The 105,926-nt window shown below is 72.0% G+C and carries 102 protein-coding genes and 1 pseudogene; 52 read left to right on the forward strand and 51 right to left on the reverse strand.

The window, feature by feature from the left end:
• Positions 1 to 283 precede the first annotated feature (283 nt).
• The 5 genes from mqnE to ACFVIU_RS10550 form a co-directional block, all read right to left on the reverse strand.
• Positions 284 to 1,447 carry an aminofutalosine synthase MqnE gene (gene mqnE, locus ACFVIU_RS10530; RefSeq protein WP_385841872.1) on the reverse strand — a complete coding sequence of 388 codons (1,164 nt, stop codon included), beginning with the start codon at positions 1,445 to 1,447 and terminating at the stop codon, positions 284 to 286.
• A gap of 42 nt (positions 1,448 to 1,489) precedes the next feature.
• Positions 1,490 to 1,945: an Lrp/AsnC family transcriptional regulator gene (locus tag ACFVIU_RS10535; RefSeq protein ID WP_103812702.1), complete on the reverse strand. Its 456-nt coding sequence runs from the start codon at positions 1,943 to 1,945 to the stop codon at positions 1,490 to 1,492.
• 68 nt (positions 1,946 to 2,013) lie between these two features.
• On the reverse strand, positions 2,014 to 2,676 hold the full coding sequence (locus tag ACFVIU_RS10540) for a UbiX family flavin prenyltransferase (RefSeq protein WP_385841873.1): 663 nt from the start codon (positions 2,674 to 2,676) through the stop codon (positions 2,014 to 2,016).
• A 113-nt stretch (positions 2,677 to 2,789) separates the two neighbouring features.
• Complete coding sequence (mqnP, locus tag ACFVIU_RS10545) at positions 2,790 to 3,692, reverse strand: menaquinone biosynthesis prenyltransferase MqnP (RefSeq protein WP_385841874.1); 903 nt, start codon at positions 3,690 to 3,692, stop codon at positions 2,790 to 2,792.
• Complete coding sequence (locus tag ACFVIU_RS10550; protein WP_385841875.1) at positions 3,689 to 5,140, reverse strand: menaquinone biosynthesis decarboxylase; 1,452 nt, start codon at positions 5,138 to 5,140, stop codon at positions 3,689 to 3,691. The genes mqnP and ACFVIU_RS10550 overlap by 4 nt, the downstream gene beginning before the upstream one ends.
• Before the next feature lie 77 nt (positions 5,141 to 5,217).
• Between ACFVIU_RS10550 and ACFVIU_RS10555 the strand changes: the two genes are divergently transcribed.
• Together ACFVIU_RS10555 and ACFVIU_RS10560 are read left to right on the forward strand one after the other, a co-directional pair.
• The gene (locus ACFVIU_RS10555) at positions 5,218 to 5,502 is read left to right on the forward strand and encodes a PLD nuclease N-terminal domain-containing protein (RefSeq protein ID WP_385841876.1); all 285 of its coding nucleotides are present in this window, start codon (positions 5,218 to 5,220) and stop codon (positions 5,500 to 5,502) included.
• Between the two features lie 3 nt (positions 5,503 to 5,505).
• Positions 5,506 to 6,387 carry a LysR family transcriptional regulator gene (locus tag ACFVIU_RS10560; protein WP_385841877.1) on the forward strand — a complete coding sequence of 294 codons (882 nt, stop codon included), beginning with the start codon at positions 5,506 to 5,508 and terminating at the stop codon, positions 6,385 to 6,387.
• On the opposite strand, the gene ACFVIU_RS10565 is transcribed toward ACFVIU_RS10560, so the two are convergent.
• The 3 genes from ACFVIU_RS10565 to ACFVIU_RS10575 form a co-directional block, all read right to left on the reverse strand.
• The gene (locus ACFVIU_RS10565) at positions 6,284 to 7,231 is read right to left on the reverse strand and encodes a DMT family transporter (RefSeq protein ID WP_385841878.1); all 948 of its coding nucleotides are present in this window, start codon (positions 7,229 to 7,231) and stop codon (positions 6,284 to 6,286) included. The two genes, ACFVIU_RS10560 and ACFVIU_RS10565, sit on opposite strands and share 104 nt — an antisense overlap.
• A gap of 105 nt (positions 7,232 to 7,336) precedes the next feature.
• Positions 7,337 to 9,295, reverse strand: a complete 1,959-nt coding sequence (locus tag ACFVIU_RS10570) for a protein kinase (RefSeq protein ID WP_385841879.1) — start codon at positions 9,293 to 9,295, stop codon at positions 7,337 to 7,339.
• A 15-nt stretch (positions 9,296 to 9,310) separates the two neighbouring features.
• Positions 9,311 to 9,853 (reverse strand): hypothetical protein, encoded by a 543-nt coding sequence (locus tag ACFVIU_RS10575; protein ID WP_385841880.1) that lies wholly within the window; start codon positions 9,851 to 9,853, stop codon positions 9,311 to 9,313.
• Between the two features lie 90 nt (positions 9,854 to 9,943).
• On the opposite strand from ACFVIU_RS10575, the gene ACFVIU_RS10580 reads away from it, so the two are divergent.
• The 4 genes from ACFVIU_RS10580 (at position 9,944) to ACFVIU_RS10595 (ending at position 15,836) form a co-directional block, all read left to right on the forward strand.
• Complete coding sequence (locus tag ACFVIU_RS10580; RefSeq protein ID WP_385841881.1) at positions 9,944 to 10,552, forward strand: TetR/AcrR family transcriptional regulator; 609 nt, start codon at positions 9,944 to 9,946, stop codon at positions 10,550 to 10,552.
• Between the two features lie 147 nt (positions 10,553 to 10,699).
• Positions 10,700 to 12,115: a condensation domain-containing protein gene (locus ACFVIU_RS10585; RefSeq protein WP_385841882.1), complete on the forward strand. Its 1,416-nt coding sequence runs from the start codon at positions 10,700 to 10,702 to the stop codon at positions 12,113 to 12,115.
• Between the two features lie 74 nt (positions 12,116 to 12,189).
• Positions 12,190 to 14,280: a hypothetical protein gene (locus tag ACFVIU_RS10590; RefSeq protein ID WP_385841883.1), complete on the forward strand. Its 2,091-nt coding sequence runs from the start codon at positions 12,190 to 12,192 to the stop codon at positions 14,278 to 14,280.
• On the forward strand, positions 14,280 to 15,836 hold the full coding sequence (locus ACFVIU_RS10595) for an ABC transporter substrate-binding protein (protein WP_385841885.1): 1,557 nt from the start codon (positions 14,280 to 14,282) through the stop codon (positions 15,834 to 15,836). Before ACFVIU_RS10590 ends, ACFVIU_RS10595 begins: the two co-directional genes overlap by 1 nt.
• 41 nt (positions 15,837 to 15,877) lie before the next feature.
• On the opposite strand, the gene ACFVIU_RS10600 is transcribed toward ACFVIU_RS10595, so the two are convergent.
• The 8 genes from ACFVIU_RS10600 to hemL all read right to left on the reverse strand — a co-directional run bounded on the left by ACFVIU_RS10600 (position 15,878) and on the right by hemL (position 24,129).
• On the reverse strand, positions 15,878 to 16,204 hold the full coding sequence (locus ACFVIU_RS10600) for a hypothetical protein (protein WP_385841886.1): 327 nt from the start codon (positions 16,202 to 16,204) through the stop codon (positions 15,878 to 15,880).
• Between the two features lie 142 nt (positions 16,205 to 16,346).
• A complete protein-coding gene (ccsB, locus tag ACFVIU_RS10605) occupies positions 16,347 to 17,435 on the reverse strand; it encodes a c-type cytochrome biogenesis protein CcsB (RefSeq protein WP_385841887.1) in 1,089 nt (362 codons plus the stop codon).
• Positions 17,432 to 19,177 (reverse strand): cytochrome c biogenesis protein ResB, encoded by a 1,746-nt coding sequence (locus ACFVIU_RS10610; protein WP_385841888.1) that lies wholly within the window; start codon positions 19,175 to 19,177, stop codon positions 17,432 to 17,434. The genes ccsB and ACFVIU_RS10610 overlap by 4 nt, the downstream gene beginning before the upstream one ends.
• Before the next feature lie 3 nt (positions 19,178 to 19,180).
• Positions 19,181 to 19,948 (reverse strand): cytochrome c biogenesis CcdA family protein, encoded by a 768-nt coding sequence (locus ACFVIU_RS10615; RefSeq protein WP_385841890.1) that lies wholly within the window; start codon positions 19,946 to 19,948, stop codon positions 19,181 to 19,183.
• Position 19,949: 1 nt separating this feature from the next.
• Positions 19,950 to 20,537, reverse strand: a complete 588-nt coding sequence (locus ACFVIU_RS10620; RefSeq protein WP_385841891.1) for a TlpA family protein disulfide reductase — start codon at positions 20,535 to 20,537, stop codon at positions 19,950 to 19,952.
• A gap of 126 nt (positions 20,538 to 20,663) precedes the next feature.
• Positions 20,664 to 21,929: a hypothetical protein gene (locus ACFVIU_RS10625; protein WP_385841893.1), complete on the reverse strand. Its 1,266-nt coding sequence runs from the start codon at positions 21,927 to 21,929 to the stop codon at positions 20,664 to 20,666.
• Between the two features lie 188 nt (positions 21,930 to 22,117).
• On the reverse strand, positions 22,118 to 22,816 hold the full coding sequence (locus tag ACFVIU_RS10630) for a histidine phosphatase family protein (protein ID WP_385841894.1): 699 nt from the start codon (positions 22,814 to 22,816) through the stop codon (positions 22,118 to 22,120).
• A complete protein-coding gene (gene hemL / locus ACFVIU_RS10635) occupies positions 22,813 to 24,129 on the reverse strand; it encodes a glutamate-1-semialdehyde 2,1-aminomutase (protein ID WP_385842200.1) in 1,317 nt (438 codons plus the stop codon). Before hemL ends, ACFVIU_RS10630 begins: the two co-directional genes overlap by 4 nt.
• Positions 24,130 to 24,635: 506 nt before the next feature.
• Between hemL and ACFVIU_RS10640 the strand changes: the two genes are divergently transcribed.
• Positions 24,636 to 25,073: a hypothetical protein gene (locus ACFVIU_RS10640; protein WP_385841895.1), complete on the forward strand. Its 438-nt coding sequence runs from the start codon at positions 24,636 to 24,638 to the stop codon at positions 25,071 to 25,073.
• A gap of 82 nt (positions 25,074 to 25,155) precedes the next feature.
• Here the strand turns inward: ACFVIU_RS10640 and ACFVIU_RS10645 are convergent, their stop codons facing one another.
• Positions 25,156 to 25,710: a flavoprotein gene (locus tag ACFVIU_RS10645; RefSeq protein ID WP_385841896.1), complete on the reverse strand. Its 555-nt coding sequence runs from the start codon at positions 25,708 to 25,710 to the stop codon at positions 25,156 to 25,158.
• Entirely contained in the window at positions 25,707 to 26,978 is a 1,272-nt protein-coding gene (locus ACFVIU_RS10650; RefSeq protein ID WP_385841897.1) for a helix-turn-helix domain-containing protein, read from the reverse strand. The genes ACFVIU_RS10645 and ACFVIU_RS10650 overlap by 4 nt, the downstream gene beginning before the upstream one ends.
• Before the next feature lie 175 nt (positions 26,979 to 27,153).
• Here ACFVIU_RS10650 and ACFVIU_RS10655 point away from each other — a divergent pair, with 175 nt between their 5' ends.
• From ACFVIU_RS10655 to ACFVIU_RS10670, 4 genes and pseudogenes are all read left to right on the forward strand, one after another.
• Positions 27,154 to 27,591 (forward strand): ATP-binding protein, encoded by a 438-nt coding sequence (locus ACFVIU_RS10655; protein WP_385841899.1) that lies wholly within the window; start codon positions 27,154 to 27,156, stop codon positions 27,589 to 27,591.
• Between the two features lie 2 nt (positions 27,592 to 27,593).
• Positions 27,594 to 27,863, forward strand: a pseudogene (locus ACFVIU_RS10660) (UDP-N-acetylglucosamine 1-carboxyvinyltransferase); the annotation flags it as partial.
• 216 nt (positions 27,864 to 28,079) lie between these two features.
• On the forward strand, positions 28,080 to 29,663 hold the full coding sequence (locus ACFVIU_RS10665) for a sensor histidine kinase (protein WP_385841900.1): 1,584 nt from the start codon (positions 28,080 to 28,082) through the stop codon (positions 29,661 to 29,663).
• Positions 29,654 to 30,376 carry a LuxR C-terminal-related transcriptional regulator gene (locus tag ACFVIU_RS10670; protein WP_385841901.1) on the forward strand — a complete coding sequence of 241 codons (723 nt, stop codon included), beginning with the start codon at positions 29,654 to 29,656 and terminating at the stop codon, positions 30,374 to 30,376. Before ACFVIU_RS10665 ends, ACFVIU_RS10670 begins: the two co-directional genes overlap by 10 nt.
• Here the strand turns inward: ACFVIU_RS10670 and ACFVIU_RS10675 are convergent.
• The gene (locus tag ACFVIU_RS10675) at positions 30,310 to 31,149 is read right to left on the reverse strand and encodes a class II glutamine amidotransferase (protein ID WP_385842201.1); all 840 of its coding nucleotides are present in this window, start codon (positions 31,147 to 31,149) and stop codon (positions 30,310 to 30,312) included. The two genes, ACFVIU_RS10670 and ACFVIU_RS10675, sit on opposite strands and share 67 nt — an antisense overlap.
• 126 nt (positions 31,150 to 31,275) lie before the next feature.
• On the opposite strand from ACFVIU_RS10675, the gene ACFVIU_RS10680 reads away from it, so the two are divergent.
• Positions 31,276 to 31,806, forward strand: coding sequence for a hypothetical protein (locus ACFVIU_RS10680; protein WP_385841902.1), 531 nt, complete (start codon positions 31,276 to 31,278; stop codon positions 31,804 to 31,806).
• Between the two features lie 10 nt (positions 31,807 to 31,816).
• Here the strand turns inward: ACFVIU_RS10680 and ACFVIU_RS10685 are convergent, their stop codons facing one another.
• Positions 31,817 to 33,229 carry a DUF2252 domain-containing protein gene (locus ACFVIU_RS10685; RefSeq protein ID WP_385841903.1) on the reverse strand — a complete coding sequence of 471 codons (1,413 nt, stop codon included), beginning with the start codon at positions 33,227 to 33,229 and terminating at the stop codon, positions 31,817 to 31,819.
• Positions 33,230 to 33,232: 3 nt separating this feature from the next.
• Positions 33,233 to 33,745, reverse strand: coding sequence for a potassium channel family protein (locus ACFVIU_RS10690; RefSeq protein WP_385841904.1), 513 nt, complete (start codon positions 33,743 to 33,745; stop codon positions 33,233 to 33,235).
• 878 nt (positions 33,746 to 34,623) lie between these two features.
• On the opposite strand from ACFVIU_RS10690, the gene ACFVIU_RS10695 reads away from it, so the two are divergent.
• The 3 genes from ACFVIU_RS10695 (at position 34,624) to ACFVIU_RS10705 (ending at position 38,003) form a co-directional block, all read left to right on the forward strand.
• Complete coding sequence (locus ACFVIU_RS10695; RefSeq protein WP_385841905.1) at positions 34,624 to 35,667, forward strand: ribonuclease BN; 1,044 nt, start codon at positions 34,624 to 34,626, stop codon at positions 35,665 to 35,667.
• A 129-nt stretch (positions 35,668 to 35,796) separates the two neighbouring features.
• Positions 35,797 to 36,078 (forward strand): hypothetical protein, encoded by a 282-nt coding sequence (locus ACFVIU_RS10700; protein WP_385841906.1) that lies wholly within the window; start codon positions 35,797 to 35,799, stop codon positions 36,076 to 36,078.
• A gap of 101 nt (positions 36,079 to 36,179) precedes the next feature.
• Complete coding sequence (locus tag ACFVIU_RS10705) at positions 36,180 to 38,003, forward strand: phosphatidylglycerol lysyltransferase domain-containing protein (protein ID WP_385841907.1); 1,824 nt, start codon at positions 36,180 to 36,182, stop codon at positions 38,001 to 38,003.
• Positions 38,004 to 38,050: 47 nt separating this feature from the next.
• Here the strand turns inward: ACFVIU_RS10705 and ACFVIU_RS10710 are convergent, their stop codons facing one another.
• The 4 genes from ACFVIU_RS10710 to ACFVIU_RS10725 form a co-directional block, all read right to left on the reverse strand.
• The gene (locus tag ACFVIU_RS10710) at positions 38,051 to 38,671 is read right to left on the reverse strand and encodes a hypothetical protein (protein WP_385841908.1); all 621 of its coding nucleotides are present in this window, start codon (positions 38,669 to 38,671) and stop codon (positions 38,051 to 38,053) included.
• A gap of 173 nt (positions 38,672 to 38,844) precedes the next feature.
• Entirely contained in the window at positions 38,845 to 40,269 is a 1,425-nt protein-coding gene (locus tag ACFVIU_RS10715) for an ATP-binding protein (RefSeq protein WP_385842203.1), read from the reverse strand.
• Between the two features lie 18 nt (positions 40,270 to 40,287).
• A complete protein-coding gene (locus ACFVIU_RS10720; protein WP_385841909.1) occupies positions 40,288 to 41,019 on the reverse strand; it encodes a response regulator transcription factor in 732 nt (243 codons plus the stop codon).
• A 144-nt stretch (positions 41,020 to 41,163) separates the two neighbouring features.
• Positions 41,164 to 41,643, reverse strand: a complete 480-nt coding sequence (locus ACFVIU_RS10725) for a hypothetical protein (protein ID WP_385841910.1) — start codon at positions 41,641 to 41,643, stop codon at positions 41,164 to 41,166.
• Positions 41,644 to 41,770: 127 nt separating this feature from the next.
• Between ACFVIU_RS10725 and ACFVIU_RS10730 the strand changes: the two genes are divergently transcribed.
• The 4 genes from ACFVIU_RS10730 (at position 41,771) to ACFVIU_RS10745 (ending at position 44,084) form a co-directional block, all read left to right on the forward strand.
• Entirely contained in the window at positions 41,771 to 42,109 is a 339-nt protein-coding gene (locus ACFVIU_RS10730; protein ID WP_385841911.1) for a YnfA family protein, read from the forward strand.
• 59 nt (positions 42,110 to 42,168) lie between these two features.
• The gene (locus ACFVIU_RS10735; protein WP_385841912.1) at positions 42,169 to 42,930 is read left to right on the forward strand and encodes an SDR family NAD(P)-dependent oxidoreductase; all 762 of its coding nucleotides are present in this window, start codon (positions 42,169 to 42,171) and stop codon (positions 42,928 to 42,930) included.
• Positions 42,930 to 43,097: a hypothetical protein gene (locus ACFVIU_RS10740; protein ID WP_385841914.1), complete on the forward strand. Its 168-nt coding sequence runs from the start codon at positions 42,930 to 42,932 to the stop codon at positions 43,095 to 43,097. Before ACFVIU_RS10735 ends, ACFVIU_RS10740 begins: the two co-directional genes overlap by 1 nt.
• Before the next feature lie 186 nt (positions 43,098 to 43,283).
• Positions 43,284 to 44,084 (forward strand): LAGLIDADG family homing endonuclease, encoded by an 801-nt coding sequence (locus ACFVIU_RS10745; RefSeq protein WP_385841915.1) that lies wholly within the window; start codon positions 43,284 to 43,286, stop codon positions 44,082 to 44,084.
• Between the two features lie 44 nt (positions 44,085 to 44,128).
• Here ACFVIU_RS10745 and ACFVIU_RS10750 read toward each other — a convergent pair whose 3' ends face one another.
• Positions 44,129 to 45,322 (reverse strand): RtcB family protein, encoded by a 1,194-nt coding sequence (locus ACFVIU_RS10750; protein ID WP_385841916.1) that lies wholly within the window; start codon positions 45,320 to 45,322, stop codon positions 44,129 to 44,131.
• Positions 45,323 to 45,536: 214 nt separating this feature from the next.
• On the opposite strand from ACFVIU_RS10750, the gene ACFVIU_RS10755 reads away from it, so the two are divergent.
• From ACFVIU_RS10755 to ACFVIU_RS10765, 3 genes are all read left to right on the forward strand, one after another.
• Positions 45,537 to 46,442 carry a DUF3558 domain-containing protein gene (locus ACFVIU_RS10755; protein WP_385841918.1) on the forward strand — a complete coding sequence of 302 codons (906 nt, stop codon included), beginning with the start codon at positions 45,537 to 45,539 and terminating at the stop codon, positions 46,440 to 46,442.
• Between the two features lie 124 nt (positions 46,443 to 46,566).
• The gene (locus ACFVIU_RS10760) at positions 46,567 to 47,478 is read left to right on the forward strand and encodes a DUF3558 family protein (RefSeq protein ID WP_385841919.1); all 912 of its coding nucleotides are present in this window, start codon (positions 46,567 to 46,569) and stop codon (positions 47,476 to 47,478) included.
• Between the two features lie 140 nt (positions 47,479 to 47,618).
• Positions 47,619 to 48,953: a DUF2637 domain-containing protein gene (locus tag ACFVIU_RS10765; RefSeq protein WP_385841920.1), complete on the forward strand. Its 1,335-nt coding sequence runs from the start codon at positions 47,619 to 47,621 to the stop codon at positions 48,951 to 48,953.
• A gap of 81 nt (positions 48,954 to 49,034) precedes the next feature.
• Here the strand turns inward: ACFVIU_RS10765 and lysS are convergent, their stop codons facing one another.
• Positions 49,035 to 50,774 carry a lysine--tRNA ligase gene (gene lysS, locus ACFVIU_RS10770; RefSeq protein WP_385841921.1) on the reverse strand — a complete coding sequence of 580 codons (1,740 nt, stop codon included), beginning with the start codon at positions 50,772 to 50,774 and terminating at the stop codon, positions 49,035 to 49,037.
• 127 nt (positions 50,775 to 50,901) lie between these two features.
• On the opposite strand from lysS, the gene argS reads away from it, so the two are divergent.
• The gene (gene argS / locus ACFVIU_RS10775; protein ID WP_385841922.1) at positions 50,902 to 52,674 is read left to right on the forward strand and encodes an arginine--tRNA ligase; all 1,773 of its coding nucleotides are present in this window, start codon (positions 50,902 to 50,904) and stop codon (positions 52,672 to 52,674) included.
• 28 nt (positions 52,675 to 52,702) lie between these two features.
• Here argS and ACFVIU_RS10780 read toward each other — a convergent pair whose 3' ends face one another.
• Positions 52,703 to 53,992 (reverse strand): helix-turn-helix domain-containing protein, encoded by a 1,290-nt coding sequence (locus ACFVIU_RS10780; RefSeq protein WP_385841924.1) that lies wholly within the window; start codon positions 53,990 to 53,992, stop codon positions 52,703 to 52,705.
• Between the two features lie 193 nt (positions 53,993 to 54,185).
• Here ACFVIU_RS10780 and ACFVIU_RS10785 point away from each other — a divergent pair, with 193 nt between their 5' ends.
• Positions 54,186 to 54,869 (forward strand): hypothetical protein, encoded by a 684-nt coding sequence (locus ACFVIU_RS10785; protein ID WP_385841925.1) that lies wholly within the window; start codon positions 54,186 to 54,188, stop codon positions 54,867 to 54,869.
• Here ACFVIU_RS10785 and ACFVIU_RS10790 read toward each other — a convergent pair.
• Positions 54,866 to 55,816: a helix-turn-helix transcriptional regulator gene (locus tag ACFVIU_RS10790; protein WP_385841926.1), complete on the reverse strand. Its 951-nt coding sequence runs from the start codon at positions 55,814 to 55,816 to the stop codon at positions 54,866 to 54,868. The genes ACFVIU_RS10785 and ACFVIU_RS10790 overlap by 4 nt on opposite strands.
• A 73-nt stretch (positions 55,817 to 55,889) precedes the next feature.
• On the opposite strand from ACFVIU_RS10790, the gene ACFVIU_RS10795 reads away from it, so the two are divergent.
• The gene (locus ACFVIU_RS10795) at positions 55,890 to 56,279 is read left to right on the forward strand and encodes a VOC family protein (protein WP_385841928.1); all 390 of its coding nucleotides are present in this window, start codon (positions 55,890 to 55,892) and stop codon (positions 56,277 to 56,279) included.
• Here ACFVIU_RS10795 and ACFVIU_RS10800 read toward each other — a convergent pair.
• A complete protein-coding gene (locus ACFVIU_RS10800; protein ID WP_385841929.1) occupies positions 56,276 to 57,031 on the reverse strand; it encodes an alpha/beta hydrolase in 756 nt (251 codons plus the stop codon). The two genes, ACFVIU_RS10795 and ACFVIU_RS10800, sit on opposite strands and share 4 nt — an antisense overlap.
• A 271-nt stretch (positions 57,032 to 57,302) precedes the next feature.
• Between ACFVIU_RS10800 and ACFVIU_RS10805 the strand changes: the two genes are divergently transcribed.
• Positions 57,303 to 58,805, forward strand: a complete 1,503-nt coding sequence (locus tag ACFVIU_RS10805) for a class I adenylate-forming enzyme family protein (RefSeq protein WP_385841931.1) — start codon at positions 57,303 to 57,305, stop codon at positions 58,803 to 58,805.
• Between the two features lie 11 nt (positions 58,806 to 58,816).
• On the opposite strand, the gene ACFVIU_RS10810 is transcribed toward ACFVIU_RS10805, so the two are convergent.
• Positions 58,817 to 59,218: an ATP-binding protein gene (locus tag ACFVIU_RS10810; protein ID WP_385841932.1), complete on the reverse strand. Its 402-nt coding sequence runs from the start codon at positions 59,216 to 59,218 to the stop codon at positions 58,817 to 58,819.
• A gap of 113 nt (positions 59,219 to 59,331) precedes the next feature.
• On the opposite strand from ACFVIU_RS10810, the gene ACFVIU_RS10815 reads away from it, so the two are divergent.
• Both ACFVIU_RS10815 and ACFVIU_RS10820 read left to right on the forward strand, forming a co-directional pair.
• A complete protein-coding gene (locus ACFVIU_RS10815; protein ID WP_385841933.1) occupies positions 59,332 to 60,150 on the forward strand; it encodes a Scr1 family TA system antitoxin-like transcriptional regulator in 819 nt (272 codons plus the stop codon).
• Positions 60,147 to 60,392, forward strand: a complete 246-nt coding sequence (locus ACFVIU_RS10820; RefSeq protein WP_385841934.1) for a DUF397 domain-containing protein — start codon at positions 60,147 to 60,149, stop codon at positions 60,390 to 60,392. Before ACFVIU_RS10815 ends, ACFVIU_RS10820 begins: the two co-directional genes overlap by 4 nt.
• On the opposite strand, the gene ACFVIU_RS10825 is transcribed toward ACFVIU_RS10820, so the two are convergent.
• A complete protein-coding gene (locus ACFVIU_RS10825) occupies positions 60,385 to 61,926 on the reverse strand; it encodes a FadD3 family acyl-CoA ligase (RefSeq protein ID WP_385841935.1) in 1,542 nt (513 codons plus the stop codon). The two genes, ACFVIU_RS10820 and ACFVIU_RS10825, sit on opposite strands and share 8 nt — an antisense overlap.
• 86 nt (positions 61,927 to 62,012) lie before the next feature.
• On the opposite strand from ACFVIU_RS10825, the gene ACFVIU_RS10830 reads away from it, so the two are divergent.
• Genes ACFVIU_RS10830 through ACFVIU_RS10845 form a run of 4 tightly spaced genes read left to right on the forward strand, consistent with a single transcriptional unit; the run spans position 62,013 to position 65,368 of the window.
• Positions 62,013 to 63,173 (forward strand): lipid-transfer protein, encoded by a 1,161-nt coding sequence (locus tag ACFVIU_RS10830; protein WP_385841936.1) that lies wholly within the window; start codon positions 62,013 to 62,015, stop codon positions 63,171 to 63,173.
• Positions 63,174 to 63,180: 7 nt separating this feature from the next.
• Complete coding sequence (locus ACFVIU_RS10835) at positions 63,181 to 63,591, forward strand: Zn-ribbon domain-containing OB-fold protein (protein ID WP_385841938.1); 411 nt, start codon at positions 63,181 to 63,183, stop codon at positions 63,589 to 63,591.
• Complete coding sequence (locus tag ACFVIU_RS10840; protein ID WP_385841939.1) at positions 63,573 to 64,364, forward strand: enoyl-CoA hydratase/isomerase family protein; 792 nt, start codon at positions 63,573 to 63,575, stop codon at positions 64,362 to 64,364. The genes ACFVIU_RS10835 and ACFVIU_RS10840 overlap by 19 nt, the downstream gene beginning before the upstream one ends.
• A gap of 35 nt (positions 64,365 to 64,399) precedes the next feature.
• Entirely contained in the window at positions 64,400 to 65,368 is a 969-nt protein-coding gene (locus ACFVIU_RS10845; RefSeq protein WP_385841940.1) for an alpha/beta fold hydrolase, read from the forward strand.
• 182 nt (positions 65,369 to 65,550) lie between these two features.
• Here the strand turns inward: ACFVIU_RS10845 and ACFVIU_RS10850 are convergent, their stop codons facing one another.
• Together ACFVIU_RS10850 and ACFVIU_RS10855 are read right to left on the reverse strand one after the other, a co-directional pair.
• The gene (locus ACFVIU_RS10850; RefSeq protein ID WP_385841941.1) at positions 65,551 to 67,911 is read right to left on the reverse strand and encodes a PQQ-binding-like beta-propeller repeat protein; all 2,361 of its coding nucleotides are present in this window, start codon (positions 67,909 to 67,911) and stop codon (positions 65,551 to 65,553) included.
• A gap of 188 nt (positions 67,912 to 68,099) precedes the next feature.
• Positions 68,100 to 68,903 (reverse strand): VOC family protein, encoded by an 804-nt coding sequence (locus tag ACFVIU_RS10855; protein ID WP_385841942.1) that lies wholly within the window; start codon positions 68,901 to 68,903, stop codon positions 68,100 to 68,102.
• Positions 68,904 to 69,037: 134 nt separating this feature from the next.
• On the opposite strand from ACFVIU_RS10855, the gene ACFVIU_RS10860 reads away from it, so the two are divergent.
• A complete protein-coding gene (locus tag ACFVIU_RS10860) occupies positions 69,038 to 69,673 on the forward strand; it encodes a TetR family transcriptional regulator (RefSeq protein ID WP_385842204.1) in 636 nt (211 codons plus the stop codon).
• Positions 69,674 to 69,831: 158 nt separating this feature from the next.
• Here ACFVIU_RS10860 and ACFVIU_RS10865 read toward each other — a convergent pair whose 3' ends face one another.
• Positions 69,832 to 70,284, reverse strand: a complete 453-nt coding sequence (locus ACFVIU_RS10865; RefSeq protein WP_385841943.1) for an Lrp/AsnC family transcriptional regulator — start codon at positions 70,282 to 70,284, stop codon at positions 69,832 to 69,834.
• Positions 70,285 to 70,366: 82 nt separating this feature from the next.
• On the opposite strand from ACFVIU_RS10865, the gene ACFVIU_RS10870 reads away from it, so the two are divergent.
• Complete coding sequence (locus tag ACFVIU_RS10870; RefSeq protein WP_385841944.1) at positions 70,367 to 71,020, forward strand: LysE family translocator; 654 nt, start codon at positions 70,367 to 70,369, stop codon at positions 71,018 to 71,020.
• A 76-nt stretch (positions 71,021 to 71,096) separates the two neighbouring features.
• Positions 71,097 to 71,522, forward strand: coding sequence for an ASCH domain-containing protein (locus tag ACFVIU_RS10875; RefSeq protein ID WP_385841945.1), 426 nt, complete (start codon positions 71,097 to 71,099; stop codon positions 71,520 to 71,522).
• An 18-nt stretch (positions 71,523 to 71,540) separates the two neighbouring features.
• Here ACFVIU_RS10875 and ACFVIU_RS10880 read toward each other — a convergent pair whose 3' ends face one another.
• From ACFVIU_RS10880 to ACFVIU_RS10890, 3 genes are all read right to left on the reverse strand, one after another.
• A complete protein-coding gene (locus tag ACFVIU_RS10880; protein ID WP_385841946.1) occupies positions 71,541 to 72,020 on the reverse strand; it encodes a nitroreductase family deazaflavin-dependent oxidoreductase in 480 nt (159 codons plus the stop codon).
• 121 nt (positions 72,021 to 72,141) lie between these two features.
• Positions 72,142 to 72,345 (reverse strand): hypothetical protein, encoded by a 204-nt coding sequence (locus ACFVIU_RS10885; protein WP_385841947.1) that lies wholly within the window; start codon positions 72,343 to 72,345, stop codon positions 72,142 to 72,144.
• The gene (locus ACFVIU_RS10890) at positions 72,342 to 73,526 is read right to left on the reverse strand and encodes an acyl-CoA dehydrogenase family protein (RefSeq protein ID WP_385841948.1); all 1,185 of its coding nucleotides are present in this window, start codon (positions 73,524 to 73,526) and stop codon (positions 72,342 to 72,344) included. The genes ACFVIU_RS10885 and ACFVIU_RS10890 overlap by 4 nt, the downstream gene beginning before the upstream one ends.
• Before the next feature lie 85 nt (positions 73,527 to 73,611).
• On the opposite strand from ACFVIU_RS10890, the gene ACFVIU_RS10895 reads away from it, so the two are divergent.
• Both ACFVIU_RS10895 and ACFVIU_RS10900 read left to right on the forward strand, forming a co-directional pair.
• Positions 73,612 to 74,784 carry an acetyl-CoA acetyltransferase gene (locus tag ACFVIU_RS10895; protein WP_385841949.1) on the forward strand — a complete coding sequence of 391 codons (1,173 nt, stop codon included), beginning with the start codon at positions 73,612 to 73,614 and terminating at the stop codon, positions 74,782 to 74,784.
• A 91-nt stretch (positions 74,785 to 74,875) separates the two neighbouring features.
• Positions 74,876 to 75,544 carry a pyridoxal 5'-phosphate synthase gene (locus tag ACFVIU_RS10900; RefSeq protein WP_385841950.1) on the forward strand — a complete coding sequence of 223 codons (669 nt, stop codon included), beginning with the start codon at positions 74,876 to 74,878 and terminating at the stop codon, positions 75,542 to 75,544.
• A 6-nt stretch (positions 75,545 to 75,550) separates the two neighbouring features.
• Here ACFVIU_RS10900 and ACFVIU_RS10905 read toward each other — a convergent pair whose 3' ends face one another.
• The 5 genes from ACFVIU_RS10905 to ACFVIU_RS10925 all read right to left on the reverse strand — a co-directional run bounded on the left by ACFVIU_RS10905 (position 75,551) and on the right by ACFVIU_RS10925 (position 81,471).
• Complete coding sequence (locus ACFVIU_RS10905) at positions 75,551 to 76,954, reverse strand: VanZ family protein (RefSeq protein WP_385841951.1); 1,404 nt, start codon at positions 76,952 to 76,954, stop codon at positions 75,551 to 75,553.
• Positions 76,955 to 77,699: 745 nt separating this feature from the next.
• A complete protein-coding gene (locus tag ACFVIU_RS10910; protein ID WP_385841952.1) occupies positions 77,700 to 78,563 on the reverse strand; it encodes a GNAT family N-acetyltransferase in 864 nt (287 codons plus the stop codon).
• Between the two features lie 707 nt (positions 78,564 to 79,270).
• Complete coding sequence (locus tag ACFVIU_RS10915) at positions 79,271 to 79,588, reverse strand: hypothetical protein (protein ID WP_385841953.1); 318 nt, start codon at positions 79,586 to 79,588, stop codon at positions 79,271 to 79,273.
• A 771-nt stretch (positions 79,589 to 80,359) separates the two neighbouring features.
• A complete protein-coding gene (locus tag ACFVIU_RS10920) occupies positions 80,360 to 80,647 on the reverse strand; it encodes a DUF397 domain-containing protein (protein WP_385841954.1) in 288 nt (95 codons plus the stop codon).
• A complete protein-coding gene (locus ACFVIU_RS10925) occupies positions 80,635 to 81,471 on the reverse strand; it encodes a helix-turn-helix domain-containing protein (RefSeq protein WP_385841956.1) in 837 nt (278 codons plus the stop codon). The genes ACFVIU_RS10920 and ACFVIU_RS10925 overlap by 13 nt, the downstream gene beginning before the upstream one ends.
• A 166-nt stretch (positions 81,472 to 81,637) precedes the next feature.
• Between ACFVIU_RS10925 and ACFVIU_RS10930 the strand changes: the two genes are divergently transcribed.
• Both ACFVIU_RS10930 and ACFVIU_RS10935 read left to right on the forward strand, forming a co-directional pair.
• Positions 81,638 to 82,045, forward strand: a complete 408-nt coding sequence (locus tag ACFVIU_RS10930) for a hypothetical protein (protein ID WP_385841957.1) — start codon at positions 81,638 to 81,640, stop codon at positions 82,043 to 82,045.
• Positions 82,042 to 82,311 (forward strand): hypothetical protein, encoded by a 270-nt coding sequence (locus ACFVIU_RS10935; protein WP_385841958.1) that lies wholly within the window; start codon positions 82,042 to 82,044, stop codon positions 82,309 to 82,311. Before ACFVIU_RS10930 ends, ACFVIU_RS10935 begins: the two co-directional genes overlap by 4 nt.
• Here ACFVIU_RS10935 and dnaN read toward each other — a convergent pair.
• The 3 genes from dnaN to ACFVIU_RS10950 all read right to left on the reverse strand — a co-directional run bounded on the left by dnaN (position 82,308) and on the right by ACFVIU_RS10950 (position 84,477).
• Positions 82,308 to 83,483 carry a DNA polymerase III subunit beta gene (dnaN, locus tag ACFVIU_RS10940; protein WP_385842205.1) on the reverse strand — a complete coding sequence of 392 codons (1,176 nt, stop codon included), beginning with the start codon at positions 83,481 to 83,483 and terminating at the stop codon, positions 82,308 to 82,310. The two genes, ACFVIU_RS10935 and dnaN, sit on opposite strands and share 4 nt — an antisense overlap.
• An 80-nt stretch (positions 83,484 to 83,563) precedes the next feature.
• Complete coding sequence (locus ACFVIU_RS10945; protein ID WP_385841959.1) at positions 83,564 to 83,947, reverse strand: Zn-ribbon domain-containing OB-fold protein; 384 nt, start codon at positions 83,945 to 83,947, stop codon at positions 83,564 to 83,566.
• A 77-nt stretch (positions 83,948 to 84,024) separates the two neighbouring features.
• Positions 84,025 to 84,477 (reverse strand): DoxX family membrane protein, encoded by a 453-nt coding sequence (locus tag ACFVIU_RS10950; protein ID WP_385841960.1) that lies wholly within the window; start codon positions 84,475 to 84,477, stop codon positions 84,025 to 84,027.
• Between the two features lie 179 nt (positions 84,478 to 84,656).
• On the opposite strand from ACFVIU_RS10950, the gene ACFVIU_RS10955 reads away from it, so the two are divergent.
• From ACFVIU_RS10955 to ACFVIU_RS10965, 3 genes are all read left to right on the forward strand, one after another.
• Positions 84,657 to 85,844, forward strand: coding sequence for a flavin-containing monooxygenase (locus ACFVIU_RS10955; RefSeq protein ID WP_385841961.1), 1,188 nt, complete (start codon positions 84,657 to 84,659; stop codon positions 85,842 to 85,844).
• A gap of 141 nt (positions 85,845 to 85,985) precedes the next feature.
• The gene (locus ACFVIU_RS10960; protein WP_385841962.1) at positions 85,986 to 88,205 is read left to right on the forward strand and encodes an acetate--CoA ligase family protein; all 2,220 of its coding nucleotides are present in this window, start codon (positions 85,986 to 85,988) and stop codon (positions 88,203 to 88,205) included.
• The gene (locus ACFVIU_RS10965) at positions 88,196 to 88,987 is read left to right on the forward strand and encodes an enoyl-CoA hydratase/isomerase family protein (RefSeq protein ID WP_385841963.1); all 792 of its coding nucleotides are present in this window, start codon (positions 88,196 to 88,198) and stop codon (positions 88,985 to 88,987) included. Before ACFVIU_RS10960 ends, ACFVIU_RS10965 begins: the two co-directional genes overlap by 10 nt.
• A 61-nt stretch (positions 88,988 to 89,048) precedes the next feature.
• On the opposite strand, the gene ACFVIU_RS10970 is transcribed toward ACFVIU_RS10965, so the two are convergent.
• The 3 genes from ACFVIU_RS10970 to ACFVIU_RS10980 form a co-directional block, all read right to left on the reverse strand.
• Positions 89,049 to 90,458 carry an MFS transporter gene (locus tag ACFVIU_RS10970; RefSeq protein WP_385841964.1) on the reverse strand — a complete coding sequence of 470 codons (1,410 nt, stop codon included), beginning with the start codon at positions 90,456 to 90,458 and terminating at the stop codon, positions 89,049 to 89,051.
• Between the two features lie 154 nt (positions 90,459 to 90,612).
• A complete protein-coding gene (locus ACFVIU_RS10975; protein WP_385841965.1) occupies positions 90,613 to 90,876 on the reverse strand; it encodes an acyl-CoA carboxylase epsilon subunit in 264 nt (87 codons plus the stop codon).
• A complete protein-coding gene (locus tag ACFVIU_RS10980) occupies positions 90,873 to 92,423 on the reverse strand; it encodes an acyl-CoA carboxylase subunit beta (RefSeq protein ID WP_385841966.1) in 1,551 nt (516 codons plus the stop codon). The genes ACFVIU_RS10975 and ACFVIU_RS10980 overlap by 4 nt, the downstream gene beginning before the upstream one ends.
• A gap of 167 nt (positions 92,424 to 92,590) precedes the next feature.
• On the opposite strand from ACFVIU_RS10980, the gene ACFVIU_RS10985 reads away from it, so the two are divergent.
• Positions 92,591 to 93,229: a LuxR C-terminal-related transcriptional regulator gene (locus tag ACFVIU_RS10985; RefSeq protein ID WP_385841968.1), complete on the forward strand. Its 639-nt coding sequence runs from the start codon at positions 92,591 to 92,593 to the stop codon at positions 93,227 to 93,229.
• Between the two features lie 39 nt (positions 93,230 to 93,268).
• The gene (locus ACFVIU_RS10990) at positions 93,269 to 94,042 is read left to right on the forward strand and encodes an SDR family oxidoreductase (protein ID WP_385841969.1); all 774 of its coding nucleotides are present in this window, start codon (positions 93,269 to 93,271) and stop codon (positions 94,040 to 94,042) included.
• A gap of 191 nt (positions 94,043 to 94,233) precedes the next feature.
• Here ACFVIU_RS10990 and fabG read toward each other — a convergent pair whose 3' ends face one another.
• Together fabG and ACFVIU_RS11000 are read right to left on the reverse strand one after the other, a co-directional pair.
• Positions 94,234 to 94,995 carry a 3-oxoacyl-ACP reductase FabG gene (gene fabG / locus ACFVIU_RS10995; RefSeq protein WP_385841970.1) on the reverse strand — a complete coding sequence of 254 codons (762 nt, stop codon included), beginning with the start codon at positions 94,993 to 94,995 and terminating at the stop codon, positions 94,234 to 94,236.
• A 43-nt stretch (positions 94,996 to 95,038) separates the two neighbouring features.
• Positions 95,039 to 96,646, reverse strand: a complete 1,608-nt coding sequence (locus ACFVIU_RS11000) for an FAD-dependent monooxygenase (RefSeq protein WP_385841971.1) — start codon at positions 96,644 to 96,646, stop codon at positions 95,039 to 95,041.
• 284 nt (positions 96,647 to 96,930) lie between these two features.
• Between ACFVIU_RS11000 and dmpI the strand changes: the two genes are divergently transcribed.
• The 8 genes from dmpI (at position 96,931) to ACFVIU_RS11040 (ending at position 105,819) form a co-directional block, all read left to right on the forward strand.
• Complete coding sequence (dmpI, locus tag ACFVIU_RS11005; RefSeq protein WP_385841972.1) at positions 96,931 to 97,113, forward strand: 4-oxalocrotonate tautomerase DmpI; 183 nt, start codon at positions 96,931 to 96,933, stop codon at positions 97,111 to 97,113.
• Positions 97,114 to 97,348: 235 nt separating this feature from the next.
• Positions 97,349 to 98,386, forward strand: a complete 1,038-nt coding sequence (locus ACFVIU_RS11010; protein WP_385841973.1) for a phosphotransferase family protein — start codon at positions 97,349 to 97,351, stop codon at positions 98,384 to 98,386.
• An 86-nt stretch (positions 98,387 to 98,472) separates the two neighbouring features.
• The gene (locus tag ACFVIU_RS11015; protein ID WP_385841975.1) at positions 98,473 to 99,687 is read left to right on the forward strand and encodes an acyl-CoA dehydrogenase family protein; all 1,215 of its coding nucleotides are present in this window, start codon (positions 98,473 to 98,475) and stop codon (positions 99,685 to 99,687) included.
• A 144-nt stretch (positions 99,688 to 99,831) separates the two neighbouring features.
• On the forward strand, positions 99,832 to 101,121 hold the full coding sequence (locus ACFVIU_RS11020) for a beta-ketoacyl-[acyl-carrier-protein] synthase family protein (protein ID WP_385841976.1): 1,290 nt from the start codon (positions 99,832 to 99,834) through the stop codon (positions 101,119 to 101,121).
• Positions 101,118 to 103,040, forward strand: coding sequence for a CoA-transferase (locus tag ACFVIU_RS11025; protein ID WP_385841978.1), 1,923 nt, complete (start codon positions 101,118 to 101,120; stop codon positions 103,038 to 103,040). The genes ACFVIU_RS11020 and ACFVIU_RS11025 overlap by 4 nt, the downstream gene beginning before the upstream one ends.
• Positions 103,041 to 103,083: 43 nt before the next feature.
• A complete protein-coding gene (locus tag ACFVIU_RS11030) occupies positions 103,084 to 104,061 on the forward strand; it encodes a ketoacyl-ACP synthase III (protein WP_385841979.1) in 978 nt (325 codons plus the stop codon).
• Between the two features lie 46 nt (positions 104,062 to 104,107).
• The gene (locus ACFVIU_RS11035) at positions 104,108 to 104,776 is read left to right on the forward strand and encodes an HAD-IA family hydrolase (RefSeq protein WP_385841981.1); all 669 of its coding nucleotides are present in this window, start codon (positions 104,108 to 104,110) and stop codon (positions 104,774 to 104,776) included.
• A 32-nt stretch (positions 104,777 to 104,808) separates the two neighbouring features.
• Positions 104,809 to 105,819, forward strand: a complete 1,011-nt coding sequence (locus tag ACFVIU_RS11040; RefSeq protein WP_385841982.1) for an AfsA-related hotdog domain-containing protein — start codon at positions 104,809 to 104,811, stop codon at positions 105,817 to 105,819.
• Positions 105,820 to 105,926: the final 107 nt, after the last annotated feature.

Here is a 105,926-nt window from a genome sequence, read left to right on the forward strand (position 1 = left end):
GGGCGGCCGCCGCGCCGTCGGGGGGGTGTGTGGGGTGTGGGCTCGGGCCCCCGCCCGGGGGGGGGGGGCGCCGGGGGCGGGGGGGGGGGGGGCCCCGCCCCCCCCCCCCACGAAGGGCTCCGCCGTGTAGGCGGATTCCGGTGCCTTGGCCATGTCCTGGCGAGTACCCGGTGTTTGGCGCGGGGAACGGGGGGCGGATGATTGTCCGTCGCCGGGTGCGGGTCTGTTATGGCTGGTCGCGCAGTTCCCCGCGCCCCTTAGGGCGCCTCGAAAGGTACTGGTGTCAGACCCGCATCGGCTGGGGGGAGTCGCGGCGGGTGGGGTCCGGGGCGTCGTATTCGCGGATGATCTCGTAGCGGGTGTTGCGCTCCACCGGGCGGAAGCCCGCGTCGCGGATCAGCTCCAGCAGGTCCTCACGGGTCAGCTTGTTCGGCGTGCCGTAGTTGTCCGCGTCGTGGGTGATCTTGTACTCCACGACCGAGCCGTCCATGTCGTCGGCGCCGTGCTGAAGGGCCAGCTGGGCCGTCTGCACGCCGTGCATCACCCAGAACACCTTGACGTGCGGGACGTTGTCGAAGAGCAGCCGGGAGACGGCGAAGGTCTTCAGCGCCTCGGCGCCGGTCGCCATCTGGGTGCGCGCCTGGAGCCGGTTGCGGATCTTGCCGTCCTTCATGTCCACGAAGTCGTGCTGGTAGCGCAGCGGGATGAAGACCTGGAAGCCGCCGGTCTCGTCCTGGAGCTCGCGCAGGCGCAGGACGTGGTCGACGCGGTGGCGGGGCTCCTCGATGTGGCCGTACAGCATGGTGCACGGGGTCTTCAGACCCTTCTCGTGCGCCAGCCGGTGGATCCGGGACCAGTCCTCCCAGTGGGTCCGGTGGTCCACGATGTGCTGGCGGACCTCCCAGTCGAAGATCTCCGCGCCACCGCCGGTGAGGGACTCCAGGCCCGCGTCGATCAGCTCGTCCAGGATCTCCGAGGCGGACAGGCCGCTGATGCTCTCGAAGTGGTGGATCTCCGTCGCCGTGAAGGCCTTCAGGGAGACGTTCGGGAGGGCGGCCTTCAGCTCGCGCAGGGAGCGCGGGTAGTAGCGCCACGGCAGGTTGGGGTGCAGGCCGTTGACGATGTGCAGCTCGGTGAGGTTCTCCGACTCCATCGCCTTGGCGAGCCGGACGGCCTCCTCGATGCGCATCGTGTACGCGTCCTTCTCGCCCGGCTTGCGCTGGAACGAGCAGTACGCGCAGGACGCGGTGCACACGTTGGTCATGTTCAGGTGCCGGTTGACGTTGAAGTGGACCACGTCACCGTTCTTACGGGTGCGGACCTCGTGCGCGAGACCGCCCAGCCACGCCAGGTCGTCCGACTCGTACAGCGCGATGCCGTCCTCGCGGGTCAGCCGCTCACCGGAGCGGACCTTCTCCTCCAGCTCGCGCTTGAGCCCGACGTCCATGCCAACACGCCCTTTCCACGACAGTTCCGACCAACGGTATCCCTACACCTCTTCGGGCAGCTCCCCGACCCGGTTCTCCCACTTGGTGGACAGCACGATGGTGGTGCGGGTCCGGGAGACGCCCTTGGTGCCGCTCAGCCGCCGGATGGTCTTCTCCAGACCGTCGACGTCCGTCGAGCGCACCTTGAGCATGAAGGAGTCGTCACCGGCGATGAACCAGCAGTCCTCGATCTCCGGCAGGTCCCGCAGCCGCTGCGCCACGTCCTCGTGGTCGGCGGCGTCGGACAGCGAGATGCCGATCAGCGCGGTGACACCGAGACCCAGCGAGGCCGCGTCGACCGTGGCGCGGTAGCCGGTGATGACACCGGCCGCCTCCAGCCGGTTGATGCGGTCGGTGACGCTGGGTCCCGACAGTCCGACGAGGCGTCCCAGCTCCGCGTAGGAGGCCCGGCCGTTCTCCCTCAGGGCCTGGATGAGCTGCCTGTCCACCGCGTCCATGCGATCGAAGCCTTCCGGTGAAAGTTCCTGAAGCGAATGAAGTGAATGGGGGTACTGCTCTGCTTGCCCTAGCCGCCCGGTGGGTGGTCCGTCGCGCCGCCGCCCAGCTCGCCCCGCCAGCGCCGGTACAGGCCGTGCTCGACGCCCGCCGCGTCCAGCACCCGCCCGGCCACGAAGTCCACCAGGTCCTGGATGTGCGTGGCCCCCGCGTAGAAGGCGGGCGAGGTCGGCACGACATGGGCGCCGGCGTCGTCCAGCGTGACCAGGTGGCGCAGCGTCTGGCCGGTCAGCGGGGTCTCCCGTACGGCCACCACCAGCGTCCGGCGCTCCTTGAGCGTGACGCCGGCCGCGCGCTGGAGCAGGTCCTTGGACAGGCCGAGCGCCACACCCGCGACACAGGCCGTCGAGGCCGGGACGACGATCATGCCCTTCGCCGGGTACGACCCCGAGGACGGACCGGCGGCGAGATCGCCCGCGCTCCAGTACCGCACGCCGCTGACGTCCGTCTCGAAGGTGCCGGGCTTGCCGTCGGCGCCCCGGCTCAGCCACTCCCGCAGGTCGTCCTGCCAGTGGGCGTCCCGGAACGGCAGTCCCGTCTCGTCCAGCAGCGTCAGCCGGGAGGCCCGGGACACCACGAGGTCCACGCTCTCCCCGGCGGCGAGCAGCGCACGCAGGACAGCGGCGGCATACGGGGTGCCGGACGCACCGGACACCCCTACGATCCAAGGCACGCGCTGCTTTTCTCCTGCGTTCACCCCTTGAGCGTACCGGTGGGTCGGCAACCGCTCAGGACGGGTGGGGCGCCGTGGGATCGAGGGGCAGCGCCCACACCGCCGGAGGCTACTCAGACGGTCAGGCCCCGCACCAGGAGATCGAGCAGGGCGCACACGAACAGGGCAATGCCGATGAAGCCGTTGACCGAGAAGAAGGCCCTGTTCAGGCGGGAGAGGTCGTGGGGGCGGACGATGCGGTGCTCGTAGCAGAAGGCGGCCGCGACGATCAGCAGGCCCAGCCAGAAGAAGGCCCCGGCGCCGGTGGCCACGCCGTACCAGGCCAGCAGGGCCGTGGTGACCGTGTGGCAGACCCGCGCGCCCCAGATGGCCGCCGGGATGCCGAAGCGGGCCGGTACCGACATGACGCCGGTCTCGCGGTCGGTCTCGACGTCCTGGCAGGCGTAGATCAGGTCGAAGCCGCCGATCCAGATGCCCACGGCGAGGCCGAGGATCACCGCGTCCCAGGACCACTCCCCGCTGATCGCCAGCCAGCCGCCGACCGGGCCCATGGCCTGGGCGAGGCCGAGGATGGCCTGGGGGAAGTTGGTGAACCGTTTCCCGTACGGGTAGACCACCATCGGGATCACCGCGACCGGGGCCAGCGCCAGGCACAGCGGGTTGAGCAGGGCGGCGGCGCCCAGGAAGATCACCAGGGCGATCAGGGCGCCGGTCCAGGCGTGCCGGACGGACATCGCGCCGGTCACCAGTTCGCGCTGGGCGGTGCGCGGGTTCCGGGCGTCGATCTCGCGGTCGATGATCCGGTTGACCGCCATCGCGAAGGTGCGTAGGCCGACCATGCAGACCGTGACCAGCAGCAGCCGGCCCCAGTGGATGTTCCGGTCCCACTGGTACATCGCGGTCAGCGAGGCGATGTAGGCGAAGGGCAGTGCGAAGACCGAGTGCTCGATCATCACGAGGCGCAGGAAGGCTTTGGTGCGTCCCGGTCGGGGGATCGCGGCGGAGGCGCTGGTCACAGTCCGTACTCCCTCCAGCGGCGGTCCACCAGGGCCGCCGTAGCCGGGTCGGACTCCACCATGTCCGGCCAGCCGCCGTCCCGGGTGTAGCCCTCCTCCGGCCACTTCTTCGTGGCGTCGATGCCCGCCTTGCCACCCCAGAACTGCTGGTACGAGGCGTGGTCGAGGTGGTCGACGGGCCCTTCGGCGACCGTGAGGTCACGGGCGTAGTCGGTGTTGCCGAGGGCGCGCCAGGCGACCTCGTGCAGATCGTGGACGTCGCAGTCGGCGTCGACCACCACGATCAGCTTGGTCAGGGACATCATGTGTGCCCCCCAGACGGCGTGCATCACCTTCTGCGCGTGCTTCGGGTACTTCTTGTCGATCGAGACGATCGCGCAGTTGTGGAAGCCGCCGGCCTCGGGCAGGTGGTAGTCCACGATGTCCGGGACGATGATCTTGAGAAGGGGCAGGAAGAAGCGTTCCGTGGCGCGGCCGAGCGGGCCGTCCTCCGTCGGGGGGCGCCCGACGACGATCGACTGGAGCAGCGGGCGCCTGCGCATGGTGACGCAGTCGATCTTCAGCGCCGGGAAGGGTTCCTGCGGGGTGTAGAAGCCGGTGTGGTCGCCGAAGGGGCCCTCCGGGAGCATCTCGCCCGGCTCCAGCCAGCCCTCCAGCACGACCTCGGCGTTGGCCGGCACCTGGAGCGGGACCGTCTTGCAGTCGACCATCTCGATCCGCTTGCCCGCGATGAACCCGGCGAAGAGGTACTCGTCGATGTCGCCGGGGAGCGGCGCGGTGGAGGCGTAGGTGACGGCCGGGGGGCAGCCGAAGGCGATGGCGACCGGGAGGCGCTCGCCCCGGCGCGCGGCGACCTGGTAGTGGTTCCGGCTGTCCTTGTGGATCTGCCAGTGCATGCCGATGGTGCGCCGGTCGTGCCGCTGGAGGCGGTACAGGCCCAGGTTGCGGATGCCGGTCTCGGGGTCCTTGGTGTGGGTGAGCCCCAGGTTGAAGAAGGAGCCGCCGTCCTTGGGCCAGGTGAACAGGGCGGGGAGCCGGTCGAGGTCCACCTCGTCGCCGTGCAGGACGACCTCCTGCACGGGGGCCTCCTTGACCTTCTTCGGCGGTACGTGGGCCATCGCGCCGAGCTTGCCGAAGGCCTCGCGGACGCCGACGAAGCCGTGCGGCAGCTCGGGGCGGAGCAGGCCGCCGATCCGCTCCGAGATCTCGCCGTACGACTTCAGGCCGAGCGCCTTGAGGAGGCGGCGGTCGGTGCCGAACACGTTCATCGCCAGGGGCATCGCGGAGCCCTTGACGTTCTCGAAGAGCAGCGCCGGGCCGCCGGACTTCTGCACCCGGTCGACGATCTCCCCGACTTCCAGGTAGGGGTCCACCTCGGCCTTGATGCGCTTGAGGTCTCCCTCGCGCTCCAGCGCCCGCAGCAGGGAGCGAAGATCGTCGTAAGCCATGCGTCCCAGTATCTGCCACCCGCTAACCTGGGCCGGTCACCGGGGCCCGGCTCACCTCTCGGGGAGATCACACCACCATGCTCAGGTATCTGCCGTTCCTGCTGGTCCTGGCGCTGTGGATCTACGCGTTCGTGGACTGTCTGAACACCCCCGAGGACGAGGTGCGCCACCTGCCGAAGGTGGTGTGGGTGATCATCATCCTGCTCTTCGGCGAGGTGCTGGTCGGGCCGGTCGCCTGGCTGATCACGGGCCGGGTACGGCGCACCGCGGCGGATGTCTCCGGGCCCGGCTGGGTCGCCCCCGACGACAACCCCGACTTCCTCCGGTCCCTCGGGAGGGACGACGACCCCGGGAAGGGCTGAGGCGTGGAACTCCGGCTGCTCGTCACCTTCGAGAAGGTCGCCACCGTCCTGAGCTTCACCCGGGCCGCGGCCGAGCTGTCGTACGCCCAGTCGAGTGTGACGAGCCAGGTGCGGGCGCTGGAGTCGTCCCTCGGGGTGGAGCTGTTCGACCGGCTGGGCGGCCGGATCCGGCTCACCGAGGCGGGCGAGCGGCTGCTGCCGTACGCCCGGCGGATCATCGAACTGGCCGCGGAGGCCCGGGCGGCGGTCGCGGAGCCGGAGGAGCCGGAGGGGACCCTGACCGTCGGCACCATGGAGTCGCTCACCTCCTACCGGCTGCCGCCGCTGCTGGAGTACTTCCACCACCGTCACCCCCGGGTGCGGCTGGCCCTGCGCACCACCATCGGCGACGAGACCCGGCAGGCGCTCAGGCAGGGCACCTACGACGTCGGGTTCCTGATGGAGGAGGAGACCGTCCACCCGGGGCTGGAGGCCCTGGTACTGACGGAGGAGACGCTGGCGCTGGTCGCGGCCCCGGGACACGCGCGGGCCGGCTCCTCGGTGACCACCGCCGAGCTGGCCGGGGAGCGGCTGCTGGCGACCGAGCCGGGCTGCGCCTACCGGGATCTGTTCGAACGGGAGCTGGCCGCCGTCGGGCCGGTGGAGTTCATGGAGTTCGGCACGATCGAGGCGACCAAGCGCGCGGTGGCGACCGGCCTCGGGATCGCACTGCTGCCCGAGGTGACGGTCGCCGCGGAACTCGCCGGGGGCTCGCTGGTCCGGCTCGGCTGGGAGCCTCCGTTCACGCTTCGCACGCAGCTCGCGTGGCGGGCCGGGAAGCGGCTTCCGGCGCACGCCCGGCTGTTCGTGGAGCGGGCGCGGGCGCTGCTGGCCGAGCCAGCGTGACCTTGAGGCTGGCCGTGACGATCAGCGGCACGCCCAGCGCCTGGACGACTCCGATGTGGTGGCCGTACACCGCCCAGTCCATGAGCATCGCGACCGCCGGGTAGACGAAGGCGAGCACGGCGATCTTGGCGGTGGGCAGCTTGGCGTAGGCGGCGTACATCAGGACGTACATCACGCCGGTGTGGATCAGTCCGAGACCGACCAGCCAGCCCCAGCGCCAGCCGGTGCCGCTCATGGCGCCGAAGTCGGCGAAGGGCAGCAGCAGCGGGATGCCGACCAGGACCTGGACGAGGGCGATCAGATGCGGGCGGACCCCGCTGATCCGCTTGGTGACCAGCGTGGACAGGCCGTACAGGAGCGCGGCAAGCAGGGCCTGGCCGATGCCGGTGAGGTAGCTGCCGCCGGTGGTGAAGTCGGCGGGGGTGACGCCCGAGACCAGGACCAGGCCCGCGAAGGCGAGCGCGATCCAGCCGGCCTTGGCGGCGGTGAGCCGCTCGCGGAAGAGGAGGGCGCCGAGGAGCACCACGTAGAAGGGCTGGGTGTGGTAGACGACGGTGGCCACCGAGATGGACGTGTTGCGGTACGACTGGAACAGCAGCACCCAGTTGAGGACGATGAACACCCCGCCGAGGACGGCGAGTCCGAGGGTGCGCGGGGTGAAGCCGTGGTCGCGGAGCCAGCCGCGGGCCAGGACGTAGCCGCCCAGCGCGAGGGCGCCGAACAGCACGCGGAAGAAGACGACGTCGAAGGGCGAAGCGCCCGACTGGACGACGAAGACACCGAGGGTGCCGGACAGCACCATCGCGGTCGTGAGCTGGGCCGTGCCCTTGTTCTCCGGGGTCATGGCAGGGACGCTACGGAGGTCCGCGGGCCCGGGTCCACGGGCCGCTGGGGCGTCCTGCCGATGGGCCCATCGGCGGTGCCGATGGGCCCAGGTCGGGGCGGTCGGTCAGATCCTGGCCCAGCTCTGGGAGGCGGCGCCGGAGGCGCAGGTCGCCTCGCCGACTCCGCCGCCGTAGGCGATGTCGAGGCAGCCGCCGTCAAAGGCGGTGCTCAGGGAGTTCCCGGACCCTGTGCGCCAGCGCAGGTTGCTGCCGCCCTGGGCGCAGTCGCCGACGAAGACGGCCTGGTTCTTGCCGTTGGCGCTCAGACAGGAGCCGGTGGAGACGTTCACGACCTTCACGGTGCCGTCGGAGGCGCTGCGGAAGGTCCAGCGGGCGGACGCGGCCGTGCACTCACCGAAGGCGGTGGAGCCGTAGACCTGGATCAGGCACTTGTCGTTCTCGCCGTTCTTCAGCCGGAAGGGGCTGGCGCCGGTGGAACCGCCGCCTGTGGAGCCGCCGCCGCTGGTCGAACCGCCGGTGGAACCGCCGCCGCCGGTCGAGCCGCCGCTGCCGCCGGTCCCACCAGTCCCGCCGGTTCCGCCGGTGGAGCCCCCGATGGCGCCCCCTGTGCTGCCCGACCCGCCGGTCGTACTCGTCCCGCCGCCCGTGCCGGAGCCGCCGTCCGTCGTGCTCGTGCCGCCTGACCCGCCGCCGCCCCGGTGGTCCTGACCCGCCGTCCGGTCGCCGCCCTTCTTCGCGCCCGCCGGGGATGCCGACGCCTTGCCGCTCGCCTTACCGCCCGGCTTCCCGCTCGGCTTCGGTGAGGCGGCCGAGGGGCTCCCGGAGGAGGCGCCGGGCACGGGCTCGGCGGTCACGGCGGCGGAGGGACCGGGGCGGCCGGCGCTGCCGTCCCGGTGGCTGTCGCGGACGTACGGCGCCAGCTGGAAGGCGAGGGTGGCCACGCCGGCACCGACCACGATCGGTACGACCCCGACGAGCACCCGGGTACGGCGGCGCCGCTCCGGCCGTACCGCCCCGCCCCGCACCACGACCGCCGGCCCGGACCCGGACCCGGACCCGTGCTCGGGCTCCGGCGCCTTGCCCTTCTCCCCCACGACCGGTTCCTCGGCCGGTTCCTCCGCGGTGACCGGCGGCACCTCGGGCACCCGGGCGGCGAACTCCGCCCGGGCCCGCAGGCGTTCGGTGACGGCGGCGGGCCACAGGGTGTCGGCGGACGGCACCCGGGCGGCGGCCCGTTCGACCAGCTCCGCCGCGGTGGGCCGGCCCTCGGGATCCTTGTCCAGGCAGTCGGCGACCACGTCGGCCAACGCCGGGTCGAGCTCCCTAAGTTCGGTCAGATCGGGCTGCTCGTGCACGATCCGGTACAGCACCCCGTGCCCGGACTCCTCGCCGAACGGCGGCCGCCCGGACCCCGCGTAGGCAACCACCGAGCCGAGCGCGAAGACGTCCACCGCGCCGGTCAGCCGCCGGGCGCCGGAGGCCTGTTCGGGGGACATGTAGGCCGGGGTGCCCACCACCATCCCGGTGCGGGTGAGCTGGCTCTGCTCGGCCGCCCGGGCGACCCCGAAGTCGATCAGGGTGACCCCGTCCAGGGTCAGCATGACGTTGGACGGCTTGATGTCCCGGTGGACCATGTCGAGGGCGTGCACCGCGGCCAGCCCCGTCGCCGCCTCGCGCAGCAGCAGCCACAGCGACTCGGCCGGCAGCGGCCCGCCGTGCGCCTCGACGGCCTCGCGCAGGGTCAGCCCGGGCACGTACGCGGTGGCGAACCACGGCGGCCGGGCGTCGCGGTCCCCGGCGAGCAGCGGCGCGGTGGCGTCCGCGGGCAGCCGGGCGAGGTTGTCCAGTTCGTGGCCGAAGCGGCGGACGAAGTCCTGGTCCTCGGCGACGACCGACGGCAGCACCTGCTTGACGGCGGCGTACCGCCCCTCGTGCACACCGAGGTAGACCCGCCCCATGCCGCCGGCCCCGAGCCGGCCGACGAGCGGGATGGGCCCGATCCGCGGGGGGTCGTCGGCCTCCAGCGGCTCCACCCCGTGCAGTTCCCCGTTTTCCCCGTTCACGTTTCTCCCCCTGGCTCAGCGCGCGTAGGACCCGAGTCCCACGAGGCAGTAAACGTACTCGTTGACCGTGGCTCCGTTGAGCGTGTAGCGCGAGGAAAAGGCGTACTGCGTACGGGGGTTGGCGTTGCAGCGGCTCATGTCCGAGGTCAGCGGGATGGTCTCGATGACCTTGTAGTGCGCGTCGGACGCCGAGCAGGAGACCTCGTCCACCCCGCTGACCGACTGCGCGGTCGTGGAGTCGGGCAGGGTGCCGTTGAGGCAGGTGCCGGAGGTGTAGGGGCTGGGCTCCGGGGTGGGGCTGCTGTAGGGGTCGCTGGAGTACGGGTCACTGGGGTACGGGTCGCTGCTGTACGCATCGCTGGGCTCGCTGCTCGGCGTGTACGGGCCACTGGTCAGCGTGTACGGCGACGGGGACGTGCCGGCGTCGTCGGACGAACCGTCCCCGTTCCCGCCCTGGTTGACCACCACCAGGAGGATCACCACGAAGGCGATGACCCCGAGCACGCCCAGGCAGGCCATGCCCGGTCTCTTCGGCTCGGGGGGCGTGGGCGACGACATGGGCGGCTCCTGGGTGTGAGGATGTGCACCGGTGGCGGCGCGACGGCGGACCACTGTTTCTAAAATACCGTTCTAGAAAAGCATTCCACTATGAGCCGAAAGCAGCAACGCGGTGAAGCAACCGTGGAGACCCTTCTGGACGCCGCCCTGCGCGTGTACGCCGAGGCGGGCGACCAGGGGCTGACCGTGGGCGCCGTCACCCGGGCCAGCGGGGTCAGCCTGGGCAGCCTCTACCACCACTTCGGCAGCATCGACGGACTGATGAACGCGCTGGTGATGCGGTGGCTGGAGCGGCTGCTCGGGGACCTGGTCCAGGCGCTGGAGGGCACGCGCACGGCGCACACCGGCATCCGCGCGCTGGTCGGCGCCTATCTGCGCTTCGTCCAGGACCACCCGGACGCCGGCCGGCTGCTGCACTCCGCCTACGCCGACCGGCAGGGCATGGCCGACGGGCGGCGGCTCCGGGACGCCCAGGAGGCCCGGCTGTCCCCCCTGGCCCAGTGGGCGCAGGCGTATGTCGACGCAGGTGAGCTGGCCCCGCTCCCGGCGCCGCTGCTGGAGTCGCTGATCCTCGGCCCGGTCACCGCGGTCGCCCGCCGCCATCTGTCCGGGGCGGACGCCCCGGACGCGGTGGATCTCGACCAGGCGGCGCTGCTGCTGCCGGAGCGGATCTGGCGGGCGGTGGCGGCGGAGGGGTGAGCGCCACCGTCGGTTAATCAGCCCCGCGTTCGCCCCGCCACCCGTTGAGTGGAAATGAACCGGACGGGCATGTCCCCGCCGCCTCCCACGGCATTGCCTTGAGGGGGCCCACATCCAGCCAGGGGCCCCTTCTGCGATAGGAGAGGCGTGCGAATCACTGACATCCAGCGCTGCGAGGTCCGGCCGGGACGGCTCGTCGAGTGGACGCTGAGCCCGGCCACCGTCGCGGCGGCGACCGCGCTGCCGGAGGACTCCCGGCCGCCTGCCTACATCCAGGAGTCGCACATCCGGACCGCCAAGCGCGTACGGGACGACGGCCTGTTCGTGCCGACCTGGCTCGGCACCGCCTTCGACCTGCCCGGTCCGGTCGACCTCGATGTGCTCCAGGAGGCGTTGCGCGCCTGGACCGTACGGCACGAGACGCTGCGCAGCGGCTTCCGCTGGGCGGGCCCCGGCGGGGACGAGCTGCGCCGGTTCACGCTCGACGCCGACGCCGTCCTGCTGCACCGTCAGGAGGCCGGCCACTTCCCCGACGCGGACGGCCTGGTCCGGCATCTCCAGGACCGCTTCGACACCGTGGCGGACGCGCTGCACTGGCCGAATCTGATCTACACGGCGGTGGTCCGGGAGAACGACACCAGCGTGTACATGGCGTTCGACCACAGCAATGTCGACGCCTACTCGCTGACCCGGATCGCCGCCGAGGTGAGCGAGCTGTACGCGGCGGGGCTGGCCGGCCTGGCCCCCGAGGAGCGGGCCCCGGCCGCGAGTTACGTCGACTTCTGCGAGCTGGAGCGGGCGGACGCCGACGGCATCGACGCGCAGCACGCGATCGTGGCCCGCTGGCGCGATTTCATCCGGCGCTGCGACGGCGGACTGCCGAGCTTCCCGGTGGACCTCGGCCTGGAGCCGGGCGGCCCGCTGCCGCGCCAGCGGATGCTGTGCGAGCCGCTGGCCGACGCGGCGGAGGCGGCGGCGTTCGAGGCGTACTGCCGCCCCTACGGCGGCAGCCAGGTCGGGCTGCTGGCCGCGACCGGGCTGATCGTGCACGAGCTGGGCGGGCAGCCGGTGTACCGGACGGTGGTGCCGTTCCACACCCGGGTGAAGTCCCGGTGGAGCGACTCGGTCGGCTGGTACGTCGGCGGTGCCCCGATCGAGGTGCCCGTCGACGGCACGACGGGCCTGCGGGACGCCATGCGGGCGGTCCGGGACGAGCTGCGGGCGGCCCGGCCGCTGTCCCGGATGCCGCTGGCGCGGGTGCTGCGCCTGCTGGGCGCGGACTTCCGGCCCACCTCCCCCGACCTGTACTCGATCGTGTCGTACGTCGACACCCGCTCCGTCCCCGGCGCCGAGCGGTGGGCCGAGCAGCGGGCGCACGCGCTGCTGCGGGTGTCGTACGGCGACCAGGTGTGCGTGTGGGTGAACCGGACGCCCGAGGGGCTGTGGCTGGCGAGCCGCTACCCGGACACGGATGTGGCGGCGAAGAACATGCGGCTGTACGTCGAGCGGTTGCGCGACCACATCGCCGCCTTGGCGGACGGAGCGCTTCCGGCGGTTTCGTAATCCAACGGACATCACTGGCCCTGGTCCGATACAACTTCCCCTTCCTACACTGCCGTTGAGGGGGAGGGGATGCGGTGCACAGAGGGTTGCACGGGCGCGGGGCCCTGTTCGACGTGGATCCGGCGGGTCTCGCACCGCGCCTGGTGGGGCTGCGGCCCGGTCATCACCGGGCCCATCCGTACGAGCATCCCGAGGAGCCGCCCTTCGTGGTGCTGACCGGGGCCCGGGGTCTCGGCAAGAGCGCGGTGCTCGCGGAGTTGCGCGAGGCCTACCGGGGGCACACCCCGGTGGCGCTGGTCGACTGCGCGGAGCCGCAGTTCGCGCGGCCGCCCGCGGACCGGCCCGCCGAGTCGTGGTCGCCGCTCGCCCAGGGGCTGCTGGTGATCGCCGAGCAGCTGGCGGCGCCGGTGACCGGTGCCGGGCGGATCACCTTCCCGCGGCTGATGTCGGGCCTGGTCGCGGTGGCCGCGGGCGGCTGGGGCGACGCGGACGGGGAGCGGATCCGCCGGGAGGTCGAACGGATCCTGCTGCTGAACGAGAGCGGGTCGTGGATCAGCGGCTTCGCCGGGCGCTGGGCCGGGAAGGTGGCGGCGAAGGTGGTCGCGGCGGCCACCGGCACCGGGCCGCTGGTGTCCGGCGCGATCGAGGCGACCCTGGAGTCGGTCGCGGAGGGCTTCACCAGCCGCCGGCACCAGAAGGCGTCGGTGTGGTACCGGACGTATCCGAACGCAGGCGGCAACGCCGAGCGCGGGCTGATCCTGCTGTCCGGGCACTTCCGGGCGGGCGGCACCTCGCGGGAGCACGCCGAGCGGTATCTGGTGCGGGCGCTGCTGGCCGACCTGTCGGAGGCGTACCAGGGGGTGCTGCCGCGGATGAAGCGGCTCGGGCGGCCGCTGGTGCTGCTGGACGAGGCCCAGTCGGCGCCGGGGCCCGGGCTGACCGCGGCGGTGCTGCGGGACCGCGCGGAGGGCCTGCGGGACCAGGTGGTGTTCGTCGCGGCCCGGCGCGGGGAGGCCCGGGAGGAGCTGCCCGGCGCGGCCCGGCGGCAGCTGGCGGAGGTGGCCCGGCGCACCGACTGGGTGCCGGACGCGGCGCCCTCCGCACGGGCGCTGGTGGTGGCGCTGCCGCCGCTGAGCCCGGACGACACCCTGCACATCGTCGGCGCGGTCTGCGCGGACACCGCCGTGCCGCCCCAGCTGCCGCACGCCATCCACCGGCTCACCGGCGGCAATCCGCTGGGCATCGAGCTGGTCGCCGAGTCGGCCGCGCAGCACCTGCCCGGGGTGTCCTCGCTGGGCGAGCTGCTCACCGCGCCGGTGCGGCCCGCCGAGGACCGGCCGACCGTGCCCGCCTACGAGGCGCTGCTGGACCGGCTGGTGCCGGCCGAGCGGCTGGCGGAGCTGACCGTGCTGGCCGCCGCGCACGACCACGGCTCGGCCAGTGCGCTGGCGGCGGCGCTGCTGCCGGACACCTTCGGCCCGGCGAGCGTGCGGGAGATCCAGACGCTGCTGGCCGAGGAGGGGCTGCCGGCGGTGCCGGGGCAGTTCGTGGGCGACCCGTTCGTGCGCACCCTGCTGCTGCTCCGGCTGCACCTGACGGACCCGGACCACGGGATGTGGCGGAAGGCGCACGAGACGCTGATCACCCACTACACCGAGGCCGAGGACGCCCGCTACCGGCTCCACCACGAGCTGGCCCTCGGTGTCACCGAGCCGGCGGTGGCCGAGCTGCGGGACTCGTTCCCGACCGCCGACACCCGGGAGTGGCTGCGCACCCTGCGGTTCGTCGCGTCCGCGCCGTACTTCCACGCGCACGACGCCGAGGGCCGCGACTTCACCGGGCGCGGGGACCGGCGGGCGGCGGTGGCGCTCGGCCGGACGGACGCCGGGCCGGTGCCGGAGGACGTGGACGCCGTACTGCACCTGCGGATACGGCGGCTGCTGCACGCGGTGTGGCAGCTGGGCGATCCGCTGGTGCTGCCGGACCCGCAGGTGTGCGACCGGCTCCGGTTCGAGCTGGAGCAGCTGTCCAATCTGCGCCCCGCGGGCAACGCGCTGCTGTGGCGGGCGTCCCGGGACTGGCCGGCGGCGGCGCTGGCCGGGCGCCCGATGGAGGATCCCGAGGAGCTTCGGGACGGGCCGGACGACGACCGCGGGGAGGCGTGATGGCACGTGTGGGGACCTGGTTGCGGGAGAGCGTGTGGGAGATCCCGCTGCGCCGTGTGCTCGCCCTGCTGGTGGCGGTGGCTCTGGTGGCCGGGGTGGTGTTCGCGGTGCGGGCGCTCACCCACGAGGACCTGTCGTGCGCGCCCGGGGTGAGCCGGGCCGCGGCGGGCGACGAGTGCGTGGGCGTGGCGACGGGAGGGGAGCCGTACGACTTCGGGCAGCCGGCGCTGCGGCCCGTCGCCCAGGCGATCGCGGACGAGAACGCCACGCTGAAGCAGGGCAGCTATGTGACGGTGGCGATGATGCTGCCGTACACCGCGACCTCCGCCACCAGCCTGACGGACATCCGGCACCAGCTCCAGGGCGCCTATCTGGCGCAGTACCAGGCCAACCACCGGGCGAACGGGCAGACTCCGCAGATCCGGCTGGTGCTCGCCAGCCCGGGGACGGCCGACGACGGCTCGCATCCCTGGCAGCGGACGGTGGACGAGCTGGTGACCATGGCCCGGGGCGCGGACCGGCTGCGGGCGGTCGCGGGGATCGGGCAGAGCACCGACATCGGCAAGGCGGTCGTCCGGGCCCTGACCCGGCAGGGCGTCCCGGTGATCGGCTCCTCCATCTCCGCCGACGACCTCGCCAACGGGCAGCACGACAAGGACCCGTTCCCCGGCCTGGCCCGGGTGTCGCCGACCAACACCGACGAGGCCCGGGCGCTGGCCTCCTTCGCCAAGGTGAACGCGGGTCGGGCGGTGCTGGTGTACGACAAGCCGGGTGACCCGTACACCGAGACGCTCAAGAGCTCGTTCCAGGCGCTGATCAAGGGCTCGCCGTACGGGGCGCAGCCGTTCACCCCGCCCGCCGACCGCAGTCAGGAGGGCACCACCCCGAACACCTTCCGGCAGATCACCACCCTGCTGTGCGGCACCTCGCAGACGACGGACACGGTGCTGTTCGCCGGCCGGCACACCCAGTTGCGGCAGTTCATCAACGCGCTCGGGGCGCGGGGCTGCCAGAACCGGAGGTTCACGGTGCTGACCGGCGACGAGGCGTCCTATCTCACCCATGACGGCTTGCTGGACCGGGACGCCCTGCGGCACAACCTCTCGGTGCGCTACACGGCCCTCGCCCATCCGGACGCCTGGCGGACCAACCCGCCGGCCACGGGCGGCTCGGCGGCGGACTACGCCACGATGGAGAAGCTGGTGACGGCCGCCGCCCGGAAGCCGGTGGGTCCGATCGGCCCGGTCGCCCTGGACGACGGACAGCTGATCATCGGCTACGACACCGTGAACCTCGCGGTGGACGGCATCCGCCAGGCGGTGCCGGACGGCGCCTACGTCCCCGAGCTGCGAGACGTCGGACTCCAGTGGCCGCAGGTCAAGGGGCCGCTGCGGGTGAACGGGGCGAGCGGCTGGATCTGTCTGACGGCGCACGGCAACCCGTACGACAAGGCCGTGCCGATCGTGGAGCTGACCCCGGACGGCGGCGCACGGTTCGTCCGGATCGCCTGGCCGGAGGGCAAGCCGCCGAACAAGGCCTGCCTGCCGCCGTCGTAGATCCGGTACATCCGGTACATCCGGTAGATCCGACGAGGCTCCTAGGCGCTGCCCGCCCAGGCGATCAGGCGCTCGAAGCGGCGGCGCCAGGCCTCCTCGGAGGTCTGCTCGGCCTGCTCGCCCTGGAACTCGTGGGTGAAGCGGAGCACACACTCCGTGGCCCCGTCGCGCTCCAGGTGGAACCGGATCCGGCCGCCCGCCCCGACCGTGTACTCAGCGACCCGGTCCACGTCCCAGGCGGTCACCCGGCCGGAGCCCAGCTCGGGCAGGGTGACCGCGCCGTCGAGCCGGGGTTGCAGCACGTCGACGGGGGTGCACCAGGCCCCGAGCCCCTCGGGGCTGGCCACCGCCGGCCAGATGTCTTCCATGGACCTCGGGAGCCGCACCAGAAGGTGGATTATGTGCGTGTTCCCGTGGGTCTGACTGGTGCCCTGTGCGATGGAACCGCTCATGACACCAGTGTGGGCACCCTTCGCCCCGGCCGCCCGCGCAGCCGGAGCGGCACGGGGGTCACACGCCCGCGTACGAGTGCTTTCCGGTGACGAAGATGTTCACGCCGTAGTAGTTGAACAGCCAGCAGCCGAAGGCGAGCATCGCCAGATAGGCGGCCTTGCGGCCCTTCCAGCCGGCCGTGGCGCGGGCGTGCAGGTAGCAGGCGTAGGCGACCCAGGTGATGAAGGACCAGGTCTCCTTCGGGTCCCAGTTCCAGTACCGGCCCCAGGCGTCGCCCGCCCAGATCGCGCCCGCGATGATCGTGAACGTCCACAGCGGGAAGACGGCCGCGTTGACCCGGTAGGCGAACTTGTCCAGCGAGGCGGAGGAGGGCAGCCGCTCCAGCACCGAGGTGGCGAAGGTGCCGGGCTTGCCGCCCCCGGCGAGCTTGGTCTCGTACGCGTCCTTGAACAGGTACAGGATCGTGGCCACCGCGCCGACGTAGAACACCGCACCGCAGAAGATCGCGGTGGAGACGTGGATGTACAGCCAGTACGAGTGCAGGGCCGGGACGAGCTGGTCGCTGGCCGTGTAGAGGACGGTGACCGCGAGACCCAGGTCCAGCAGGACCGTGGTGATCAGGAACAGGCCGAGCCAGCGCACGTTCTTCTTCAGCGCCAGCAGCCCGAGGTACACGCCGACGGCGACCGTGGAGAAGGTGATGTTGAACTCGTACATGTTGCCCCACGGCGCCCGCTGCACCGAGGCCGCGCGGGCGATCACGCCGCCCAGCTCGACCAGGAACGAGAGGACCGTGAGGGAGACCGCGATCCGGCCGTAGAGGTCGCCCTGGGCGTCGCCGCCGTGCGCGCCGGGACCGTCCGGCACGTCACGCGCGCCGGACGCCGAGCGGACCACGACCTTCGGCCGCTCCAGCACGGCCGTGCCGCCGGCCTGCTGGACGGTGACGGCCGGGCCCTTGGCGGCCTTGGCGGGTGCCGCGTCCGCGGTCAGCGCGGCGGCCGTCCGCGCGACCTTGCTGCGGCTGCCGAAGAGCCATTCGGCGATGTACGCGAAGAATGCCAGCGTGTAGACGGCCATCGACGAGTAGATCAGCGTGTTGCTGATGCTCGCGAGATGTTCGTTGGTTGCGGCGGCGAGAGTCACTTCTCAGACCCTTCGGCAGGTACGACGGGAGATTCGGTGGAGGTGGCAAAGGCGCCGGAGGCTTCGTCCGGGTCGTCGTCGGGTGCGGAGCCGGAATCGTCGGGGGCCCCGGGCGCCCGGTCGTACAGGATCCCGGCGAGGTCGCCCAGCTCCTCGGGGACCTTGGCGGACTCGCTGCGGCCGAGCCCGGCCATCTCGACGACGGTCACGCCGTCGGCACCGCGCACCGCCCGCACCCACACCCGGCGGCGCTGGATGAACAGGGAGCCCGCCAGGCCGAAGATCGCCGCGATCGCGGCGCCGAGCGCCCAGCCGCTGCCCGGCTCCTGGACGATCTCGAAGCCGGCCCACTCCTTGACGTCCTTCTCGAAGGTGATGGACCCGGCGCCGTTCGGCAGCGTCAGCGTGTCACCCGGCTGGAGGAGCTTCTTCAGCAGCTGGCCCTTGCTGTCCTTGAACGCCTTCATGTGCGTCTTGTCCAGCTGGTACACGCTCTGCGGGGTGCCCGCGTCCACACCCAGGTCACCGTGGTAGGCGTTCACCGCGAGCAGCGGGTTCACCAGCGCCGGGAACTGGGAGAGCATGGTGCCGCTCTTCGGGTCGAAGGTCGGCACGAAGAAGGCCTGGAAGCCGAGCTGCTCGGTCTTGCCCTGGGGGTTCTTGTAGCCGTCCATCACCTTCACCACGCCGTTGGAGGTGACGTTTCCGTCCAGCGGCAGCAGCGGCACGGCGTCGTGGAAGACCTGCTTGCCCTTGCCGTCGCGGACCGTGATGACCGGCGCGTAGCCGTGGCTGACCAGGTAGACCTTGGAGTCGCCGATGTGCAGCGGCTTGTTGACCTGGACGGTGGTCGACTTCTGCTTGCCGAAGGCGCCCACGCTGTAGTCGAGCTTCGCCTCGAAGGTGCGCGGGGTGCCCCGGTTCGGGCCGGAGACCTCGTAGGTGCCGGTGAAGTCCTTCAGGTCGAAGCTGAACGGCACCAGGTCGTCGTTGCGGAACAGGCTGCCGGACTTGAAGTCGTCGTACTGCGCGAGCGAGTTGGCGAAGCCGCCGCCCTCGACGACCAGCTTCGTCCCGTCGGACTTGTACAGCTGGCCCCAGGCGAAGGCGATCAGCATCACGATCAGGGCGAGGTGGAAGACCAGGTTGCCCAGCTCGCGCAGATAGCCCTTCTCGGCGGCGACCGCGTCCCCGGCCGCATGGGCGCGGAAGCGGCGCTTCTTCAGCAGGGCGAGCGCGGCCTCGCGGACCTGCTCCGGATCGGCCGTCGTCCGCCAGGTCGTGTAGGCGGGCAGCCGGTTCAGCCGCTTGGGCGCGCCCGGCGGACGGCCGCGCAGCTGGCCGACGAACTGCCAGGTGCGGGGGACGATGCAGCCGATGAGGGAGACGAACAGCAGGATGTAGATCGCGGAGAACCACACCGAGCTGTAGACGTGGAACAGGCCGAGCTTGTCGTAGACGGGCGCGAGCGTCTTGTGCGCCTTGCGGAAGTCGTCGACCTTGTTGAGGTCGGCGCCGGACTGCGGGATCAGCGAGCCGGGGATCGCGGCCAGCGACAGCAGCAGGAGCAGCAGCAGCGCGACCCGCATGGAGGTCAGCTGCCGCCAGAACCAGCGGACCCAGCCGATGACGCCGAGGCCGGGCGGGGCGGACAGCTCCTCCGTCGGCGCGGTGGACAGCTGGGAGCCGGCCGCGCCGAGGTCCTCCTGGTCGCGGGCGGTGTCGGTTTCGGTCTTGCTCATCGGTCAGATCCCCACATCGAAGCCGCCGGACCAGGTCTGCATCTGCTGTACGAGGCTGTCCCAGGCGCCGGTCAGCAGCAGCGCACCGGTCACGATCATCATGGTCCCGCCGATGCGCATCACCCAGACATAGTGGCGCTTGACCCAGGCGAAGGCGCCGAGCGCCTTGCGGAAGGCGACGGCGGCGAGCACGAAGGGCAGGCCCAGTCCGAGGCAGTAGACGACCATCAGCAGGGCGCCGCGCGCGGCGCTGGACTCGCTCATGGCGAGGATGTTCACCGAGGACAGCGTCGGGCCGAGGCAGGGGGTCCAGCCGATACCGAACAGCGCTCCGACGATCGGCGCGCCCACCAGGCCGGTGGCCGGCCGCTTGTGGAAGCGGAACTCGCGCTGGGTGAACCAGGGCATCAGCCCCATGAAGAAGACGCCCATGAGGATCATGAAGACGCCGAGCACCTTGGACAGGACGTCCTTGTGCTGCTGGAGGGTCCAGCCGAAGGAGCCGAACAGCGCTCCGGTGGAGATGAACACGGCGCTGAAGCCGAGTACGAACAGGGAGGCCCCGGCGACCATCCGTCCGCGCCGGGCCTCGCCCAGGTCGGTGCCGGCGACCCCGGTGACGTAGGAGAGGTAGCCGGGGACGAGCGGCAGCACGCAGGGCGAGAAGAAGGAGACGAGTCCGCCGAGGAGCGCGATCGGCGCGGCGACCAGCAGGGCGCCGTGGAGCACGGTCTGGTTCTGGCCGACGGCCAGGGTGACGAGTGCGCTCACGTCACTTCTCCGCCAGGACCGGCTTGAGCATCTTCAGCAGGGCGGTGTCGTCGAGCGCCTCCAGGGCCCGCGCGGCGAGCTTCCCGTGCCGGTCGATGATCAGCGTGGAGGGGATCAGCTGCGGGTTGAGCGTGCCCTTCTCGAAGCGGAGCATCAGCTTTCCGCTCGGGTCGTACAGGCTCGGGAAGCCGATCTTGTGTTCCTTCTCGAAGGCGACCGCGGGGGTGGTGCTGGTGTCCCGGGTGTTGACGCCGACGAACTGCACGCCCTTGTCCTTGTACTGCTCGGAGACCTTGGCGAGGTACTGGGCCTCCTCCCGGCACGGCCCGCACCAGGAGCCCCAGAAGTTGACGACGACGATCCGGCCCTTGTAGTCGGCGATGTCGAGGCGCTTGCCGTCGATCGTCCGGCCGGACAGGTCGGGGGCGGCGACCCGCTTGCCCTGCGGGACGGTGTCGATGCCGTTGTTGCCGGTGATGAAGTTGGTGTTGCCGCCTCCGCCCGAGGTGCCGCTGCCGCACGCGGACATGGTCAGGGCCGCGACGGCGGCCACGGCGCTGAGCAGGACGGCGCGGCTACGGGTTTTCATGTGAAAAGTTTCGCATGGCCGTTCCAGGACTCTCGCGCACCCCCCTGCCGGGCGGAAAACCGCATTTCAGGGCGTATTTACACGGGACATTTCCGGCAGGGGGCGGGGCGCGGGCGGCTCACTGGGCTAAGCGAGGAAGGTCTTCCAGCCCCCGGCCGGCTGCTGTCCGACCTCCAGCGTGCGGAGCTTGGCGAGCACCTCGGGCTTCTGGACGTCCATCCAGTCCACGAACTGCCGGAAGGACACCATCCGGACGTCGGCGCCCTTCTCCTTCTCGCGCGCGATGTGCTTGAAGGCCTCCTCGACGGAGTCCATGTAGATGCCGCCGTTCCACTGCTCGAAGTGGTTGCCGATGAAGAACGGCGCCCGGTTTGTCTTGTATGCCCGCTCGAAGCCGGCGATGTACGCCCCCGCGGACTGCTTGCGCCAGCCCGGGTAGTTGTAGGAGGGCGCCTTCGTGGTGTTCAGGGACTGGTTGGCGAGCATGTTGTAGTCCATCGACAGGACCTCGAAGCTGCGCCCCGGGAACGGCACCTGCTGGAGCGGCAGGTCCCATATCCCCTGCCGCTTCACCGGCCACACCTGCCGGCCGCCGGGCGAGGAGGCGTCGTACCGCCAGCCCAGCTCGCGGGCGGTGGGCAGCAGGTTGTCCTGGCCGAGCAGACACGGCGTACGGCCGCCGACCAGCTCCTTGTCGTAGTCGAAGGGCAGTGCGGGCAGGTCGTGCCAGCCGGTGTTGGTCTTCCACTCCTTGACGAAGGACGTGGCCTGCTGGATCTCGCTCTTCCACTGCTGCGGGGTCCACCACTTGACCGAGCCGTGCGTCTCGCCGCAGAAGTGCCCGTTGAAGTGGGTGCCGATCTCGTGGCCCTCCAGCCAGGCCCGGCGCACGTTGGCCAGCGTGGACTTGATGTGCTCGTCGGTGAGATAGCCGATGGCGGAGGCGCCGCGCGGGTTGTTCGGGGGCGCGTACATCCGCTTCTTCGACTCGGGCAGCAGATACAGCCCCGAGAGGAAGAAGGTCATGCTCGCCCCGTGCTGCTTGGCGAGGTCCAGGAAGCGCGGGAAGAGGCCGTTGCCGACCTCGCCGGCGCCGTCCCAGGAGAAGATGACGAACTGCGGCGGCATCTGCCCCGGCTCCAGCGGCTCCGGCTTGGCCGGCTGGTGCGGCTGCTTGCCGGTGAAGGAGGTGGAGCCGTCGCCGATGAGCTTGGCCGGACGCGCACCGTCCGTGCCGTCCTTGCCGGAGCCGTCCTTGCCGGAACCGCCGGAGTGCCCGCCGCCGTCCGAGGACTTGAGGCTCCCGCAGCCGGCGAGGGAGGCGGCGGCCGCGGCTCCCGCGCCGAGGCCGAGCATTCCCCTCCTGGAAAGGGGCCGGGAGAAGGTGCGCATGGAAATCCCCGATTCGTCACGCCTGCTGGTGTCACCCAGGGAGAGGACGTGACGATCGGGGAGGTTCCCATGATTCTTATGTTTTTCGTAACGGAACCGGCAAAAGCGCTCTAAGCGCTTCGCGGCGGCACCCGGCGTCTCGGCGCTTCTGGGCGACTCCCGGCGCTTCTTGGCGGCTCCCGGCGCTTCTAGGCGCCGAAGGCCTTGCCCTGCGCGGTGCCCTTGCCCTTCTGCGGCTTGGCGCCGGCCCGCAGATGCTCCGGGACCAGATCGATCGCCGGCTCGCTGTAGCCGACGGACACGATCTTGTCGCCGAGGTAGGTGAACGACGTCAGGGACGCGAGGGTGCACTGCCGCTTGCGCGGGTCGTGCCACAGCCGGCGCCGCTCGACGTACGAGCGCACGATCCAGATCGGCAGCTGATGGCTGACCAGCACCGCCTCGTGGCCGCGCGCCTGGTCCTTGGCCGCGTTCAGCGCGCCCATCATCCGCACCACCTGGTCGACGTACGGCTCGCCCCAGGACGGCTTGAACGGGTTGACCAGGTGCTGCCAGTTGCCCGGCTTGCGCAGCGCGCCGTCGCCCACCCCGAAGGTCTTGCCCTGGAAGACGTTGTCGGCCTCGATCAGCCGCTCGTCGGTGGCCAGGTCCAGCCCGTGCGCCTTGGCGATCGGGGTGGCGGTCTCCTGCGCCCGCTCCAGCGGGGAGGCGCAGACATGGGTGATGTCCCGGGGGGCGAGGTGCTCGGCGACCCGCTCGGCCATCTGCCGGCCCAGCTCGGAGAGGTGGTAGCCGGGCAGCCGCCCGTACAGGATCCCGGTCGGGTTCTCCACCTCGCCGTGCCGCATCAGATGGACGACGGTGACGTCCTTGTCGCTGCTGCTCATGCGGTGGCCTCCGCAGCCGCCCGGGCCGCCGCCGGAAGGGCGTCGGCGATCTTCTGGATAGCCCGCTCGTCGTGGGCCGTGGACACGAACCAGGACTCGAAGGACGACGGCGGCAGATAGACGCCGTTCGACAGCAGCGAGTGGAAGAACGCGGTGAAGCGGAACGACTCCTGCCGCTTGGCGTCCTCGTAGTCGCGCACCTGCCGGTCGGTGAAGAACACCGAGAACATGTTGGAGGCGGTCTGGAGCCGGTGGGCGACGCCCTCCTTGCTCAGCGCCTCGGTGACCAGGCCCTGGATCTGCTGCGACACGGCGTTCACCGTGTCGTACGCGGCGTCGTCGAGGAGCCGCAGCTGGGCGAGGCCCGCGGCGGTCGCGATCGGGTTCCCGGACAGCGTCCCCGCCTGGTAGACGGGCCCGGCCGGAGCGAGGTGGCCCATCACATCGGCCCGCCCGCCGAACGCGGCCGCGGGGAACCCGCCGCCCATGACCTTGCCGAAGGTCATCAGGTCCGGCGTGACCCCGTCCACCCCGTACCAGCCGGCGCGGCTGGTACGGAAGCCGGTCATGACCTCGTCGGAGATGTAGAGGGCGCCGTTCTTGTGGCAGGCGTCCTTCAGCCCCTGGTTGAACCCGGGGTCCGGCGGCACGACGCCCATGTTGCCCGGCGAGGCCTCGGTGATCACACAGGCGATCTCCCCCGGGTGCCGGTGGAAGGCCTCCTGCACCGCCTCCAGATCGTTGTACGGCAGCACGATCGTGTCCCCGGCCTGCGCACCGGTGACACCGGGCGTGTCGGGCAGCGCGAAGGTGGCGACCCCGGACCCGGCCGCGGCGAGCAGCGAGTCCACATGCCCGTGGTAGCACCCGGCGAACTTGATCACTTTGCTCCGCCGGGTGAACCCGCGGGCCAGCCGGATGGCCGACATGGTCGCCTCGGTGCCGCTGCTCACCAGCCGCACCTGCTCGACCGGCGCCACCCGGGCGACGATCTCCTCGGCGAGCGCGACCTCGCCCTCACCGGGCGTGCCGAAGGACGTACCGCGCGCGACGGCCTCCTGTACGGCGGCGATGACCTCCGGGTGCGCGTGCCCGAGGATCATCGGTCCCCAGGAGCAGACGAGGTCGACGTACTCACGGCCGTCGGCGTCGGTCAGGTACGGACCCTTGCCGGACACCATGAACCGGGGCGTACCGCCGACGGCGCGGAAGGCGCGCACCGGGGAGTTCACCCCGCCCGGGGTGACTTCGGAGGCGCGGTCGAAGAGCGCCTGGGACACCGGCGCGTCGTAGGGATAGGGCGTTTCGCTCAGTGCACTCATGACGTGCGGCTTCTCCGGCTTCTCGGACTCCGGTTGCGTGGTGACCCCCTCAGGGTAGGCCGCGCCCCGTCCGGCGCGACGGCCCGCCTCGGGAACGCGGCACCGTCATCCGCCATCTGCGAGACTGAGACCTGATACACACAGCTCTCACGCACGTAATGATCAGGGGATGCTCAGGGCCGGGCATCGCTCCGCGGACTGTTGTTCCACCGCACGTTTCGGCGGGCGGCCGTGGGGGAGGTCACTGACACGATGATCGGGTTGCGCGGCGGGGGCCACGCGTCCTAGAAAAGCAGTCGGGTGGAGATATGCATCGCGGTGGCGGACTGGGCGAGGGGACTGATGACCTGGGTCCTCGGCGTGCCCGGCGGGGAAGGCACCGGCGCGACGCGGAGGAAGCGACCGAAACACGTCAGACACAGGGTGTACCGGGTGAGCCCGAGCGGCACGACCGGCGGGCCGACCGCCTTCGGGCAGGGAGCAGGAATGGTGGTCGGGTGGGGGTGACGTACAAATACTTCGGCGCGCCGGACGGAGCGACCGCGGCCCGCGTCCCCATCTCGATGCGGCCCGAGGAGCTCGGCGGCGACGAGCTGGGCATGAACGGCATGTTCACCAGGATCAAGCCGGAGACGGTGGCCGCGATGGTGCTGACCGGCATCGAAGGCGTCCCCCTGCACAAGGTGCCGCCGCTGGAACTGGTCGTCCTGCACCCCGACTACGCGGTCGTCAAGCTCCCCATGACGGTCGTCGACCCGCTGCGCGGCATCGGCGAGGAGGCGGTCGGCGCGGCGGCCTTCATCTGGTCCACGGTCCCGGACCGCGGAGGGCCGCGGGACGCGTTCAACGTGTACCAGTTGCTCCACGAATGGCAGGACTTCAGCCATCGGCTGCACGAGGCGGGGCATCAGGCGTATTGCCTGGTCTGGCCGTGAGGTGGGGTTTCTCTGCCGGCGGGCGGAGCTTTCCGGCTCCGCCCTGACCCGTGCCTCTACGGGGCCGGTGAAGAACGACCCCTCACCGCATCGTGCTGACCATGGGTTCCAGCAGTTCCAGGGCCTCCTCCCAGCGGAAGCGGTCCGCCGCACCGCCGGCCCTCGGCCGATGCGGTTCGCAGGAGCCGATCAGGACACCCATCCCCCGCAGCCGGTCCAGGCTCTGCTGGTAGGCGGGGTGGGCAGCCTGCGCGGAGTTCAGGTACGGCAGGGCCGCCGTCGGGATGCCCATGCCGTACGCCTCGCACAGGATGCCCAGGGCGAGGGTGTCGGAGATCCCGGCGGCCCACTTGTTGATCGTGTTGAAGGTGGCCGGGGCGACGGCGATTGCGTCCGCGGGCGGCAGTGGGCGCGGATCTCCCGGTGAACGCCAGGCGGAGCGGATCGGGTAACCGGTCTGTGCTTCGATCGCCGTAGCGTCGATGAAGCCACATCCCTGCGGTGTGGCGACGACGCCGACATCCCAGTTCGCCTCCTGGGCGGCTGTGATCAGCTTGCCGACGTCACGGGCCACGCCTGCCGCGCACACGACGACGTACAGGAAGGGCTTCTTGTCCGGAGCGGTCGGTTCGGTCACGCGGGGACTCCCAGTTGACGGCTGAAGCGGTGCAGTTCCGGCAGAGTACGTCGGCGGTCGCGGGCGGCCATGTCGGCGACCAGGTTGCGGACGTCGGGGCGGCGGATGTCCTGGGCGGCGCAGGTCTCGGCGATCCTCAGGGCCTGGTAGCCGTCGGCCAGGCGACCCTGCTGGCTGTAGGCGCGGGCCGCCTCCACCCACAGTGCGGCCCGGCGCTCGGGGACCGGGATGTGCCGGCGCATGAGGGGCCGGGCCGTCTGAAGGGCGAGACCGGCGTCGCCGAAGGCCACCAAAGCGCTCAGCTCGTGCAGGGCAACATTGGTCGGGCTGAAGGTGGCCCAGGCGTCGGGCCGGTCGAGAGTGACGTACCGCGAGACTTCTTTCGCCTCGGTGAGGAATTCCTTCGTGGCCGCGCGGTCACCGCGGCTGCTGGCCGCGGTCACACCGCGCAGGAGCAGCAGTCCGACGGCAGCGAGGTACTTCGGTGAACGCCGGTCGTAGGAGCCGGTGAGCTGGTCCGCGGTGTGCCGGACCAGCGTGACGGCCTCTGTGGCGTGCTTCTCTCGGACCAGGACGTGGGCCTGGACACGGACGCTGGAGGCGAGGACCACAGGATCCCCCGAGCGCTCGGCCTCGGCCATCGCCCGGCCGACGGCAAGCCAGGCATTGCCCTGGTCGTGCCGCTTGAGCAGCAGACTCGTCGTCGTCTGGTACGCCGTGGCCAGGAGTCGGGACACCATGTCCCTGTCCGTCGAATCGTCGGCGGCCACCCGCAGGTCGGCGATCAGGCTCGGGAGGATGCGCTCCAGCTCCGTGTAGTGACAGGTGTGGAAGAGCCTGAGTGCTGATCCGACGCGTTCGTACAGGGCGGCCGTGTCCTGGGGGCCACCGGTACCCACAGGCCCGGGGCCGGGCAGAAGTGCCTGGACGAGGGCGGTGTGCGAGGCCGAAGAGCCGGCCGGGGCAGCGAGCGCTGCGATGCTCACGGCAAGAAACGTGCGGCGGTGCATGTCGTCAGCTTCTTGATCGGCGGCGGAGACGTCCGGAGCTGGGGCGAGGCCCAACTCATCAGGTGGAATGCTCAGTTCCTGCGCGATGGCGCGTAGTACACGGATGTCCTCCGTGCCGCGACCGCTCTCCAGACGGCTCACCTTGGACTGGTGATACCCGAGCGCTGCGGCCACGTCGTGCTGTGAGCGCCGCTGTAACACCCGTGCGCGACGGATCCGTTCTCCGATCCGTCTCGCTCCTCCATGCGCGTCGGCCATCTGCCACGGCTCCTTCCGCCGTCGCTGATCCTGCCTGCTCAATCGAGCATAAATCAGCCGTAGTTGGCGGTGATGCAGCTCCCGCATAACCCATGCAGCGCCCGTGCCAACGCTCGCCACTCACGGCGACGGGCTGGTTGCTTGGTGTGGCCCCACCAACCTCGGAAGGCCACTCATGGACGCGCACCAGCTCGCTCTTTCTTTGCCCGCGACGCCTGTCGCAGCGACCACGGCTCGGCACCAGGCCGTGGCCGCGATAGCGGGCTGGGACGCGGGGCTGGGCACCGAGGTGGTGCACACGGCCGAACTGCTGGTCAGCGAACTCGTCACCAACGCGGTCCAGTACGCCGGCACCGGATCCGTCTCGCTCGCGGTCTGTCTCGACGAGGCCGTCCTGCGGATCGAGGTCTGCGACACGAGCCCGGTACTGCCCCAGCCGGCTCTGCCCGACGCGGACAGCGAGGGCGGCCGGGGCCTGTTCCTCGTCGCCGCCCTCGCCGACCGGTACCACGCCGAACCGACCGAGACCGGCAAGCGCTGCTGGGCCGAAATCGACCTGACCAGCACACCCAGCCAGGAATTCTCCTGTTTCCCTCCCCTCCAGAGGAGTTGAGGATGACGACCACCCACGTCCCCAGCGTGGCCGCCGAGGTGATCGCCGTACGCCCTGGACCGCCGCTCGCCGGCACCGTGAGCGTCGACGGCTCCAAGAACGCCGCTCTGCCGCTTCTCGCCGCTGCGGCGGCCTTCGGTCGCCCGGTTCGATTGAGCAACGTCCCGGACAGCACGGACGTCCAAATCATGCTTGTTCTGCTGCAACAGGCGGGCTGGCATGTCGCGCAGCCCGTCGGTGAACCGACCACCTATGTGATCCTGCCGACGGAACCTTGTCCGGTCCCCAGCCGGTTTTGAGGGGGCTCCCCCGCCCGGGTAGGGGTTTGCCTACCCCCGGAGTAGGTGTCGGTCCATGGCGCGTGCCACGTTCCTCGCAGCAGCATGGCGTGCAGGTCACAGCGTGTGGCCTGGGTGAGGAGACGGGGGGCCGGTATGTGGCCGATTCCGGTGGGTGGGGTGCCGTGGCCCGCGGGGGTGCTCGTGGGGTTGACCGCGGTCTGTGCGGTGCTGGCCGTCAGGGCGGAGCAGGCGCGGGACCGGTCGGGGCGGGTCGCGCGGCCGGGTGGGCGGGTCGGCTGGCGGGTCGTGGCGGGGTTGGTGGGGACGGCCGCGTACGGGAGTGTGCCGGCCCTGGTGTTCGCCCTGCACAACTCCGCCGGATCGAACGGCTATGTCGTCACCGTGCCGGATCTGCAACCCGACGGGCTGCTCCCGGCGGCGCTGCTCGCGGCCGGTCTGCTGGCCACCGCGCTGCCCGCCGCGACGGATGTGCCCGGGCGGTGGTTGCTGCCCGGGGTCGCGGCGGCGACCGGCGAAGTGCTGGAAGGGACGTACTGGCTCACGCATTCCTCTGTCGGCTACGGGCGCGACCTGCTGAATGTCCTGGTGGGCTGTGTGAGCGTGCCGGTGCTCGCCGCGCTCGCCGGTGCGGCGCTGCGCCGGCCGGCGAACGGGGGGCCCGCGTGTCTGGTCGGAGCGGATGCGTCGAGGTCCGCGCGCTGGGCACTGCTGCTGCCCGCCGTCGTGGTGATGATCGGTGACCTGCTCGGTTTCGATCTGTGGCGGTTCGCGCCGCCGGGCACCGGGGCGGGGCCGGCGGTGGTGGGTTATCTGGCGGGCCTGGCGCTGCTGGTGGCCGTCGTGGCCGGGCTGGTGCGGTGGCCCCGGGCGGCCGCGAACCTGGCCGTCCTGGGTCTGGTGGGGATCGGGGCGTACGACGTCGCCCAGAGCGGGTTCGGACAACACCTCGTGGTCGTCACGAAGGTCGGCAGGCCGACCGGGCCGGCGCCGGACCTCCCCCTGGAGATCGCCCACCATGCGTCGGTCCTCGGCGGTATCCAGGGGGCGGTGCTGCTGGCCCTCGGGCTCTGGCTGCTGCCCCGAACCGTGCTGGCGGATGCCGGCCGGCTGTTCGGCAGGGGGCCCGACCCGGCGCTGGCCCGGCGGGTGCGGGAGCTGACCGCGACCCGGGCCGACGCGCTCAGTTCCGCGGCCGCGGAGCTGCGCAGGATCGAGCGGGACCTGCACGACGGCGCGCAGGGACGGCTGGTCGCCATCGGAATGAACCTCCGGGTCGCCGAGGCGCTGATCCACCACGCGCCGCACGAGGCCGCCGCGCTCGTCGTGGAGGCCCGTGTCGCGTCGGCCACCGCACTGGCGGAACTGCGCGGCCTGATCAGGGGAATGCACCCGCCGATGCTGGCCGACCGGGGCCTGGGGGAGGCGGTCCGGGCGCTCTCACTGGACCTGCCCCTGCCCTGCGAGACCGAGATCGACCTGCCCGAACGGCTCCCCGCCCCGCTGGAGTCGGCCTGCTACTTCGCCGTCGCCGAAGTGGTCACCAACGCCGTCCGGCACTCCTACGCGCGCGGTCTCGTGATCCGGATGGCCCGGACGGAAGGGTTGCTGCGCATCGAGGTCGTCGATGACGGGGTCGGCGGCGCGGAACCCGCCCGGGGCACCGGGCTGGCCGGGGTGGAGCGACGGCTGGCGGCCTTCGACGGCATCCTGGCAGTCAGCAGCCCGCCCGGGGGACCGACGATCGTGGCCATGGAGGTGCCGTGCGCGTAGTCGTCGCGGAGGATCTCTTCCTGCTCCGTGAAGGGCTGGTCAGGCTCCTCACGGCGCGTGGCTTCGAGATCGTGGCGGCCACCGACAGCGCTCCGGGCCTGCTCGACGCGCTGCTGGAGCACCGGCCGGACCTCGCGATCGTGGACATCAGGCTGCCGCCCACCCACACCGACGACGGGCTCCGTGCGGCGCTGTCCGCCCGGGAGCGGATCCCCGGGCTGCCGATTCTGCTGCTCTCCCAGTACGTCGAGCAGATCTACGCCCAGGAACTGCTCGCCGACCAGGCAGGCGGGGTCGGCTATCTGCTCAAGGACCGGGTGTTCAGCGACGACCAGTTCGTCGACGTGATCCGTACGGTCGCCGCGGGCGGCACGGTCATGGACCCCGAAGTGGTCACCAAGCTGCTCGGCCGCCGCGGCCGTGGCGCACGCGAACCCCTCTCCCGGCTCACCGAACGGGAACGTCAAGTGCTGGAACTCATGGCCGAGGGACGCTCCAACAGCGCCATCGCCAGCCGGCTCTTCATCAGCGACAAGGCCGTGTCCAAACACAGCACCGGCATCTTCGCCAAGCTGGGGCTCGCCCCCTCCGACGACGACAACCGCCGTGTGCTCGCCGTACTCGCCTACCTCATGTCCGCGCCGCGTCACACCGGCGCCGGTGACGGGCTGAACGGCCTGATGACGTCCTCGCCCGGCTGGACGACGCCGTAGCTGTTCTCCGGGAACTCCTTCCAGGCGCCCGGGAGGTCGCCCAGGGGTTCCGAGACGACGAGGCGCGTGTCGTCGGAGACGTCCCAGAGGAAGGCGGCGTCCGGGTGGAGTGCGCGCAGGGACGCCACCTCGGCACTGACGTACAGGGAGCGGGAGCGGTTCTCGCTGGAGTGGCGGAAGGCCCAGAGGCGTTCGCCGTCGGAGACCGCGACGGTCATCTGGAGGGGGTGGGGGATGTCGTGGGCGCGTGCCGTCTCCTCGACCAGGCCGGCCATCCGGGCGACCGCGCCGGGCGGATCCTCCTCAAGCCCGAAGGTGAGGGCGAGGAAGAACATCAGCTCGGAGTCGGTGGAGCCCTCGATGTCGGGGTAGAGCAGCGGATCGACGGCGAGGGCGAGGTCGCGCCGGATCCGGTGATGTCCGTTGATCATGCCGTTGTGCATCCACAGCCAGCGTCCGTGGCGGAACGGGTGGCAGTTGGTCTGCTGCACCGCCGTACCGGTCGAGGCCCTGATGTGGGCGAAGAAGAGACCCGAGCGGACGTGCTGCGCGATCTCCTGGAGATTGCGGTTGTTCCACGCCGGGCCGACGTCCCGCAGCACCGCCGGGGTGTCCGCGTCGGGCGTGTACCAGCCGACGCCGAAACCGTCGCCGTTGGTCGTCTCCACCCCCATGCGGGAGTGCAGGCTCTGGTCGATCAGGGAGTGTTTCGGCTGGAACAGGACCTGGCCGAGAGCGATGGGGGAACCCGAGTAGGCAATCCAGCGGCACATGCTGCGGCCCCGCTTTCCCTGGTGTCCGAAGAGGTGTCCGAAGACGCCTTCTGTCTCCAGGGTGTGCGCACGCGGCGGGCTTGTCATGCTGGCGGGTGTCATCCCGTACATGGGGCGGTGATCGCCGTGACAGCGCGCAGACGAGACCTGGTGGAGTCCGCCCGTCAGGAGCGTACGGCCGAACAGCGGGCCCGGACGGACTACACCGGCGGTGTCTACGGCTCCCTGCTCGCCGCCTCGGTCGTGATCGGCGCCGGCACGCTCGGCCCCTGGCCCCGGCTGGAGCTGGTCGTGCTGCTGCTGGTCACCGGTGTGGTCTTCTGGGTGGCCCATGTGCACGCCCATTTGTTCGGCGCCCGGCTGGCCATGCATCCGCTCCACCGCCGGGCGATCTGGCACGTGTGCCGGGACGAATGGCCGATCCTGAAGGCGGCCGTGCCGCCGGCCATGGCCGTGGCCGTCAGCCCGCTGCTGGGCCTGGATCTGCCCGGCACCATGTGGCTGGCCGTCTCCGTGGCCGTGGCCGGACAGGTGGGCTGGTCGGTGGCCGCGGCCCGGCGGTCGGGCGGGTCCTGGCGGCTGACCGCGCTCACGGCGGTGGTCAACCTGGTCCTCGGCCTGCTGATCGTCGGCTTCAAGCTGGCCGTCACCCACTGAGGGGGCGGGTTCAGCCGGTGGCCGCCCGGATCCCGCCCTTGCGGACGGCCGCGCGCAGCGCCTTGTGGTCCCGCTCGTTCTGGTCGGCGTACGCCTGCGCGAATCCGGTCAGGGCGCGGTCGAAGCGGTCGCTGCCGCCCAGGTAGGCGGCGAGGACGACGGGGTCGCCGGAGCGGGCGTGGGCCCGCGCCAGACTGGCCCCGCACAGGTGCCCGTACAGACGCAGCAGGCCGGGGTCCATGGTCTCGGGCCGTGCGGTGCCCTTCCAGTCGCGCAGCTGGCGGACGTAGAAGTCCCGGTCGCGTCCGTCGAGGCCGGCCACGCGCGTCCAGCCCAGGAAGATGTCACTGGCCGCCTGGATCAGCCGCTGCCCCTCCACCACCCGCCGGCCCTGGTTGTCGTGGTGGTGGTCACCCGTGTACGCGGCCAGCACCGACTCCTGCGCCTCCTTGGCCTGGAGCAGCAGGGGGTCGCCGTCGTCCTTGCCGAGCAGCAGCAGGATCCAGCAGCGGGTGCCGACGCTGCCCACACCCACGACCTTGCGGGCCATGTCCACCAGCCGGTAGCGGCCCAGGAGGTACCGGCGCTCGGAGGAGAGGCTGTCCGCGTACCCCTCCAGGACGGTCCGGAGCCGCTCCTCCGGGCCGCCACCCGGGCCGGGGCCCGTCGGCAGGTCCCGGAGCGGGGTGACGAGCGGGGGTTCCGGCGCGATCCGCCGGCCCTCGGCGGTCACCCGGGTCAGGCGGGCGAAGGCCTCCAGATGCGTGCGGGTCCTGGCGCGCGCCGTGGCCTCGGCGGTCCGCCGCCGGGCTCTTCCGGTCATCGACGCGGCCAGCAGTTCGCGCATCCGGTCGGCGTCGTCCTGGGCGTACCAGACGTCCAGGGTGCGCATGCCGGCGAAGATGCGCATCCGGGTGCGGTACGTCCGCACGCACTCCCGGACGGTACGGTCCTGGTCCCGCGCGGAGAACCCGTTGGCGCGGGCGGCCACCACGAGGCTGGCGGCCAGACGTTTGACGTCCCACTCGAAGGGGCCGGAGAGGGTCTCGTCGAAGTCGTTGATGTCGAAAACCAGGTGCCGCTCGGGCGAGGCCAGCAGACCGAAGTTCAGCAGATGGGCGTCCCCGCACAGCTGCACCGTCAGCCCGGTGCCGGGCAGCGGTGCGAGGTCGGCCGCCATGACGGCCGCGGCTCCGCGGTAGAAGCTGAACGGAGAGGCGAGCATCCGGCCGTACCGGACCGGGACCAGCTCCGGCAGGCGGGTGGATCCCTGCTCCTCCAGCACCGCGACCGGGTCGGGCCGGTCCTGGGCCGGCTCGAACCGGCCGTGGCAGGACCTCGGGGCACGCTTGCGGGCGTTCCTGCCGTACGCCGCCCTCTCCGCCGGGGACAGCCGGACGGTCGGGGACATCGGTGCCGTCATGGCTCACCTCTCGCTGTCGTCCCGGGCGTCGCCGGGCTCCTGGCGCTGCCCGCTCCGGCGCGTCAGTCCGGTCTCCACGGCATGGGCGAGGATCCGCGCGGCGACGCCGACGAGGACGAGGCCGCCGGTCATCTGGACCATGGTCATCATCCGTCCGGCCTGCGACCGGGCGGTGATGTCGCCGTATCCGACGGTGGAGAAGGTGGTCAGGGTGAAGTAGAGGGCGTCGGTCCTGGTCAGCCCCTCGCTGAAGGAGCCGGGCTCGGACTGCTCCAGCAGGTAGTAGCCGCTGGCGAAGGAGACCAGATACAGCGCCACCGTGACGATCAGGGCCTCGACGGCCCTGGGCCGCGGATACGGCGAGCGGACGATCGTCCGCACCTCCCAGGCGAAGATGCCGGCCGCGGCCAGCAGGCCGACCAGGAGGACCAGGGCGGCACCGCTGGTACGGGGCCGGTCCAGGGGCAGCAGGTAGTACCCGGTGACGAGCACGGCCGCGAACGCACAGGCCCGCACAAGCGACACCACCCCGGCCCGCCGCCCAGACCCCCGCCCCGGGCCCGGCCCCGCCCCCTCCGGCCGCGAATCCGTCTCGGCTCGCCGCTCTGCCACCACGTCCGGCCCCGGACCCGCCCCGCCCGGCTGGGGAGCCGCCCCGGCCGCACCCGGACCCGCCCCACCCGGCTGGGGAGCCGCCCCGGCCGGCCCCGGACCCGCCCCATCCGGCCGGGAAGCCCCCTCCTCCGGCAGGGGAGCCGCCTCGCCCGGGCGCGAACCTGCCGCGTCGGGCGGGGAAGCCGCATCGCCCGGCAGGGAAGCCGCATCGCCCGGCCGCAGACCCCGCTCGCCCCGCCCCGCACCCGCCCCCTCCGGCCGCGGATCCGTCTCACCCCACCCCGCACCCGCCCCCTCCGGCCGCGAATCCGTCTCACCCCACCCCGCACCCGCCCCCTCCGGCCGCGAATCCGTCTCACCCCACCCCGCACCCGCCCCCTCCGGCCGCGGATCCGTCTCGGCTCGCCGCTCTGCCACCACGTCCGGCCCCGGCCCCGCCCCGCCCGGCCGCGGATCCGTCTCACCCCGCCCCGGACCCGCCCCCTCCGGCCGCGGATCCGTCTCACCCCGCCCGGGAGACGCCCCGCCCGGCCGCGGAGGCGCCTCGTCTCGGCGTGAGGGGGTTCCGTCCGGGTGGGTGGGGGCTGGGTCAGTCATGGGGGCGATACCTGTCCGGGGTCGGTGCGGCTACCCGTACACCCCATAGCCATGGCGCCCTGCGCGGATCACCCGTCACGGGTGACCCGGGGGTGTGCGGTGCGCGGAAGGCTGGTGGTGTGCGGGTGCCGCCGCGTCGCGTCGGCGGTCCGATGGCCGGCCGTGTCACGCGAGGAGGAGCCATGACTTTCGCGTGGTCCCGGTCCGCACACCGGGCCCGAACCTCCGACCGGCGGGACGGCGGCACGCGCACGCCGCCGGTCGCCGCCCGCCGGGGCGGCAGAGCGGCGTCCGCGTACCGGGGCCGGGCGAGGCGACGGGTCACGGCGTGGGGGCGGACGGTGGACGTCGGCCGGCTGCTGCCGGTGCTGTCGGCGGTCAACGTCGTGGAGGGCGCGATGCGGCTGGCGGCCCAGTCGTTCCTCGCGGTCCTGCCGCTGCTGATGACGGTCGCGGCCTTCGCCCCGCGCGGTGTGCAGGACCTGATGATGGACTCGCTGTCGGCCCTCCTGGGGGTACGCGGGGACACGCTGGCGGAGGTACAGCACACCTTCCAGGCCACCGGTACACCACGGCAGACCGCAGGAGCCCTGGGTGTGCTGTTCGCGCTCCTCTCGGCCACCGCCTTCACCCGCGCCCTTCAGGCGGTGTGCGAACGCTGCTGGTCGCTGCCCCGGGCCCCGGTGGGGGCGGCGGCCTGGCGCTGGATCGTCTGGCTGGTCGTCTGGGTCGGCGTCCTGCTCTTCCAGGCTCCGCTGCGCAGCGGGTTCGGCACCGGCGTGGTCGTGGGGCTGGTGCTGTCCCTGCTGTCCTCGGTCCTGCTGTGGTGGTGGACGCAGCATCTGCTGCTGGGCGGTCGGATCGGCTGGCGCGAGCTGGCGCCGGGGGCGCTGCTGGCAGGGCTGGGGAGTGTGGCGCTGAGCAGGTTCGGCGGGCTGCTGATGCCCACGGCCATGCAGCGCAGCCTCGAGGAGTTCGGCCCGCTGGGGCCGGTCTTCACCTTCCTGTCCTGGCTCATCGCGGTCTTCGTGGTCATCGTGTCGGGTCTTGTCATCGGCCGGTGGATCGCGGGCTCCGCCTGGTTCGCCACGCTTCAACTGCCTCGGGTGAGGCCGTCCGGAAGGCCGTTCAGGAGGCCGTTCAGGAGGCCGACAAGCAGACCCTCCGGCACGGATGTCAGTCCGGCCGGCGCCGGTCCGCCGGGCCCGCCGCCGCGAACGCCGTGATCGGCCGGGTGACCGCCTTCCCGCCGCACCGCCGCCGCCAGCGCGCCGTGCGCGGCGGCCTCCCCCCGCCCTCCGTAGGGTAGTTTTCCCAACCGCCAACGGTCAGACGTCTGTTCAACGGGGGACACGATGCAGGACACGGAAACGGAAACGAGCCCGGCGCCGGCCACGCACGTACGCGGGCTGGCGCCGACGCTGGCCCTGCTGGTCGGCAGTCTGCTCGTCGCCGCGGTCGGCGTGTACGAGCTGTGCGGCTTCGGTCTGCACAGCCTCGCCCGGCGCCCGCACCTGTTCAGCGACGGGCTCGCCACCGGCGGGGTGATCGTCGCCGCGGTGGCGGCCGGCGCCGCCGCGGGCAATCTGGCCTGGTGTCTGGCGACGGCCCGCCGCGACGCCGACCGGACCGGCTGATATCACATATGGGATGACATGACTCGGGAAGGACCGGGTAAGAGCCGCTGCCGGTACTCTCCTTCCGTCCCCATCCCTTTTCTCCAAGGTGACCAGTCACCATGCCCGCACAGCAGTCGACCCTGCCGTCCCCGCACGTTCCCGCTCAACGCGGTCAGCGCCGCGAGTTCCCGCTGCCCACGCCCAGCCCCCGGCTGCGCGCGGCGGCGGCCTCGGCCACTGTGTGGTACCTGCGGCTGATCGCCCTGTTCAACATCGTCGCCGTGATCTCGCTGCCGTTCCGCAAGGAAGTGCAGGAACACAACGACGGCACCCTCTTCACCGCCCGGCACGTCCACGCGCACACCCACCACACCGGCCAGTTCTTCACCCCCTACCTGGCCACCGCGGGCCTGGCCTCGGCCGCGGCGGCGATCTTCCTGGCGCTGGTGATGCGGCGCGGCAAGCGCGCCGCCTGGGTGGTCAACCTGCTGCTGGCCGCGCCCCTGTTCGTGCTCTACGTCCTCGCGCTCACCCAGCACCCGTTCCGCGACCACGCCTTCAACTGGGTCTCCACCGCTCTCACCGGCCTCTTCGTGCTCGCGCTGCTGATCGGCCGGCGCGAGTTCAACGCCGTCGGCGACCCCTCCAACATCAAGCTGGCGCTGGCCGTCGGCGTCGGCGGTTCCGTGGTGACCGGCGGACTCGGCACCCTGCTGGTGCACGCCACCAACAAGCTGCCGGGCGCCTCCCTGTACGAGGAGCTGGCCTACACCCTGCTGCGCGGCATCAGCGTCGGCCCGCTCGCCGACCGGGTCGACTCCGTGCACGCCCCTCGCTGGGTCGACATCGTCATCAACCTGTTGCTCGCCGGCCTGTTCTGCCTCGCCCTGTACGCCTGCTTCCGCTCCCCGCGCGGCCGCCGGCTGCTCACCCCGGAGGACGAGGAGAAGCTGCGCGCCCTGCTCGACAAGCACGGCGCCCGTGACTCCCTCGGCTACTTCGCGCTCCGCCGCGACAAGGCCGTCATCTTCTCCCCCACCGGCAAGGCGGCGATCACCTACCGCGTCGTCGGCGCCGTCTCCCTCGCCTCCGGCGACCCGCTCGGCGACCCCGAGGCCTGGCCCGGCGCGATCGAGGCCTGGCTCGCGGAGGCCCGCCGGCACGCCTGGATCCCGGCGGTCATGGGCGCCGGCGAGGAGGCCGGGACGGTCTACGCCCGGCACGGTCTGGACGCCCTCGAACTCGGCGACGAGGCGATCGTGGAGATCGCCGACTTCACCCTGGAGGGCCGCGCCATGCGTGTGGTCCGCCAGGCCCACAACCGGGTCAAGCGGGCCGGCTACACCGTCCGCGTCCGGCGCCACGAGGACATCCCCGAGGAGGAGATGGCCCTTCTCGTCGACCGCGCCGACAGCTGGCGCGACGGAGCCACCGAACGCGGCTTCTCCATGGCCCTCGGCCGGCTCGGCGACCCCTCGGACGGCCGCTGCGTGATGCTGGAGTGCCTGGACGGGGACGGCGAACCGCGCGCCGTGCTCAGCTTCGTCCCGTGGGGCGAGCGCGGCCTCTCCCTGGACCTGATGCGCCGCGACCGCAACAGCGAGAACGGCCTGATGGAGTACATGGTGGTCGAACTCCTCCTCCAGGCGAAGGACTTGGGTGTCGAGCGGGTCTCCCTCAACTTCGCGATGTTCCGCTCGGTCTTCGAGCGCGGCGCCCGCCTCGGCGCCGGCCCGGTGCTGCGGCTGTGGCGCTCGATCCTCACCTTCTTCTCCCGCTGGTGGCAGATCGAGTCCCTGTACCGCGCCAACGCCAAGTACCGCCCGGTGTGGGAGCCCCGCTTCCTGCTGTTCGCCAAGACCAGCGACATCCCCCGCATCGGCCTGGCGAGCGCGCAGGCGGAGGGCTTCCTCACCCTGCCGAGGCTGCGCGGAAGGTCGTAGCGGAAGTTCGTAGCGGAAGGTCGTAGCCGAGGAGGGAAGGGGCGGGCCTACTGCGCGGCCGAGGGCGCCAGATCGGGCAGGGACACGGACCTCGCCGCGTCGTCCGGGTAGTAGGCCTGCCCGCCCGAGCCGTCCCACCCGGGGTCGTAGGCGCAGGGCGCGGTGGCACCGCCCGTGAAGTACCCGCGGTCCGGGTACCAGTCGAAGGACATCCGCTCGTCGCCGCCGTCCTTCTGGACGTACAGCGACCAGTCGCCCGGGCGGCCGTCCTTCCCGCCCTCGTGGTACGACGTGACCTCCCAGCCCTCGTCCACCAGCCGCCGGTGCAGCCGGCGCAGCCCGGGCACCGCCCGGCTCGCCGGCACCTTGTCCAGCGCCCACTCGTGGGACATCCGGTAGGCGCCGTCGACCGTCTTGTCCTCCAGCCCGAAGGTCCCGCCGTCGTAGCAGTAGTCGGCGCCGAGGGTGTTCTCCGGGCCGACCCCGACGCGCTCCACGCCGGGCCGTACGGTCCGGGTGAAGCCCAGGACGTCGTACGCCTCCTGGCTGTGCTTCAGGACCCGGTCCGCCATCTCCTGCGGCGCCACCCGCGCGAAGTCCGTCGAACCCGCCGACTGCCCCGCGAGCACGGCGCATACGACGAGTACGGCGATCAGCGCGACCCCCACGCACCCGAGGCACCCCCACCCGGCCGCACGGGCGAAGGAGGCGGCGGACGCCGCACTCGGAACAATCTCAGCGGTCTCAGGGGTCTCAGGAGTCTCAGCGGTCTCTTCGGGCATGCCCGGCACGCTAGAACGCCCGGCCCCTCCCCCGGATGGGCGCCGGTACCCGCCGGAGCCTAGGTACGGGTACTCAACCCGGTCGCGCCCGCCATGCCGCCCACCGTGAAACCGATCCCCGCGCCGCCGCCCTCCCGGCAGTACGCGAAGGGCGCCCCGCCGTGCGCCAGCGCCACCTCGCGGACGATGGACAGGCCGAGACCCGAACCGGGCAGGGAACGGGCGTCCGCGGCCCGGTAGAAGCGGTCGAAGATACGGATCAGATCCGCCTCCGCGATCCCCGGCCCCCGGTCCAGCACCTCCACCCGCACGGTGCCCGCACGCGCCGGCCCGGTGACGCTGACCTCGATCGGCGCGCTGCCGCCCCGGTCGAACTTGGCCGCGTTCTCCACCAGGTTGGACAGCGCCCGCTGAAGCATCCCGGGCCGCCCGTCCGTCGTCGTGTCACCGCTCGTACGCAGCACGATCTGCCGCCCGGTACGGCGCACCGCCAGCCCCACCACCTCCTCCGCGATGTCGGCGAGGTCCAGCCGCTGCGGCGGCTCGGTGTCGGACTGCCCGGCGGCGAGATCGACCAGCTCGTTGACCAGGTCGGTCAGCTCGCGGGCCTCCTGGCCGAGATCGGCGACCAGCTCCTCGCGGGCCGCGGGCGGAAGCTCGTCGATGCGCCGCAGCAGGGAGATGTTGGTCCGCAGGGAGGTCAGCGGGGTGCGCAGCTCGTGGCCCGCGTCCTGCACCAGACGGCGCTGGTCCTCCTCCGACTGGGCGAGCCGGCCCAGCATCCGGTCGAAGGCACGGCCGAGCCGGCCCACCTCGTCCAGCCCGGCCACCGGCACCTCGATGCCCAGCCGGCGGGTGCGGGCGACGTCCTCGGCGGCGGAGGTGAGGACCACCAGCCGCCGGGTGATCCGCCGGGCCAGCCACCAGCCGAACAGACCGGCGCCCACCACCACGGCCGCCATCAGGATCAGCGTCCGCTGCTGGAGCGCCTTCAGCAGATCCTCGGTGTCGCTGAACTCCTGCGCGACCTGCACCGCGCCCCGCCCGTCCCCGAGCGAGACGGTGGCGATCCGGAACAGGTCCGCGTCCACCCGGACGTCCTTGTGCTCCACCACCCGCCCCGCCGACCGGGCCAGCGCCATGGCCTTGTCCCGGGAGGTGACGGGCAGCACCGGATTGCCGTGGTCCACGATCTGGCCCTGCGCGCCCAGCACCTGGACATCGGTGCGGGCCGGACGGACCAGGTCGTGCCCCGGGCGGGACGAGGAGAAGTCCTCCGGGACCATCTCGTGCTGCCGCACCTCGTCCCGGACGTCCTGCACCACCTGCGTGAACACCGACTGCTGGTCGACCCGGACCAGACGGGCGGCCGAGCCGTACGACAGGATGCCGGTCAGGATCGTCACGGCGGCGGTGACGGCCGCGAACGAGACCGCGAAGGTGGTGCGCAGCGAGACCAGCTTGGGCCGGCGCCGGGCCAGCATCCGGCGCAGGCGCCGCACTCAGTCCTCCCGCAGCACGTAACCCACGCCCCGCACGGTGTGGATCAGCTGCGGAGCACCCGGCTCGTCCAGCTTGCGGCGCAGATAGCCCACGTAGACGGCGAGGTTCTTGGAGCCGGGACCGAAGTCGTAGCCCCAGATGCGGTCGTAGATGGTGGAGTGGTCCAGCACGATCCCGGCGTTGCGGACCAGCAGCTCCAGCAGCTCGAACTCGGTACGGGTCAGCTCCAGCTCGCGCTTGCCGCGCCACGCCCGGCGGGCCTGGAGATCCATGCGCAGCCCGGCGGCCTCGATCTGCCGGTCCGAGACCTGCGCCTCCCGGCCGCCCGCGGCCCCCTCGGAGGTGCCGGCGGCGACGGCCACCGGGGTGGTCCGGCGCAGCAGCGCGCGCAGCCGGGCGAAGACCTCCTCCACATCGAAGGGCTTGACGACGTAGTCGTCCGCGCCCGCGTCCAGACCCGCGATCCGGTCGGCGGTCTCCACGAGGGCGGTGAGCATCAGGATCGGTGTGCGGTCCCCCTCGGCGCGCAGCACCCGGCAGACCTGGAGGCCGTCGATGCCCGGCATCATCACGTCGAGCACCAGGACGTCCGGCGGCGTCTTGTGGGCCTGTGCCAGTGCTTCCACACCGTCGGCGACCGCCGTCACCTCGTACCCCTCCAGGGTCAGGGCACGCTTCAGGGCATGACGGATGGCACGGTCGTCTTCGGCGAGCAGCACAGTCTGGGGCACCCTCCCAGTCTGCCAAGCCCAGCGCGGATTCGGCCGGGGCGGGCGGGCCTACGATCACCCTTTTTACCGGCCTCTCACCGTCACAGGGGCAACCCGGACCGGGGCCCCTGCCGTCCTCTCACCCCGGGTCTTCCGGTCCGCGCCTCAGAAGGCGTACGTGTCGCCCGTGTCCAGCACCAGGACCGTCAGCCGGTCGTTCGTACGGTCCTTGTCCACGGCGCCGCCGCCCCACGCGGTGTCGACCTCCAGGGTCACCTCCGAAGGCTGCTCCCGCAGCCGTACCGGCACCCGCAGCTGCTCCCCCACCGCGCCCGCCGCCAGCGCGCCCGTGCCGCACACCACCGTCCGCTCGTCCTCCCGGGCGCACCGGGCCGGCAGCTGCTGCCGGTCGGCCGGCGGCACCGACCAGCGCAGCCGTACCGTCGCGTCGGGGACCGCGGCGGGCCCGTTGTTGCGCGGGGTCAGCCGCACCTCCACCTGGTCGCCGTCCATCACCGCCGTGCCGTGCAGGGCGAGATCCGCCTCCGGCACCGGCGCCGGGGCGGCCACGGCGGTCCCCGCCGCTCCCGGCACCACAAGGACGGCACCGCACACCACCGCCGGCCCCCACGCTCTGATCCGCACGCCGCTCACCCTCACCATCACCTTCGCCCTGGGCCACTGGTCCCCGTACGTAGGACGTATGCCACGCCCGCCGGCGGCCAGGCGCCCTCCAACAGGTGACAGCACCCGCCCGTGCGAAGCTGCCCGCATGCCGATCCTCCGCTCCGCCGCCCTGTTCGTCGTCGCCGCGCTCTTCGAGATCGGCGGCGCCTGGCTGGTCTGGCAGGGCGTGCGGGAGCACCGGGGCTGGCTCTGGGCGGCCGGCGGGGTCCTCGCGCTCGGCGCCTACGGCTTCGTCGCCACCTTCCAGCCGGACGCCCACTTCGGCCGCATCCTGGCCGCGTACGGCGGGATCTTCGTGGCCGGGTCGATCCTGTGGGGTGTCGTCGCCGACGGCTACCGCCCGGACCGCTTCGACATCGCCGGGGCGCTGATCTGCCTCGCCGGGATGGCCGTGATCATGTGGGCGCCGCGGAACGGCGGCTGAGGCTCACTTAGGCTAAACGGGACCGCGCCCCGCCGAAAGGCCGTACCGAGGAGCTGCCCATGGCCCCCGCCTCCCGCATTGCCGTCGTCACCGGTGCGAGCAGCGGCATCGGCGCCGCGACGGCCCGCGCACTGGCCGAGGCCGGTCACCGCGTGGTCCTCACCGCCCGCCGCAAGGACCGCATCGAGGCGCTGGCGGAGGAGCTGACCCGGGCCGGACACTCGGCGGTGGCCTACCAGCTGGACGTCACCGACCGCGCGGCGGTGGACGAGTTCGCCACCGCGTTCCAGACGATCGGCGTCCTGGTCAACAACGCGGGCGGCGCGCTGGGCGCGGACCCGGTGGCCACCGGGGACCCGGCGGACTGGCGGACGATGTACGAGACGAACGTCATCGGCACCCTGAACATCACCCAGGCGCTGCTGCCCAAGCTGGTCGCGAGCGGCGACGGAGTGGTCGTGGTCGTCTCCTCCACGGCCGGGCACGGCACCTACGAGGGCGGCGGGGGCTATGTCGCCGCCAAGCACGGCGCCCATGTCCTCGCCGAGACCCTGCGCCTGGAGATCGTCGGCCAGCCGGTCCGGGTGATCGAGATCGCGCCCGGCATGGTGAAGACGGAGGAGTTCGCCCTGACCCGCTTCGGCGGCGACCGGGAGCGGGCGGAGAAGGTCTACCAGGGCGTGACCGAGCCGCTCACCGCGGAGGACGTGGCGGAGACGATCACCTGGGCGGTGACCCGCCCCAGCCACGTCAACGTCGACCTCCTCGTCCTGCGCCCCCGCGCCCAGGCCTCGAACACCAAGGTGCACCGGGAGCTGTGATGCCCGACCCGGCCGAGCCCCCCGCCGCACCCGACACCCTGGAACAGCGCCGCCTGGCCCAGGAGACCAGGGACGAACGCAAGGTCTGGTACTTCCTGGGCTACTTCCTCTTCGGCATCCACATCGTGGCGTTCGTGATGATCTACGCGGTCCGGCACGGGCACTGAGCCAGAGGTAACCCACAAGGGCGAACATCGCCGATCACCTGATCGCTGTGCGAACATCCGCCCTAGGCTCGCAGCCGCACGATCAATGAGACGGCCCTCGGCAGGGCTGCATCCCCGCCGAAGGCCTGACCATCATGGAAGTGGAGGCTTCCTGTGGCTGATTGCGAGCCTAACGCCCACCGGTTCATGGACCTCACGGTGCCCGAGTACGCGTACATGTTCGGCTTCCTGCAAGCGGACGGGCATCTGCAACCGGGCGCCGGACAGAAGGGCAGACTGAGTGTCGAACTCGGCGCCCGGGATGTCGACTTGCTGCGGAAATTCCAGCAACTGACGCCCTACAACAGCAGCATCACCGAGCGCACCCGCTCGACCAACTTCGCCAAGTCCCACACCTCGGCGACCTGGACGCTCTGTTCCCTCGAAGCCAGGACCAGGCTCAACGAGCTTGGCCTGCCTTACGGCCGCAAGTCGAAGACGATCGCGCCGCCGAACACCGACTGCTCCCGCCGCGACTATCTCCGAGGCCTGATCGACGCCGACGGGTCGGTCGGCTTCACCAGCAAAGGCGTCCCCTTCGTCTCGCTGACGACGGCCAGCAGCGCCATCGCATTCTGGGTGCGCGACTACAGCAAGGGCGTGACGGGAGCCGAGCGCAGCCTGAAGCGCAACGCCCGCGACGGCATCTACAACATCCTCTACACGATGGAGGCGGCCCAGCGCCTGGCCGCCGACCTGTACTACCCCGGGTGCCTGTCCCTGGATCGCAAACGGGCGTCCGCCGACTCGCTCTCGGCCTGGACACGTCCCGCCGAGATGAGGGCAGAGCACACAAGGCGCCGCTGGACCGAGACCGAAGACCGGATCCTGCTGAAGCTCAACAGTCCGATGGCCGCGGCGGACGCGCTCGGCAGAACCCTCCAGAGCTGCAATCTCCGCCTCTGGCGGCTGCGTACCGGTCAAGTCCCCGTTCCTGGAGACCAGTGACCATGTGACCGAGGTCCCCGGCATCTGCCGGGGACCTTCCATCGTCAGCCCTTCACGCAGACGACCTGCTTCAGTTTGGCCACCACCTGGACGAGGTCCCGCTGCTGGTCGATGACCTGGTCGATCGACTTGTAGGCGCCCGGGATCTCGTCCACCACGCCGGAGTCCTTGCGGCACTCCACGCCCCGGGTCTGCTCCTCCAGGTCCCGGGTCGTGAAGCGCCGCTTGGCCGCGTTGCGGCTCATCCGGCGGCCCGCGCCGTGCGAGGCCGAGTTGAAGGACTTCTCGTTGCCGAGGCCCTTCACGATGTACGAGCCGGTGCCCATCGAGCCCGGGATGATGCCGTAGTCGCCGGAGCCGGCCCGGATCGCGCCCTTGCGGGTGACCAGCAGGTCCATGCCGTCGTAGCGCTCCTCCGCCACATAGTTGTGGTGGCAGGAGATCTCCGGCTCGAAGACCGGCTTGGCCTTCTTGAACTCCTTGCGGATCACGTCCTTCAGCAGCGCCATCATGAGCGTGCGGTTGTACTTGGCGTACTCCTGCGCCCAGAACAGGTCGTTGCGGTAGGCCGCCATCTGCGGGGTGTCCGCAACGAAGACCGCGAGGTCACGGTCGACCAGGCCCTGGTTGTGGGGGAGCTTCTGGGCCACGCCGATGTGGTGCTCGGCGAGTTCCTTGCCGATGTTCCGGGAACCGGAGTGCAGCATCAGCCACACCGAACCGGAGGAATCAACACAAAGTTCAACAAAATGATTGCCCTGGCCAAGGGTTCCCATCTGAGTGATCGCCCGCTCCCGCCGGAACTTGACCGCGTCGGCGACCCCCTCGAACCGCCCCCAGAAGTCGTCCCATCCGGCGGTCGACAGGCCATGGAAGTCGCCCGGCTCGACGGGGTCCCGATGTACACCCCGGCCCACCGGAATCGCCTGCTCGATCCTCGACCGCAGTCGCGACAGGTCGCCCGGCAGGTCGTTCGCCGTCAGGGAGGTCTTCACCGCCGACATTCCGCAGCCGATGTCCACGCCGACCGCCGCCGGGCACACCGCGCCCTGCATCGCGATGACCGAGCCGACCGTCGCGCCCTTTCCGTAGTGCACGTCCGGCATCACGGCCAGGCCCTTGATCCAGGGCAGGGTGGCCACGTTCTGGAGCTGGCGCAGGGCCACGTCCTCCACCGTCGCCGGGTCGGTCCACATGCGGATCGGGACCTTCGCGCCGGGCATCTCGACGTACGACATAGCTTCCTCATTCCCCCGGAAACAACAACAAAATGACTTAGCAGCAACAAAGAGAACATGCGGAACGAACAGTGAGGAAAGGGACACTGGACCGGCGTCCGCGGCAGCGCGTGCGATACACATTGTCTCCAGGGGGCGCCCCGCTTCGGCAAGCGATTAACCAGCGGGGACACTGGAGCAGCAGAGCGATCGACCCGTCGAGAGGAGCCCGTCCGTGCAGCGGAAGGCGTATGTAACCGGCACCGCCGCCCTCCTCGCGGCGCTGCTGGCCGGCTGCACGAGCGGCTCGGGGAGCGACGGCTCGACCGACGACGCCAACCCCGGCGACACGGGCGCGAGCGCCGCCGCCCAGCCCGGCCGGTACCGCACCCTCCCGGAGCCCTGCGGGGCCGTCGGGCACGACACCCTCGACGCGCTGCTGCCCGGCATCCGGCAGATCACCGACCCCCAGCAGCAGGACAAGGCGTACCAGGGCGAGGCCGCGCTCACCTACGACACCGACCGCAAGGTGGGCTGCCGTTGGAAGGTGGAGTCCGCCGACGCCACCGACCGGCTCTCGGTCGACCTGGAGCGCGTGGTGTCGTACGACAACACGGTCAGCGACGACGACGAGGCCGAGCAGCTCTTCCAGCAGCGGGAGACGGGCGCCCACCTGCCGGAGCCGAAGAGCGGCGGCCCGGAGAGCGGTGGCACGGAGAGCGGGGGTACGGAGAGCAGCAGCCCGGAGAGCAGCAGCAGCGGCTCGCCGACGAGCGCGGCGAAGAAGAGCGGTGCGTCCGCGTCGCCGGGTTCCTCCGCTTCCGGGGCCGCCGCGAGCCCCCCGGCGTCCCCCTCCCCGTCCCCGTCTTCCTCCGGCGCGTCGCCCTCCGACACCGCCGATCTCCAGCCGCGCACCCTCTCCGATCTCGGTGACGAGGCGTATATCGACGACCAGCTGTCCGCCTCCGGTTCGACGGCCGAACAGCGGACCGTGACTGTGGTGTTCCGCACGTCCAATGTCGTCGTCACCATCGAGTACGAGGAGCAGCCGACGGCGCTCGGGACGGTCCCGGACAGCAAGGAAATGCAGGACAGGGCCCGGAATCTGGCGGCTCGGCTGGATGACGCGCTCGGCGGGTGACGGCCGTCGGGGCCGCGCCGGCCCGCGCGTGCAAAGCGCGGGAACGGAATCCGCGCGGCTGCCTCACCGCGTACCGTGGCCCCCGCAGGAACCCGCACGAACACCCGCACGAACACCGAGCGTCATGAGTGAAGGAACCATGCAGCGAGCAGCCCAGCGAGACGACCGTGCCCCGCGAGACCGGCGAACCAGGCGCCTGAGCCGCGCTCTTGTCTGCGCGGCCGCCGTTCCGGCGATGCTGATCACCGCCGCCTGCTCGTCGGACTCGGGCGACTCCAAGGCGAAGAGCGGCGGCGGCAGCAGCTCCGCCCAGCCGTCCACGGGGAGCAGCACGCCCTCGGCGAGCGCGTCGCCGTCGGTGGCGCCGGCCGCGTATCTCAAGCTTCCCGACCCGTGCGGGGTGTTGTCGAAGGACACCCTCGGCGATCTGGTGCCGAACGGCGTGAAGTCCGGCAAGAAGGGCAGTTCGGACGATCCGTCGTCGCGTGCCTCCTGCGCCTGGAACAGCCTGGACAACAACGGCGTCAAGGGCTCGCAGTTCCGCTGGCTCAACGTCTCGCTGCTGCGCTTCGACTCGGACGCCACGCGCGGTCCGGCCGACGCGCAGGCGCACACGTACTACACCAAGCAGGTCCGGGACGCCCAGGCGGTGGACGGCGCGAAGGGCGCGAAGGCCGAGCCGGTGTCCGGTGCGGGCGCGGAGGCGACGGCCGTGCACTACGACCTGAAGAAGAAGGAAGGTCTGTTCAAGCAGCAGACCGTCGTGGCCCGGGTGGAGAACGTCGTCGTCACCGTCGACTACAACGGCGCCGGTCTCGCGGGCGACAAGACGCCGGACGCGGCCGATCTGACGAAGGCGGCGGAGAAGGCGCTCAAGGAGGCGGTGGCGGCGGTGACGGCCGCCAACAAGGGGGGTGCGGGGTCGGGTTCGTCGTCCTCACCGTCCGCGTCGTCCTCGCCGTCCGCGTCGAAGTCCCCCTCGAAGTCGGCGTCGAAGTCGCCCTCGGCGTCCGCCGCCGCGGCCAAGAAGGACTGAAGTAAGAACTGGAGAAGGACCGAAGCGGAAGCTTTAAGTCCTGACCGGCGCGGCGTTCCCCGCGCACGTGTGCCACTCTGTTGCGCGCAAGAACACGCAAGGGGAGGGGAGTACGAGTGGCCGCGCCGCAGCTGACTCGGATGCACCGCGTTCTCATCGGTGTGGTCGTGACCGGTGCCCTGATCATCGCCGGTATCGGCTTCGCCGGTTCGTACGCGGCCGTCCGCGCTCTGGCCCTCAAGAAGGGCTTCGGGAACTTCTCGTATGTGTTCCCGGTCGGTATCGACGCGGGCATCTGTGTGCTGCTCGCCCTGGATCTGCTGCTGACCTGGATCCGCATCCCCTTCCCGCTGCTGCGCCAGACGGCCTGGCTGCTGACGGCGGCGACGATCGCGTTCAACGGCGCCGCCGCCTGGCCGGACCCGCTGGGTGTGGGGATGCACGCGGTGATCCCGGTACTGTTCGTGGTCGCCGTGGAGGCGGCCCGGCATGCGATCGGCCGGATCGCCGACATCACGGCCGACAAGCACATGGAGGGCGTCCGGCTCACCCGCTGGCTGCTGTCGCCGGTGCCGACGTTCCTGCTGTGGCGCCGGATGAAGCTGTGGGAGCTGCGCTCCTACGACCAGGTGATCAAGCTGGAGCAGGAACGTCTCGTCTACCAGGCGCGGCTGCGTTCCCGCTTCGGCCGGGCGTGGCGCCGTAAGGCTCCGGTGGAGTCGCTGATGCCGCTGCGGCTGGCCCGGTACGGCGTTCCGCTGGCGGAGACGGCCCCGGCGGGGCTGGCCGCGGCGGGGATCGAGCCGGATCTGATCCCGGTGGCGCCCGCGTCCGCCCGTGCGGTGGAGGCGGCGCCGGAGCGGCCGGCCGTGGCCGCGGGCGGCGGGCGTGCCGCACAGCCGGTGCCCGCGGGCGGCCGGGGCGCGCAGGCGGTGTCCGGGCCTGCCTCCGGGCGGGAGGCGCCCGCCGCCGAGCAGCGGCTGCGGCTGCCGCAGCAGCGCGCGGCCGAGCCGGAGCCCCCGGTGGACGAGGAGAGTCCCTGGTTCCAGGCGCCGCGGGAGATCGAGTACCACGGCGGCTACGACCCCACCTACGACCCGATGATGCAGGAGCCTCAGTACGCCCCCGAGGAGCAGTACGAGGAGTGGTACGAGGAGCAGGCGCCGGAGGCCTTCCAGCAGCCCGGCCCGGAGGAGACCGGCAGCTTCCCGATCCCGGTCACCCCGCAGCGCACCCGTGAACTGGGCGAGGGCGGCGGTACCCCGGAGCCCGAGGCCGCGCAGGAGCCGACCGAGGACGACTACTACCAGGTGTTCCGGCAGTCGATCGACGGCAGCTACCCCACGCCCCGGACGCTCGGGGACAACATCCAGGCGACCTACGGGACGACCCTGTCCCCCGGTGCCCTGAAGGCCCTGGTCAACCGTTTCCAGCAGCGGCATGAAGCGGAGATGGAGGACGAGCACATCGCCTGAGCCTCCAGGCGCGATGCGGCAAACGGAAGGCGCCCGGTGCTCCCTGAGCACCGGGCGCCTTCGTCGCCTTGAGCGGGCGGGTTACTCGCCGAGCAGGCGGCGCACCCGGTCCTGGCCGACGGCCAGCAGCAGGGTGGGCAGGCGCGGGCCGGTGTCGCGGCCGACGAGCAGGTGGTAGAGCAGCGCGAAGAAGGTCCGCTGGGCGGTCTTGATCTCCGGCGGCAGCTCCTTCGGGGTCGCGTCGGCCGGGAAGCCGGCCTGGACCTTCGGCACGCCGTAGACGAGGTGGGTCAGCCCGTCCAGGGACCAGTGCTCGGCGAGGCCGTCGAGCAGCAGCCGTACGGACTGCTGGGAGGCCTCGTCGAGGGACTTCAGCAGCTCGGCGTCGGGCTCCTCGCGGACGATGGTGCGCTGGTCGGCGGGGACGTGGGTGTTGATCCACGCCTCGGCGCGGTCGTAGCGCGGCCGGACCTCGTCCAGGGTGGCCAGCGGCTGCTCCGGGTCCAGCTCGGAGAGGATGCGCAGCGCCTGGTCCTCGTGTCCGGCGGTGATGTCGGCGACGGACGCGAGGGTGCGGTACGGCAGCGGGCGCGGGGTCTTCGGCAGGTCACCGGCGGCCGTGCCCACGGCGCGGGTGTAGGCGGCGACGTCGGCCGGGAGGGCGGAGCCGTCGGCCACCTTGGCGACCAGCTTGTCCCACTCGTCGTAGAGCCGCTGGATCTCCTGGTCGAAGGCGATCTTGAAGGACTGGTTGGGCTTGCGGCGGGCGTAGAGCCAGCGCAGCAGCTGCGGCTCCATGATCTTCAGCGCGTCCGCCGGGATGGGGACGCCGCCGCGGGAGGACGACATCTTGGCCATGCCGGAGATGCCGACGAAGGCGTACATCGGGCCGATGGGCTGCGCGCCGCCGAAGATCGGGGCGATCTGGCCGCCGACCTGGAAGCTGGAGCCCGGCGAGGAGTGGTCGACGCCGCTCGGCTCGAAGATCACGCCCTCGTACGCCCAGCGCATCGGCCAGTCGACCTTCCAGACCAGCTTGCCGCGGTTGAACTCGCTGAGCCGGACGGTCTCGGCGAAGCCGCACGCGGTGCAGGTGTACGACAGCTCGGTGGTGTCGTCGTCGTAGGAGGTGACGGTCGTCAGGTCCTTGCCGCAGCCGCCGCAGTACGGCTTGTACGGGAAGTACCCGGCGGAGCCGGAGCTGCCGTCGTCCTCGGAGGCGGCGCCGGAGCCCTCCTCGGCCTCCAGCTCGGCCTCGTCCACGGCCTTCTGCTGCTTCTTCGCGGCCTTGGGCTTGGTGCGGTACTGGTCGAGGATCGCGTCGATGTCACCGCGGTGCTTCATGGCGTGCAGGATCTGCTCGCGGTAGGCGCCGGAGGTGTACTGCTCGGTCTGGCTGATGCCGTCGAACTCCACGCCGAGCTGGGCCAGCGACTCGGCCATCGCGGCCTTGAAGTGCTCGGCCCAGTTCGGGTACGGCGACCCCTTCGGCGCCGGGACCGAGGTCAGCGGCTTGCCGATGTGCTCGGCCCAGGACTCGTCGATGCCCGCGACGCCGGCCGGGACCTTGCGGTAGCGGTCGTAGTCGTCCCACGAGATCAGGTGCCGGACCTGGTAGCCGCGGCGGCGGATCTCGTCGGCGACGAAGTGCGGGGTCATGACCTCGCGGAGGTTGCCCAGGTGGATGGGTCCGGAGGGGGAGAGGCCGGACGCGACGACGACCGGTTTGCCCGGGGCCCGGCGCTCCGACTCTTCGATGACCTCATCCGCGAAACGGGAGACCCAGTCGGTGGTCTCGGTGCTCTGAGCCACGATCGGCACGTCCTTCTTTCTGAACGGGTGACACCCCATTGTCACAGACGCACGCGCGCACGGAAAAACGGCTTTACCCGTCATGGGATACTGGCTGGGACTATCCATTCCCACGAGGAGAACGGCACCCATTCCTATGGCCTCGGTCACGTCCCTCAGCGATTCCGTCCAGCAGCACCTCGCGTCCGCCCTCTCGGCCACCCTGCCGGAGGCCGCCGGCGCGGACCCGCTGCTGCGACGAAGCGACCGGGCCGACTACCAGGCCAACGGCATCCTGGCGCTGGCCAAGAAGGCCAAGGCGAACCCGCGGGAGCTGGCGACGCAGGTCGTCTCCCGGGTGGTGACCGGTGACGAGCTGATCCAGGACGTCGAGGTCTCCGGCCCCGGCTTCCTGAACATCACGATCGCGGACCGGGCGATCACCGCGAACCTGGCCGCGCGGTACGCGGACGAGTCCGGCCGCCTCGGTGTGCCGACCGCCGCCGCCCCGGGCACCACGGTGATCGACTACGCCCAGCCGAACGTGGCGAAGGAGATGCACGTCGGTCATCTGCGGTCGGCGGTGATCGGCGACGCGGTGGTGCAGCTGCTGGAGTTCACCGGCGAGACCGTGGTCCGCCGGCACCACATCGGCGACTGGGGCACCCAGTTCGGCATGCTCATCCAGTATCTGGACGAGCACCCGCACGAGTTGGACCACAAGGCCGACGCGGTCAGCGGCGAGGAGGCGATGTCCAACCTCAACCGCCTCTACAAGGCCGCGCGGAAGCTGTTCGACTCCGACGAGGAGTTCAAGACGCGGGCCCGGCGCCGGGTGGTCGACCTCCAGGCGGGCGAGCCGCGGACGCTGGCCATGTGGCAGAAGTTCGTGGACGAGTCGAAGATCTACTTCTACTCGGTCTTCGAGAAGCTGGACATGGAGATCCGGGACCCCGACATCGTCGGCGAGTCCGGGTACAACGACATGCTGGCCGAGACCTGCCGGCTGCTGGAGGAGTCGGGCGTCGCCGTCCGCTCCGAGGGCGCCCTCTGTGTCTTCTTCGACGACGTCAAGGGCCCGGACGGCAACCCGGTGCCGCTGATCGTGCAGAAGTCGGACGGCGGCTACGGCTACGCGGCGACCGACCTGTCGGCGATCCGCGACCGCGTGTTCAACCTGAAGGCGAACTCGCTGCTGTACGTGGTCGACGTGCGTCAGTCGCTGCACTTCAAGATGGTCTTCGAGACGGCGCGCCGGGCCGGCTGGCTGGGCGACGACGTCACGGCGCACCAACTGGCGTTCGGCACGGTGCTCGGCAAGGACGGCAAGCCGTTCAAGACCCGTGAGGGCGAGACGGTCCGGCTGGAGGACCTGCTGGACGAGGCCGTCGAGCGGGCCACGGCCGTGGTCCGGGAGAAGGCCGAGAAGGTGGGCCTGACCGAGGACGAGATCACCGAGAACGGCCGGTACGTCGGTATCGGCGCGGTGAAGTACGCGGACCTGTCCACCTCTGCGGTCCGGGACTACAAGTTCGACCTGGACCAGATGGTCTCGCTGAACGGCGACACGTCCGTCTACCTCCAGTACGCGTACGCCCGGATCCAGTCCATCCTCCGCAAGGCCGGCGAGGCCCGCCCCGCCGCCCACCCGGAGCTGGCGCTGGCCCCGGCGGAGCGTGCGCTGGGTCTGCACCTGGACCAGTTCGCGGAGACGGTCCTGGAGGTGGCGGCGGCCTACGAGCCGCACAAGCTCGCCGCGTACCTCTACCAGCTGGCCTCGCTGCTGACGGCGTTCTACGACCAGTGTCCGGTGCTGAAGGCGGAGACCCCGGAGCAGGTGGAGAACCGGCTGTTCCTGGTGGACCTCACGGCCCGCACCCTGCACCGGGGCATGGCCCTGCTGGGCATCCGGACGCCCGACAAGCTCTGACGCTCACCGGCTCACCGACGGCCCGCTCTCACTGCGAGGGCGGGCCGCTCGCGTCGGCGCCGGGGTAGGGCTGCCAGGCGCCGGCGCCGTCGGCGCCGTTGTACCAGTAGGCCTTGTCGCCGCGCATGGCGACGGTGCGGAACGGCTGTCCGTGGTCGTCGATCCGGGTCCTGCCCTGCCGGTCGCCGCTGCTCCAGGTCAGTTCGAGGTACCAGCCGACGTCGTGGCTGTTCGTGCTCGCGTCGATGTCGAGCACCTCGGGGTCGTCGACGGACACCTTGTAGGGGAAGTTCGTCGTGCCCCCTTCGCCGGGCATCGGGCGGGGGTTGGCGGACGGGGAGTCGAGGTCCACGGCGAAGGAGGCGGGGTTCAGACCGCCGCCGCACCCGGCGCCCATCATGTAGGCGTTGCCCGTGGGGGCCGTACGGCTGCTGGTGGTGACCACGCGGAGGGTGTGCAGGACGACGGGCCGGCTGCTGGTGCCCTGCACGGTGACCTGGAGCCGCAGATGTCCGGCCGGTACGGCGTGCAGCGCGGCGGCCCAGCCGTCGGTGGCCTGGCTCGCCGGGGGCGGGGGCACGCTGCGCGGCCCGCTGTTCAGCAGGAACCACTGGTCGCAGGGGCTGTCCCAGTTGTTCGTCAGGACGTTCACGTGGAAGGGCGGCGCGGAGTCGGCGGCCGTGGTGCGGCGGGCCGGTGGCTCGGTGCGGGCGGAGGGGGACGGCGTCCCGGCACCGGCCGAGGCGGACGGCGATGCCGTGGTCCGGCGGGGGGCGGTCGGCGTCGGGTGGGTGGCGGGGTGGCGTTCGGCCGCCTGCGCGGAGGCTCCCCGGGTCTCGCCGGAGGCCGCCGCCGTACCCGACTCCGGCGTGAACCGAGTGGCTGCGGCGGCTGCGGCGGCGCAGAGGACGACGGCGGCCGCGGCCACGACGGCCGTCCGCCGGCGCGGCAGCATGCGGGGCCGCGGAGGGAGGTCGGTGACCGGATCGGCCGGTACGACGGCTGCGTCGGCATCGGCGTGTTCGCCGCCCCGGGTGTCGGCGTCGGCCGGGCGGGGTGTCTCCGCCGCTCTTCCCCGGGCGGCGTCCGCCAGGATCCAGCGGCGGTGCAGCTCCACCAGTTCCTCGGGGGTGGCCCCGCACACCCGGGCGAACCGCTCCAGCGGGGCGTACTCGTTCGCCACCGTGGTGCCGTTGCAGTACCGGTGGAGCGTCGAGGTGCCGACGTGCAGCCGCTTGGCGAGCATGCCGTAGCTGCGGCCGGACCGCTCCTTCAACGCGAGCAGCAGTGCCGCCAGTTCCCGGGACTCGTCCGCCATCGCCTCTCCCCCACCGTCCCGGAACGGCGTTCCAGGCCCCGATGTTTCCCCAGTTCAGACGGGGTGGAACCGTTTCAGGGTTCCAACTCCCCAGCCAAGTATGGCGGCTGGGACGGATCGTCCCGCACGGTTCGGTCATCGGCCGGTTCACCCGATCCGGCCCCGGACGAACCACCAACGGGAGAAGCACCTCATGTCCATCCGACGCGTCCTCACCACCACGGCCACCCTGGCCCTCGGCTCCCTCGCCCTCATCGCCTGCGACCCGAACTCCGCGGCGGGCGCCGCCCCCACCGCCGCCAAGACCGGCGGAACGCACACGACCGCGCCCACGGCCGCCGCCACGGTGGCGGCCACGGTCGCGGCGAAGACCCCGGCCGCCGCCCCGAGGACGCACGGCGGCACCACGTCCCACACGGCGCCGTCCGGATCGGGCAAGAGCACGGGCACGGGTGCGGGCACGGGGACGGGGACGGGCGCGAGCACCCATCCCGCGCTGTGCCGGGCGGGCCAGCTGACCCTCACCGCCGCCCCGGTCGCCCAGCCGCTGAACCACCTGCTGATCACCGCCAAGAACACCAGCGGCGTCCCCTGCGACCTCGGCATCATCGGCCAGGTCAGCTTCGACGGCCGGGTCCGGGCCACCCCGCCCGGCGGGCTCGGCGGCGGCCCCAACATCCTGCGCCCCGGCGTCTCGAACTACGAGGGCGTCGCCCTCGACCAGCAGGACGCCCCGGGCAAGGGCAGCGCTGTCTCCTCCCTGACCGTGAAGCTGGACAGCGGCGACACCGTGCGCATCCCGGTGAAGGCGTACGTCCACGCCCCGCACATCTCGGTCTGGCAGCCGAACGCGGCCGACGCCCTCTCCGCCGCCTAACCGTTCTCGTCGGCAAGCTCCCGGACCCGGTCCAGCAGGGCCTGCCGTACCTCGTCCGGGGCGAGGACGCGCACCGGCGTGCCCAGGCCGAGGAGGTAGCGGGCGAGGCCGTCCGGGTCGGGGCCGCCGATGTCCACGAGGGTGGCGTCGGGGCCGTCGGGCCGGTGGGTGCCCACGGTCGCGGGGACGAGCCGCAGCGCCTGCTCCAGGGGGAGCGGGAGGCGGACGGTCGCGGTGAGCGGGTACGGCCCGTTGGCGATGTTCCGGGAGACGAGGTGCGCGGGGTCGGGCGGGTCGGTGATCTCCACGGGCCGGCCGGTGGGGCGGAGCCGTTCGACCCGGTCGGCGCGGAAGGTGCGCCACTGCCCCCGGTCGACGTCCCGGGCGACGACGTACCAGCGGCGTCCGGTGTGCACCAGCCGGTAGGGGTCGACGTCCCGGACCGTGGCCCGCCCCTGCCCGTCGGTGTACGACAGCCGGGCCCGCTCACCGGCCCGGCAGGCGGCCGCCAGCTCCAGCAGCTGCCCGGGGCGGATGGCGGCGCCGTCCGCGCCGGGCAGCCGTACGAAGGTGTCGTCCAGCTCGCCCAGCCGGTCGGCGATCCGGCGGGGCAGTACCTGGCGGAGCTTCAGCAGCGCGGACAGCGCGGCCTGGTCGCCGCCGAGGGCGCCGCTCAGCGCGGCCTCGCGCAGCCCGACGGCCACGGCCAGCGCCTCCTCGTCGTCGAGGATCAGCGGCGGTACGCGGGAGCCGGCCCGGAGCCGGTAGCCGCCCCAGGGTCCGGCCTCGGAGTCGACGGTGTAGCCGATCTCCCTCAGCCGTGCGACGTCCCGGCGGACCGTGCGGTCGGTGACGCCCATGCGGCCGGCCAGTTCGGCGCAGGTCCAGGAGGGCCGGGCGGACAGCAGGGACAGCAGCCGCAGCAGGCGGGCGGAGGCGGCGATCACACCGGGAAGTCTGGCACGGCAACCGAGCCAACCAGGACCGGAACTGTCCTGGTCTCGTCCTACTGTCTCCCTCATGACCACGGACACCACTTCCACCGCGCCCGTCTTCCGCTACGCCGCCGTCACCTTCGACTGCGCCGACCCGGCCGAACTCGCCGCCTTCTACGGCGCCTTGCTCGGCCAGCCCGTCCTGTACGCCACCGACGACTTCGTCCTCCTCGGCCGGGAGGGCGCCCCCGGCCTGGGCTTCAACCGGCTCGCCGACTACCGCCGCCCGACCTGGCCGGACCCGGCCCAGGAGAAGCAGGCGCACCTGGAGTTCGGCGTGGACGACCTGGCCGCCGCCGAACGGCACCTGCTCCGACTCGGCGCGACCAAGCCGGACTTCCAGCCGGACCCCGACCGCTGGCGGGTACTGCTGGACCCGGCCGGTCACCCCTTCTGCATCACGACCCTCGTCTAGACGAGATGCCGGGCGAGGAAGCGGGCCGCGCTGTCGGACTCGAACCTGGGCAGTTCCTTGTGCCGGCCCGTGTTGACGTGCAGTGACTTCACCGGCGAGGCGAAGGCGTCGAACAGTGCCAGACCGGCCTCGCGGGGGATGTGCTCGTCGTCCCACTGCATGTCGAACTCGACCGGGACCGTGATCCGCCGCGCCTGCTCGGCCAGCGCGTCGGGCCAGTGCAGCCCGAACACGGCGGCGGTGATCCGCTGATCCTGCGCCACGAACGGCACACCGATCGCGGTGCCCATGTTGAGCCCGTAGTAGCCGACCGGCCCGTCGGCGCCGATCTCCGGGAGTTCCTGGAGGGCGTCCAGGGTCGCCCGCCACTCGGGTACGGCGCGTTCGGCGAGGTGGGCGTTGTAGCGGACGACGACCGGGCCTTCCGGCTCGCCCGCCTCCCGCGCGGCGAACAGCGCGTCGGTCTCGCGCTCGTCGTGCGCCGTACGCGGCCCGTCACCGTGTCCGGGCGCGTCGATACAGGCCACATGGAAACCGAACCCGGCCACGAGGAGCCGCGCCCGCCCGGTCATCGCCGGCCACCTCTTGTGCGTGCCGCCGCCGTGGCCCAGCAGGACCAGGGGTGCGCGCCGAAGCCCGCCCACGCGGTCCCCCGCGGGGGACCAGAGAAGGCCGGGGATGTCACCGACGGTGAACTCGCGCTCCAGGACGCCGTCCGAGGTCGTCTGCGCGGTGAACTGAAGAGTATTCATGGCGTGTCGCCTTTCGAGAGTGCCTGACTGCGGGGCACTCCCGGCGACGCCTACGTCAGTCGCCCGACCATGAGACAAGGGGGAGCACCCTCACACGAACTGCGTTCACGGGTCTCACCTCCTCGGTCGGGTTCCACGGCCACCCGAAAGCTAGCAGCGGGCTCATCGGTGCGCCCACTCTTTTTCCGGCTGGCGCGGAACGGGGTGGGCGTGCACCTCCTATGGGAGACTTTCGGACGGTCTGTACCACCTAGGCGTGGGAGGTGGCGGGGTGTCCGCTCAGTACGTCACCCGCCTGTTCGAGGCGCTCGACCGGTACGCGGAGCGGCCTGCGGTCGTCTTTCAGGGGGCCGAGCTGTCGTTCGGGATGGTCAGGGACGGGGCCTACCGGATCGCGCGGGCCATGGGTGAGCTGGGGGTTCGGCGGGGGGACGGGGTCGCGTGTGTGAGTGGGAACCGGCCGGAGGTGTTGCTGGTCCGGCTGGCGGCCCATCTTCTGGGGGCCCGGATGACCACCGTGGTGATCGCCCCCGACACCCATGGGCTGGCCCATGTCCTGCGGGACTGCGATCCGGCGGTGGTGGTGTACGACTGCCCGGTGCCCGCCGTCGGAAGGCCCGCCCTGTCGTTGGGGGAGCTGATGGAGCGGGCCGCTTCCGAGGCGGCCGATCCGGTGCCCGTGCTCGCCGAGGACGACGACATCGCCCGGGTCATGTACACCGGTGGCACCACCGGACTGCCCAAGGGTGTGGCGTCACGGTTCCGCGCCCTGGGTGCGCGGACCGCGTGGGCCCGCACGGACAGCGGCTTCGAGGAGCTGGTGTTCGTCTCCGCGACCTCGCTGGCGTATCGGGCGGGCGGACGGTGTCTGGAGCATCTGCTGTCCGGGCGGCGCGTGGAGATCCTGCCGGAGTTCTCGCCCCAGGAGTTCGCCGCCGCCTGCCGCCGCGCCGGGACCGCCGCGACCTACCTCTCGCCGACCCAGATCTACCGGCTGCTCGAACACCCCGACACCCGGGACGGGATCCGCGAGTTGGTGTCGGTCAGCTACGGCAACTCCAGCATCCACCCCGCGCGGCTCGCCGAGGCCCTCCGCCGGTTTCCCGGCGCCGCGTTCCGCCAGGGCTACGGCACGAGCGAGACCGGTGTCATCGCCCGGCTGACGCCGGAGGACCACGCCGCCGCCCTGGACGGGAAACCGGGCCTGCTCGGCTCCGCCGGCCGCCCCCTGCCCGGCGTCGACGTCGAGATCCGCGACCCCGAGCGGAAACCACTGCCCACCGGCCGGGCAGGGGAGGTCTGGGTCCGGTCCCCGGCGATGATGGACGGCTACTGGAACCGCCCCGACCTCGACGCCGAAGCCTTCGACGGCGACTGGCTGCGCACCGGTGACATCGGCCGCCTGGACGCCGACGGCTACCTCCACATTGTCGACCGCCTCAAGGACATGGTCGTCGTGGAGGGCCGCAACATCTACAGCGGCCCCGTCGAGGCCGCCCTCACCCGCCATCCCGCCGTCGCCGAGGCCGCCGTCGTCGGCCGCGACCACCCCAGGACCGGCGAGGAGGTCGTCGCGTTCCTCGTCCCCGCCCCCGATCACTCCCCCAGCCAGGAGGCGGCGGCCGAGGCGTGCGACCTGGTGGTGGAGGCGCTCGCTCCGGCCCACCGGCCGACGACCGTACGGTGGCTGGCCGCAATGCCGTTGACACCCACCGGCAAGACGGACAAGCGGGCTCTTCGCCGTCGCCTGGAGGACGAGACCGGGACGGGGTGATCCGCGCGGGTTCAGGACAGCCCGAACTCGCACCACACCGCCTTCCCCGGCCGCCGCTCCCCCACCCCCCACTTGTCGGCCAGGGCCGCGACCAGCAGCAGACCCCGGCCGCCCTCGTCCTGTTCCTCCGCGACGACAGGGGTGCCGGGGCCGCTGTCGTGCACCTCCACCCGTACGACCGTGCCGTCGTATCCCAGCCGCAGCAGGAACCCCCGCCCCGGCGGCACCCCGTGCAGCACCGCATTCGTGGCCAACTCGCTCACGCAGAGCGACACGTCGCCGCTCCGCTCCCAGGCCGAGAGTCCCCAGTAGTGCAGCGACCACTCCGTGAACCGCCTGGCAGCGGGGACCGAGCGGCGGGCGCGGCCGTAGTACTGGTCGCGTTGGAAGGGGAGTTCAATGTGCTCATTCACGGGGCGAATGTCGCGCAGGGTAACTAGCCTGGATCAGTACGTGATCCCGTACAGATTGTTTGTACGGGTTCGTGCGGGGTGGTGTTCGGACAGGTGTGGGGAGTTCAGCAGGCATGACGCCTACACGGAGGAAGAACCAGTCGGCCACGAAGATGTTGGGCCGTCAACTGGCGGCGGCTCGGCGGGCGAAGGGGTTGAGCCAGGCGGGTCTGGCCCATGTCCTGCACATCAACGAGGAGACGCTGGCCAGCATCGAGCAGGGCCGACGCCCGCTGAAGCAGGACATCGCCGAGCAGTGCGACGAGTACCTGGATACGAAGGGGACGCTGGCGGCGGGTGTGGCCAACCTCCCCGAGATCGACCAGTTCCCTCTGTGGGCCGAGGAGTACATGGACCAGGAGAAGGTCGCCATCACGCTGTCCTGGTACGACAACGCCGTCATCCCGGGTCTGCTCCAGAACGAGGCGTACGCCCGTGCCGTCCTGCGCAATCGCGTTCCGGCGTACGAGGACGAGGAACTGGAGAAGACGCTCCGGCTGCGGCTCGACCGCCAGGAGATCCTGCACCGCAAGAACCCGCCGACGCTGAGCTTCGTGGTGTGGGAACCCGCGCTCCGCGTCAGGATCGGCAGCAGGGAGATCCGCAAGAACCAGCTGCGCTCGCTGCGCGAAGCGGCCGAACTCCCTTCCGTCTCACTCCAGGTGCTGTCGCTCGACAGCCCCCTTCACGCGGGTCTCGACGGTCCCTTCGCCCTCTTCGAAACCCCGGACCACCAGCACCTCGCCTACACCGAGTCGCAGCGCGGCAGCCAGTGGGTCTCCGACCCGGAAGAGGTGTCTCGCCTGACGCGCAAGTATGCGATGCTGCGGACACAGGCCCTGACTACCCCGGAATCAAAGGGCCTGCTCGACCGCCTACTAGGAGAGCAATGAGCACCGAAGCGCTTCAGTGGTTCAAGTCGACCTACAGCGGCAGCGAGGGCGGCGCGTGCCTCGAAGTCGCCGTCACCTGGCGGAAGTCGAGCTACAGCAGCGACGAGGGCGCCGCATGCGTGGAAGTCGCCACCTGCCCCCACTCCATCCACATCCGCGACTCCAAGCAGCACCCCTCCTCCAGCCCCACCCTCACCCTCGACCCCGCCACCTGGGCCGCCTTCACCTCTTCCCTCAAGTGAGGCCCCTCAGGACCCCCTTCACCACCTTCCCGCTCGCGTTTCTCGGCAGCTCGGGGACGAATTCCACCGCCCTCGGCACCTTGTAGTTCGCCATCTCGCGGCGGGACCAGGCGATCAGGTCGTCGGCGGTGAGGACGGAGCCCGCGCGTCGGACCACGTACGCCTTGGCGACCTCGCCGAGGCGTGGGTCGGGGATGCCGATCACGGCGGCCTCGCGCACATCGGGGTGGGCGGACAGCCGTTGCTCTATCTCGGCGGGGTAGGCGTTGAAGCCGCCGACGATGAACATGTCCTTGATGCGGTCGGTGACGCGCAGGTTGCCGGAGGGGTCGAGGACGCCGACGTCGCCGGTGTGCAGCCAGCCGTCGGCCGAGACGGCTTCCCGGGTCGCCCGGTCGTCCTCGTGGTAGCCGCGCATGACGTTGAAGCCCCGGACCAGGATCTCGCCGGTGTCCTCGGCGACCCGCACCTCGGTGCCGGGGATAGGGCGGCCGGAGGTCGTGGCGATCACGGAGGGGTCGTCGCCCCGGCGGCACATCGTGACGATGCCGGACGCCTCGGAGAGGCCGTACGCGGTGAGGACCGTGCCGATGCCGAGTTCCGTGCGCAGGCGTTCCACCAGGGTGAGAGGGACCACCGACGCGCCGGTGACGACCAGGCGGAGGCCGGCCAGGTCGTGGGCGGCGCGGGAGGGGTGGTCGAGGAGGGACTGGAGGAGGGCCGGGGGGCCGGGGAGGACGGAGACGCGTTCCGTGGCGATGTTGGCGAGGGCGGTGTCCACGGTGAACACCGGCTGCGGGATCATCGTCGCCCCGCGCATCAGACAGGCCAGCACGCCCGCCTTGTAGCCGAAGGTGTGGAAGAACGGGTTGACGATGAGGTAGCGGTCGGTGCGGCGGAGGCCGGCCAGGTCCGCCCAGATGTCGTAGGCGCGCAGGGTCTGTGCATGGGTGATCATCGCGCCCTTGGGGCGGCCCGTCGTACCGGAGGTGTAGACGATGTCCGAGAGGCTGTCGCCCTTCAGCTCGGCCGCGCGCGACCGGACTTCAGCCGTCGGTATCGCCGAACCGCCCGCCAGGAACTCCTTCCAGGTGCAGTAGTCGGCGGGCGCGTCCCCAGAGAGCACCACCACGCGCTTCAGCCCCGGCAGCCCCTCCCCCATCGCCCTGCGCAGGGAGGCCACGTAGGACGTGCCCAGGAAGGTGCCGGTCACGAAGAGCAGCCGGGCCCCGCTGCGGCGCAGCACGTCGACGGCCTCCGGGCCCTTGAAGCGGGTGTTCAGCGGGACCAGGACCCCGCCCGCCGTCACCGCGCCGAGGGCCGCGACGATCCAGTCCAGGGAGTTGGGGGCCCAGACGGCGGCCCGGTCGCCGGGGCGCAGCCCGGTCGCGAGGCAGGCGGCGGCCGCCCGTTCCACCCGGGCGCCCAGCTCGGCGTAGCTGATCCTGGTGCGGCCGTCGACCACCGCCTCGGTGTCCGCGTACCGCTCGGCGGACCGGCGGACCAGGTCCGCGATGGTGTTCCACTCGGCCATGGCGGACCTCCCCGTCCCCGCATACCTGACGACTCGTCAGATTAGCGGTAACCTGACGTGCTGTCAGGTCGGGGAAGGGGGCCACCATGGCGGCGGACGGCACGGGGTTGAAGGACGCCACCGCGATCGTCGGGATCGGGCAGACCGCGTTCGCGAAGCACCTCCCCGAGGACGAGCGGACGCTCGCCTGCCGGGCCGTGCTCGCCGCGCTGGAGGACGCGGGGATAGCACCCGGCGAGGTCGACGCGCTCGCCTCGTACACCATGGAGGAGACCGACGAGGTGGAGCTGGCGAAGGCGGTCGGCTTCGGGGACCTGACCTTCTTCGGCAAGGTGGGGTACGGGGGCGGGGGGTCCTGTGCGACCGTCGCGCTGCTCGCCGCCGCCATCGCCGCCGGGCAGGCGACCGTGGGGGTGGCCTGGCGGTCCCGGAAGCGCGGCAGCGGGCCCCGGCCGTGGACGAACACCACCGTGCAGCTGCCCACTCCGGCCCAGTGGACGCGGCCCTTCGGGCTGCTCCGCCCGGCCGACGAGATCGCCATACTCACCCGCCGCTATATGCACGAGTACGGCGCCACCCGCGACCACCTCTTCAACGTGGCCCTCGCCTGCCGCAACCGGGCCAACCAGAACCCGGCCGCCGTGATGTACGACCGGCCGCTGACCCGGGAGATGTACATGACCTCCCGGTGGATCAGCGAGCCGCTGTGCCTCTTCGACAACTGCCTGGAGACGGACGGGGCGCTGGCGTGCGTCGTGGTCGGGCGGGAGCGGGCCCGGGACTGCCGTCAGCGGCCCGTGTACGTGCACTCCGCCGCGCAGGGCCTGCCCGCCCAGCACCACGGGATGGTCAACTACTGGAGCGACGACCCGCTCACCGGGCCCGCCTGGACCGCCGCCCGGCATCTGTGGAAGCACGCCGACCTCACGCCGGAGGACGTCGACGTGGCGCAGATCTACGACGCGTTCACCGCCCTGGTCCCGCTGTCCCTGGAGGGGTACGGCTTCTGCGGCCGGGGGGAGGGCGGCGCCTTCACCGAACAGGGGGCGCTGGAGATCGGCGGGCGGCTGCCCCTCAACACCGGCGGGGGCGGACTGAGCGAGGCCTATGTGCACGGCTTCAACCTGATCAACGAAGGGGTGAAGCAGCTGCGCGGGACCAGCACCGCGCAGGTGCCGGGCGCCACCGCCTGCCTGGTCACGGCGGGCGAGGGCGTGCCCACCTCCGCGCTGCTGCTGAGGAGTTGAGACGAGCATGCTGCGTCCGGTCACCGACCCCGACGGCGCCCCCTTCTGGGAGTACGCCGGCCGGGGTGAACTGCGCGTCCAGGTCTGCGGCGACTGCGCCGAGCCCCGCTTCCCGCCCCGGCCGTGCTGCCCGCACTGCCAGTCCTTCGCGAGCGAGTGGCGGCCGGTGTCGGGGCGCGGGCGGGTGTGGTCGTACGTGGTGCCGCATCCGCCGCTGCTGCCGGACTACGCGGCGCAGGCGCCGTACAACGTGGTCGTGGTGGAGCTGGAGGAGTGGCCCCGGATACGGCTCGTGGGGAACGTCGTGGCGCGGGCCGGGGACCGGCTGGACTCCGTCGCCCCGGGGCGGATCCGGATCGGGGCGCGGGTGCGGGCCGTGTTCTGCGACGGGCTGCCGCAGTGGGTGCTGACCTCGTGAGCGCGGGCGTGCGGGTCAAGGCCGACCAGGAGTCCGGGGTCGCCGTGGTCACCCTGGACCGGCCGCACCGGCTCAACGCCATCGACCTGGAGACGGCCGGGGAACTCCGTGAGATCTGGCGGGGGTTGCGGTTCGAGGACGCCGTGCGGGCGGTGGTGCTCACCGGGGCCGGGGAGCGGGCCTTCTGCACCGGGATCGACCGGGGGGCCGTGGTGCCGCAGCCCTCGTCGCCGTACATGCTGGACGATCCGATGCTGACCGTCGGACCGAAGGCGAACGGGCTGTGGAAGCCGGTCGTGGCCGCCGTGTCCGGGATGGCCTGCGGCGGGGCGTTCTACCTGCTCGGGGAGTGCGAGTTCCTGGTCGCCGACACCACGGCCGTCTTCTTCGACCCGCACACGACGTACGGCATGGTCAGCGCGTACGAGTCCATGCTGATGGCGCAGGTGCTGCCGCACGGGGAGGCGGCCCGGACGGCGCTCATGGGGACGGCGGAGCGGATATCCGCCGCACGGGCCCATGCCGTCGGGCTGGTCACGGAACTCACCGAGCCCGGCGGGGCGTTGGCGGCCGCAACCGCCGCCGCCGGGGTCATCGCGGGGTATCCGGCGGAGGCCACCCAGGGCACCGTGCGGGCGCTGTGGGCCGCCCGGGAGGCCGCCCTGGCAGCGGCGTTCGCGCAGGCCCCGCACCTCATCGCGCTGGGGAATCTGCCGGGCGGGCTACAGGCTGAGCTGTTCGAGGGACGCCGGCGCGACTTCAGGTTGCGTTAGCAATTAGATGTACTACTCAAGCGTATGCTCAGTGCATGGTTGAACATCGCATGATCGACGTGAACGGCATCCGGCTGCACATCGCGGAGGAGGGCGAGGGACCGCTCGTCGTGCTGCTGCACGGCTTCCCCGAGTCCTGGCACTCCTGGCGCCACCAGTTCGGCCCGCTGGCCGCCGCCGGCTTCCGGGTCGTCGCCCCCGACCAGCGCGGATACGGGCGCAGCGACCACCCCGAGGACGTGGACGCGTACAGCATCCTGCACCTCGTCGGCGATGTGGTCGGGCTGGTGCACGCCCTCGGCGAGCAGCAGGCGTTCGTCGTCGGGCACGACTGGGGGGCGCCGGTGGCCTGGCACACCGCGCTGCTGCGGCCCGACGTGGTGCGCGGAGTGGCCGGGCTGAGCGTGCCGCCGCCGTTCCGCGGGGAGCGGCCGCCGCTGAAGACCATGCAGGAGGCGTTCGGCGGGCGGTTCTACTGGAACTACTTCGCCCGTCCCGGGGTCGCCGACGCCGAGTTCGGCAAGGACACCCGCACCGCCCTGCGCAAGATGTTCTACTCCGCCTCCGGCGACGCCCCGGACGCCGGCCGCCCCGACGCGGCCTTCGTCGGCGACCTGGAGCGGGGCTGGCTCGCGGACATGACCGACCCGGAGGTGCTGCCGGACTGGCTCACCGAGGACGACCTGGACCAGCTCACCGAGAGCTACTCCCAGGGCTTCACCGGCGCCCTGAACTGGTACCGCAACCTGGACCGCAACTGGGAGCTGACCAGCCCCTGGCACGGCGCGGTCGTCAGCCCGCCCGCGCTGTACATGTACGGCGACCGTGACCTCGTCCCGGCGTTCCCCGGCACCCCCGAACTGATCGCGCAGCTGCCCCGGTTGATGCCGAACCTGGTCCGCGACCCGATCGTGCTGCCGGGCTGCGGCCACTGGACCCAGCAGGAGCGTCCCGCCGAGGTGAACGCCGCGCTGATCGAGTTCCTGACCGGACTGCGGGACTGACCCGTACCGGTCCCCGGTTGCCCGCCGGGAGCGTCTGGCGGGTGGCCGGGGGCGGGGGTAGCGTCGGGGCTGGACGGCCGCCGTCCGGAGCCCCTTTCCGTGTACGCCGGTGCGACGGCCGTCACCCGCACCGGACGCGTCTCACGCCGTACGCGCGGTACGACGGCCGCACCGGACGCGTCTCACGCCGTACGCGCGGTGCCCGTGCCCTTCTCCGCGTCCAGCGCGTACACACAGCGGTCCTTGCTGCACGCGTACACCACACCGTCCCGGACCACCGGCGAGCCGGTGATCTCGCCGCCCGTGGCCAGCTTCCAGCGCAGCCGGCCGTCGTCGGCCTTGAGGGTGTAGAGCAGGTGGTCGGTGGAGCCGAAGTGGATCCGGCCCTCGGCCACCGCGGGCGCGCCCACGACGTCACCGCCTGCCTGGAACCGCCACTTGGGGGTGCCGGTGACCGCGTCCAGGGTGTACAGGCCCTTGCCGCTGCCGACGTGCACATGGCCCGCCGCCACCAGCACCGGCTCGACGGACGTGCGGGCCTCGGTCGCGATCCGCCAGCGGTCGCGGCCGTCGGTGGCGTCGAGGGCGTACACGGTGCCGAGGTAGTCGGCGAGGTAGACACCGCCGCCCGTCACCGAGGGGCCGGGGGCGAAGGCGGGCGGGCTGAGGAACACCGCGGGCGCCTCGAAGTGCCAGCGCACCATGCCGCTCACCGTCTCGATGGCGAGGACACGGGTGCCGGCGCTGACATAGACATAGCCGTCGGGGGCCGGGGTCAGGCGGACCGGGACACCGCCGCAGGAGGCCGCGTCGCCGATCGGGTACGACCAGCGCTCCTCGCCGGTGCGGGCCTCCAGGGCGCGCAGCCGGGCGTCCTGCCAGACGTAGACGGTGCCGTCGTGGACGAGCGGGCCCGCCTCGGGAGACTCGAAGTCGGTCTGGCAGCCGGTGATCTCCCACAGCTTCTGCCCGCCCGACGCCTCCCAGGCCTGCACACCGCCGCCGCGGGTGCCGGTGACGACCGTGCCGTGGTCGGCCTTCAGGGAGTACACCCAGCCGTCCATGGACAGCCGCCACAGGTCGCCGCCCTCGCGGGCGTCCAGGGCGAACAGGGTGGGGCCGTCGGAGGCGTGGATACGGCCGTCCGCCACCGCCATCGACCAGGCGACGTCCCGGGTCTTGAAGCGGCGGCGGCCGGTGCCCACGTCCAGGGCGTGCACCTCGAAGGAGGTGACGTAGACCAGGTCGCCGTCCACCGCAGGGGTGCCCCACACATCGTTCGACATGCGGAAACGCCAGGGGCGCCAGCCGTTCGCCGGCTCCGGCTGCTGGGGCGGCGGGGTGGGTACGGCCGGGTCGGCGCCGGCGAGCCCGGGGCGCGGCCGGGACCAGCTGGCGACCAGCCCGGCCTCCGGCGGGGGCGCCTTCACGGCAGCGGCGCGGGCGTCGGCGACCCGGGGGCCGGGGCCGATCGGCACCTTGGCGCCGGCCAGCCGGACCGGGCCGGTGTCGGGGGCGCCGGCCGTGACCCGCGACGGGGCGGGGGCCTGGGGCGCGGGGTCGTACGGCGGCGGCGGGGGGACGGCCGCGCGGCTGCCGCTGCGCGGGCCACCGGTCGACACCTGGGCGGGCTGGGCGGTGTGGCGGCCGCCGTTGCGGCGGGACTCGATGAGGGCGACGGCCTTCTCCGGCAGCCAGGCGGAGGCGGTGCCGCTGTCGTCCGAACCGGCGGCGAAGAGATGCGGTGCCAGCTGGGCCTGGAGATCGGCCGGGCTGGGCCGTGCGGGGGCCTCCATCTGCATGCACGCCTCGATCAGCGAGCGCAGCTCGTCCGGCAGGCCGCTGAGGTCCGGGCCCTCGCGCAGCAGCATGAAGACGGTCTCGACCGGGTTGGCGCCGTGGAAGGGCGGATGGCCGGTGGCCGCGAAGACCAGGGTGGAGCCGAGCGAGAAGACATCGCTGGCGCCGGTGACGCTGCGGGAGTCCTTGGCCTGCTCGGGCGACATGTAGGCGGGGGTGCCGACGGCGACGTTCGTCATGGTCAGCCGGGTGTTGGAGACGCCGGAGGCGATACCGAAGTCGATCACCCGGGGGCCGTCCTCGACGACCAGGACGTTGGAGGGCTTCAGGTCGCGGTGGACCAGCCCGGCGCCGTGGATGGACTGGAGGGCCTCCGCGACACCGGCCGCCAGCCAGCGCACCGCCTGCGCGGGCAGCGGCCCGCACTCGTTCACTATCTCCTCGAGGGAGGGCGCGGGGACGTACGCCGTGGCCAGCCAGGGCACGGCGGCGCGCGGGTCGGCGTCGACCACGGCCGCGGTGTAGAAGCCGGAGACCGCGCGGGCCGCCTCCACCTCGCGGGTGAAGCGGACCCGGAACAGCTGGTCCTCGGCCAGCTCGGTGCGCACCGTCTTGATCGCCACGCGCCGGCCCGACGCCGACCGCGCGAGATAGACCAGCCCCATGCCGCCGGCACCCAGCCGGCCCAGCACCTCGAACGGCCCGATCCGCCGCGGATCGTGCTGCGTCAGCTGATCCACCACTTGCCTGCCACCTCCCCGTACGAGCCGCGCCACCCACATATGTACGCGGCCGAAGTGCAGCGTCTCACCACCGCACCGCCATGGCGGCACGCACCCCGATTCTTCCTGGCCGGGCGGCTGGTTGCGAACCCGGTAACAATCAGGGTGTCTCCACCTTAATCGTGTCGATCAGCCCCGAACCGGACCGGTCAGCGGTGCAGCAGCGCGAACGACGCCCCCTGATTGTCGGTGACGACGGCCACCCGTCCGTACGACGTCTCGAAGGGTGGCGCCTGCACCCGCCCGTCCAGCCGCTGTACGGCCCCGAGGGCGTCCTCCAGGTCCGTGACCCGGAAGTGGGCGAGGAAGTGCGGGGGCATCTCGGCCGGGAACACCTCGGTGACGTCGGCCCGGCCGAAGTCCGGCTCGGCACCGCCGCCGAACAGGGCGTCGTGGAAGAGGCCGCCGTAGAAGGCGTTCGCGGCGGCGGTGTTTCGGGTGTACAGCTCGGCCCAGACGAAGGTGCCGGGCTCGTGGCGCCGCCCGAAGCCGCGATGGCTGCCCGGCTGCCACAGCCCGAACACCGCGCCGTCGGGGTCGGCGGCGAGGGCGGCCGTGCCGAGGCCGTCCACCGGGAAGGGGGCCATGACCAGCTGTCCGCCGGCCGCGGTGATCCGGCGGCCGAGCGCGGTGGCGTCCGGGGTGGCGAAGTAGACCGTCCAGACGGTGGGCATCCGGCCGTCGGTCTTGGGGGCGAGCGCGGCCACCGGGTCGCCCCCCAGCCGGGCCCAGACGGAGGAGCCGTACCCCTCGCCGTACCTCTCTCCGCGCCCCTCTCCGGGCCCCTCCCCCGGTTCGTCCTCCGGTTCGTCCCCCGGCTCGGCGAAGGTCCACCCGAAAAGCTCACCGTAGAACCGCTTGCCCGCCTCCACGTCGGGCAGCTGGGCGTCCACCCAGCACGGGACGCCCTCCCGGTAGACCTCTTCGTTCGCGGATGCCCTGTTTTCGGCCATGCCGTCAAAGTAACCGGGCCGCGCGCACCCCGCAGACCAGGCACACCATCCTCTGCACCCCCGCGCACCCCATTTGCAGTCGGCCGAATCGCGCTCCGATCACCCCTCGGTAAGCTGACGGCATGACAGGACAAGTGCGTACCGTCGACGGCCGGGTGGCCGGCCGGCGAGGGCAGGCGACCCGGCAGAAGCTGCTCGACTGCCTCAGCGAGATGCTCAGCTCCTCCCCCTACCGGGACGTCAAGGTCATCGATGTCGCCCGGAAGGCGGGCACTTCGCCCGCGACCTTCTATCAGTACTTCCCGGACGTCGAGGGCGCCGTCCTGGAGATCGCCGAGCACATGGCCTCGGAGGGCGCGGGGTTGACCGAACTGCTCGAAGGGCGGTCCTGGGCCGGGAAGTCGGGGTGGCAGACCGCGCAGGAACTCGTGGACGGGTTCCTGGAGTTCTGGCGCAAGAACGATGCGATCCTGCGCGTGGTCGACCTGGGCGCGGCCGAAGGGGACAAACGGTTCTACAAGATCCGGATGAAGATCCTCAACTCGGTCAACAACTCCCTCGCGGACTCCATCGCGGAACTCCAGTCCAAGGGGCGGGTCGACAAGGACGTGAACCCGGCCGCGGTGGCCGGATCCCTGGTCGCGATGCTCGCGGCGGTGGCCTCGCACCAGAAGGGGTTCACGTCGTGGGGTGTGAAGCAGGCCGAACTCAAGCCGAATCTGGCGCTGTTGGTGCATCTGGGCGTGACCGGCAGAAAGCCGAGCAAGTAAGGCTGCTTTCCGTAACGCCGTTTTCTGTCACGCCGTTTTCTGTAGTGCCGTTTTCCACGCGTCCTGTCTGGCGGGCGGTGGTTCACTTCCGGTGAGCCGCCGCCCGCGCTGCTGTGCGGGCGGCTGTGCGGGTCGCTGAGCGGGTCGCTGAGCGCTCGCTATGCCGGCAGTGGACGGTCCCGGACCACGTGCTTCATCACCAGCGTCGAGGTGAGCCGCTGCACGCCCGGCAGGGCCGCGAGCCGGTCGTCGTAGAGCCGCTGGAAGGCCGCCAGGTCGGCGGTGGCGACGCGCAGCAGATAGTCCGGCTCGCCGAAGAGCCGCTGGGCGTCCAGTACGTGATCCAGCTCGCTGACCGCCCGCTCGAACTCGGCGACCGTGTCCCGGTCCTCCTGCCGCATGGAGACGAAGACCAGCGCCTCGAAGTTCAGCCCCAGCGACGCCGGGTCCACCACCGCGCGATAGCCCTGGATGGCGCCGGAGCGCTCCAGCTCGCGCAGCCGGCGATGGCAGGGCGAGACGCTGAGCCGCACCCGGGCGGCCAGCTCGGTCACGGTCAGCCGCCCGTCCTGTTGAAGCTCTGCAAGGATTTTCCGGTCCACGTCGTCCATGGAGAAGATTCTTGCCCATCGTCTCGCACTCAGGGGTAATTTCAGGAACACCTTTGGGCTGATCGCGCCTAATGTCCCTTCCATGGACGCGGGACTCCTCCTTTCCTTTCTCTTTCTCGACCTGCTGCTGGTGTGTGTGCCGGGCGCCGACTGGGCCTATGTGATCGCCACCGCCCTGCGCGGCCGCTCGGTGCCGCGCGCGGTCGCCGGTCTGGTCTCCGGGTACGCCCTGCACACGGCCCTGGCGACGGCGGGCCTGGCGGTCCTCGTCGCGAGTTCCCCGGGGCTGCTGACCGGCCTGACCGTGGCGGGCGCGGGCTATCTGCTCTGGCTGGGCTGGAGCGTGCTGCGGCGGCCGGCGGTGCCGGGGGCGGGCGACACCGGGGCGACGGAGGAGGGGCGGCTTTCCCGGTCCGGGGACGCGGCGGAGGGGCGGCTCTTTCTGCGCGGGGCGACGATCAGCGGTCTGAACCCCAAGGGGCTGCTGCTCTACCTCTCCCTCCTCCCCCAGTTCCTCACCCTGCGCGGCGCCCACCTGCCCGTGCCGGTGCAGACGGCGACCCTCGGCCTGCTCCACATGGCCTGCTGCGCGGCGGTGTACCTCGCGGTCGGCACCCTCGCCCGCGTCCTGCTCGCCGCACGGCCCGCGGCGGCCCGGGCGGTGACCCGGACGTCGGGGGCGGCGATGCTGGGGATCGGGGCGTTTTTGCTGGTGGAGCGGCTGGCGACGCTCTAGCTCGCAGCTACGGCGCCGCGCCGGTCCCCCGGCGGATCCCTTGTCCGCCCCGCCGGATCCTTTGTAGCCTCACCCGATGACGCACACCGGCCTGCCCACCCTCGAACTCGCCCTGCCCGGCCCGCTCCGCGACAGCGGCGTCGCGGCGATCCTCAGCGGGCAGAAGACCGCGCTCACCGGGCTCCCGGCGCTCTACGAGCACGCCGGAGAACCACTGCCGCGGGCCGGACAGCGGTTCTGCGTGGTCGACTCGGCGAACCGGCCGGCGGTCGTCGTCGAACTGGTCGAGGTGCGCGTGGTGGCGATGCGGGAGATCGACGACGACTTCGCCCGCGCCGAGGGGCGCGGCTATGCCGACGCGGCCGAATGGCGGGCCGCCCACGAGGAGTTCTTCCGCAGCGAGGGCGTGCGCGCGTTCCTCGGCCGCACCCCGGAGATCGACGGGAACACGCCGGTGGTCGCCCAGCGGTTCCGCGTGGTCGAGGAGCCGGTCGCCGGCTAGCGGGGAGCCGCCCGACGGCTAGGGTTCGCGCCGGGTGAGCCGGAAGACGCGGATCTCGCGCCGGACCCTGGCCTGGTAGGTGGCGTACGGCGGCCAGAAGGACAGCAGGGTCTTCCAGGCGGCGGCCCGTTCCTCCCCGGTGAGCAGGGTGGCGGTGACCGGGATGTCGCGGCCCCGCCAGTTGACGACCGCGTCGGGGTGGGCGAGCAGGTTGTGGGTCCAGGCGGGGTGGTCGGTACGGCCGAAGTTGGAGCCGACGAGCAGCCAGCCGCGCCCCTCGGGCATACAGGCCAGCGGCGTCCTGCGGGGCTGTCCGCTGCGGGCACCGGTGGAGGTGAGGATCACCCCGGGCAACAGCTGGGCGCTGAGCAGCACCCGGCCCCGGGTGAGCCGGTGGACGGCCCGGTCCAGGGCCGGGATCACATGCGGGGCGACCTTGGCGAAGCCGCGCGTGGCCGACACCCGCTGGACGATCCGCACGCCGATCCCGCCGCTCACACCGCCACCTCCGCACCCTCGAAGAGCCCCGCCACTTCGGCGGCCCGGTCCCGCAACCGGTGCATGCCCCCGGCACGCGCGCCCGACACCCGCTGCACGCTCCGCACACCGAACCCGCCCTTCACACCGCCACCCCCGCACCCTCGAAGAACCCCGCCATCTCGGCGGCCCGGTCGAAGCAGAGGGGCACCCCGGGCGGCACCCGGCCCCCGGTGAGCCGGTGGACGGCTCGACCCAGGGCCGGGATCACGTGCCGGGCGACCTTGGCGAAGCCGCGCGTGCCCGACACCCGCTGCACGCCCCGCACACCGAACCCGCCCCTCACACCGCCACCCCCGCACCCTCGAAGAGCCCCGCCATCTCGGCGGCCCGGTCCCGCAGTCGGTGCGTCGGCCCGAACAGCAGCTCGTCGCCGGCGGCTCGCTTGAAGTACAGGTGGGCGTCGTGCTCCCAGGTGAAACCGATGCCGCCGTGTGCCTGGACGGCCTCGGCGGCGGCGCTGCGCAGCGCCTCCAGCGCCTGGGCGAGCGCCAGCCCGCCGACGGCCTCCCCGCGCCCGGCCGCCCACGCGGCGTAGTAGGCGGCCGAGCGCGCCGCCTGCACCGCGACATACACATCGGCCAGCCGGTGCTTCACCGCCTGGAAGGAGCCGACGGGCCGGCCGAACTGCTCGCGCTGTCCGACGTACTCGACCGTCCGCTCCAGCACCCGGTCCGCCGCCCCCACCGCCTCCGCCGCCAGCACGGTCGCGGCGGTGTCGCCGAGGGCGGCCAGCGCGGGCAGGACGGCCGTGTCCGGCTCACCGAGCAACTCGGCGGGTACGTCACGCAGTTGTACGCGGCCCTGCGGGCGGGTCGCGTCCAGCGCCGTGTGCCGGGCGCGGACCAGCCCGGGCGCGTCCCCTTGCACCAGGAACAGCCGGGTGCGGGAGCGGGCGAAGCCCCCGGTGTGCGCGGCGACCAGCAGCAGCCCGGCGCTGTGCCCGTCCAGCACCTGGTCGGCCTGGCCGTACAGGGTCCAGCCGGTGTCGGTGCGCCGGGCCTGCACCCCGCCCGCCCGGCCCCCGCCGGCCGCGTACCCCGCGTTGGGGCCGGACAGGGCGAGGGCCGTGGTGAGGGCGGGCCCGGGGACGGCGAGGGCGGCGGTGAGGGTGCCGGCCGCCAGCCGGGGCAGCAGCTCGGCGCGCTGGGCGTCGGTGCCGAGGGCGAGCAGCAGCGGGGCGGCGAGGACGGAGGTGGCGAGCAGCGGGGAGGGAGCGAGGGCCCGCCCGGTCTCCTCGCAGGCGAGGGCGAGTTCGGTGACCGAGCAGCCGACACCGCCGTACCGCTCGGGCAGGGCGAGTCCGGGCAGCCCGAGCCGGCCGGCGAGCGCGGACCACAGCGCGGGGTCGTACCCGGCCGGGCTGTCGACGGCGGCCCGCAGCTCGGCCGAGCCGCAGCGGGCGCGCAGCAGCTCGCGCAGGGTGCGGCGGATCTCGTCCTGCTCGGCGGTGAGACGCGTGTCCATGGCTTCTTCCCTCACCCTTCCCCCGTACCTGACGGGCCGTCATATTAGGGGGGCCGGAGCGAGATGCCCAGGGGGAGGAGCCCTCATGACGCGCGGGAAGCGGAAGGTCGCCGTGGTCGGCGTGGCCCTGTCCGACTGCGGCCGGGTGGACGACGCGACGCCGTACCGCCTGCACGCCCAGGCCGCCCGCCGGGCCCTCGCGGACGCCGGTCTCGACCGCTCGGTGGTCGACGGCTTCGGCTCCGCCGGGCTCGGCACCCTCGCCCCGGTGGAGGTCGCCGAGTACCTGGGGCTGCGGCCCAGCTGGGTGGACTCCACGTCGGTCGGCGGCTCGACCTGGGAGGTGATGGCGGCGCACGCGGCGGACGCGATCGCGGCGGGCCACGCGAACGCGGTCCTGCTGGCCTACGGCTCCACGGCCCGCGCGGACATCAGGGCGGGCCGGCGGACGGGCACCCTGTCCTTCGGCGCCCGGGGTCCGCTCCAGTTCGAGGTGCCGTACGGCCACACACTGATCGCCAAGTACGCGATGGCGGCCCGCCGGCACATGACCGAGTACGGCACGACGGTCGAGCAGCTCGCCGAGGTGGCGGTGCAGGCGCGGGCCAACGCGGCGCTGAACCCGGAGGCGATGTTCCGCACCCCCCTCACCGTCTCCGACGTCCTCTCCGGCCCGATGATCGCCGACCCCTTCACCAAGCTGCACTGCTGTCTGCGCTCGGACGGCGGCGCGGCGGTGCTGCTGGCGGCCGAGGAGTACGTACGGGACTGCCGTACCGCCCCCGTCTGGATCCTCGGCACCGGTGAGCACGTCTCGCACGCGGCGATGTCCGAGTGGCCCGACTTCACGGTGTCCCCGGCGGCGGTGAGCGGCCGCCTCGCCTTCGCCCGGGCCGGGGTCGGACCCGCCGAGATGGACTTCGCCCAGATCTACGACGCCTTCACCTACATGACCCTGGTGACCCTGGAGGACCTGGGCTTCTGCGCCAAGGGCGAGGGCGGGGCGTTCGTGGCGAAGGGGCGGCTGCTGGTGCGCGGCGGAGGGCTGCCGGTGAACACGGACGGCGGCGGCCTGTCGGCCCAGCACCCGGGGATGAGAGGCCTGTTCCTGCTGGTGGAGGCGGTACGGCAGCTGCGCGGGGAGGCGGGCGAACGCCAGGTGCGCGGGGCCGGCAGCGGCGTGCCCCGGCTGGGGGTCGCGTCGGGCACCGGGGGGTGGTTCTGCTCGTCGGGGACGGTGGTGCTGGGGCGGGAGTGAAGGGGGTGGGGGCCGGGAGTGACGGAAATCGCCGGGTGCGGTGGGCGAGGGCAGACGGCACGGGCGCGGAGGCCCGGGCGATACTCGGCGCATGGCACACGACGATCTCCACTCACTGCTCCGGTCCCTGCGGGTCTGGGACACCAAGGTGACGGAGCTGCGGCCCTTCGACCCGGACACCGCCCCGCCCACCCCGCTGGCGCTGTTCACGAGCTGGTTCGCGGAGGCGGTGGCGGCCGGGCAGCCGGAGCCGCACACGATGTCGCTGGCGACGGTGGACGCGGAGGGCAGGCCGGACGCGCGGATCGTGATGCTGCACGGCGCGGACGCCGCCGGCTGGTCCTTCGCCAGCCATGCCACAAGCCGCAAGGGCCAGGCCCTGGCCTCCCGCCCGTACGCGGCCCTCGTCTTCTACTGGCCGGTGCTGGGCCGCCAGGTCCGGCTGCGCGGCCCGGTGGCGGCGGCCCCGGCCGAGGACAGCCAGGCCGATCTGCACTCCCGCTCCACCGGCGCACTGGCGGCGGCCCTCACCGGCCGCCAGAGCGCGGAGCTGTCCTCCCTGGAGGAACTCCGCGACGCCTCCGAGGCGGCCTGGCGGCAGGCCCGCGCCAACCCCTCCGAACCCTCCCCCACCTGGACCCTCTACCACCTCTCCCCGGACACGGTGGAGTTCTTCCAGGGAGACCCCGAGCGACGCCATGTCCGGCTGGAGTACCGGAGCACGGGGTTCGGCTGGAGCAGGGGGCTGCTGTGGCCGTGAGGGGCGTCAGTTGGCCTTCACCGGCATATCACTGCCGTCATAGACTCGGCCGTCGACCGCATCCACATGCCATGCGTCTCCGGCCTCCGACGGAGCCGAGCCCTCGTCGGTCTTGGAGCCCGCCGAGACCGCCACGAGCCATTCAGGCCGCCAGGCCCCGTCTCGGTACACCGCCTTCAACGTGAACGCCTTCACGTCAAGTCCGTCCGGGATCCCGCGTCCGTGGGCCTTGGCCTGAGCAGCCATTGCCTCCTTCACGGCCTTTTCGGCCCCTGACTCGTTGATCTCGGTCTTAGCAAGCTTCACATGCGGAGGACCGAGGGTCACATCGACCTGCGAGATCTGCCCGACCCTGTCGACCTGTATGTCCAGCATCCTCGGCATCAGGACCTTGTTGTCCAGCCATCGCCAGTTGGTGATCCACCCCAGTTCCGCCTTCTCCCCCACTGGGAAGGTCCGGTGCACGGCCGCGCCTTTCGCCCACGGATAGCGCTTGTTGACGTAGGACTGTGCGATCTGGAACGCATCTCGCTCGTTGGCCGGCTTGTTCGCCCCGGCCACGGGGTAACCCATGACGGCGGAGCGGTCACTGTCTTCCAGCAGCACGTTGAGATGCTTCTTGTCCGGCCACGAGAGGCTGCCGTTGGCGAAAGCCTGCGGGTGCTCTTTGTCTCGACTCAGCAGAGTGAAGATGATGTTCGTACACGGCAGGCCCACGCACGGCTGCTCATAAACATGCCCCAGGGCATACCGGTCGCCGAACGCCTGATGCACAGCCTCCGCAACGGCCTCACGCTGCGGGGAGTCCGCCGCCGACAGGCCGGTCCCATCGATGTTGGTGAATGCCACCATCGGCTCGGCAACGCCCGTGCCCAGCAGGAGAGCCGCCACAGCAACGATGAATGATGCTTTCGCGCCTCCCTGCCACTCAACGGATCGACGCCCGGCCAGAATCGCTGTCGCCACAGCCAGTCCGGCAAGACCACCGAGAACGTTCATCTCGGCGTCGGAGCTGTCACAGACGCGTCCAAGACCATCCACGGTGGCCTGGGTGAACTCGATCGTCACAGGCAGGAGCACAAGGCCGACCAGCACAGGCAGCGGCCGACGGAAAGCCAGCAAGGCGAACAGGCCGAGCGGAACCGTCATCGCGAGGTTCCACAGGCCCTGCGTGGTGTGAAAGGGTTCGGCGAGTTGGTGATTGATGACGCACCGATTGCTGGCCGGACCACCATCCATGAAGGTAACTCCGAGCACACCGGTGAGCGTGGCTGCGAGCCAGCCGAACCACACACCGTGCGGCCTGCCGGCACGATGGACCAGAAGCCACACCGATCCGCCGAGCACGAGGGCAACCAGCGCGCATGCGGCCAGATAGCCGTAATGGTGTTGGAAAACTGCGGTAAACACGGGCGTAGTCCTTGGCAGATCAAGCACGGGCAAGGGAACCGCCAAAGGCCCCGCCCTGACAGACGGGGCCCCGGTGTTGCCGGTTCAGCAGTGGGCGGAAGGCGTCTGGAAGGTGCCGCCGCTGTAGTTGAGCAGGCCGACAGTCGAGGAGCAACGCTCCATGCGATACAGGCCGTGACCTGCCCGGCCACAGTCGTTGGCGTTCCCTGCTGTGCCCGTGAAGGCGAGGGGCCGCCTGTGTCTGTAGCGTGGAGCAGGGGCTGTTGTGGCTGTGCGTGGCGTCGTTGATGGGCGGGGTCGTGTGACTCTGGGACTCCACCACCTGGTCCTCGGCGAGACCCGATCGCCACCGCCGACCCCTCGACGGCAACATGTCCTCACCCGCCGACTGGCGCCGCCTCCATGCAGAGCCGTCCAAGGCTCCGTCGAGGCCTGGACGGGATGACGCAGCTCGCACTCCCACCGGTCAGCTCTCCCTCACTGGCAGTCGACGCTGCTCATCCGGTCGTGCACCTCAGCCAGGGCGCGCAATGTACGAACGACGGGGTTGTTGAGGAGCGGCAGCGAGGAGTGGCCCAACAGGCTGGTCGAAGCGCCGTCGAGAAGAGAGAGCAGACCGCCGTCCTACGACTGGGCGCTCCCGGCTCCCAGGGTCCCGAGGGCACCTGCCGCTGCCATTGCCACCGGCGATGAATGTACGGGTATGCGGTCGGCTGGTGGCGGAAGACCCCTCGGACTCATCCGCTCAGCCCTCGAAGTCCCACACCGTGAAGTCCCCGACCGGGCGGTAGCCGATGCGCTGGTAGAGGCCGTTGCTGGTGGGGTTGGCGAGGTCGGTGAAGAGGAGGATCTCGGGGGTGCCGGCGGTACGGGCGGCGCGGCTCACCTCGGCCGTGACGGCGCCCGCGTAGCCGCGTCCGCGCAGCCCGGGCGGGGTGTAGACGGGGGCGACCCGGACCTGGCCGGCGATCTCGGGGGTCACCCCGGCCAGCGAGAGGGGGGTGCCGTCGGCGGCTTCCCAGAGGGTGATGCCGCCATGGGCGATACGCGCGTCGGCCCACTCGGCGGCGTCGGCGCCGGTGTGCGAGCCGGTCTCCTCGGCGAACTCCTCGTACCAGCGGGCGACGAGGTCCCGGTCGGCCGGTACGGCCACGCGCGGCCGCCCCTCGGGCGCGGGCTCCGGGACGGTCAGCTCGGTGAGCCGGTACAGCCGCTGGCGGGTCCGGATCACGGCCGTGACCCCGGTCCGCCGCTGCCAGGCCTCACTGAAGGCCGCGGCCGTGTCCCGCTCGGCGGAGACCCCGGAGACCGGATGCCCCAGCTCCACCAGCCGGGCGGCCAGCGCGTCGGCCTCCCCGGGCCCGAGCGGGGTCAGGTTCGGCGGGTAGGGCGGGGTGTGCACCAGCACCGCGCGCACGTTCCCGTCCTCCCCCGCGAGCACCCCGAACCGGGGCGCCTCACCCCCGAAGTGCCGCAACCCGCGCCGCTGCAACGCGTCCACCACCGACAACGGCACGGTGTGCAGGGCGGGCCGGGAGCGGAGGAAATCGCCCGCGCGCGAAAGGAATTGGTCGAGGTCTTCGGTGAGGTGCCAGTCGTCGGGGCGCATACGGCCATGATCTGGGCGGGGGTCGGCTATGAGCGACCGATTTTCGGGGAGTTCCCTCTTCTACGCCCCCAGCAGAGTCGGCGAGTACGGGACCGGGCCGACCCCTGTGCGAGGCTCCGCCCCGTCGCGGCGGGCTGGGGCAGGAAGCCGCCCCAGAGACAGCTGCGTCCCCGTCAGCGAACCGACGGGGACTCATGCGCGATCGGGCTACTCGTGAGTGGGGCTACTTCTCGTCCACCCCACCGAAAGCCCCCAGGTGCCACTCGTCTTGGTCGTCACCGATACGGCAACGTTCTTGTGAACGTGCCTGAGACCCACTTCGTTCAGCTGCCCGGGGTCACCGTTCGCACATACAACGGTGTAGCTCACGATCGAGCCGACATTGACGTCGATGGTGCCGGAGCCGGAACAGATCACCCCGACTTCCAGACCTCCCTGCCCGACTTGAGGGATCACAGGGAATGTGTGAGGTCCACTTCGTCCTCCTGCTCGGATGAATACCTTCTCCGCCTCGGGGAGCTGAGGCGGAGTCCGGGGATCCGCGGTGGCCGAGCGGGCGGTGCCGGGTGTACGGGGTGAAGTCGTAGTGGCCGTCGGCTCACTGGTAGCTGCCCGGTGCCCATCCGAGGCCGTGCTGGTGCAGCCCGTCAACGCCAGGGCGGCCACCGCACTGGCCACCCCCAGTGTTCCCACCTGGCTGACACAGTTCAGTCGTCCCACGTGTACCACCCAACATGCAGCGGGCCATAGCCGGTCACGTTGTTCTTCGTGAGGTAGCAGGTGTGATGCTCCCAGTAGGCAAGACCACTGAACTTCCGGCGCCACACGCCGTACTGGGCGTGCACTGTCCTGCCTGGAGGCACGTTCTTCACATGCACCACGTTGCCAAGCTTTGCCGTTATGGACATCGATATCGAGATGCCATACTTCAGATTCACCTCGGCCACCATGGTACTGATCTTCGTAGTGAGTTCACCGGAATAGGCCACGCCGACAGTCCCGGAGACCTCGGCGGTGAAGTCCATGTCTTCGTATTCCCGGCTACCGTTGTAGTTCGACTGGCTCGGCCCGATTCCTTCATGGTATTTACCCCCTAAGGAAGTGGGCTTGAACCACTTGCTCTCATCACAGTCCCCGCTGCGGGACATTTCTGACCCGGCTTGCACTCGCTGCCAGGCAGATCCGGATCAACATCGAGCGCCGGGTCGGTCGGAGCGTCGGACAAGGACTCCTGGGGAGTGGCTGGCGGCGCGGTGTGGAGCAGGCCATCGGTGGCGTCGTCACCATCCTGAGGCACTGCAACGGTAGCGGTCGGATCGGGCGTCGGTTCCGCCGCCAGCGCCGGGGTCGAAATTCCCAGGACCGTGGCGCTTGCGAAAATGACGGAGCTTGCAAGCAGACGCACTTCTTCCCCCCTGATTTCTTGGAACCAAACGATGGTTTGGTTTGGTTAACCACGGAGCCTAGGCAGCAGCAGGCACGCCGGGGGCAAACTTGAGCAGATTTTGAGGTGAGCATGCCGATCAGCGCAGGCTTTCCCTTACCGCAAGCGCCGCATCAGACAATTCTCGCCCTCATGTAGCCTTCTTTCGGCGGCGTGGAGCAGCGACGGATCAGGCCGCCCCGCTTCCGGCTGTTGTGTCGGCATTCTCGGCCGACCAGCCCATCGCCGCATGGGCGGGATCTCGGCGTGAAGCCGCCGATCGCCTGCCAGGCGTACCGAGCACCCTCCCTGGGCCCACAGCGCTGGGGCGCGCTCACGTCGATGCGGCGATGTCCGGACCGGGCGATCTCCCTCAGGTCAGCGACGCATCGCCCTTGACCCCGTCCACAAAGGCCGCCCATGCGGGGGCCGTGAAGAGCAGGGGGGTGCGGGTGGTGTCCTTGCTGTCGCGGACGGGGACGAGGGAGGGGATGCCTTCGGCGACTTCGAGGCAGGCGCCGCCGTCCGTGTTGCTGTAGCTGCTCTTGCGCCAGTCGGCGGTGTGGAGGAGGTCGTCGGAGACTTCGACGCAATCGCCGCCGCTCGTGTTGCTGTAGCTGCTCTTGCGCCAGGTCACGCCGCTCAGGTCTATGGCTCGCACGGCACTTCCTCCAACATCCGCAGGATGAACGTCCGCGACTCGGCCGGGGAAAGGGCGAGGTCGCGCATCGCATCGTACCTACGCTGCAACATCTCAACTGAGCCGTTTTCTTCGACAAGTTCGCCACGGAGATCGTTCTCCGTATAGGCGACGGTGCGACCGTCCAACAGACGCAGGAACTTCACGGCGGTGTTCATCAGGCCGTGGAGACCAGCACTGAACGGGAGTACTTGGAGGGTGATGTTCGGGCGCTCGGCGGCATCCACCAGGTACTGCAACTGCTGTCGCCACGCCCCCACGTCACGCAGCGACGTGCGAAGCACCGCCTCGGAGAGGATGACGCGGAACGGTGGCGGATCGTCACCCTCCAGCAACTGTTGCCGACCAAGGCGCGCTTCGACCTGCTGCTCGAGTTCAAGACCCTTGATCCAGCCCACTCCGAGTGCCTCGCGTGCGTACCCGGCTGTCTGAAGAAGGCCCGGCGGTGCGCTCACGGCGTAGTGCCACAGGCTGATCGCCTCCGACTCCAGCACCATGTACCGCCGATACTGCTCCTTGAACTGCGTCGGATCCGCCACCGCCAGCTCCCACAGCGTCACCAGCAAGCCCGGTGTCCCGTAGAACTGGTCCAGCGCCTGGACGACCTCCGGGCCGCCCAGCGTTCGCCCGCTCTCCATCTTGGAGAACTGGGACGCGTCCCAGCCCACCTGTTTCGCCAGTTCCCGCAGGCTCAGGCCGCGTTCGGTGCGCAGTCGCCGTAACTCTTCGGCGAAGCGGGCCCTCGGCTCCTGGCTCCGGCCGGTGACCATCAGGCGTTGAGGCATCCCACCTCCATGTTGAATTTGGTGAACGTGCTCGGCAAAGCGTTGAACGTGGGCCTCTCAACAGCGCAAACGCCTCTTCCGTGCGCCATTCTCTAAGCACCCGAACACGCAGCGTAGCGCCGCGCATGCGCTACGCACTGGCGTTCACGGAAAGGAGCTGGCCACGATGACAACGACGTCGGAGCCCCCCGAGCCCGGCACCCTCTTCTACGACCCCGGCACCGGCAAGGTCGGTGAGTACCGGGACCGGGCCGGGCCCTACGCGATGCTCCGCCCGGTCGGCGGCGGGCTGGAGTGGCAGGCCGACCCGGCGGCGCTGCGGGCGCCCACGGACGGGGAGCGGCTCGGCGCGAAGGTCCGGGCCGTCAATCACCGCACCGGCAGCCAGCCGTCCACCGGGGCGCCGCCGTGCCTCGACGACCTCAGCCGGCCGCCCCGCCCGGTTCCCGGCTGCGCCCCCTGCACGGAGCTGGCGGAGCAGCGGGAGGCGGCCCGGGTGTCGTACGACCGGAGCGCCGAGACCGACGCGAACGTCCTGCTGCGTCAGCACCAGAGGAAGGAACACCGCGCGTGAAGGACATCTCCCAGGGCACCTCCCAGGGCCTGCCGTACGAGGAGTGCAGGCGGCAGGCCGAGCACGCCCCGCCGCGCGACCGGACCGGCCCGTGGCCCGCGTACGCGCTCCCGCCGTTCCATCCGGGGTACGCCAGTGCGCCGAGTACGCCGAGTACGCCGCCGATGCCGAGGACGCCCACCGCGTCCCGCACCAGGCACGAGACGGGTGTCCTCGCCCTCACCCTCCTCTGCATCGCCGGGTTGCTCTGCGCCATCCTGAGCTAGCTCAACTGCCGTACCGCAATGAGGAGATGGCGGTGGTCTTCGATTGCCCCGCCCTCCGGGCCCGGGGCGCCGGTGAGCAGTGCTCGCCGGCCCGGGCCCAACAGTTCGAGCCGTACCCGGGAGGCGTTGAAGGAGTTAAGGGCGTCCAGCAGGTAGGCGGGGTTGAAGGCGACCGCCAGGTCGTCGGCGTCGGTCAGCGTGGCCGCGAGCTGCTGCGAAGCGACGTCGTCCTGGTAGCCCGCGTGCAGGAGGACGGTTCCCCGGGCGGAGAAGTCGAGCCGGGCCGGGCTGTTCGGCTCGGCGACGACCGCGACACGGCGGACGGCGTCGGCGAGCGGCTCCCGGTCCATGACCACGACGGCCGGGGCGTCCAGTGCGAACAGCTTGTCGTGGCGCGGCAGTCGTCCGTCCAGCAGCCGCAGTGTCGTCCGCACCCCGCTTCCCTCGAAGGCGATCAGGCCACCGCCCGAGCCGCCCGAGCCGCCCGAGCCGCCCGAGCCGCCCGTGCCGCTCAGCCCGATGCGGATCCGCCCCGACTTCGCCAGCGCACGGGAGATCTCGGTCAGCCTTCGGCCGGGGACCACCGCCTCCACTGCCTCCACAGGCTCGGATGTCGGTTCCTCCGGCTGCCACGGCAGCACCCGCACGGCATACCGGTAGCGGTCCGTGGCGGACAAGGTCATCGAGTCGCCGTGCAGGCGGAGTTGGATGCCCGTGAGCACCGGCAGGGAGTCGTCACGGCCGGCGGCCACCGCGACCTGGGCGACCGCCGCCGCGAACTCCGCCGCGTCCAGCGTTCCGCGAAAGGCGGGAAGCTCGGGGAGGGCCGGATACTCGTGCCGGGGCAGGGTCGACAGCCCGAAGCGCGTACCGCCCCCTTCCACCGTGAAGCGGGCTCCTTCCAGCGCGCACTCCACCATCGCGTCCGGCAACACCCGGCAGATGTCGAGCAGTCGGCGGCCGGGGACGAGGACCTGGCCGGCTGTCGGCGTCTCCGCCGGGATCTCGACGGTCGCGGACGCCTCGTAGTCGAAGCCCGAGATGCGCAGCCGTCCCTCCGCCGCGTCCAGCGTCAGGCCGCCCAGCACCGGCACGGGCGACCGTGCGGGCAGCGATCTGGCCGCCCAGGCCACGGCCTCGGCGAACATGCCTCGCTCGATCCGGAACTCCATCCCGTGCATCCGTACATCCCCCGTCGCGTCGCACCAGCAGGTCCGCGACGCACGCTATCCAGCAGCACTGACAACGCCCGCTACTGCGCAGGTCGCCGGGGTGCGAACACCGGCACTCCCTCCCGGAAGCGCACCTCCAGTTCCATCCCCGCCCTCAGCTCCCCCTCCCCGCAGCCCACCACCTCGGTCATCATGCGCGGGCCCTCCGCGAGGTCGACCACGGCCGCGATGTAGGGGGTGCGGGTGTCGAAGGGGGGCAGGTCGTTGCGGTGGACCGTGGACCAGGTGTAGAGGGTGGCCCGGCCGGTCGCCTCCTCCCAGCGGACGTCCTCGCTCCAGCAGTGCGGGCAGAACTCGCGGGGATAGTGGTGGGCGCGGGCGCAGGCGGTGCAGCGGCGGAGCAGGAGGCGGCCGGCCGCCGCCGCGTCCCAGTAGGGGCGGGTGAAGGCGTCCGGCTCCGGCAAGTCATAGCGTGGACCCCCCGGAGTCAGCGGGCTGTCCGGAGTCAGCGGGCCTTCCCGAGTCACCGGCCCTTCCGGCGTCATCGGAACCATCCCAGCCACGCGTCCAGCGACCACACCTGCCACGACACGGCGAAGAACGCGACGAGCGAGATCAGCGCCATCATCGAGTTCTGCCCCTGTTCCGCCCAGTCGTGGATCATGAGGGTGAAGTAGAGGGCGTTGAGGAGCAGGCCGCCGAGCAGGGCGACCGGGGTGAGGAAGCCGAGGATGAGCCCCAGGCCGAGGGCGAGTTCGGCGTAGGCGACGACGTAGGCCATCAGCCTGGGGCGGGGGCGGACGACCTTGTCGAAGCCGGTCCGGACCGGTGCCCAGCGGTGTTTCGCCGCCATCTCCGCCGCCCACGCGATCCCACTGCCGCGCTGGAACCAGGCCTTCTTGTCCTTGTGGCGCCAGCTCTCCAGCCACCACAGGCCGAGGCCGATACGCAGGACCGCCAGCCACTGTGCGCCGTCGAGCCATATCGAGTCCATGGAATCTGACGGTACGTCAGGAACCGACCTCCGTACAGGCCGAACGGGCGCCGTACGGACACATGCGGGTGGCGTACGTCACCCGGCCCGCCCACTCCTTCCACATCCGTGATCAATCCGCAACCAATTCCGGTCTTGACCGAGACCCATCAAGCGAGGGTGTGATTACGCTCGCGCTCATGGCCGTCTCCCGTCCCGCCCCCACGCCCCTGCACCAGACCTCCGCCGACCGCCCGGTCTATGTCATCGGCGCAGGTCCCGGCGGTCTCGCCGCCGCCCACGCGCTGCGCAGCCAGGGGGTGCGGGCGGTGGTGCTGGAGAAGAGCGACCGGGTCGGCGCGTCCTGGCGGGGCCACTACGACCGGCTGCGACTGCACACCACCCGGCGGCTGTCCGCTCTGCCGGGGCTCGCGATACCGCGCCGGTTCGGCCGTTGGGTGGCCCGCGACGACGTGGTGCGCTACCTGGAGAAGTACGCCGAGCACCATGAGCTGGAGATCGTCACCGGGGTCAAGGTGTTCCGGGTCGAGCGCACCGAGGACGGCACCGGCTGGCTGCTGCACGCCTCCGGCGGGCGGGAGCTGACCGGCAGCGCGGTGGTCGTCGCCACCGGCTACAACCACACCCCGCGGCTGCCCGACTGGCCGGGCCGGGAGTCGTACGAGGGCGAGCTGCTGCACGCGGGCGGCTACCGCAACGCCGAGCCGTACGCCGGGCGGGACGTGCTGGTCGTCGGGGTCGGCAACACCGGCGCCGAGATCGCCGTGGACCTGGTGGAGGGCGGGGCCGGGCGGGTGCGGCTGGCGGTGCGGACGGTGCCGCACATCGTGCGCCGCTCCACCCTCGGCTGGCCCGCGCAGTACTCGGGGGTGCTGATCAGACGGCTGCCGGTGCGGCTCGTCGACGGACTGTGCCGGCTCCAGGCCCGCGTCGCCGTCCCCGACCTGTCCGCACACGGGCTGCCACGGCCGGACACCGGGCTGTACAGCAGGGCGCGCGAGGGCGCCATCCCGGTGCAGGACGTCGGTCTGATCGACGCCGTGCGCCGGGGGAAGGTGGAGATCGTGGCGGCCGTCGAGGGGTTCGAGGGCGGCGAGGTGGTGCTCGCCGACGGGAGCCGGATCGCGCCGGACGCGGTGATCGCGGCCACCGGGTACACCCGGGCGCTGGAGGGGCTGGTCGGGCATCTGGGGGTGCTGGACGGGCGCGGCAGGCCGGTGGTGCACGGCGGCCGCAGTCCCGCCGAGGCGCCCGGCCTGTACTTCACCGGGTACACCAACCCGATCAGCGGGATGCTCCGCGAGCTGGCGCTGGACGCCGTGAAGATCGCGAAGGCGGTCGCCAAGGGGGTCGGAGCGCGCCGATGACACCCGGGTCCCGCCCGTAAGTTTGCCGTTCCGGCATGTTCCTGACGCTTCGTCAGTTCAGTAATCTGACAGAGCGTCAGTTGAATGCCGTCTCACGGCGCCGTCCCCCGCGGTGCCGTCTCACGAGGAGCGGGCGGAACGATGCTTGGATCGACCCACGGCACCCTCACCACCGACTCCCGCCGGGCCCGCGCCCTCGCCTGCGGCGAGCAGCGGCCCGGCCCCGTCGTCTCCGGCCGGGTCGACGACCTGGACGTCAGCGGGCGCCCGCTGCACGCGGACGTGCCCGACCTGACCCGCTTCTTCCGCCCCGAGTCCGTCGCCGTGATCGGCGCCTCGGACGCCGAGGGACGGCCCCACACCGGGATCACCCGGCAGCTGCTGGCGTGGGCCGAGCGGGTGGGCGCGCGGGTGCACCCGGTGCATCCGGCCCGGCCGTCGGTCTTCGGCCTGCCCTGCGTCCGCTCCGTCGCCGCCCTGCCGGAACCGGTCGACCTGGCCGTGCTGCTGGTCGCCGACCCGCTGCCGGTGATCGGCGAACTGGCCGAGGCCAAGGTGAGGTTCGCGGTCGCCTTCGCCTCCGGGTTCGCGGAGACCGGCGCGGCCGGGGCGGCGGCGCAGGAGCGGCTCGCCGAGGCCGTACGGCGGTCCGGGGTGCGGCTGGTCGGGCCGAACACCAACCTCAACGCCTTCGAACGGTTCCGCGACGACCTCGACGGCCCGGCGATCGCGCTGATCACCCAGTCCGGGCACCAGGGCCGCCCGGTCTTCGCCCTCCAGGAGCTGGGCATCCGGCTCTCGCACTGGGCGCCGACCGGCAACGAGGCCGACCTGGAGACCGCCGACTTCCTCTCCTGGTTCGCCGAGCAGCCCGAGGTCGGGGCCATCGCCGCCTATCTGGAGGGGCTGAAGGACGGCCGCGCCTTCCTGCTCGCCGCCGACCGGGCCGCCCGCCGCGGGGTGCCGGTGGTCGCGGTCAAGGTGGGCCGCACCGAGACCGGCGCGCGTACGGCCGCCTCGCACACCGGCAAGCTCACCGGCGCCGACGACGTGGTGGACGCGGCCATGCGGCAGTTCGGGGTGGTACGGGTCGACGGGCTGGACGAACTCCAGGACACCGCCGCCCTGCTGGCCCGGGCCCGGGCGCCGCTCGCGGACGGGGTCGCGGTGTACTCCATCTCCGGCGGTACCGGCGCCCATGTCGCCGACCTGGCCGCGGCGGCGGGACTGCGGCTGCCCCGGCTGTCCGCGGCCCGGCAGGCCGAGCTGCACCAGTGGATACCGGAGTACCTGAGCGTGGCCAACCCGGTGGACAGCGGTGGCCACCCGGTCGGCGACCACCGGGGCCGCAGGATCATCGACGCGCTGCTCGCCGACCCCGAGGTGGGCGTGCTGATCTGCCCGGTCACCGGCCCCTTCCCGCCGCTCAGCGACCGGCTGGTGCGGGATCTGGTGGACGCGGCCGAGGAGACCGACAAGCTGGTGTGCGTGGTGTGGGGTTCACCGGTCGGCACTGAGCCCGCGTACCGGGAGGTGCTGCTGGGCTCCGCCCGGGTGGCCACCTTCCGGACCGTCGGCAACTGCCTCACCGCGGTGCGGGCCTGGCTCGGCCACCACCGCTTCGTGGCCGGCTACCGCTCCCCCTTCGACGCGGCCCCGCGCACCCTCTCCCCCTCCTTCCGCAAGGCCCAGCCGCTGCTCCAGCCCGGCCGGCAGCTCAGCGAGCACGCGGCCAAGCAGCTGCTGCGCGCGTACGGCATCCGGGTGCCGCGCGAGCAGCTGGTGACCAGCGCCGCGGCGGCCGTACGGGCGGCCGCGCAGATCGGCTACCCGGTGGTGATGAAGGCATCCGGCGCGCAGCTCGCCCACAAGACCGAGCTGGGCCTGGTGAAGATCGGGCTGACCTCGGCGAGCCAGGTCCGCGACGGCTACCGGGAGCTGACCGACATCGCCCGCTACGAGGGGATCGGGCTGGACGGGATCCTGGTGTGCCAGATGGTCGAGCGGGGCGTGGAGACGGTCGTCGGGATCGGCCAGGACGCGCTGTTCGGGCCGACGGTGACGGTGGGGCTGGGCGGGGTGCTGGTGGAGGTCCTGCACGACACGGCCGTACGGGTGCCGCCGTTCGGCGAGGACCAGGCCCACGCCATGCTGGCCGAGCTGCGCGGCCGGGCCCTGCTGGACGGCGTCCGCGGCCGGCCCCCGGCCGACCGGGAGGCGCTGGTGGAGGTGATCCTGCGGGTCCAGCGCATGGCGCTCGAACTGTCCGACTCCATAGCCGAGTTGGACATCAACCCGCTGCTGGTGCTGCCCCGGGGCCAGGGGGCCGTGGCGGTGGACGCGCTGGTGGTGTGCAGGTGAGCGGGGTACGGCACGAGGTGCGGGAGCAGGTCGCGTACGTGACCATCGACCGCCCCGAGGCCCTCGGCGCCCTCACTCCGGCCATGCGGGACCGGATCACCGAGCTGCTGGCCGAGGCCTCGGCCGATCCGGAGGTGCGGGCGGTGGTGCTCACCGGCACCGGGCGCGGGTTCTGTACGGGCGCGGATCTGCGCGGTGCGCCCGCCGCGGGGGAGCGGATCCCCGGAGACGTCGCGCGCACCCTCCGTACCGGCGCCCAACGGCTGATCGGGGCCGTACTGGACTGCGAGAAGCCGGTGCTGGCCGCCGTGAACGGCACGGCCGCCGGGCTCGGTGCGCAGCTGGCGTTCGCCTGCGACCTGGTGCTGGCCGCCGAGTCGGCCCGGTTCGTCGAGGTGTTCGTGCGGCGCGGACTCGTACCGGACGGCGGCGGCGCGTATCTGCTGCCGCGGCTGGTCGGGGTGCAGCGGGCGAAGGAGCTGATGTTCTTCGGGGACACGGTCCCGGCGGCGGAGGCGGAGCGTCTCGGGCTGGTCAACCGCGTGGTCGCCGACGCCGAGCTGGCGAAGACCGCCCGTGCGTGGGCGACCCGGCTGGCCACCGGCCCGACCCGCGCCCTGGCCCTGACCAAGCACCTGGTGAACACCTCCCTGGACACCGACCGCGCGTCCGCGTTCGCGGCGGAGGCCTGGGCGCAGGAGATCAACCTGTCGACGGCGGACGCACGGGAAGGGCTTCGGGCGTTCGCGGAGCGCCGGAACGCGGAGTTCCGGGGGCGGTAGCGGACGCCGGAAGGGCCCCGGCGGCGTCGTTGACGCCGGGGCCCTTCCGTGCGGGTCCGGGTCAGCGGCGGCGCAGGCCGGTGCTGACCAGGATCGAGCCGATGAGGACGATCGAGGCGTCCACCAGCAGCGCGGTGTGGATGCCGGCCAGGGTGGAGCCGGTGGCGTTCATCCGGGCGGTGGCGATGGAGCTGAGCACCGGGATGCCCATGGTGATGCCGACCTGCTGGGTCATCGAGGCGAGACCGGTGGCCAGGCCCTGCTCGCCGTCGGGCAGGCCGGAGGTGGCCGTGACCATGTAGCCGACGACCGCCGAGATATGGCCGAAGGCACCGGCCGAGGACGCGGCCAGCATCACCGCGAGGGCCCCGCCGCCGCCGTGGCCGGCGAGGAACAGCGCGCTGGTGGCCACGGCCTGGAGCAGCATGCCGGAGCCGAGGACCAGGCGGTTGCTGTAGCGGCCGATCAGCTTCGGGGCGTACAGGCCGCCGAGGAACGCGGCGACACCGATGCCGCAGAAGGCGAGACCGGTCTGGAGCGGGGTGTAGCCGAAGACCTCCTGGAGGTACAGGGTCAGCAGGAAGATGACCGAGCTCTCCATGGTGAAGGTGATCAGACCGGCGAAGTTGCCCCACTTCACGGTCTGCCGGGTCAGCACCCGCACCGGGGCGAGCGGGGCCTTGGCGCGCAGCTCGATCAGCCAGAAGGCGCCGAGCAGGACGACGGCGGCGGCGATGGTGGCCAGGGCGACCGGGTCGGTCCAGCCGTGCTGGCCGGCCTCGGTGACGCCGTACACCAGGGCGAGCAGACCGCCGGTGACGGTGACCGCGCCGGGGACGTCCAGCTTGGTGCGCTCACCCCGGCTCTCGGGGATCACGGCCGGCGCGGCGAGCAGGATCGCGGCGGCGACGGGCACGTTGATGAAGAAGGCCCAGCGCCAGCTCAGCAGGTCGGTGAGGACACCGCCGAAGATGGCTCCGACGCAGAACCCGGCCGACAGCAGCATGCCGTTGAGACCGAGCGCCTTGTCCCGCAGCGGGCCCTCGGGGAGGGTGGTGGTCAGCAGGGACAGCGCCGCCGGGGTGGCCAGCGCGCAGGCGAGACCCTGGGCGACGCGCGCCACGAGCAGCACGGCGGGGCCGTTGGCGATACCGCCGACGAAGGAGCCGGCGGCCAGCAGGGCCATGCCGAGGAGCAGCATCCGGCGCCGGCCGGCCAGGTCGGCGAGGCGGCCGAAGAGCAGGGTGAAGCCGGCCGAGGGCAGCATCATCGCGGTGGAGATCCACTGGAGGTTCGCCAGCGAGAAGCCGAGCCCCTTGCCTATGTCGGGCAGGGCGACGTTCAGGATGGAGAAGTCGACGGACAGCATGAACTGCGAGCCGAGCAGCAGGCTCAGGACCAGGCGCTGCCGCGAGGTCATACGCGTCGACTCCGGGACGGCGACGGGCGCGTCTACGGAGGTGGTAGCCATCACGTTCCAATCGTGGTGGGGCGGGGATTCGGGCTCTGACGGGTGAGGAAGCTCAACTCGGCCGCGTTGCGGGGGCGTTCCCGCCCGTACGCAGCACGCTAGGAAGCGGTCCCGGGCCGCTCAAGGAAAGTGCCACCGAGGTACGGCCCCGGTGTCACCTAAGTGACATCGGCCCGGCCGGCGGGGTGCGCCAGGTGCCGGTGCGGGGGCGCTGATGGGGCCGCCGCCAGCCGGCGCGGGGCCGTGCGGCGGCCCCCGGGCCGGAGGCGGAGGGGCCGGAGGCGGACGGGTGGGTGGCGGCTTCGGCGCGGACGGCTTCGGCGCGGGCGGCGAGCGCGTGCAGCACCGCCAGGACGGCGGCCAGCTCGCGCTCGTCGGCCCGGCCGCGCAGCACACGTACGGTGTCGGCGCCGCTCATACCGGCTGGTTCCCGTGTTTGCGTTCGGGCAGGGGGGCGTGCTTGCCGCGCAGCATCCGCAGCGAGCGGATCAGCACGGACCGGGTCTCGCGGGGGTCGATGACATCGTCGACGAGGCCGCGTTCGGCGGCGTAGTACGGGTGCATGAGCTGCTCCCGGTACTCGGCGACGCGCCGGGCGCGGGCCTGTTCGGGGTCGTCGGCGGCGGCGATCTCCCGGCGGAAGACGACGTTGGCCGCGCCCTCGGCGCCCATCACCGCGATCTCGTTGGTGGGCCAGGCGAAGGCCAGGTCGCAGCCGATGGAGCGGGAGTCCATGACGATGTACGCACCGCCGTAGGCCTTGCGCAGCACCAGGGATATCCGGGGCACGGTCGCGTCGCAGTAGGCGTACAGCAGCTTGGCGCCGCGCCGGATGATGCCGTCCTGCTCCTGTCCGGTGCCGGGCAGGAAGCCGGGCACGTCGACCAGGGTGACCAGCGGGATGTTGAAGGAGTCGCAGAACTGCACGAACCGCGCGCCCTTCTCGGACGCGGCGATGTCCAGGACACCGGCCTGGACCTGCGGCTGGTTGGCGACGATCCCGACGACCTGGCCGCCGAGCCGGGCCAGCGCGGTGATCAGGTTGGGCGCCCAGCGCTCGTGCAGTTCGAAGAAGTCGCCGTCGTCGGTGATCTCCTCGACGACCCGGCGCATGTCGTACGCCTTGCCGGGGTGCGCGGGCACCAGGTCGAGCAGGGCGTCGCAGGAGCGGTCCACCGGGTCGGCGGTGGGTTCCTCGGGCGGCAGCTCCCGGTTGTTGGCGGGCAGCAGCGACAGCAGGTGCCGTACGTCGGCCAGGCAGGACTCCTCGTCGTCGTGGACGAACGCGGAGACCCCCGAGCGGACGGAGTGGACGTCGGCGCCGCCCAGCTCGTCATGGCCGACCCGCTCCCCGGTGACCGCCTGGACGACGTCCGGACCGGTGATGTACATCTGCGCGGTGCCGCGCACCATGAACACGAAGTCGGTGAGGGCCGGCGAGTAGGCGGCGCCGCCCGCGCAGGGTCCGAGGATCACGCTGATCTGCGGGATGACCCCGGAGGAGCGGACGTTGCGGGTGAAGATGCCGCCGTACCCGGCGAGCGCGGTCACGCCCTCCTGGATGCGGGCGCCGGCGCCGTCGCTGAGGGCGATCAGGGGCGCGCCGGCGGCCTCCGCCAGGTCCATCACCTTGTGGATCTTCTGGGCGTGGGCCTCGCCGAGCGCGCCGCCGAAGACGCGGAAGTCATGGCCGTAGACGAAGACCTGACGGCCGTCGACGGTGCCCCAGCCGGTGACCACGCCGTCGCCGTCCGGCCGTCTGCTCTCCAGTCCGAAGCCGGTGGCCCGGTGCCGGCGCAGCCCCTCCACCTCGGTGAAGGAACCCTTGTCCAGCAGCAGTTCCAGCCGCTCACGGACGGTGAGTTTGCCGCGGGCGTGCTGCCGTTCGGTGGCTTCCGCGCCGGGCCCTTCGGCCGCCTTCCGTTTCCTTTCGGCGAGTTCGCCGAGCCGTTCCTGCAACGCCATCTGCGCCTCCTCTCAACTGCCGTTCACGGTAGGCGGAAAGAGGTGCGGGAATACAGGATCGGGTGTCGAAAGAGACATTCTCCGGGTACCTTCGCGCCATTTTCCGGGCCGGTTACGGGGCGACCGGTTTACGTTCGCATCCCCCGCATCCGCTGGAAGGAGGGGCGATGGCACAGGACGATGCGACGAGTGCGCTGTCCCGGTACCGCGTGGCGGTGGTGGCCGACCCGTTCCCGGTCTCGCGGACGGCGGTGGCCTCGCTGCTCAGGCACTCGGGCGCCCTCGACGACGCCCGGGAGGCCGACAGCGGGCCGGCCGCCGTGGAGCTGGTGCGCCGGCTGCGCGCCGATCTACTGGTGACCGATGTCGACCTGGTCGCCCGTGGTGACGGCGTACACCTGTGTCACCAGGTGAAACGGCTGTCCCGGCCACCGAGCGTGCTGGTCTTCACCGGCGCCGACGACCCGGCCGTGGTCGCCGCCTGCCTGACCGGCGGGGCGGACGGCTTCGTGCACCGCTCGGCGTCCCCCGAGCGGCTGGTGCACGCGGTGGAGACGCTCGCCGTGGGCCGGCCCGTCTGGTACCTGCGCGAGCGCGGCCAGGAGCCGCCGCAGCCGCCGGACGGGGCCCGGGCGCCGGGCATGACATCGCGCGAGCAACAGGTCCTGGGGCTGCTGCTGGCCCGTTATTCCAATGACGAGATAGCGGCCGAGCTGCATGTGGCCAGACAGACCGTGAAAAACCATGTGAGCAATGTGCTGCGCAAGCTCGGCGTGGCCAACCGGCGTGAATTGCTGACGCTTTAGTCCCGTTTCGGATTTCCCCGCCTACGGAGGTAACCCACCGTGACCACCCCTGTCTCCCGTCCTCGTTTCCAGGGCCGGGTCGCCCTCGTCACCGGAGCCAGCCGCGGCATCGGGCTCGCCGTCGCCGAGCGGCTGGTCGCGGAAGGCGCCCGGGTCTGTCTGACCGCCCGCTCGCCCGAACCGCTCGCCGAGGCGGTCACCCTGCTCGGCGGCCCGGAGCACGCCATCGCCGTGGCCGGCAAGGCCGACGACCCCGCCCACCAGAGCGAGGCCGTCGCCCGCACCGTGCAGACCTTCGGCCGGCTGGACGTACTGGTCAACAACACCGGGATCAACCCGGTGTTCGGGCCGGTGCTGGACCTGGAGGACGCCGCGCTGCGCAAGGTGTTCGAGGTGAACGTGCTGGCCGCGCTCGGCTGGCTGCGCCGGGCCCGGGACGCCTGGATGGGCGAGCACGGCGGCGCGGTCGTCAACATGACCGCCGTCGCCGGGCTGCGGCCGGCCGAGGGCATCGGCGCGTACGGCGCGAGCAAGGCCGCGCTGATCCACCTCACCGAACAGCTGGGCCAGGAACTCGGCCCGCGGATCCGGGTCAACTCCGTCGCCCCGGCCGTGGTGAAGACCCGGTTCGCGGCCAAGCTGTACGAGGAGCGGGAGCAGGAGGTCGCCGCGGGCTACGCCCTGGGCCGGCTCGGCACCCCGGAGGACATCGCCGCCGCGGTGGCCTACCTGGCCTCGGACGACGCGTCCTGGGTGACCGGGCAGACGCTCACCGTGGACGGCGGCCTGATCGCGGCCGGCGGCGGTATCTGAGCGGACGACGGCAGGACCTGAGCGGCCGGCAGCGGGAGGTGCGCTGCCGGCCGCAACCGCTCTGCGGGGACCGGCAGCGGGGTATGCGCTGTCGGCCGCTGCCCTGAGGGGGCCGTGTGCCCGGTGTGCCGCGACAGCCCTGAGGGGGCCGGTGCTCGGGCGCCGGCCCCCTTGCGGTGTGTGCGGCCCGGTCAGCAGAGCGGGCCGCCCGCGACGTACAGCACCTGGCCGGAGACGAAGCCGGACCGCTCGCCGGTGAAGAACGAGACGGCCTCGGCGACGTCGTCGGGGGTGCCGACCCGGCGCACCGGGATGCCCGCGGCGCCGCGCTCCTGGAACTCCTCGAAGCTGATGCCCATCCGCTCGGCGGTGGCCCGGGTCATCTCGGTGGCGATGAAGCCGGGGGCGACCGCGTTGGCGGTGATGCCGAACTTGCCCAGTTCCAGGGCGAGGGTCTTGGTGAAGCCCTGGAGACCGGCCTTGGCGGCCGCGTAGTTGGCCTGGCCGCGGTTGCCGAGCGCCGAGGAGGAGGACAGGTTGACGATCCGGCCGTACCCGGCGTCCACCATGTGCTTCTGCACCGCGCGGGTCATCAGGAAGGCGCCGCGCAGATGGACCCCGGCGACCGTGTCCCAGTCGGCGACGGTCATCTTGAACAGCAGGTTGTCGCGGAGCACACCCGCGTTGTTGACCAGGACGGTGGGCGCGCCGAGTTCCTCGGTGACCCGGGCGACGGCCGCCTCGACCTGCGCCTCGTCGGAGACGTCGGCGCCGACGGCGAGCGCCCGGCCGCCGCTCTTCTCGATGCGCCGTACGGTCTCGGCGCCGGAGCCGGCGTCCAGGTCGAGTACGGCGACGGCGTGCCCGTCGGCGGCCAGCCGCTCGGCGGTGGCCGCGCCGATACCGCGGGCCGCCCCGGTGACGACGGCGACCCGCTGCGAGGTGAGGGACATAGGGGGTTCCTTCCAGGTCTTCTTCGGGTAGGCGGGAGCGGCGTCAGACCAGGGCCGTGCGGAGCCAGTCGCGGATCAGGTGCGGGGCCTCGGCAGTACCGCACACCGCGACATAGCCGTCGGGGCGGGTGAGGGCGAGGGTGACCCGGCGGTCGTCGCGGCGCAGGTACGGGGTGGCCGGCGGGGTGTCGGTCAGCTCCTGCCGGGTGGTGTCCAGGTAGCGGACGTCGATCAGGTCGCCGTACCGGGACCCCAGTTCACCGGCGAGCGTGAGCGCCGCGTCGGGGACGGCGGTGTCGGAGGGGGCGGTGACGAGCAGGGTCAGCCGCAGGTCGTCCAGGGCGAGCCGGAGCGGGGTGCGCTGCTGGGTGCGCTCGTCCCACACCGGGCGGTCGGGGACCAGGGCGCCGGTGGTGAACCCGCCGGAGCGGCCCGCGGGTCCGACCGCGGCGCCCTCGCGGTAGACGGTGGTGAGACCGGCGAGACCCGGCACATAGCCGAGGCCGAACAGCCGCAGCGCGGACGCGGTGCGCAGGGCCGCGTCCCGCAGCACGATCTGGCTGCGCTTCTTCGGGGTCCAGGCACGGGTCTGGAGGTCGGCCTGGCGGATCACGGTTTTCGCGACCTGCTCGCGTTCGCCGGCGTAGCTGTCGAGCAGCGGATCGCCGGCCCGGCCGGAGTGCGCGAGGGCGATCTTCCAGGCGAGGTTGTGGGCGTCCTGCACACCGGTGTTCAGGCCCTGCCCGCCGGCCGGGCTGTGGATGTGCGCGGCGTCCCCGGCGAGGAAGATCCGGCCCTCGCGGGTGCGGCCCGCGTGCCGGGCGTGCACGGCGAAGCCGGCCGTCCAGGTGGGGTCGAGGAGCCGCAGCCCGCCGGGGCAGCGCTCGTCCACCAGGCGCTGGATCAGGGCCAGGTCGACGTCCTCGCGGTCGGTGCCGGGCGGGGCGGCGGTGAACACCCGGAACCGGCCGCCGGGCATCCCGACCAGGACGACGATGCCCTTCGGGCCGCAGAAGTAGTAGTTGGCGTCGGGCACCAGCGGGCCCTCGATGCGCACGTCGGCGAGCGCGAACAGGTTCTCGTAGGTGCTGCCCTCGAAGGGGATGCCGAGCAGCTTGCGCACGGTGCTGCTCGCGCCGTCGCTGCCGATGACGTACGAGAACTCCTCGCGCAGCTCGGTGCCGTCGGGGCCGCGCAGGGTGGCGTAGACCCGGTCGGGCCGCTGGTCCAGCGCGACCAGCTCGGTGCCCCACTCCACCTTGCCGCCGACGCCGGCCAGCGACTCGGCGAGGAGGGTCTCCACGTCGTTCTGGGGCAGGGTCACCGGGCGGGTGCGCTCGGTGAAGCGGACCCGGGCCACCTCGCGGCCCAGCGAGTGGTAGCGCAGGGACTCGATGGGCAGGCCGTACTGCTCGATCCGGGCGGCGCCGCCGAGCCGGCGCAGCAGCTCCAGGGTGCGCGGCCACACCGCGAGGGCCTTGCTCAGCGGGGAGGGCCCCGGGGCGCGGTCCACGCAGCGCACCGGCACCTCGCGGCGGAGCAGTTCGGTGGCGGCGGTCAGCCCGACGGGGCCGGCTCCGACGACCAGCACGGGGCGGTCCACGGGGCCGGGGTGGTCCAGGGCAAGGGGGCGGTCTTCTGTCTGCGTCACGGTCTTACCCCACTCGGGAAGCGAAGAATTCTGCGGACACGGGCGCGTCGAATGTAGGCACGGGCCCGGGCAGCACGCCGGGCCCGTGTTTCCGAAGAGACATCGGGGGGTCGCCTAGGGGGCACATTCCTTGCCGGGGTCCGCAGCCCGCTCCTAACGTTCTGGTTGTGCCCGGGGCGATGCCGGAAACCACGGAATGCACCACCGGAAAAGCCCCGGCACTCGACAGCTATAAACACTCACAGCGATAAACACTCCCCCCTTTTGAATTCCCGGAGGAAGAAATGCCGATCGTCACCGTGCAGCAGGGTCCGCGCGACATCGAGCTGAAGCGCGACCTGGTCGCCCGGATCACGGACGCCTTCGTCGACGCGTACAAGATCCCGGCCGAGACGGTCCAGGTCTGGATCCAGGAGGTGCCGGCGGACAGCTGGGCCAACGCGGGCAAGCTCGTCGCCGACAGCTGAGCCCCCCAGCAGAGCTGGACACCCCCTTCCCCTGATTTCCCCCTCGTCGCGGGGGGGGGGGGGGGGGGGGGGCCGGGGGCGGCCCGCGCGGCCGCCCCCGCCCGCGCCCCCCCCCCCCCGTCTCGCCCCCCGCCCCGACCCCGATACCCCCCCGGGGGCGGGGCGGGGCGCCCCCCCGGGGGGCCCCCCCCGCGGCGCTTCGCCCCGAGCACACGAGCAGGAGAGTGAGCGCACCGTGCCGGACACCCTCACCGCCGCCGACGGCATCGACACCGGCCGGCTGGCCGCGTGGCTGGACGCCCACCTGCCCGGACGCGGTCCGCTGGGCGCGGTGCGCCCGCTGGCCGGCGGCCGGTCCAATCTGACGTACCGGATCGACTGGGGCGGCCGCAGCCTGGTGCTGCGCCGCCCGCCGCTCGGCCATGTCCTCGCCACCGCGCACGACATGGCCCGCGAACACCGGGTGCTGACCGCGCTCGGCCCGACCGGGGTGCCGGTGCCGCCGACCTACGGGCTGTGCACCGACCCGGCGGTGCTCGGGGCGCCGTTCTACCTGATGGGACTGGTCGAGGGCACGACGTACCGGGGCGACGGCGATCTCGTCCCGCTCGGCCAGGTCTCGGCGCTGCGCACCACGCACGCGCTGGTCGACACCCTGGCCCTGCTGCACTCGGTGGACCCGGCGGCGGCCGGGCTCGCCGACTTCGGCCGGCCGCGCGGCTTCATGACCCGGCAGGTCGCCCGATGGCGCCGCCAGTGGGAGGACTCCCGGACCCGTGAGGTGCCCGGCGCCGACGAGCTGAACGACCGGCTCGCGGCCGGCTGCCCGGACTCCGGGGCGGTCGCGCTGGTGCACGGCGACTACAAGCTGGACAACGTGCTGTTCGACCGGGCCGACCCCGGCCGGATCACCGCCGTACTGGACTGGGAGATGTCCACGCTCGGCGATCCGCTGGCCGACCTCGGGATGCTCTGCATGTACTGGGACGGCTTCGCCGGCGTCGAACGCGCCCCGGTGGCCGCCCCCGGCGCGCTGCCCGGCTGGCCCGGCCGCCAGGACCTGGTGGAGCGGTACGCCGCACACCGCCCGGACGGCCTCGAACGGCTCGGCTGGTACACCGCGTTCGCCTTCTACAAGCTCGCCGCGATCCTCGAGGGCATCCACTGCCGCACCGTGCGGGGCCTGACCGTCGGGGAGGAGACCGCCGACCTCGCCGCCGCCGTACCGCTGCTGGTGGAGCGCGGCCACGCGGCCCTGGGCGCGGCCGGCTGACCCCGCGCCGCACCCCGCGCCCCACCCCACGAACGACACAGCCGACGCAGACGCAGACTTCGCAGACCACGCAACGGAGACACGCCATGGACTTCGCCTACGACGCCCGCACCGAGGAGCTGCGCGGCCGGATGCGCGCCTTCCTCGACGAGCATGTGCTGCCCGCCGAGCCCGTCTTCCACGCCCAGCACCTGGCGGGACACCCCTGGGGCCGCCCGCAGGTCCTCGGCGAGCTGAAGGACGAGGCCCGCCGGCAGGGCCTGTGGAACCTCTTCCTGCCGGACGACCGGTTCGGCGCCGGACTGACCAACCTCCAGTACGCGCCGCTCGCCGAGATCACCGGCCGCAGCCCCTTCATCGCCCCCGAGGCCGTCAACTGCGCCGCCCCCGACACCGGGAACATGGAGGTGCTGGCCCTCTTCGGCACCCCGGAGCAGCAGGACCGCTGGCTGAAGCCGCTGCTGGACGGCGCGATCCGGTCCGCGTTCTGCATGACCGAGCCGGACGTCGCCTCCTCGGACGCGGCGAACATCGCCACCCGGATCCGCCGGGACGGGGACTCGTACGTGATCAACGGCCGCAAGTGGTGGTCGTCCGGGGCCATGGCACCCGAGTGCGAGCTGCTGGTGGTGATGGGCAAGACCGACCCCGACGCGCCCCGCCACCGCCAGCAGTCGATGGTCCTGGTGCCCCGGGACACGCCCGGCGTGCACGTCAAGCGGGGTGTGCACGTCTTCGGCTACACCGACGGGCCGCACGGCGGGCACGGCGAGGTCGTCTTCGAGGACGTACGGGTGCCCGCCGAGAACCTGATCGCCGGCGAGGGCGAGGGGTTCGCCATCGCCCAGGCCCGGCTCGGTCCCGGCCGGATCCACCACTGCATGCGGCTCATCGGCATGGCGGAACGCGCCTTCGACCTGATGTGCGAGCGGGTCAGTCACCGGGTCGCGTTCGGCCGGCCGCTGGCCGAACAGGGCGTGGTGCGCGAGTGGATCGCCGAGTCCCGGGTGCGGATCGAACAGGCCCGGCTGCTGGTACTGAAGACGGCGTACCTGATGGACACCGTCGGCAACAAGGGCGCCCACACCGAGATCCAGGCCATCAAGATCGCGGTGCCGGCGATGGCCGAGTGGGTCATCGACAAGGCCATCCAGGCGCACGGCGGCGGCGGGGTCTCGCAGGACTTCCCGCTGGCCGAACTGTGGGCGCACGCCCGCACACTCCGCCTGGCCGACGGCCCCGACGAGGTCCACCGCGCCTCGCTGGCAAAACGCGAACTGCGCCGGTACGCCGGCAACTGAGCCGCTTTTCCCAAGAACCGCCTCTCCATCCGGAGGGGCGGTTTTCTTTTGTAACACGGACCGGTACCGGGAGTACCGGTCCTCCGCTTATTCGGTACCCGGCGGCCCATGTACCGCCCGCACTTCACTCCTACTGTTTTTCCCATGACGGAATACGAGCGAATATCGAATGACCGCGACAACCGGATCGTGGTCACCGGAATCGGTGTCGTGCTCCCCAACACCTACTCGGTCGACCAGTTCTGGACCAATGTCTCCCAGGGCCGCTCCCAGGTCGGCCCGCTCACCCGCTTCGACAGCGCCGCGGCCGGGCTGCCGGTGCACGCGGCCGCCGAGATCAACGGCTTCGACCACCGCCCCTTCCTGCCGCGGCTCACCGACGCACACGCCGCCAAGTACTCCCGCGAGATCCTGATCTCGATGTCCGCGGTGGCCGAGGCCCGGCGCGACGCCGGTCTCGCCGACGGCGCCGTGGACCCGCGCCGGCTCGGCATCGTGATGTCCTCCTCCCGCGGCCCGCTGGCCTGGTGGCAGAACGTCATGACCGGCGGCGACCCGGCGGCCTACGGCGACAAGGGCGCGATGTTCCGCGGCCTGGCCGGCTGCCCGGCCACCCTGTCCGCCATCTACACCGGCGCCCAGGGCCTGGTCACCACCGTCAGCAACGCCTGCGTCGGCGGCCACCAGGCGATCCAGCTGGCGCTCGGCGAACTGCGCTCCGGCGCCGCCGACGTGATGCTGGTCGGCGGCCACGAGTTCCCGGTCCTCGCCGAGGTCGCCGCCTGCTACCGGGCGATGGGGCACGGCGTGATCTCCTCCGAGCGGGACGAGCCGACCCGCGCGGTCCGGCCGTACAGCGCCTGCCGCGAGGGCTTCGCGCTCGGCGAGGGCTCGGTCGTGCTGTGCCTGGAGCGCGCCTCGGCCGCCGAGGCCCGCGGCGCCCGGGTGTACGCCGAGATCCTCTCCGCCGCCTCCCTGAACGAGGCCGCCCACCCGACCACCATGGACCTGACCGGCAAGGTCACCGCCTCGCTCATCGAGGACGCCCTGACCGCGGCCGGCCGCAGCGCCGAGGACGTCGACTACTTCTGCGCGCACGGCACCGCCACCCGCTACAACGACATCGCCGAGTCCCGCGCGCTGCGCGCCCTGTACCCCGAGCGGACCCCCGCCGCGCTGCCGCCGCTCAGCTCCAACAAGCCGATCTACGGCCACACCTTCGGCCTGGCGGGCATCATCAACGTCGCCGCGACCAGCCTGATGATCCATCACCAGACGCTCGCGCCGACCATCAACTTCACCACGCCCGACCCCGAGTGCGACCACGACCACGTGTTCGAGGGCGCCCGGCCCGCCACGGTGGACCTGGCGGTCTCCATGTCCTTCGCCTTCGGCAGCCAGACGGCGGTCGTCGCGGTGGGAGCGCCGTCATGAGCCGCCCGCTGCTCGCCCGTGACGTCGACGAGCTGGTACGACGCCTGGTCCGCCCCGGCGACCACGTCCATCTGGCCGGCACCCCGTCCCGCCCCAACGCCCTGACCTACGCCCTGTGCCGGGTCTTCGGCGCGGACGGTCGTCTGACGGTCTCCACCACCGCCGTGCACTCCTCCGCCCACGCCCTCGCCCTGTCCGGCGTCGCCGACAAGGTCATCGCGGGCTTCGCGGGCGACACCTACCCCTCCCCCCGCCCCAACCCGCTCTACGCGGACCTCGCCGAGGGCCGGCCCTTCACCTTCGAGGCCTGGTCCCTGCTGTCCTACGTCCAGCGGCTGATCGCCGGTGCGCAGGGCGCCCCGTACGCGGTCACCGGCTCGCTGGCCGGCACCGACCTCGCCGCGGGCAAGCCGGAGGAGCTGCACGTCGTGCCCGACCCGGCCGACCCGGACCGCGAGGTCACCCTGGTCACCGCGCTGCGCCCGGATGTGACCCTGGTGCACGGGGCGGTCGCCGACGAGGACGGCAACATCGCCCTGGCCCCGCCGCTCGGCGAGGGCGCGTGGGCGGCGTACGCGGCCCGGCGCGGGGTGATCGCCTCGGTGGAGCGGATCGTCACCCGGGCGGAGCTGCGCGAGATCGCCGACCGGGTCGTCATCCCGGGCCAGCGCGTCCTGGGCCTGACCGAGGCCCCGCTCGGCGCCCACCCGCAGTCCCTGCGCACCGGCCAACTGGCGGGCGTGGACGGCTACCTGGACGACTACGCCTTCCTGGAGGAGATCGTCGACTCCTGCCACGGCCCGTCCCGCGGCACCGACTGGTACGACACCTGGGTCACCGGCCCCGGCTCCCACGAGGGCTACCTGGCCCGGCTGGGCGAGGCCCGGATCGCCTCCCTGACGGCCCCGCTGAAGCCGGCGCCGAGCGGGCCCGGCGACTACGAGGCCGACGCCGAGGCCTGGTCGGAGGTCTACCGCTGCGAGCAGGAGGCGGTGGAACGGGCGCTGCGCACCAAGGGTGGCCTGATCGCCCCGCAGGGGCGGACGGCCGCCGACGGCGACCACGTCCCGCCGGCGCCCCTCGCACCCGAGCCCCGCGCGGACGGTGCCGTCGCGAAGCCCGTCGCCGACGGGACGGCCGAGCCGGCCGCGACCCGCCAGGAACGCCTGATCGTCCTGGGCGCCAGGGCCGTCGCGGAGCAGGTACGGCAGCACGGCTACGACACCCTCCTGGCCGGCATCGGCACCTCCCACATGTCCGCCTGGCTGGCCGCCGAACTCCTCAGGGCGGGCGGTCACGACGTCAAGGTCGTCGCGGAACTGGGCATGTACGGCTTCTCCCCCGACCCCGGGGACGTGTACCTGTTCAGCCTGCGGCACGCGAAGCGCAGCGAGATGCTCGCCGGCATCCCCGAGATCCTCGGCGGCATGGTCGCGGCCAACCCCCGCGCCCTCGGTGTGCTGGCGGCCGCCGAGATCGACGAGACCGGCACGATCAACACCAGCCGGTCCACCGACGGCCGCTGGCTGACCGGTTCCGGTGGCGCCAACGACATCGCCTCCAGCACGGACTGCGTGGTCATCGCCCCGTCGTCCAGGCGCCGTTACGTCCGCGAGGTCGCCTACCGCACCAGCCCCGGACACCGGGTCCGCGAGGTCGTCAGCGACTTCGGCCGGTTCGTCCGCGAGACGTCCGAGGCCTCGCAGAGCCCGCAGAGCCCCGGTTTCCGGCTGGCGACCTGGCTGCCCGCGGAGGAGGCAGCCGACAGCGCCGAGGAGATGCGCCGGCTGGCCGCGGAGGCGGTGGCCACCCGTACCTCCTGGACCGCGGACGTCAGCGCCGTGGTCCCCGAGAAGCCGGTCACGGACGAGGAGTTGGCGCTGCTGCGCTCCCTCGACCCCAGCGGCCGCTACCGCTGACGACACCCCCCTCACGCCACTCGTACATCCAAGGAGTCCCACCATGCACGCACGCACCGAAGGCCGCACCTGGACCGGCAGCGGTCTGAAGTTCACCGGCCTCGGCCACTACTTCCCCCGCGAGCAGCGCAGCCACGAGGGCGAGGTCACCCTGGACGGGCGGACCTACCCGCCGCAGGCCGCCGCCGAGCTGGGCGTCCGGAGCCTGCACGTCGCCGCCGAGGACGAGACGGTGGAGTTCATGGCCGTCGAGGCGGCCCGGGCGGCGCTCGCCAGGGCCGGCCGCGAGGCCGGTGAGCTGGACCTGGTGGTGCTGGCCAACTGGACCGACCGGCAGTGGATCCCGGAGCTGGCCCCCGGGGTCGCGACGGCGCTCGGCGCGCACGGCGCGCTCGCCTTCGACGTGTGCGGCGCCTGCACGGGCTTCGTGCACGGCGTGCAGACCGCGGCCTCGTTCCTGACCGCGCACCCCGGCTGGAAGCGGGCGGTCGTGGTGGCCGCGGACCGCTTCACCCGGCGGGCCCGCCCCGGCACCCGTGGCCAGCTGGTCTTCGGCGACGCGGCCGGCGCGGTGGTGCTGGAGAAGGGCGACCCGGACGACCCGAGCGGTCTGCTGGACTCGGTGCTGGACTGCGACTCGACGCAGGCCGACGCGGTCGCCGCCCGGCCGCCGGAGGGCTGGCTGCGCCCGAAGCCGGAGCTGATCGACCTGGCCGTCGCCTCCAGCCTGCGCGTCGCCGACAACGTCCTCGACCGCAACGGCCTGAAGACCTCGGACCTCGACTGGCTGGTGCCGCACCCCGGCAACAACGCCATCCACGCGGGCGTCCGCGACGGCCTCGACCTGGACCCCGAGCGGTTCCTCACCAACTTCGCCGAGCGCGGCAACACCGGCTGCGCGTCGATCCCGATCGCGCTGTCCGAGTTCTCCGAGAAGGGCGTGGTCAAGAGCGGCGACCTGGTGCTGTCCACCGCGGTCGGCTCCGGCTGGTACTACGGCGGGCTCCTCTACCGCCTCTGACCCCGCTCCTCCCCCCACCACCGCCCTCACCGCGAAGGACTTCACCATGACCACCACCGCACCCCTCGCCGTCTGGACCGACTTCGGCGGCGTGCTCACCCCTCCGGTCTCCGTCACCTTCAACCTCTTCTGCGACCGGGCCGGCGTCCCGCTGTGGTCGCTGAAGGAGGCCATGCGCATCGTCGGCGAGAAGTACGGCACCGACTCCATGGGCGCCCTCGACATCCCGCTGATCGACGAGGCCACCTGGTCGAGCGAGCTGGAGGACGTGCTCGGCAACGAGTTCGGGATCATCGCCGACCTGTCCGACTTCGGCGACCGCTGGTTCGCCGGACGCCCCGCCAACCAGGCGTGGGCCGGGCACCTGACGGACTTCCGCGCCCAGGGCGCCTTCGTCGGCCTGCTGTCCAACCTGCCGCCGTCCTGGGAGCGGCACCGCCGCTACATGGCCGACGACTCCCTCTTCGACGACATCGTCTGCTCCCACGCCGTCGGCGCCCGCAAGCCGGACCCGGAGATCTTCCGCCTCGCCGCCGAGCGGGCCGGTCTCGAACCGCACCGCTGCGTGCTGGTGGACGACCTGGAGAAGAACGTGGCCGGCGCGATGGAGGCCGGCTGGCAGGCGGTGCTCTTCCACGACGCCGAGCAGGCCGCCCGCCAGGTCCAGGGCCTGCTGGACGCGGCCCGCCCCACCCCGGCCGCCGCCACCCGCTGAGCACCGCCCACCCGCCGAGACGAGGTACCGACATGACCGTACTGCCCCTGCCCCGCACCGCCGCGGGCCCCGCCGCCGCACTCTCCACCCAGCGCACCCTGGCCCGCCACCTGGTGCACCGCTCGGCGCTCGCCGAGGTGTTCCTGACCGACTTCCAGTCGGTCGACGAGCACACCTTCCGGGCCGCGGCCCAGCTCCCGCCGCGCCACTTCTACTACGGCGACCACACGACCCGGCCCGCCGGCCACGACCCGCTCGCCGTGTTCGAGGCCGTACGGCAGATGCTGCTCTGCGCGATGCACCTCCAGCACGACGCGGGCGCCGACACCAAGTCGATCACCGCCACCGCCACGCTGGACATCACCGACGTCACCCCGCTGCGCACCCGCGGCGCCCTGGACCTGGCCCTCGAGGGCTCCGTGGACCTGGCCAAGGAGTACCAGGGCGCGATCTCCCGGGTGGTGCACCGGGTGCGGGTGCTGGCCGGGGGGCGCGAGGTCGGCGTGATCACCGTCGACACCGCGCAGCGCCCCAACGACGTGTACGAGAGGTTGCGCATGAGCCACCGCTCCAGCCCGCCGCCCATGTCGGACACGCTCACCGGCCGCACGGACGGGGTGGCGCCGGCGCCCTGGCTGGTGGGCCGGGAACACGCCGAGAACGTGGTCCTGGAGGACGCCCGCACCGAGGGCGGGAAGCTGGTCGCCCGGCTGCGGGTACCGGTGGACCACCCGAGCATGTTCGACCACGCCCAGGACCATGTGCCGGGCCCGGTGATGATGGAGGCCGCCCGGCAGGCGTCGCTGCTGCTGGCCGCCGACCACCGGGGCGTCTCGCCCGGCGCCTCCTTCCTGGCCGGGGTGCACGCCGAGTACCTGCGCTTCGCCGAACTGGACACCCCCATCACGGTGGTGACCACCCCGGCCGGCCTCGGCACCGGCCTGCTCACGGACGTGGCGTTCGTGCAGCAGGGCGAGGAGGTCGCCCGGATGCGCGTACGACTGGACAGCGCGCTGCCCGCCGTGACCGGCGATGCACGCTGACGAGCCGGTCCGCCCCGGGGGCCCCCCGCGCCCCCCCCCGGGGGCCGCCCCCGCGACTCGGGGGAGACGGGCGGCACCGAACCGGTCAGGGCCCGCAGAGTGCCGTA

It is taken from the genome of Streptomyces sp. NPDC127190, assembly GCF_042672505.1.
GTDB lineage: Bacteria > Actinomycetota > Actinomycetes > Streptomycetales > Streptomycetaceae > Streptomyces.

What these genes read in the sequence shown, in the direction of transcription:
- mqnE (WP_385841872.1), bottom strand. Translation starts at nt 1,447, where the DNA reads ATGGACGTCGGGCTCAAGCGCGAGCTGGAGGAGAAGGTCCGCTCCGGT.
- ACFVIU_RS10535 (WP_103812702.1), bottom strand. Translation starts at nt 1,945, where the DNA reads ATGGACGCGGTGGACAGGCAGCTCATCCAGGCCCTGAGGGAGAACGGC.
- ACFVIU_RS10550 (WP_385841875.1), bottom strand. Translation starts at nt 5,140, where the DNA reads ATGGCTTACGACGATCTTCGCTCCCTGCTGCGGGCGCTGGAGCGCGAG.
- ACFVIU_RS10555 (WP_385841876.1), top strand. Translation starts at nt 5,218, where the DNA reads ATGCTCAGGTATCTGCCGTTCCTGCTGGTCCTGGCGCTGTGGATCTAC.
- ACFVIU_RS10565 (WP_385841878.1), bottom strand. Translation starts at nt 7,231, where the DNA reads ATGACCCCGGAGAACAAGGGCACGGCCCAGCTCACGACCGCGATGGTG.
- ACFVIU_RS10575 (WP_385841880.1), bottom strand. Translation starts at nt 9,853, where the DNA reads ATGTCGTCGCCCACGCCCCCCGAGCCGAAGAGACCGGGCATGGCCTGC.
- ACFVIU_RS10580 (WP_385841881.1), top strand. Translation starts at nt 9,944, where the DNA reads ATGAGCCGAAAGCAGCAACGCGGTGAAGCAACCGTGGAGACCCTTCTG.
- ACFVIU_RS10595 (WP_385841885.1), top strand. Translation starts at nt 14,280, where the DNA reads ATGGCACGTGTGGGGACCTGGTTGCGGGAGAGCGTGTGGGAGATCCCG.
- ACFVIU_RS10600 (WP_385841886.1), bottom strand. Translation starts at nt 16,204, where the DNA reads ATGGAAGACATCTGGCCGGCGGTGGCCAGCCCCGAGGGGCTCGGGGCC.
- ACFVIU_RS10610 (WP_385841888.1), bottom strand. Translation starts at nt 19,177, where the DNA reads ATGAGCAAGACCGAAACCGACACCGCCCGCGACCAGGAGGACCTCGGC.
- ACFVIU_RS10620 (WP_385841891.1), bottom strand. Translation starts at nt 20,537, where the DNA reads ATGAAAACCCGTAGCCGCGCCGTCCTGCTCAGCGCCGTGGCCGCCGTC.
- ACFVIU_RS10625 (WP_385841893.1), bottom strand. Translation starts at nt 21,929, where the DNA reads ATGCGCACCTTCTCCCGGCCCCTTTCCAGGAGGGGAATGCTCGGCCTC.
- ACFVIU_RS10630 (WP_385841894.1), bottom strand. Translation starts at nt 22,816, where the DNA reads ATGAGCAGCAGCGACAAGGACGTCACCGTCGTCCATCTGATGCGGCAC.
- ACFVIU_RS10650 (WP_385841897.1), bottom strand. Translation starts at nt 26,978, where the DNA reads ATGGCCGACGCGCATGGAGGAGCGAGACGGATCGGAGAACGGATCCGT.
- ACFVIU_RS10655 (WP_385841899.1), top strand. Translation starts at nt 27,154, where the DNA reads ATGGACGCGCACCAGCTCGCTCTTTCTTTGCCCGCGACGCCTGTCGCA.
- ACFVIU_RS10675 (WP_385842201.1), bottom strand. Translation starts at nt 31,149, where the DNA reads ATGTGCCGCTGGATTGCCTACTCGGGTTCCCCCATCGCTCTCGGCCAG.
- ACFVIU_RS10685 (WP_385841903.1), bottom strand. Translation starts at nt 33,229, where the DNA reads ATGACGGCACCGATGTCCCCGACCGTCCGGCTGTCCCCGGCGGAGAGG.
- ACFVIU_RS10695 (WP_385841905.1), top strand. Translation starts at nt 34,624, where the DNA reads ATGACTTTCGCGTGGTCCCGGTCCGCACACCGGGCCCGAACCTCCGAC.
- ACFVIU_RS10700 (WP_385841906.1), top strand. Translation starts at nt 35,797, where the DNA reads ATGCAGGACACGGAAACGGAAACGAGCCCGGCGCCGGCCACGCACGTA.
- ACFVIU_RS10705 (WP_385841907.1), top strand. Translation starts at nt 36,180, where the DNA reads ATGCCCGCACAGCAGTCGACCCTGCCGTCCCCGCACGTTCCCGCTCAA.
- ACFVIU_RS10715 (WP_385842203.1), bottom strand. Translation starts at nt 40,269, where the DNA reads ATGCTGGCCCGGCGCCGGCCCAAGCTGGTCTCGCTGCGCACCACCTTC.
- ACFVIU_RS10730 (WP_385841911.1), top strand. Translation starts at nt 41,771, where the DNA reads ATGCCGATCCTCCGCTCCGCCGCCCTGTTCGTCGTCGCCGCGCTCTTC.
- ACFVIU_RS10735 (WP_385841912.1), top strand. Translation starts at nt 42,169, where the DNA reads ATGGCCCCCGCCTCCCGCATTGCCGTCGTCACCGGTGCGAGCAGCGGC.
- ACFVIU_RS10740 (WP_385841914.1), top strand. Translation starts at nt 42,930, where the DNA reads ATGCCCGACCCGGCCGAGCCCCCCGCCGCACCCGACACCCTGGAACAG.
- ACFVIU_RS10745 (WP_385841915.1), top strand. Translation starts at nt 43,284, where the DNA reads ATGGACCTCACGGTGCCCGAGTACGCGTACATGTTCGGCTTCCTGCAA.
- ACFVIU_RS10750 (WP_385841916.1), bottom strand. Translation starts at nt 45,322, where the DNA reads ATGTCGTACGTCGAGATGCCCGGCGCGAAGGTCCCGATCCGCATGTGG.
- ACFVIU_RS10760 (WP_385841919.1), top strand. Translation starts at nt 46,567, where the DNA reads ATGAGTGAAGGAACCATGCAGCGAGCAGCCCAGCGAGACGACCGTGCC.
- ACFVIU_RS10765 (WP_385841920.1), top strand. Translation starts at nt 47,619, where the DNA reads ATGCACCGCGTTCTCATCGGTGTGGTCGTGACCGGTGCCCTGATCATC.
- argS (WP_385841922.1), top strand. Translation starts at nt 50,902, where the DNA reads ATGGCCTCGGTCACGTCCCTCAGCGATTCCGTCCAGCAGCACCTCGCG.
- ACFVIU_RS10780 (WP_385841924.1), bottom strand. Translation starts at nt 53,992, where the DNA reads ATGGCGGACGAGTCCCGGGAACTGGCGGCACTGCTGCTCGCGTTGAAG.
- ACFVIU_RS10785 (WP_385841925.1), top strand. Translation starts at nt 54,186, where the DNA reads ATGTCCATCCGACGCGTCCTCACCACCACGGCCACCCTGGCCCTCGGC.
- ACFVIU_RS10795 (WP_385841928.1), top strand. Translation starts at nt 55,890, where the DNA reads ATGACCACGGACACCACTTCCACCGCGCCCGTCTTCCGCTACGCCGCC.
- ACFVIU_RS10800 (WP_385841929.1), bottom strand. Translation starts at nt 57,031, where the DNA reads ATGAATACTCTTCAGTTCACCGCGCAGACGACCTCGGACGGCGTCCTG.
- ACFVIU_RS10815 (WP_385841933.1), top strand. Translation starts at nt 59,332, where the DNA reads ATGACGCCTACACGGAGGAAGAACCAGTCGGCCACGAAGATGTTGGGC.
- ACFVIU_RS10820 (WP_385841934.1), top strand. Translation starts at nt 60,147, where the DNA reads ATGAGCACCGAAGCGCTTCAGTGGTTCAAGTCGACCTACAGCGGCAGC.
- ACFVIU_RS10825 (WP_385841935.1), bottom strand. Translation starts at nt 61,926, where the DNA reads ATGGCCGAGTGGAACACCATCGCGGACCTGGTCCGCCGGTCCGCCGAG.
- ACFVIU_RS10830 (WP_385841936.1), top strand. Translation starts at nt 62,013, where the DNA reads ATGGCGGCGGACGGCACGGGGTTGAAGGACGCCACCGCGATCGTCGGG.
- ACFVIU_RS10835 (WP_385841938.1), top strand. Translation starts at nt 63,181, where the DNA reads ATGCTGCGTCCGGTCACCGACCCCGACGGCGCCCCCTTCTGGGAGTAC.
- ACFVIU_RS10845 (WP_385841940.1), top strand. Translation starts at nt 64,400, where the DNA reads ATGGTTGAACATCGCATGATCGACGTGAACGGCATCCGGCTGCACATC.
- ACFVIU_RS10855 (WP_385841942.1), bottom strand. Translation starts at nt 68,903, where the DNA reads ATGGCCGAAAACAGGGCATCCGCGAACGAAGAGGTCTACCGGGAGGGC.
- ACFVIU_RS10865 (WP_385841943.1), bottom strand. Translation starts at nt 70,284, where the DNA reads ATGGACGACGTGGACCGGAAAATCCTTGCAGAGCTTCAACAGGACGGG.
- ACFVIU_RS10870 (WP_385841944.1), top strand. Translation starts at nt 70,367, where the DNA reads ATGGACGCGGGACTCCTCCTTTCCTTTCTCTTTCTCGACCTGCTGCTG.
- ACFVIU_RS10875 (WP_385841945.1), top strand. Translation starts at nt 71,097, where the DNA reads ATGACGCACACCGGCCTGCCCACCCTCGAACTCGCCCTGCCCGGCCCG.
- ACFVIU_RS10890 (WP_385841948.1), bottom strand. Translation starts at nt 73,526, where the DNA reads ATGGACACGCGTCTCACCGCCGAGCAGGACGAGATCCGCCGCACCCTG.
- ACFVIU_RS10895 (WP_385841949.1), top strand. Translation starts at nt 73,612, where the DNA reads ATGACGCGCGGGAAGCGGAAGGTCGCCGTGGTCGGCGTGGCCCTGTCC.
- ACFVIU_RS10900 (WP_385841950.1), top strand. Translation starts at nt 74,876, where the DNA reads ATGGCACACGACGATCTCCACTCACTGCTCCGGTCCCTGCGGGTCTGG.
- ACFVIU_RS10910 (WP_385841952.1), bottom strand. Translation starts at nt 78,563, where the DNA reads ATGCGCCCCGACGACTGGCACCTCACCGAAGACCTCGACCAATTCCTT.
- ACFVIU_RS10915 (WP_385841953.1), bottom strand. Translation starts at nt 79,588, where the DNA reads ATGGACTTCACCGCCGAGGTCTCCGGGACTGTCGGCGTGGCCTATTCC.
- ACFVIU_RS10925 (WP_385841956.1), bottom strand. Translation starts at nt 81,471, where the DNA reads ATGCCTCAACGCCTGATGGTCACCGGCCGGAGCCAGGAGCCGAGGGCC.
- ACFVIU_RS10930 (WP_385841957.1), top strand. Translation starts at nt 81,638, where the DNA reads ATGACAACGACGTCGGAGCCCCCCGAGCCCGGCACCCTCTTCTACGAC.
- dnaN (WP_385842205.1), bottom strand. Translation starts at nt 83,483, where the DNA reads ATGGAGTTCCGGATCGAGCGAGGCATGTTCGCCGAGGCCGTGGCCTGG.
- ACFVIU_RS10950 (WP_385841960.1), bottom strand. Translation starts at nt 84,477, where the DNA reads ATGGACTCGATATGGCTCGACGGCGCACAGTGGCTGGCGGTCCTGCGT.
- ACFVIU_RS10955 (WP_385841961.1), top strand. Translation starts at nt 84,657, where the DNA reads ATGGCCGTCTCCCGTCCCGCCCCCACGCCCCTGCACCAGACCTCCGCC.
- ACFVIU_RS10960 (WP_385841962.1), top strand. Translation starts at nt 85,986, where the DNA reads ATGCTTGGATCGACCCACGGCACCCTCACCACCGACTCCCGCCGGGCC.
- ACFVIU_RS10970 (WP_385841964.1), bottom strand. Translation starts at nt 90,458, where the DNA reads ATGGCTACCACCTCCGTAGACGCGCCCGTCGCCGTCCCGGAGTCGACG.
- ACFVIU_RS10975 (WP_385841965.1), bottom strand. Translation starts at nt 90,876, where the DNA reads ATGAGCGGCGCCGACACCGTACGTGTGCTGCGCGGCCGGGCCGACGAG.
- ACFVIU_RS10980 (WP_385841966.1), bottom strand. Translation starts at nt 92,423, where the DNA reads ATGGCGTTGCAGGAACGGCTCGGCGAACTCGCCGAAAGGAAACGGAAG.
- ACFVIU_RS10985 (WP_385841968.1), top strand. Translation starts at nt 92,591, where the DNA reads ATGGCACAGGACGATGCGACGAGTGCGCTGTCCCGGTACCGCGTGGCG.
- fabG (WP_385841970.1), bottom strand. Translation starts at nt 94,995, where the DNA reads ATGTCCCTCACCTCGCAGCGGGTCGCCGTCGTCACCGGGGCGGCCCGC.
- dmpI (WP_385841972.1), top strand. Translation starts at nt 96,931, where the DNA reads ATGCCGATCGTCACCGTGCAGCAGGGTCCGCGCGACATCGAGCTGAAG.
- ACFVIU_RS11015 (WP_385841975.1), top strand. Translation starts at nt 98,473, where the DNA reads ATGGACTTCGCCTACGACGCCCGCACCGAGGAGCTGCGCGGCCGGATG.
- ACFVIU_RS11020 (WP_385841976.1), top strand. Translation starts at nt 99,832, where the DNA reads ATGACGGAATACGAGCGAATATCGAATGACCGCGACAACCGGATCGTG.
- ACFVIU_RS11025 (WP_385841978.1), top strand. Translation starts at nt 101,118, where the DNA reads ATGAGCCGCCCGCTGCTCGCCCGTGACGTCGACGAGCTGGTACGACGC.
- ACFVIU_RS11030 (WP_385841979.1), top strand. Translation starts at nt 103,084, where the DNA reads ATGCACGCACGCACCGAAGGCCGCACCTGGACCGGCAGCGGTCTGAAG.
- ACFVIU_RS11035 (WP_385841981.1), top strand. Translation starts at nt 104,108, where the DNA reads ATGACCACCACCGCACCCCTCGCCGTCTGGACCGACTTCGGCGGCGTG.
- ACFVIU_RS11040 (WP_385841982.1), top strand. Translation starts at nt 104,809, where the DNA reads ATGACCGTACTGCCCCTGCCCCGCACCGCCGCGGGCCCCGCCGCCGCA.